Origin of the sequence: Cupriavidus pauculus (assembly GCF_008693385.1) — a bacterium.
GTDB lineage: Bacteria > Pseudomonadota > Gammaproteobacteria > Burkholderiales > Burkholderiaceae > Cupriavidus > Cupriavidus pauculus_D.
In genome coordinates, this window is record NZ_CP044065.1 from 3,305,382 (window position 1) to 3,419,273 (window position 113,892).

Here is a 113,892-nt window from a genome sequence, read left to right on the forward strand (position 1 = left end):
CATCGTGATCGACAACGCGAGCGGCGACGTGCTCGCGTACGTCGGCTCGTCGGGCGTGCTGTCCGCGGCCGCGCAGGTCGATCACGCGGCCGCGCTGCGGCAGGCCGGCTCGACGCTCAAGCCGTTTCTCTACGCGCAGGCGCTAGAGGAGCGGCGCGTGACGGCGGCGTCGCTGCTCGACGATCGTCCCGTCAATCTGCCGACGGGCGGCGGGCTCTATATCCCGCAGAACTACGATCACCAATACGCGGGCTGGGTCAGCCTGCGCGCGGCGCTGGGCGCATCGCTGAATGTGCCCGCCGTGCGCACGCTGGTCATGGTCACGCCGCATCGCTTTCATCGCCGGCTCGTGGCGCTGGGCCTGCCGCTCACGCAGTCGGGCGACTATTACGGTTACAGCCTCGCGCTCGGCAGCGCCGACGTTTCGCTGCTGTCGCTGACGAATGCCTATCGCGCGTTCGCCAATGGCGGTGCCTATAGCGCGCCAAGGCTCCGCGCGGGCGACCCTCGCTCCACGCCGCGCGCGGTGATGCAGCCGGCCGCGGCCTATGTGATCGGCGACGTGCTCTCGGACCGCCATGCGCGCGCGCGTACGTTCGGGCTCGACAGCCCGCTCACCACGCGTTTCTGGACCGCCGTGAAGACGGGCACCAGCAAGGACATGCGCGACAACTGGTGCATCGGCTGGTCGCAGCGCTACACGGTTGGCGTCTGGGTCGGCAACGCGAGCGGCGCGAGCATGCACGATGTCTCGGGCGTGACCGGCGCCGCGCCGGTCTGGCACGACGTGATGGAGGCGCTGCACGGTGCCACGCCGAGCCGTGCGCCGGCCATGCCGGGCGGTGTGCGGCGCATCGGCCTGACGTTCGACCAGAACCTCGAGCCCGCGCGCGAGGAGGTGTTTCTCGACGGCACCGAGATGTCGCGCGTGAGCGTCGCCGCGGCGGCGCCCCGCGATGCCGGCGCCCGCCCGGCCATCGCCAGTCCCGCCAACGGCACGGTGTTCGCGCTCGATCCCGATATCCCGCCACGCGCGCAACGCGTGTGGTTTCACGCGTCGGCCTCCACCGGCGAGGTGGCCACCGGCGTCAGCTGGCGGCTGGACGGCAAGCCGCTCGGACGCGGTGGCGAAGTGGCCTGGCTGCCCTGGCCGGGCCGGCATCAGGTGGAACTCGTCGATGGGACCGGCCGCGTCGTGGACCGCGTCGCCATCGAGGTCCGTGGCGCAAGCGTGCGCGACGCGGCACCGGCGGCCCGGCCGCGCCGGCCCTGACATGGCTTTTGCTCCGCACGTGACCGGCATTTCGTTTCAAATGTGCGTATGCAGCAAACCCCCTCACCCGAAGGGGTCTTTGCGTTTCCGACAAAAACCGTTGCGCGCACGCAGCGGATATTTAAGAAAGACCCGGTAATTTCCGATGTTTTATTGGGTTAACCCGGGCTTTAGGGCGTTCCTTCTACGCATCGTTTTCATGTTTGAAACAGTCGGCGCTTCCGTCACGGGATAATGCGTGCCTTGGAGTAGGTCACATCAAGAGGAGTAAAGAGGAGCTATGAAGAACATCTATAAAAAGATGCTGGTGGCGGCCGCGGCCATGACGCTCGGCGGCTTTGCCCAGGCACAATCCGCGGGCAGCACGGTCGTGAGCATGGGCTGGTTCCGCGTCATGCCCACCGGGTCCAGCGAGAACCTGACCATCGACAGCCTCGCGGGCCGTCCGGTCGGCCAGCAGCGTCCGAACACGGGCGCGAAGATCGATTCGGCCGATACGCTGGGTCTCGCGCTCGATCACTTCTTCACGGACAACATCTCGGCCGAGTTCGTGCTGGGCGTGCCGCCGAAGCATGACGTGAGCGGCGATCGCGGATACGAGAAGTACGGCAAGCTCGGCGAAGTCCGCCAGTGGAGCCCGGCCGTCGTGTTCAAGTGGCACTTTTTCGACGCCAAGACCAAGTTCCGTCCGTACGTGGGCGTCGGCGTGAACTACACGTGGTTCACGGGCGAAACGGTCACGAACCAGAATTTCGTGAACAACGAGTTCGGACCGGGCTCGCGCATGACCGCGAGCGCCACGCCGTCGTGGAACCCCGTATTCAACGTCGGCGCCAACTACAACATCACCGACCGCTGGTCGGTGGGGGTGTCGGTCTCGTACGTGCCGATCTCGACGCGCGGCAACTTCGAAACCACGCTGGCCAACGGCGCGGTCGTGAAGTCGCATACCAAGATCAGCATCGATCCGGTCGTGACGTACCTGAGCGTCGGCTACCGCTTCTGACGCGACCCGCGGGGCATCGGCAAGGAAGAAGGGGCACCGTTCGGTGCCCCTTTCCTGTTATCTGGCCGCCTTCACGGGGTAGCCGGCTTCCTCGATGGCCTTGCGCAGCGCGGCCTGGTCGGCCTGGCTATCGACCTTCACGGCCTGCGTGGGCACATCGGCGGACACGCTGGCGGCCGGATCGACTGCCTGGACCGCGCGGGTGATCGCACCGACACAGTGGTTGCAGGACATGCCTTCGACTTCGAACTGGATCATCTTGAGCTCCGGATTGAGATGGAGGGATTGCACGGAATGGAGTGTGAACCTTCCCACCGTGGGAAGCGCAAGCGGAAAATTGTGGGGGGCCGACCTTGACCTTCCAATGATGGTAAGGTCCACGATGCAGTCGTCGCCACTGCCAATTGCCCGTCCATCATGTCGATTTCCGCCGAACCTTCTGTCGCTTTTGACGCCGCCACCGGCGCGGAGTGGAGTTTTCCCGTCGATGGCATGACGTGCGCGTCCTGCGTGCGCCGCGTCGAGAACGCGCTGGCCAAAGTGCCCGGCGTCAGCGATGCCTCCGTCAACCTTGCCACCGAGCATGTCACGCTGCGCGCCGCGCCCGGTGCCGATGCGGGCGCCGCGCTGTCGGCGGCCGCGCAGGCCGTCACCGACGCCGGCTACGAGGTGCCGCGAGAAACCGTCGAACTGTCCGTGTCCGACATGACGTGCGCGTCGTGCGTGGGCCGCGTGGAGCGCGCGCTGCGCGCGGTGCCCGGCGTCGTCGGGGCCGAGGTCAATCTCGCCACCGAGCGCGCGGCCGTGACCGTGCTGCGCGATGCGGTCTCCACCGACGCGCTCACCCAGGCGGTGACGCGGGCCGGGTACGGCGCCGCGGCCGTCACCGCGCCGGTCGGCACCGAGGCGCCGGCGCGGCACGATTTCTGGTCGAGTCCCTATGCGGTCGCGATTCCCGCGCTGCTGTCGCTGCCGCTCGTCGCGCCGATGGCGCTCGAGTGGTTCGGCGTGCACTGGATGCTGCCGGCATGGGTGCAGTGGTTGCTGGCCACGCCGGTGCAGTTCGTGTTCGGCTGGCGCTTCTACAAGGCCGGGTGGAAGGCCGTGCGCGCGGGCGCCGGCAATATGGACCTGCTCGTCGCGCTCGGCACGTCCGCGGCCTACGGCCTGTCGCTGTGGATGATGGCGACCGCGGGCGAACACCACGCGGGGCATCTCTATTTCGAGAGCGCGGCCGTGGTGATCACGCTCGTGCGGCTCGGCAAGTGGCTCGAGACGCGCGCCAAGCGCCAGACCGCCGACGCGATCCGCGCGCTGGCGGCGCTGCGGCCCGATACCGCGCAGGTGCGCCGTGCCGGGCAGGTCGTCACCGTGCCGCTCGCGGAGGTCCGCGTGGGCGACGAGATCGTGGTGCGCCCCGGCGAACGCGTGCCGGTGGATGCGCGGATCATCGAAGGCAGCAGCCACGTCGATGAATCGATGCTCACGGGCGAGTCCGTACCCGTTGCGCGCGGCGTGGGCGATGCGCTCACCGGTGGCGCCATCAATGCCGAGGGGCTGCTCGTCGCGCGCACGACGGCCGTGGGCGCGGAAACCGTGCTCGCGCGCATCATTCGCATGGTCGAGCATGCGCAGGCCGCCAAGGCGCCGATCCAGCGCCTCGTCGATCGGGTCAGCGCGGTGTTCGTCCCCGTCGTCCTGGTGCTGGCGCTGGCCACGTTGCTCGGCTGGGGATTCGTGGGCGGCGACTGGTCCGCGGCGCTGCTCAATGCCGTAGCCGTGCTCGTGATCGCGTGCCCGTGCGCGCTGGGGCTCGCCACGCCCACCGCGATCATGGCGGGTACCGGTGCCGGCGCGCGCGCGGGCATTCTGATCAAGGACGCCGAGGCGCTTGAAGTGGCGCACCGCGTCTCGGTGGTCGCCTTCGACAAGACGGGCACGCTGACGATCGGCAAGCCCGAGGTTGTCGCGCTGGAAGCCGCGGACGGCGACGAGGCGGGCCTGCTGGCCCAGCTTGCCGCGCTGCAGGCCGGCAGCGAACATCCGCTCGCGCGGGCGGTGCTCGCGGCCGCGCAGGCGCGGGGCATCGCCGCGCCGGCCGCCACCGATGTGCGTGCGCTGCCCGGTCGCGGGATCGAAGGGCAGGTCGGTGGCGTCGCGCTGCAGCTGGGCAGCGAGGGGCTCCGCGCATCGCTCGGCGCCGAACCGGGCGATGCGCTCCAGGCGTCGGCCACCCGGCTGCGTAGCGAAGGGCGGACCGTATCGTGGCTGCTCGATGCGCGCGCGCGGCGCGTGCTCGGCCTGGTCGCCTTTGGCGACGCGCTCAAGCCCACGGCCGCCGCCGCCGTGGCGCGCCTGCGCGCCGCGGGCATCCGCACCGTGATGCTGACCGGCGACAACGCGGGCGCGGCGCGCCATATCGGCGATGCGCTCGGTCTCGACGAGGTACAGGCCGAAGTGCTGCCCGAACACAAGGCCGCGCGCGTGCAGGCGTTGCAGCAGGGCGGAGCGGTCGTGGCGATGGTTGGCGACGGCATCAACGATGCGCCCGCCCTCGCCGCCGCTGACGTGGGTATCGCGATGTCCACCGGTACCGACGTGGCGATGCACGCCGCCGGCATCACGCTGATGCGTGGCGATCCGCTGCTCGTCCCCGATGCCCTCGCCGTGTCCGATCGCACGGTCCGCAAGATCCGCCAGAACCTGTTCTGGGCCTTTATCTATAACGTGATCGGCATCCCGCTCGCGGCGGCCGGTCTGCTCAATCCCGTGGTGGCCGGCGCGGCGATGGCGTTCTCGAGCGTCAGCGTCGTCAGCAATGCGCTGCTGCTGCGCCGCTGGCGCGCGGCGGCCGCGTCCCCCAATGCTTCGTCCCCCGTACAGGAGGCCACATCATGAATATCGGAGAAGCCGCCGACGCCTCGGGCGTCACCGCCAAGATGATCCGGCACTACGAATCGATCGGGCTGCTGGAAACCCCGCCGCGCACGGAGGGCGGCTACCGCCGTTACGATGCGCGCGCGGTCCATACCTTGCGCTTCGTGCGGCGGGCCCGTAATCTCGGATTCTCGCTCGACGAGATTCGCGGGCTGCTGTCGCTGTGGCACGATCGTGCCCGCGCGAGCGCGGATGTGAAAGCGCTCGCATTGCGTCATCTCGACGAACTGGAGACGCGCATCGCGGAGCTGACGGCCATGCGCGATACGCTGCGCGGGCTCGCCGAGTCGTGCAGCGGCGACGATCGGCCCGATTGCCCGATCCTCACCGATTTCGCACGGGAGGACGGCGCGCCGGCGTCGTGTTGTCACACGCAGCCGTAACACGTATCGGTCATAACCCAAAGCAGGCACACCCGGCGAGGAGACAATGGGATGGATGAACCTGTGACGATTACCGAGCGCGACATTCATTCGGCGAATGAAGATGGCGTGGCCGCAAATGCTGCCGCGAGCGCTGCCACGGCGGGCGCGATCCTCCCGATCGAAAGCCGCCAGCGCATGCGCGACGGCACCGAGCTGTCGCTGCGCACGTGGACGCCCGATCCCCGCCGGCACCCCGAACCATTGGGTACGCTGCTGCTGGTACACGGCCTTGGCGAGCACTGCGGCCGCTACCAGCACGTGGCCGAGGTGCTTTGCGGACTGGGTCTGCGCGTGCGCGCCTACGATCACCGGGGCCATGGCCACAGCGGCGGCCCGCGCATGGTGGTCCCCCATGCGGATGCCTATGTCGACGATCTGGCCGAGATCCATGACGGCGCCGTGCGCCAGTGGAACGAACTTCCCATCGTGCTCGGACACAGCATGGGCGGGCTCGTCGCCGCGCGTTTCGCGACGGCACGGGTGCGGCCGATCCGCGCACTGGTCCTGTCTTCGCCGGCGCTTGCGCTGTTCCTTTCGCCGCGCATGCTTACGTTCCAGCGCGTGCTGATGGCGCTGGCCCCACGTCTGCGCGTGCCCACGCAACTCGATGCTAGCGGCCTGTCGCACGACCCCGAGGTCGTGCGCGCATATCGGACCGATCCGCTCGTGCAGTCCACCATCAGCGCGGGCGTGCTCGAAACGTTCGTGCGCGGCATGGCGCAGGCGCAGGCCGATGCGGCGCGGCTCGAAGTGCCGACGCTGATGCTCGTCGCGGGCGCCGATCGCATCGTCGATCCCGCCGGCAGCCGCACCTTCCACGACCACGCGCCCGACGATCTGTGCCGCATGGAATGGTTCGCGGACGGCTACCACGAGCTGTTCAACGAAACGGAGCCACGCCGCGGAGAGGCCTTCGCGGCGCTGACGGACTGGCTGGGGCAGCACCTCGTGCCCCTCCGTTAAGACCCTGACGGCCGCCCCGGTCCAGTCGTGCGATGATCTCCGCATTCCGAAAACAAACCGATGCTGGACCAAAGGGACATGGAGACATACGACTACATCATCGTGGGTGCCGGCTCCGCCGGCTGCGTGCTGGCGAATCGCCTCACGCAGGACACCGACGTCAACGTGCTGCTGCTCGAGGCGGGTGGCAAGGACGACTATCACTGGATCCATATCCCCGTCGGCTATCTGTATTGCATCGGCAATCCGCGCACGGACTGGCTGTACCGCACCGTGGCGGAAGCGGGCCTGAACGGCCGCTCGCTCGGCTATCCGCGCGGCCGCGTGCTCGGCGGTTCGTCGTCGATCAACGGGATGATCTACATGCGCGGCCAGCGCGAGGACTACGACGACTGGGCACGGATCACGGGCGACGACGGCTGGCGCTGGGACAACGTGCTGCCGCTGTTCCGGCGCAGCGAGGACCATTACCGCGGCAATAGCGAGTTCCACGGCGCGGGCGGCGAGTGGCGCGTGGAAGCGCAGCGGCTGCGCTGGGACATTCTCGAACGCTTTATCGATGCCGCCGAGCAGGCCGGCATTCCGCGCACCGACGACTTCAATCGCGGCGACAACTTCGGCGTCGGCTACTTCGAGGTGAATCAGCGGCGCGGCATTCGCTGGAATACGTCGAAAGCGTTCCTGCGCCGCGCGGCCGACCGGCCGAACCTCACCATCGTCACGGGCGCGCAGGTCAGCGCGCTGACATTCGACGACGATGCGGGCGGCCGCCGCTGCACGGGCGTGCGCTATGTGGGCGGCGGCGTCGAGCGCGAAGCGCGCGCGACCGAAGAAGTCATCCTGGCTTCCGGCGCCATCAATTCTCCGCAGCTGCTCGAACTATCCGGCATCGGACAGCCGGAGCGGCTGCAGGCACTCGGCATTCGCGTGCGACACGCACTGGCCGGCGTGGGAGAGAACCTGCAGGACCATCTGCAACTGCGTACGGTGATGAAGGTCGAGGGCGTGCGCACGCTGAACACGCGCGTCGCCAACTGGTGGGGCAAGCTCGGCATCGGGCTGCAGTACGCGTTCAACCAGAGCGGGCCGATGAGCATGGCACCCTCGCAGCTCGGCGCGTTCGCGCGCAGCGATGCGAGCCAGGCACGGCCCAATCTCGAGTACCACGTGCAGCCGCTCTCGCTCGACAAGTTCGGCGATCCGCTGCATGCGTTCAACGCATTCACGGCCAGCGTCTGCAATCTGCGCCCCACGTCGCGCGGCAGCGTGCATATCGAGGACGCGGACTTTCGCCGCGCGCCGCTCATCGCGCCGAACTACCTGTCGACGGAAGCGGATCGCAAGGTCGCGGCCGACTCCATCCGGCTCACGCGGCGCATCGTCGCATCGCCGGCGCTCGCGCCATATCGCCCGCAGGAATGGCTGCCCGGTGCCGCGTTCGAGACGGACGAGCAACTGGCCGAAGCCGCGGGCGCGATCGGCACGACGATCTTCCATCCGGTCGGCACCTGCCGCATGGGCCGCGCCGACGATCGCGATGCCGTGGTCGATGAGCGCCTGCGCGTGATCGGGATCGTCGGCCTGCGCGTCGTCGATGCATCGGTCATGCCGCTGATCACATCGGGCAATACCAACTCGCCCACGATCATGATCGCGGAGCGTGCGAGCGACATGATTCGCGCCGACCGCCAGGCGCGCTCGCGCGGCGCTGCGTCGCATCCCACAGGCGTGTCTTACGCCTAGTGCAAACCCCGATGTTTTGCGACGCAGCAGGCGCACACAATAGTCGCCGGTATACGGTGCCCAAGCCTGCACATACGTGGTGCGGCGCGTTGGATGCCACCGTATGCGGGCGGTAGCCGCACCGCACAAAAAAACAATCCGAAAGGACTAGAAGCGGCAGTATGGCGACAAGCATGGCGACAGCGTGACGACAGCGCGCCGCGGATCCAACCATTGTCAGTGCCGGGCACAACCCGGTAACGCAGCAAGAGGGCGGGCAGGAGACTTATGAGGCCGGACAATACCGAGGACAACATCCTGGAGACCAGGAACCTCACCAAGGAATTCAAGGGGTTCACCGCGGTCAGCGACGTGAACCTGCGCGTGAAGCGTGGATCGATCCATGCACTGATTGGCCCCAACGGCGCCGGCAAGACCACGTGCTTCAACCTGCTGACGAAGTTCCTCGAACCGACGACGGGCACGATCCTGTTCAACGGTATCGACATCACGCGTGAAAAGCCCGCGCAGATCGCGCGCCGCGGCGTCATCCGTTCATTCCAGATCTCCGCCGTGTTTCCGCACCTGACCGTGCGCGAGAACGTGCGCATCGGTCTGCAACGCCAGCTCGGCACCGCGTTCCAGTTCTGGCGCAGCGAGCGTTCGCTCGACGTGCTGAACGATCGCGCGATGGAGCTGCTGGAGCAGGTCGGCCTGACCGAGTTCGCGGAGACCGTCACGGTGAACCTGCCGTACGGCCGCAAGCGCGCGCTCGAGATCGCCACCACGCTCGCGATGGAACCGGAAATGATGCTGCTGGACGAGCCCACGCAGGGCATGGGCCACGAGGACGTGGACCGCGTGACGCAGCTGATCAAGAAGGTCTCCGCGGGCCGCACGATCCTGATGGTCGAGCACAACATGAACGTGGTCTCGTCGATCGCCGACAAGATCACCGTCCTGCAGCGTGGCGCGATTCTCGCCGAAGGCCCGTACGCGGAGGTGTCGAAGGACCCGCGCGTGATGGAAGCGTACATGGGCACGGCGGACGCCGAGCTCCAGGGCGCGCACTGATCAACGGGACCCGACATGGCGAACGACACGACCAACAAGACCGCCGCGCTCGAGATCCGCGATCTGCACGCGTGGTACGGCGAATCGCACATCCTGCACGGCGTGAACCTCACCGTGAACCACGGTGAAGTGGTCACGCTGCTGGGCCGCAACGGCGCGGGCCGCACCACGACGCTGCGCGCGATCATGGGCCTCACGGGCACGCGCAAGGGCTCGATCCAGGTGAACGGGCACGAGACCATCGGCCTGCCCACGCACAAGATCGCGCACTACGGCATCGGCTACTGCCCGGAAGAGCGGGCCATCTTCTCGAGCCTCTCGTGCGAAGAGAACCTGCTGCTGCCGCCGCAGCTGAAGGTGCAGGGTGCCGAGGCCCGGCAGCCGATGAGCGAAGCCGAGATCTACGAGATGTTCCCGAACCTCGCCGAACGCCGGCAGAGTCAGGGCACACGCCTCTCGGGCGGCGAGCAGCAGATGCTGGCCGTCGGCCGCATCCTGCGCACGGGCGCGAACCTGCTGCTGCTCGACGAGATCTCGGAAGGGCTGGCGCCCGTCATCGTGCAGGCGCTCGCGCGCATGATCCTCACGCTCAAGAAGAAGGGCTACACGGTGGTGATGGTGGAGCAGAACTTCCGCTTCGCCGCGCCGCTCGCGGACCGCTTCTACGTGATGGAACACGGCACCATCGTCGAGCGCTTCGCGGCCGACGAGCTGCAGGCCAAGATGCCGGTGCTCAACGAACTGCTTGGGGTCTGATCGCGCGCGGCATGCATGCCGGCGGATCGAACGATTGCTGTAGGCAGGAACGGGTGGCTTCTCGCCGCCGAAACTCAGGAGACAAAACATGAAGATGACTCGGCTGGCGGTCGCGGTTGCGGCGACTGTATTGGGTGCCGTCTCGACGGCTGCTACGGCGCAGGTGTCGAACGACACCGTGAAGATCGGCTTCATCACCGATCTGTCGGGCCTGTACGCCGACATCGACGGACAGGGCGGTCTCGAGGCCATCAAGATGGCCATCGAGGACCATGGCGGCAAGGTGCTGGGCAAGCCGATCGAGCTGCTCTCCGCCGACCACCAGAACAAGGCCGACATCGCCGCCTCCAAGGCGCGCGAATGGATGGACCAGCAGGGCCTCGACCTGCTGGTGGGCGGCACGAACTCCGGTACCGCGCTCGCGATGAACAAGGTCGCTTCCGAGAAGAAGCGCGTGTACATCAACATCGGCGCCGGCACCGCGCGCCTGACCAACGAGGAGTGCTCGCCGTACACGGTGCACTACGCGTATGACACGGTGGCGCTCGCCAAGGGCACCGGCAGCGCGGTGGTCAAGCAGGGCGGCAAGTCGTGGTTCTTCCTGACCGCCGACTACGCGTTCGGCCACTCGCTCGAATCGGACACGGCGGCGGTCGTGAAGGCGAACGGCGGTACCGTGGCCGGCTCCGTGCGCCACCCGCTGTCGGCGTCGGACTTCTCGTCGTTCCTGCTGCAGGCGCAGGCGTCGAAGGCGCAGATCCTGGGTCTTGCGAACGCCGGCGGCGACACGATCAACTCGATCAAGGCGGCGAAGGAATTCGGCATCACCAAGACGATGAAGATCGCGGGCCTGCTGATGTTCATCAACGACGTGCACAGCCTGGGCCTCAAGAACACCGAAGGCCTGCTGATGACGGACAGCTGGTACTGGGACACCAACGACGAGACGCGCAAGTTCGCCAACCGCTATTTCGGCAAGATGAAGAAGATGCCGAGCTCGCTGCAGGCCGCGGACTACTCGTCGGTGTCGAATTACCTGAAGGCCGTCGAGGCCGCCAAGACGGACGATCCGGACAAGGTGATGGCCGAGCTGAAGAAGATGAAGCTCGACGACTTCTACGGCAAGGGCCAGATTCGCCAGGACGGCCGCTACGTCCACGATATGTACCTGATGCAGGTGAAGGCACCGGCCGACTCGAAGAAGCCGTGGGATTACCTGAAGGTCGTGGCGACGATCCCGGGCGACCAGGCCTTCACGACGGTGGCCGACTCGAAGTGCGCGGCGCTGAAGAAGTAATCACGCGTAGCTGATGTTGCTGGGGGAGGGGAGACCCTCCCCCGTCCCGATTCCACTTAGCGTTGCCATGGATATTTTCGGTATTCCTCTTCCCGCCATGTTGTCCCAGCTTCTGCTGGGCCTCGTCAATGGCGCGTTCTACGCGATGCTGAGTCTGGGGCTGGCCGTGATCTTCGGCCTGCTCAACGTGATCAATTTCGCGCACGGTGCGCTGTTCATGCTCGGCGCCGTGCTCGCGTGGGCCGGCATGGAGTATGCGGGCCTCAACTACTGGGTGATGCTCGCACTCTCGCCCCTCGTTGTCGGCGCGCTCGGCGTGATCATCGAGAAGACCATGCTGCGGTGGATCTACAAGCTTGATCACATCTACGGCCTGCTGCTGACGCTCGGCATCACGCTCGTGATCGAGGGCGTGCTCCGCTCCATCTACGGCGTGTCGGGCCTGCCGTATTCGCCGCCAGAAGCGCTGCAGGGCGCGACCGACCTCGGCTTCATGATCCTGCCGAACTATCGCGGCTGGGTCGTGGTGGCCTCGCTCATCGTCTGTATCGCCACGTGGTACGTGATCGAGAAGACCAAGCTCGGCGCCTATCTGCGTGCCGGCACCGAAAACCCGAAGATGGTCGAGGCGTTCGGCATCAACGTGCCGCTCATGGTCACGCTGACGTATGGCTTCGGCGTGGCGCTTGCCGCGTTCGCGGGCGTGCTCGCGGCGCCCGTCATCCAGATCTCGCCGCTCATGGGCCAGAACCTGATCATCGTCGTGTTCGCGGTGGTCGTGATCGGCGGCATGGGTTCGATCATGGGTTCGATTCTCACGGGCCTGGGCCTCGGCGTCATCGAGGGCCTGACCAAGGTGTTCTATCCTGAAGCATCGTCCACGGTGGTGTTCTTCATCATGGTGATCGTGCTGCTGCTGCGCCCGGCCGGTCTGTTCGGGAGGGAGAAATAATGAGCGGAGTTACCGGACAGGCGGGTCAGCCCGCCGTTGCGAAGAGCGCCAACGGCATCAAGGAAGGAAGCGGCGTGCAGAAGAAAGTCTTGTATGGCCTGCTGCTCGCGGGCCTGATCGCGGCGCCGCTCGTCGGCGCGTATCCCGTGTTCGTGCTGAAGGTGCTGTGCTTCGCGCTGTTTGCCTGCGCGTTCAACCTGCTGATCGGCTTTACGGGCCTGCTCTCGTTCGGCCATGCCGCGTTCTTCGGCGGCGCGGGCTATGTGGCGGGGCAGGCGATGAAGGTGTGGGGCGTGACGCCCGAGATCGGGCTGCTGCTCGGCACCGCGGCGGGCGCGGCCATCGGCTACGTGGTCGGCTCGCTCGCGATTCGCCGCCAGGGCATCTACTTTTCGATGATCACGCTCGCACTCGCGCAGATGCTGTTCTTCATCTGCCTGCAGGCGCCGTTCACGGGCGGTGAAGATGGCCTGCAGGGGATTCCGCGCGGCAAGCTGTTTGGCGTGCTGTCGCTCTCCGACGACCTCACGCTGTACTACGTGGCGCTCGTGATCATCGTGGCCGCGTTCGCATTGATCGTGCGCACCGTGCATTCTCCGTTCGGGCAGATCCTGAAGGCGATCAAGGAGAACGAACCGCGCACGACCTCGCTTGGCTACGACACCGACAAGTTCAAGCTGATGGCCTTCGTGCTGTCGGCCGCGCTGTCGGGGCTCGCTGGTTCGATCAAGGCGCTCGTGCTTGGCTTCGAGACGCTGACCGACGTGCACTGGTCGATGTCGGGCTCGGTGATCCTGATGACGCTGGTGGGCGGCCTGGGCACGCTGTCCGGCCCCGTGGTCGGCGCGTTCGTCATCGTCGCGCTCGAGAACAAGCTCGGCGATATCGGTGCGTTCCTCGCCTCGGCGACCGGTATCGGCTGGTTCAGCGTGCTGGGCGAGTCCGTGACGATGGTCACCGGCATCATCTTCGTGATCTGCGTGCTCACGTTCCGCCGCGGGATCATGGGCGAGCTGATCGCGCTCACGAGCCGCAAGAAGCACTGAAGGCACTCATGCGGCGCGTGAGTGCCCGCTTTTGGGGCTAGGGTTTCTGCTAGCTTGTCTCGGACGCACCGCTTAGTTACATTGCATATACGGTTTTCGCAGGTTACTTGGAGGCGGAAGCGAGGAGACGACAAGGCGCGCACCCGGTGTCGGGTAGCATGTGCCAAATAGATAAAAGGCGTTGCCGATAATATTCGGCAACGCCTTTTTTATTTCCCGGTACCGAAGGGACGATGCGGGCGCCAGCCCGTTCACGTCCGTATCGCGTCTCATTGTCGTCCATTCCCATGCCTTCTCCGACGTCTTCCGCTACCTCTTCCGATCGCGCTGCCCCCGCGCCGCTTCTCCGTGTCGCCGAATCGGCCGATGCCGATCGCCTCGACGCATGGCTCGCCGTGTGGCGTCCACTGCCCGTACCGGAGGCTCGGGCGCGCCGTCTGGCGCTCGAGGCGCTGCTCGCGCAGAGCGGACAGGGCGTCTGTGTGATGCGCGAGGCCGCCGATGGCACCAATCCGGTGCGCGCGCTCATGGCCGCCACGTTGATCCACCACCTCGCCCTTGCCGGCCGAGTGGCCATGGTGGCCGACTGGTGGTGCGATATGCCGGGCAGCGAAGCCGCCCGCGAAAGCTTCGATGCCTGCATCGGGCTCCTCGCCGACTGGTGCCGCGCGCACGGCATCCGTCATCTCCTGGCAGCGCCCACGCTGCTGCCCGGGGCCGAGGCACCCCGGGGGTTCGTGCGCGACGCCAGCGGGCTTTGGCGGCGCGACTGCATGCCGGCAGCGAAGTTGCTGGGATAGCGCCACCGTTTCAATCGGCCCACACTCGGGTTAATCCGCCTTCCCGCGCCAAATCGCTCTGTTAGACTGAATTCGCATTCCCGACCGTGCGGTCGGCGAATGCAGCTGCGCACTCCGGGGTAAGAGCCGCGCAGGACGGGAAAAACGGGACGTACTTCATCGCTCTGCGCATGCGTCGTTCCGGGACAAGTCGGCGAGGGCGCCAGCGATGCGCCCGGCGACCGCCACACAGAGTCCGCCAGATCATGACAAGCGGGCCCATATCAGGACTGGAGGCATCCGCCGGCCGGAAGGCGGCGGATGCCTTTTTTCATTTCTGCCACGGAAGGAGAGGACATGAGATTGAAGCGTGCCAGCTTGCTGGCGCTTGCCGCTGCCTGCCTGTTCGCTGGGGTCACTGGCGGCGCGGCCGCCCAGATCAAGATCGGGGTCACGGTCTCCGCGACGGGTCCCGCCGCCTCGCTGGGCATTCCCGAGAAGAACACGTTCACGCTCATGCCGAAGCAGATCGGCGGCAAGACCGTCGAGTACATCGTGCTCGACGACGCCTCGGATACCACCACCGCGGTCAAGAACACGCGCAAGCTCGTCAGCGAGGACAAGGTCGACGTGCTCGTCGGTTCCACCGTGACGCCCAACTCGCTCGCGATGATCGACATCGCCGCCGAAACCGGTACGCCGATGATCGCGATGGCCGCGTCGGCGCGGCTGATCGAACCGATGGACACCAAGCGCGCGTGGGTCTTCAAGACGCCGCAGAACGACTCGCACATGGCCACGGCGATCGCCGAGCACATGACCAACAACAACGTGAAGACGGTGGCGTTCATCGGCTTCGCGGACGCGTACGGCGACGGGTGGGCCACGGAGTTCGCGAAGGTCGCGGACCTGCGCAAGATCCGCGTGGTGGCCAATGAACGCTTTGCGCGCACCGACACGTCGGTGACGGGCCAGGTGCTCAAGCTGATGAGCGCCAATGCGGACGCGGTGCTGATCGCAGGATCGGGTACGCCCGCGGCGCTGCCCGCCAAGACGCTCAAGGAGCGCGGCTACAAGGGCAAGATCTATCAGACGCACGGCGTGGCCAATGCCGACTTCCTGCGCGTCTGCGGCAGGGATTGCGAGGGTACGTTCCTGCCGGCGGGCCCGCTGCTCGTGGCGGAGCAGTTGCCCGACAGCAATCCCGTGAAGAAGCCCGCGATGGCCTACAAGACGGCCTACGAGAAAGCGTTCGGCGGACAGGTATCGGGCTTCGGCGGCCATGCTTGGGATGCGGGCCTGCTGCTGCAACACGCGATTCCGGAAGCGCTCAGGAAGGGGGAGCCGGGCAGCAGGGAGTTCCGCAAGGCCCTGCGCGACGCGCTCGAACAGACGAAGGACCTCGCGGTCTCGCACGGCATCATGAACATGAGCGCGACCGATCATCTGGGGATGGACCAGCGCTCGCGCGTGATGGTGCAGATCGTCGACGGCAAGTGGAAGCTGCAGTCGCGATGAGCACATGGACCTCTCTATCGCGGCCATTCTCGCGCAGGACGGCATCACGACCGGCGCCATTTACGCATTGCTGGCGCTGGCGCTCGTGCTCGTGTTCTCGGTCACGCGCGTCATCTTCATTCCGCAAGGCGAGTTCGTTGCCTATGGCGCGCTGACGCTGGCGGCCATGCAGGCCGGCCACGCGCCGCGCACGACGTGGCTGCTGGTGGCCATGGGTGCGCTGACGTTCGTGCGCGAGGTCATCCTGCTGGTGCGAAGGCATCGGTTCGGCTGGCGCGCGCTGCTTGTGCTGGCGGGCAAATACCTGTTCTTTCCGCTCGCGGTGCACGGGATCGTGCAGGCCGTTGGCACGCAGCCGTTGCCGATGCCCGTGCAGATCGCGCTCACGCTGCTCGTGGTCGTACCGCTCGGCCCCATGCTCTACCGGCTCGCCTACGAGCCGCTCGCGGAAGCGAGCACGCTCGTGCTGCTCATCGTCTCAGTGGCCGTGCACTTCGCGCTGGTGGGACTTGGCCTCGCGATGTTCGGCGCGGAGGGCTCGCGTACCGACGCGTTCTCCGATGCGCGCTTCGAGGTCGGCACGCTCAGCGTGTCGGGCCAGAGCCTGTGGGTCGTCGGCGTGTCCGCGCTGCTTATCGGCGCGCTCTACGGCTACTTCGAACATACGATTCACGGCAAGGCGCTGCGCGCGACCGCGGTGAACCGGCTCGGCGCGCGCCTCGTGGGTATCGGCACCGCGCAGGCGGGCAGGCTGTCGTTCACGCTGGCCGCTGCAATGGGTGCGCTCTGCGGCGTGCTGATCGCGCCGCTGACGACGATCTACTACGAGTCCGGCTTCCTGGTCGGGCTCAAGGGATTCGTGGGCGCGATCGTCGGCGGCCTCGCGAGCTATCCCGTGGCGGCGGCGGGCGCGTTGCTCGTGGGCCTGCTGGAGTCGTACTCGTCGTTCTGGGCGAGCGCGTTCAAGGAGGTGATCGTGTTCACGCTGATCATCCCGGTACTGTTGTGGCGCTCGCTCACGGGCAAGCGCGTCGAAGACGAGGAGTAGGCGGTGACGATGCTGACCGAGGAGCCCGTCGCCGGACCGGCGGCGAACGCGCGTCGCGCGCGTGCGCGCCTGCCATGGCACCGCGTGCTCGCCACGCTCTTCGTGGCGGCGCTTGCGGCCATGCCCGTGCTGCCCACGCCGGAGTTCTGGATCACGCTCGGCAACTATATCGGGCTCTACAGCCTCGTTGCCATCGGCCTCGTGCTGCTGACGGGCGTCGGTGGCATGACATCGTTCGGACAGGCCGCGTTCGTGGGGCTCGGCGCCTACAGTACCGCGTACCTGACCACGCAGTTCGGTCTGTCGCCGTGGTTCGGGTTGCTGGCGGGGCTCGCGGTGACGTTTTGCTGCGCGAGCCTGATCGGCGCCATCACGATGCGCATGTCGGGGCATTACCTGCCGCTCGCGACGATCGCCTGGGGCCTGTCGCTGTTCTATCTGTTCGGCAATCTCGAGTTCCTCGGCAAGTACGATGGCCTGACCGGCATACCGGTGCTGTCCGTCTTCGGCGTCCCGCTGCAGTCGGGCCGCGCGATGTTCTACGCGATCTGGTGCGTCGTCCTGCTGGCCATGCTGCTGTCCGCCAATCTGCTGAACTCCCGGCCCGGCCGCGCGATCCGTGCGCTGAAGGGGGGTGTCACGATGGCCGAGGCCATGGGCGTATCCACGGGATGGATGAAGGTGGTCGTATTTATCATCGCGGCAATACTGGCGTGCATATCTGGCTTTCTCTATGCGCATCTGCAGCGCGCGGTGAATCCCACGCCGTTCGGGCTCAATCACGGCATCGAATACCTGTTCATGGCCGTGGTCGGTGGTGTGGGGCATGTGTGGGGCGCCATCGTCGGCGCCGGCGTGCTCACGATTCTCAAGGACGCGCTGCAGGGGTTGCTACCCCGGCTGCTCGGGTCGACCGGGAATTTCGAGATTATCGTGTTCGGTGTGCTGATGGTGCTGTTGCTCCAGTACGCACCGGACGGCATCTGGAATTACCTGTCGCGATGGTTTCCCGCGGGGCCGCGTGTCCACGCCCCCGATGAGGCACCGGCCCTGCCGAAGCGCCAGAAACCCGAGCCCGGCGAGTTGCTGCTCGACGTGCGCGAGGCGCGCAAGCAGTTCGGGGGGCTGGTCGCGGTCAACGACATCAGCTTCCAGGTCCGCGCGGGGGAGATCGTCGGCCTGATCGGCCCGAACGGCGCGGGCAAGTCCACCACGTTCAACCTGATTACGGGCGTGGCGTCGCTGACGGGAGGCGAGGTGCGCTACCGCGGCGACCTCATCTCCAACCGTCCTTCACGTGAAATCGTCGCGCGCGGCATCGGCCGTACCTTCCAGCACGTGCATCTGCTGCCGTCGATGTCCGTGCTGGAAAACGTCGCGCTGGGCGCGCACCTGCGCGGCGACTTCGCTCCGCAGGGTGGGGTGGTGGCGGCAATGCTGCGCGTCAACCGCGAGGAGGAACGCAAGCTGCTGTTCGAGGCCCGTACCCAGCTCGAGCGCGTCGGACTCGGCGATCGTCTCCATGACGAAGCGGGCAGCCTCGCGCTCGGCCAGCAACGCGTGCTCGAAATCGCGCGTGCGCTGTGTACGGATCCGGCAATGCTGCTCCTCGACGAGCCGGCCGCGGGACTTCGCCACCTGGAGAAGCAGGCGCTGGCCGCGCTGCTGCGCAAGCTCAGGGGCGAGGGGATGAGCGTGCTGCTGGTCGAGCACGACATGGATTTCGTGATGAACCTGACCGATCGCCTCGTCGTGATGGAGTTCGGTACGCGCATCGCGGAAGGAACGCCGGCGCAGGTGCAACGCGATCCTGCGGTGCTCGAAGCCTATCTGGGTACGGGAGACATCGACGGTGCTTGAGATCGACGACCTCCATGTGCGCTACCGCAAGGTCGAGGCCGTGCACGGTGCCAGCCTGCGCCTCGCCGCCGGCAGCATCGTCACGGTGATTGGCCCGAACGGGGCGGGCAAGTCCACGCTGCTCAATGCCGTGATGGGCGCGCTGCCCCCGTACGGGGTGGCGGCCGGCGGTATCCGGCTGTTCGGCGACGACGTTACGGCCTTGCCGATCGAGGATCGCGTGGCGCTTGGCATGTGCCTCGTGCCCGAACGCCGCGAGCTGTTCGGCGCCATGACGGTCGAGGACAACCTGGTACTGGGCGCGTTCCGGCGGAAGCGGGCAGGGGAGCGCGCGTACCTCGACCAGATGGATGTGGTCTACGGCCTGTTCCCGCGTCTGCGCGAGCGGGCCCGGCAGGAGGCCGGCACGCTATCGGGCGGCGAGCGCCAGATGCTTGCCATCGGCCGCGCGCTGATGGCCAGGCCGCGTGTGCTGATGCTCGACGAGCCCAGTCTCGGGCTGGCGCCACTGATCGTCCGCGAGATCTTCCAGATCATCGATCGCCTGCGGCAGACCGGCGTGGCGACCTTGTTGATCGAGCAGAACGCCCGCGCCGCGCTGCGGGTGGCGGACTATGGCTATGTGCTCGAGACCGGCGAGATCGTGATGGAAGGGGAGGCCACCAACCTGGCCAGCGACCCGCGCGTGGTCGATGCCTATCTTGGGCTCGGGCGGCACACGGTCGCCTAGGCCCCGACGAGGCGCCCTTTCCTGAGAAGCCTTCCGCCGCAGTGTTTCACGTGAAACACTGCCGGCGATTCCGATGTGCGTTCCACACGATGTTCCACGTGAAACATTGAAGGGGCCCAAAGTCCGGCCCCCGATTGCCGCTATAATTCGACATCCCAAATTTTCCGCTCATAACCTCCCGGAGGAGGTGTCCCATGCTTTACCCGAAAGAATTCGATGTCATCGTCGTTGGTGGCGGCCATGCCGGCACCGAAGCCGCCCTCGCAGCCGCCCGCATGGGCTGCCAGACGCTGCTGCTGACCCATAACATCGAGACGCTGGGACAGATGAGCTGCAATCCGTCGATCGGCGGCATCGGCAAGGGGCATCTGGTCAAGGAAGTCGATGCCATGGGCGGCGCCATGGCTGCTGCCACCGACGAGGCCGGTATCCAGTTCCGCATTCTGAACTCGAGCAAGGGCCCGGCCGTCCGCGCCACGCGTGCCCAGGCGGACCGTGTGCTGTACCGCAAGGCCATCCGGACCCGCCTCGAAAACCAGCCGAACCTGATGCTGTTCCAGCAGGCCGTCGATGATCTGATGGTGGAAGGCGACCGCGTGGTCGGTGCCATGACGCAGGTGGGCATCGCCTTCCGTGCACGCGCGGTGGTGCTGACGGCGGGGACATTCCTCGACGGCAAGATCCACGTCGGCCTCGACAACTACACCGGCGGCCGTGCGGGCGACCCGGCCGCGGTCTCGCTGTCGGCCCGGCTGAAAGAACTGAAGCTGCCGCAGGGCCGCCTCAAGACCGGTACGCCCCCGCGCATCGACGGGCGCACGATCGACTTTTCGGTCATGGAAGAGCAGCCGGGCGACCTCGATCCGGTGCCCGTGTTCTCGTTCCTGGGCCATCCGAGCCAGCATCCGCAACAACTGCCGTGCTGGATCACCCATACGAACGCGCGTACCCACGAGGTTATCCGCGGCGGTCTCGACCGCTCGCCGATGTACACGGGCGTGATCGAAGGGGTAGGGCCGCGCTACTGCCCGAGCATCGAGGACAAGATCCACCGGTTTGCGAGCAAGGAAAGCCACCAGATCTTCCTGGAGCCGGAAGGCCTGACGACCAACGAGTTCTACCCGAACGGCATCTCCACGAGCCTCCCGTTCGACGTGCAGCTGGACCTCGTGCACTCGATTCGCGGGCTCGAGAATGCCCATATCCTGCGCCCCGGCTACGCCATCGAGTACGACTACTTCGACCCGCGCGCCCTCAAGTCATCGCTCGAGAGCAAGGCCATTTCGGGCCTGTTCTTCGCAGGCCAGATCAACGGCACGACGGGGTATGAAGAGGCAGCGGCGCAGGGCCTGCTGGCCGGCATCAACGCGGGCTGCTTCGCGCGCGAGCGTGACGCCTGGGCGCCGCGCCGCGATCAGGCGTACCTCGGCGTGCTCGTCGATGACCTGATCACGCGCGGCGTGACCGAACCGTACCGTATGTTCACGAGCCGCGCGGAGTTCCGTCTGAGCCTGCGCGAAGACAACGCCGATATGCGCCTGACCGAGATCGGCCGCGAGCTCGGCGTCGTGGACGACGTGCGCTGGGACGCGTTCAACCGCAAGCGCGACGCTGTTTCACGTGAAACAGAGCGCCTCAAGAGCACGTGGGTGAACCCGTCGATCCTGCCCGAGGCGGACGCGGTACCGTTGCTGGGCAAGGCCATCGAGCGCGAGTATTCGCTCGCGGATCTGCTGCGCCGTCCGGCCGTCACGTATGAGGCCCTGATGGCGATGCAGGCAGGGCGCTACGCGCCCGAGCAGGCCCTCGATGCCGACCCGCTGCTGGTCGGCCAGATCCGCGAGCAGATCGAGATCGGCATCAAGTACCACGGCTATATTGCGCGTCAGGCCTCGGAGGTGGAGAAGCTCGAGGCCAACGAATCGACGCGGCTGCCCGCCGGTTTCGACTACACCGAAGTCCGCGGGCTTGGCTTCGAGGTCAGCCAGAAGCTCAATCAGCATCGGCCGGAAACGCTGGGCCAGGCCTCGCGGATCTCGGGCGTTACCCCGGCGGCCATCTCGCTGCTGCTGGTGCATCTGAAAAAGAAGGGCATGGGTCGCGCTGCCGCGGCCGGTGGCCAGGAGGCAGCCTGAGTGGGGGGCTCCCGTTATTCGGCAGGCCGTGCGGTCGTGGATGCGACCGCACAGCGTGCGCGGCTGGAAGCCGCGCTCGACAGCATCGGTCTTCCGCTTGCTGCCGCGCAGGTCGATACGCTGCTTGCGTACCTGACGCTGCTGGGCAAGTGGAACGGGGTCTATAACCTCACGGCCATTCGTCATCCCGACGAAATGCTCACGCATCATCTGTTCGATTCGCTCGCGGCCGTGCCCGCGCTCGCGGAGGCCGCACGTGCCCATTCCGTCCGTGACGATAGCGTGCGTGACGATCGCGTGCGTGCCGCCGCGCGGGGCAGGGTGCTCGACGTCGGATCGGGCGGCGGCATGCCCGGCCTGCCGCTCGCGATTGCCTGTCCGGACGTGACGGTCCGTATGGTCGATATCGTCCAGAAGAAGACCGCGTTCCTGACGCAGTGCCGCGCGCAGCTCGGACTGGGCAATGCCTCGGCGCACTGGGGACCCGTGGAAAAGCTCGAGGATGCGGACGGCTATGCCGTCATCACCTCGCGCGCGTTCGCGGAACTCACGGACTTCGTCACGCTGTCGGGGCACCTGCTCGCGCCGGGTGGACGGCTGATGGCGATGAAGGGCGTGTACCCCCAGGCCGAACTGGATCGCATGGAAGCCGCGGGGCTGATGGCCGCGTGGCAGGTAGACGCGGTACCGCGCCTGACGGTACCGGAACTGGACGCGGAGCGGCATCTCGTGGTGCTGTCGCGTCGAGTGGATAATCAAGCACATGTCTGATGCGAACCTCGCATCGGTACACACACAGGAGCTTCGGGAGCCTATGGCCAAGGTATTCGTGATCGCAAACCAGAAGGGCGGCGTTGGCAAGACCACCACGACGGTCAATCTTGCCGCGGGCCTCGCCGCGCAGGAACAGCGCGTGCTGCTGGTGGACCTCGATCCGCAGGGCAATGCCTCGATGGGTTCCGGCATCGACAAGCAGTCGCTCGAACACAGCGTGTACCAGGTGCTCGTGGGGCTGTCGACGGTCTCGCAGGCGCGCCAGCGCTCGGAGGCGGGCAAGTACGACGTGCTGCCGGCCAACCGCGAGCTCGCCGGCGCCGAAGTGGAACTGGTCGAGCTCGATCAGCGCGAACGCCGGCTCAAGCAGGCGCTCGCCGAGGTCGATGACGAATACGACTTCGTGCTGATCGACTGCCCGCCGTCGCTGTCGCTGCTGACGCTGAACGGCCTCTGCGCCGCGCATGGCGTGATCGTGCCGATGCAGTGCGAGTACTTCGCGCTGGAAGGGCTCTCCGATCTCGTCAACACGATCAAGCAGGTCCATGCGAACCTCAATCGCGACCTCAAGGTCATCGGCCTGCTGCGCGTGATGTTCGACCCGCGCGTCACGCTGCAGCAGCAGGTGTCGGCCCAGCTCGAGGCCCACTTCGCCGACAAGGTGTTCAAGACCGTGATCCCCCGCAACGTGCGGCTGGCGGAAGCACCGTCCTACGGCATGCCGGGCGTTGCCTTCGACGTGTCTTCCAAGGGGGCCAAGGCCTATCTCGATTTCGGCGCGGAGATGATCGCCCGCGTCAGGCAGCTCGGCTGAGCGCCATCATCCGAAGGACTGGGACATGAGTACCGCAAAGAAGAAGGGCCTCGGCCGCGGGCTGGAAGCGTTGCTGGGCGGCCCCGCCGAAATCGTCGAGACGTCGAAGCAGGAGGGCGCGCCCTCGGTGTTGCGGCTCGAGCAGCTGCAGCCCGGCAAGTACCAGCCGCGCACGCGCATGGACGAGGGCGCGCTGCAGGAGCTTGCGGCGAGCATTCGCGCGCAGGGCCTCATGCAGCCGATTCTCGTGCGCCGCGTGGCGGAGCCCGATCGCTACGAGATCATTGCGGGCGAGCGCCGCTTCCGCGCGTCGAAGCTCGCGGGCCTCGATCGTGTGCCGGTGCTCGTGAAGGAAGTCGCGGATGAAGCCGCGGCGGCGATGGCGCTGATCGAGAACATCCAGCGCGAGGACCTCAATCCGCTGGAAGAAGCGCAGGGCATCATGCGTCTGATCCGCGAGTTCCGGTTTACGCACGAGCAGGCCGCCGAGTCCGTGGGCCGTTCGCGCAGCGCGGTCTCCAACCTGCTGCGCCTGCTCAACCTGGCGTCGCCGGTACAGACGATGCTGATGGCCGGCGATCTCGACATGGGCCATGCGCGTGCGCTGCTCGCCGTCGATGGCGCGAACCAGATCACGCTCGCGAACCAGATCGTCAACAAGCGCCTGTCGGTGCGCGAGACCGAAAAGCTCGTCGCGTCGACGCTCAAGCCGTTCGATCTCAAGTCCCTCAAGCAGAAGAGCGGGACGGGCATGCGCGACGTGGCGCGTCTCGAGGAAGAACTCTCGGACGCGCTCGGCCTCGCGGTGCAGATCAAGCTCGGCGCGCGCGGCAAGGGCCAGCTCACCATTCACTTCACGAGCAACGACGCGCTCGACGGTGTGCTCACGCGATTGCGCGAGCCCGGCGGCAGCCAGCCGGCAGCGGTATAAAAATCGTGGGCGATAGCCGGCCATCGAGGTAACCGGTGGCCGCGATTGTCGGTCTCGAGCGGGCGGCCGGCACGTCCCGCACGAAGCAATTCGATGACGTCGTGCGTCAACGTCGCGCAATTTCAGCACTGCCATCATCGGTGCGTGATAGCAACCGTTGTGCGAAATTCACTGCAAGCTAACTGAAAGCAGATTGACTCGCATTGCCTATTGCTCGTAGAATCGTGCGGTTTGAATTCTGGCCGGAAACGAATCGTTACGGCCTGGAACGAGGGCCTGAAACAAGGGCTCGCAACGAGGTTACGCAGGTGGTGGTTCGAGACCGTCAGCAGGGCAATGTCAATGCCGCCGATCCCGCGGACAAGTTCAGGGATCCGTGGGACGACGATGCCGAGAGGGAAGAACAGGTCGATCCGCTGTCGCATGCCGAAGCGGTGAAGCTGCTTGGCGAACGCGCGATGCGTCCGTCGCGGATGACGCCGGGCAAGGTCGTGCTGGCGCAGGCGGTGGTCACGCTGTTGTCGGCGATTGCCTGGGCGATATTCGCTCGCGAGCAGGGGCCGTCGGGCTGGTCGGCTTTCTTCGGCGGCGCCGTATGCGTGATTCCGAGCGGCTTCTTCGCATTTCGCCTGTGGATGGCGCGTGCGCGGCCAACGGTCGGCGGCCTGGTGGCCGGCGAGGCGATCAAGATCTTCGCGACCATCGCGCTATTCGTAGTGGTGGTCGTGCTGTATCGCGATCTGCGCTGGGTACCGATGCTCGTCACGTTCCTGTTGGCGCTCAAGACATACTGGGTGGTGGCGCTTGCGGTTCGTTGACGGGTTCGTTTACGGGTTCGTTGAAGCGCAGGCATCTCAAGGGCTTCCGTCTCAGGTGGGGTCCTCATACGCATAATCAAGTGTTTTCCGTGCGGCGTGTCACGACGGTGAAGCGCCACGCGGCCAAGGTGACGCCCGGACGAATCGGGTACGAAGAACAAACAGGCAGTCCTGCCTCGCGGTAACCGGCCATGTGGCCGAAGGCGAAGCAAGACCCATACCGGCAACCGTGCACAGCGCGGGTGCGGTCCAAAAATTTCGCAATATATCGTTCGCATCGACATGTCAGAAGCTAACCAAGCCGCCGAGCATGCGCTCACACCCTCAGGCTATATCGCCGAACACTTGAAGAACTTGAATTCGGTGGGCGGCAAGCAGCATTCCGTCGTCGATTTCAGCATCCTCAACTACGACACGATCTTCTGGTCGGTACTGTGCGGCGCCATCGTGCTGATCGTGCTGTACGTCGCGGCACGCCGCGTGACCCCGGGCGTGCCGGGCCGCTTCCAGGCCTTCGTGGAAATGGTCGTCGAGATGGTGGACGATCAGGCCAAGGGCATCATCCATGGTGACCGCTCGTTCATCGCGCCGCTGGCGCTGATGGTGTTCTGCTGGATCACCATGATGAACGCGATCGACCTGATCCCCGTGGACTGGGTCACGGGTCTGAACCACTTCCTGGGCCTGTTCCATCTGCACCTGCCCCACCACCGCGCCGTGGCCACCGCCGATCTGAACGGCACGCTGGGCATGTCCGCATCGGTGCTCGTGCTGATGATCTACTACAGCTTCAAGATCAAGGGCGTGGGCGGCTTCGCGCACGAACTGTTCTCGGCCCCGTTCGGCGCCAAGTGGTACCTGGCACCGTTCAACCTGATCCTGAACATCATCGAATTCCTGGCAAAGGCCGTTTCGCTCGGCATGCGGTTGTTCGGCAACATGTACGCCGGCGAACTCGTGTTCCTGCTGATCGCGCTGCTGGGCTCCATGTGGACGTTCGGTGCGGACCTTTCCGCGCTGGGCTTCGTCGGCCATGTGATCGCAGGCGCGGTCTGGGCGATCTTCCACATCCTGATCGTGCTGCTGCAGGCGTTCATCTTCATGATGCTGACGCTGGTGTACATCGGCCAGGCTCACGATCACCACTGATTTTTCCGGTTTTCAGTTTTAGTTTTTTGGTTTTTTGGTTCTAAGTCTCTCTAAATTTAAGGAGTCATCATGCAAGCATATCTCGCCAACATCCAGGGTCTGACCGCAATCGGCATCGGCATCATCATCGGCCTCGGCGCCATCGGCGCGTGCCTCGGTATCGCTCTGATGGGTGGCAAGTACATCGAAGCGTGCGCACGTCAGCCCGAACTGATGAACCCGCTGCAAACCAAGATGTTCCTGCTGGCCGGCCTGATCGACGCTGCATTCCTGATCGGCGTGGGTGTTGCCATGCTGTTCGCGTTCGCCAACCCGCTGCTGTCGGTCATTCAGTAAGTCTTTTCGGTCTGCATGATGCTGACGGGCGGATCTGGCCTACGTCTGATGGCCCGGCCGCCCTTGTGCATTTATCTGTAGTTTGATTACCGAAAGGAACACACCATGAATCTGAACGCAACGTTTTTTGCGCAGATGGTCGTGTTCTTCATCCTGTGGTGGGTTGTTGCCAAATTCATTTGGCCGCCGCTGGTGAAGGCGCTCGACGAACGCGCAAAGAAGATCGCCGATGGCCTCGCCGCTGCCGAAAAGGGCAAGGCCGAGCTCGAACTGGCTAACAAGCGTGTGGACCAGGCTATGGCCGAAGCCCGCACCGAGGGTGCCCAACGTGTCGCTGACGCCGAAAAGCGTGCCCAGCTGACGGCCGACGAGATCAAGCAGAACGCCCAGGCGGAAGCCGCACGCATCATCGCCCAGGCCAAGGCCGAGGCGGAGCAGCAAGTGACCCGCGCACGCGAAGAGCTGCGCGACCAGGTTGCCGTGCTGGCCGTGAAGGGCGCCGAGCAGATCCTCAAGCGCGAAGTGAACGCGCAGGTGCACGCAGACCTGCTCAATCAACTGAAGGCTGAGCTCTAATCATGGCTGAATCCGCAACCATTGCCCGTCCCTACGCAGAGGCGCTGTTTCGCGTCGCAAGCCAGGCGGATGCAGGCAACGTGGGTGCATGGTCCGAGCTGGTGTCGGAGATGGGGCAGGTTGCCGCCAACCCCGACATGAAGGCGCTTGCCGACGATCCGAACGTCCCCGGCCAGAAGCTGGCCGAGGTGTTTCTGTCGGTGCTGAAGTCTCCGGTCAACGACGAAGCCAAGCGCTTCGTGAACCTGCTGGTGGAGAACAACCGCCTGACGGTCATGCCGGAGATCGCCGAACAGTTCCATGCGCTCAAGAACGCCCGCGAGGGTTCGTCCGATGTCGAGATCACCAGCGCGTTTCCGCTGGACGACTCGCAACTGAAGGACCTGGTCGCCGCACTCGAACGCAAGTTCGGCCGCAAGCTGTATCCGACCGTGAACGTGGACTCGTCCCTGATCGGCGGCGTAAGCGTCAAGGTCGGCGACGAAGTGCTCGACACCTCCGTGCGCGCGCGCCTGGCTGCCATGCAGACCACGCTGACCGCCTGATCGCTACGGCCGACGGATTGAAGAATTAGGAGCATTGTGATGCAACTGAACCCCTCAGAAATCAGCGAGCTGATCAAGTCCCGCATCTCGGGTCTTGGCGCCGACGCTGAAGTGCGCAACACCGGCACGGTGATCTCCGTGACCGATGGTATCTGCCGCGTGCACGGCCTGTCCGGCGTGATGCAGGGCGAGATGCTGGAATTCCCGGGCAACACGTTCGGCCTCGCGCTGAACCTCGAGCGCGACTCGGTCGGCGCCGTGGTGCTGGGCGAGTACGAACACATTTCGGAAGGCGATACGGTCAAGTGCACCGGCCGCATTCTGGAAGTGCCCGTTGGCAAGGAACTGCTGGGCCGCGTGGTGAACACGCTGGGTCAGCCGATCGATGGCAAGGGCCCGATCAACGCGAAGGAAACCGACGTGATCGAAAAGGTCGCGCCGGGCGTGATCGCGCGTCAGTCGGTGAGCCAGCCGGTGCAGACCGGCCTGAAGTCGATCGACGCGATGGTGCCGATCGGCCGTGGCCAGCGCGAGCTGATCATCGGCGACCGTCAGACCGGCAAGACCGCCGTGGCTGTCGACGCGATCATCAACCAGAAGGGCAAGGGCGTCTTCTGCGTGTACGTGGCAATCGGCCAGAAGGCTTCGACGATCGCCAACGTGGTGCGCAAGCTCGAAGAGCATGGCGCCATGGAATACACGATCGTCGTGGCCGCTTCGGCTTCGGACTCGGCCGCCATGCAGTACCTGGCCGCCTACGCCGGCTGCACGATGGGCGAATACTTCCGCGACCGCGGCGAAGACGCGCTGATCGTTTATGACGATCTGACCAAGCAGGCCTGGGCCTACCGTCAGGTGTCGCTGCTGCTGCGCCGCCCGCCGGGCCGCGAAGCCTACCCTGGCGACGTGTTCTACCTGCACTCGCGTCTGCTCGAGCGTGCCGCTCGCGTGAACGAAGACTACGTGGCCAAGTTCACGAACGGCGCAGTGACCGGCAAGACCGGCTCGCTGACCGCGCTGCCCGTGATCGAAACGCAGGCCGGCGACGTGTCCGCGTTCGTGCCGACCAACGTGATCTCGATTACCGACGGTCAGATCTTCCTGGAAACCGACCTGTTCAACGCCGGTATCCGCCCCGCAATCAACGCCGGTATCTCGGTGTCGCGCGTGGGTGGTGCCGCTCAGACCAAGGTCGTCAAGAAGCTGTCGGGCGGTATCCGTACCGATCTGGCGCAGTACCGTGAGCTGGCCGCGTTCGCGCAGTTTGCTTCCGACCTCGACGATGCGACCCGCAAGCAGCTCGAGCGTGGCCGCCGCGTGACGGAACTGCTGAAGCAGCCGCAGTACCAGCCGCTGCAGGTGTGGCAGCTGGCCGCGTCGCTGTACGCCGCGAACAACGGCTTCCTGGACAACGTGGACGTGAAGGACATCCTGCCTTTCGAGAAGGGCCTGCACGACCATCTGAAGACCAAGTTCGCCGATCTCGTTGGCCGCATCGAGGATACGAAGGATCTCTCGAAGGACGACGAGGCCGCTCTGCGCGCCGCGATCGAGGATTTCAGGAAGTCCGCCGCGTTCTAACCGCGTGATTCCACGGATCGTGCCGCGCGGCCGGTAACGGCGCGCGGCACGGCACGAATGGAGAGGAAGATATGGCCGGAACGAAAGAAATTCGAACCAAGATCAAGAGCGTGCAAAACACGCGCAAGATCACCAAGGCGATGGAAATGGTCGCCGCGTCCAAGATGCGCAAGGCGCAGGAGCGGATGCGTAACGCCCGTCCCTACGCTGAAAAAGTGCGGAACATCGCGGCGCACCTGGCCTCGGCCAACCCCGAGTTCAAGCATCCGTTCCTGCAGGCACGCGACATCAAGCGTGCCGGCCTGATCGTGGTGACGACCGACAAGGGTCTGTGCGGCGGCATGAATACGAACGTGCTGCGTACGGTGACCAACGAGCTGAAGACCCTGCAGGGCCGTGGCGTGGACGTCCAGTCCACCGCGATCGGTACCAAGGGCATGCAGTTCCTGGGCCGTATCGGCGCAAAGGTGATTTCGCACGTCGTGCATCTTGGCGACACCCCGCATCTGGAAAAGCTGATCGGCGCGATCAAGGTTCAGCTCGACGCCTTCACCAATGGTGAAGTCGACGCCGTGTACCTGGCGTACACGCGCTTCATCAACACGATGAAGCAGGAACCGGTGTTCGAGCAACTGCTGCCGCTGTCGGCAGACAAGCTGACCCAGACCGAAGACGAAAAGCGTGCCTACTCGTGGGATTACATCTACGAGCCGGACGCCCAGACCGTGATCGAGGAACTGCTCGTTCGCTACGTCGAGGCGCTCGTGTACCAGGCCGTGGCCGAGAACATGGCGTCCGAACAATCGGCGCGCATGGTGGCCATGAAGGCTGCATCCGACAACGCGAAGAACGTGATTGGCGAACTGCAACTGGTCTACAACAAGACCCGTCAGGCAGCGATCACGAAGGAGCTGTCGGAAATCGTCAGCGGTGCCGCGGCGGTTTAAGGCGTCAAGTATTCAAGCTATCGGAGATACGAAATGAGTATCGGAAATATTGTGCAGTGTATTGGCGCCGTGGTGGACATCGAGTTCCCGCGCGATGCCATGCCGAAGGTGTACGACGCCCTCACGCTGGAAGAGTCCGGCGATGCGTCGTTCGCTGAAAAGGGTCTGACGTTCGAAGTGCAGCAGCAGCTCGGCGACGGCGTGGTGCGTACCATCGCACTGGGTTCGTCCGACGGCCTGCGCCGCGGCATGGCCGTGAAGGGCACGGGCGCTCCCATCTCCGTGCCGGTTGGCCACGGTACGCTGGGCCGCATCATGGACGTGCTGGGTCGCCCGATCGACGAGGCAGGCCCGATCGCCGCCGACGAGAAGCGCGCGATTCACCAGAAGGCACCGAAGTTCGACGAACTGTCGCCGTCGGTTGACCTGCTGGAAACCGGCATCAAGGTGATCGACCTGGTCTGCCCGTTCGCAAAGGGCGGCAAGGTGGGTCTGTTCGGTGGTGCTGGCGTGGGCAAGACCGTCAACATGATGGAGCTCATCAACAACATCGCCAAGCAGCACAGCGGTCTGTCGGTGTTCGCCGGCGTGGGCGAGCGTACCCGTGAAGGGAACGACTTCTACCACGAAATGAAGGACTCGAACGTGCTCGACAAGGTGGCCATGGTGTTCGGCCAGATGAACGAGCCGCCGGGTAACCGTCTGCGCGTGGCGCTGACCGGCCTGACGATGGCCGAGCGCTTCCGCGACGAAGGCCGTGACATCCTGTTCTTCGTCGACAACATCTACCGCTACACGCTGGCCGGTACGGAAGTGTCGGCACTGCTGGGCCGTATGCCTTCGGCCGTGGGCTATCAGCCGACGCTGGCCGAAGAAATGGGCAAGCTGCAGGAACGCATCACGTCCACCAAGACTGGCTCGATCACGTCGATCCAGGCCGTGTACGTGCCGGCGGATGACTTGACCGACCCGTCGCCCGCAACGACCTTCCTCCACCTGGACTCGACCGTCGTGCTGTCGCGTGACATCGCCGCGCTGGGTATCTACCCCGCCGTCGATCCGCTCGACTCGACCTCGCGCCAGCTGGATCCGCAGATCGTCGGTACCGAGCACTACGAAGTGGCCCGCCGCGTTCAGCAGACGCTGCAGCGCTACAAGGAACTGCGCGACATCATCGCGATTCTGGGCATGGACGAACTGTCGCCGGAAGACAAGCTGTCGGTGTCCCGCGCGCGTAAGATCCAGCGTTTCCTGTCGCAGCCGTTCCACGTGGCCGAAGTGTTCACGGGTTCGCCGGGCAAGTACGTGCCGCTGAAGGAAACCATCCGCGGCTTCAAGATGCTGGTGGACGGCGAGTGCGATCACCTGCCCGAGCAGGCGTTCTACATGGTCGGCTCGATCGACGAAGCCTTCGAGAAGGCCAAGAAGCTCCAGTAAGCATTGCCACACGCCCCGCATCCTTCCGGGGCGGCAACGCGATTGGACATAGGAGTTCACATGGCAACCATTCTTGTAGACGTCGTCAGCGCGGAAGCGTCGATCTTCTCCGGTCAGGCGAAGTTCGTGGCGCTGCCCGGTGAAGCCGGCGAGCTGGGCATTCTGCCCGGCCACACGCCGCTGATCACGCGCATCGCGCCTGGTCCGGTGCGCATCGAGAAGGAAGACGGCAGCGAAGAATTCGTGTTCGTGGCCGGCGGCATTCTCGAGGTCCAGCCGAAGCACGTGACCGTGCTGGCCGACACCGCGATTCGCGGTGGCGACCTGGACGAAGCGAAGGCTCAGGAAGCCAAGCGCGCGGCGGAAGAGCTGATGCAGAACCAGAGCAGCGACCTCGACCTGGCGCGTGCACAAAGCGAGCTGGCCGTGGCAGCAGCCCAGCTGGCCGCCATCGCACGCCTGCGTCGGAAGAAGTAATCGGCCCGCGGATCGCACCTGTTGTTTTTTGGGTGCGGAACGCGGAGCGGAACAAAAAAGGCAGCCGCGTGGCTGCCTTTTTTGTCGAAGCGACGATATATTTCGTCTCCTGAACCGCAAAAAAAAGCGCGCGGGCCGGGGAGGCTCCGCGCGGACGGGAAAATCCCTTCGAGGGGTCAATTCGAAGGAACGGGTTCGGTTCAGGATAACTTACAAGGCGCAGATTCCAAGTTCCGTACTAGTTTCGGTACTAGTTTCGGTACTAGTCTTGGTCCTAGCGTCGTCGGTCTTCCTGGTGAGCCGGGCCAGCACGTCGCACGATGTTGTTTCGCATGCTGCTGGTCCGGTAAATCTGGGGTACGTCTTCAGGCTTTCTTCAAGCTGACTTCAAGCGCCAGTGCGTTTATCGATACATTCACATCGATACCTCACTGGATCGCCGTCTTCTCATTCCCCACCCTTGTTCGTCGTCTTTAGCTGGCGTCAACGCCGCCCAACGCTGGGTGTGTCAATGCATTGTGGGGGAAACTTTAGGGGAAGGCAGTAACAAAATGTATCGTTTTGCAAGTAGATGAAAGAGCGGCGGCGAAAAATACGGCGCTTCAAACACTTTTGAGCGTTTCCCGCTACCTCCACGCCACTTCCAGTTGCATTTTGTGCCACGGGCAATGAGCGATCACTTGCACGCTAATGGCCTGAATGGATTACGTTTTTTTGCCTGTAATAATGCCCGCCCCCTACTTTCCGGGGGTAAGCATTTTCGGCAAAACGGAATTGTGTTCGATACCGCATTCAACGTTACGATTGGAAACGTCGCACCGAACACATTTTTCACCGCCCGCAGTCCATTAAACTGCCGCGGTGATTTTACATTCACCGTAGATTTTCGTATTCCCATGGCGATCGATCCTCAGCTTCTCGCTTACTACCAGCGCACGGCGGCCCATTTTGCGGGCGCACCCGTACCCGTTACAGCGCCCGAACGGCGCGCGCGATTCGAAGAAGTGGCCGCGCTGTCGCAACTGCCGGACCCCGACGGCATGACGGTCGCCGATCTCGTCGTGCCGCTGCCGGGCCGCGACCTGCCGGCGCGGCTGTTCCGGCCGGCCGGCATCGATACCCCACGTCTGATCGTGTACTTCCATGGCGGCGGCTGGGTCGTCGGCTCGCCGCGCACGCACCATACGGTTGCGGCGCTGCTGGCGGCGGACACGGGCTACGCGGTGGCGAGCGTTGATTACCGGCTGGCGCCCGAGTGCGCGTTCCCCGCACCCTGCGAGGACGCCACGGGGGCCGTGGAATGGTTCGCGACGCAGCGCGAAGCGCTGGGCTTCGCGACCGGATTCCTCGCGGTGGCGGGCGATAGCGCGGGCGGCCATCTTGCCGCGCAGGCCGCCGCCACCGTCAACGCGGCGGCGCGCGCCGATGTGGTCAACGCGCAGCTGCTGATCTACCCCGTCGCATCTCCGGTGCTGACGACGGAAAGCTATCGCGCCTTCGGGGATGGCGTGGGGCTGACGCGCGACGAGATGCACTGGTTCTGGACCCAGTTCGCCGGCGATGCGGCCCTTGCGCGCGGCGCGGAGAACGACGATCCGCGTCTGTACCTGATGGCCTCGGCGCCGTCCCGCCAGCCGCCCGCGAGTGTCGTGCTGGTTGCCGCCAACGATGTGCTCCGCGACGACGGGCTTGCCTATGCGGATTTCCTCGTGCGGCATGACGCGCCGGTGGTGACGATCGAGGCCAGCGGCATGACCCACGGCTTCGCGCGCCTGCAGCCGGAAGCGCCCCGTGCGCGCGAATGGATGCGCCGCGCGGCCGAGGCTTTCCGTTCGATTGCCGACGACGTCTGAACAACAGCGGGGCCGGTTCGATGAAGGAAGGTGTCCGGGACCGACGTGTCCCGTAGAATGGCGGTCTCACGAGAGACCAACATGACCGTACTGCAGAACGACACCTTCCTGCGGGCGCTGCGCCGGCAACCGACCGAATACACGCCGCTCTGGCTGATGCGCCAGGCGGGCCGTTATCTGCCCGAGTACAACGCCACTCGCGCCCGCGCGGGCAGCTTTCTCGGCCTGGCGAAGAACCCCGCCTACGCGACCGAGGTCACGCTGCAACCGCTGGACCGGTATCCGCTCGATGCCGCGATCCTGTTCTCGGACATCCTGACCGTGCCCGACGCGATGGGCCTCGGGCTGTCGTTCGCGCAGGGCGAGGGGCCGCGCTTTGCCCATCCGGTACGCAATGAAGCCGACGTCGCGAAGCTGGCGGTGCCCGATATGGCATCGCTGCAATACGTGTTCGACGCGGTGTCGGAGATCCGCCGCGCGCTGGTACGCGACGGCCAGCAGCGCGTGCCGCTGATCGGCTTCTCGGGCAGCCCGTGGACACTGGCCTGCTATATGGTCGAAGGTGGCGGCTCGGACGACTTCCGTACGGTGAAGAGCATGATGTACGGCCGGCCCGACCTCATGCATCGCATTCTCGAGACCAATGCACAGGCCGTTTCGGCCTACCTGAACGCGCAGATCGAGGCGGGCGCGCAGGCCGTGATGATCTTCGATACCTGGGGCGGCGCGCTTGCCGACGGCATGTACCAGGCGTTTTCGCTCGCCTACATGCGCCGCGTGCTCGAAGGCCTGCGCCGCGAACACGACGGGCAGCAGGTGCCCGCCATCGTCTTCACGAAGGGCGGCGGACTGTGGCTGGAACAGATTGCCGCGATCGGTCCCGATGCGATCGGGCTCGACTGGACCGTGAACCTGGCCGAGGCACGCCGCCGCACGGCAGGGCGTGTGGCGCTGCAGGGCAATATCGATCCGACCGTGCTGTTTGCGCCGGAAGCGGCGATTCGGGCACAGGTGCGCAATGTGCTCGACAGCTACGCGGCCGGCGGCGGCAGCGACGGTCATGTGTTCAATCTTGGCCACGGCATCTCGCAGTTCACGCCGCCAGAGAACGTGGCGGTGCTCGCAGACGAAGTGCACGCTTACAGCCGGACGCTGCGCGGGCAAGGCTGACCCCGCCAGGATGGCGAAAGGCGGGGGGAAAGACGGCATGAGAATCGAACGGCTGTTTACCCCGCGCCGCAGCGATGCGTGCACATGGCTGCCGGTGGTAGCCTGAGAGGCGCTTCCGGCGCGGTGTCAAGTAAACTATTTCGCCAGCTTTCGCCAAAAAGGTGCCCCGCAGCGCGTGTCAAGGCTTGACTTATGCACACCGATAGGTTTGCGGCACTGCACGAGCGGGTTACCCCTTAGCCCTGTCGGGGGATATAGGCAACTCCTTGATTTTAAAGGCTTTGAATGTTCTTCAAACGGGCTTGCGAAGACGATGGAAGCCTTGTTTCGTGGGGGTTGCAGGGTAGATCGCCTGACTTTTCAACAAAGTTATCCACAGGGGCGCGGCGAGGCCTGGAAAACCATTCATCTATCATCGACTTAGGGTCACATTTGAAGTTTTACTTTAAGTTGATGTTGCGCCGCACACAGACTTCGCCTTGCCCGTTCCCGCAGACTCCCGTGCACAACCACCGCGCACCCCGCATGCACCGTCGCGGCCCATGCCATGGTGACTGAAGCGGCTCCGGACGCCGCCGGCGTCGCGTCGGGACCACAGACAATGGGCGCACATTTGCCCGCGGCCCGGATTGCCCGCGTGGCGATCGACACGCCCGCCGACGACTGCTTCGACTACCTGGCCGAAGGGCCCGATGGCGCTTTTGCCGCGCCGGGTGAGCTCGTCGTCGTGCCGTTCGGGCGCCGCAGCGCCGTCGGCGTGGTTGTCGCGGTAGCCGACCATTCGGACGTTCCCGAGGATCGCATTCGTCCCATTGCCGCGCGTGTCGATTGGCTGCCCCCGCTTGCGCCGGCATGGATCGCGCTCGCGCGCTTTGCCGCCGGCTACTATCAGCGCCGTCTTGGCGAGGTGATGCTGCCCTCGCTACCCCCCTCGCTGCGCGAGCCCGACACCTGGGCGCGTCTTGGCGACCGGGCACGGACGGTCCGCTACCGCCTGCTGCCGGGCGCCGCGGACGCGCTGCGCGCCGCCGTACCCGCGCGCGCGAAGACGGTGGTGGCACTGGCGGAGGCGCTGATCGCGAACGGTCCCGAGGCGGGCAGCGAGGGCGATGGAGGCGACTGGATGCCGTTACCGGTGGCGCGTACCCATTGCAGCGCCGCGCCCGCGCGTCTAGCCGAATGGGTGGCGGCCGGATGGGTCGAGGAATCGCGCGCGATCGGCCCGCTGCTCGAGGTCGCGCCCGGCCGGCCGCCGTCGCCGCGCCCCGCGCTGCACGCGGAGCAGGAGGCTGCTGTCGCCGCCATCGGCCACGCCACCGGGTACGCGCCGTTCCTGTTGCACGGCGTCACGGGCAGCGGGAAGACCGAGGTCTACCTGCACGCAATGGAGACGGTGCTCGCCGCCGACTCCACCGCGCAGGTACTGATGCTGGTCCCCGAAATCAACCTGACGCCGCAGTTGCAGGCGCGCGTCGCCGCGCGGTTCCCGGCCCTGCCGCTTGCCGTGCTCCACAGTGGCCTCGCGGATCAGGAGCGCAGCCTGCAATGGCTGGCCGCGCATACGGGCGAGGCCCGGATCGTGCTGGGCACGCGCATGGCCATCATGGCGTCGGCACCGAACCTGCGCCTGATCGTCGTGGACGAGGAGCACGACACGTCCTACAAACAGCAGGAGGGGCTCCGCTACTCCGCGCGCGATCTTGCCGTCTGGCGCGCGAAGCAATTGGGGATACCCGTGGTGCTCGGATCGGCCACGCCGTCGATGGAGACATGGTGGCGCGCGGAGCAGGGTGCCTATCGCAAGCTCGTGCTGCGCGAGCGCGCGCAGGCCGATGCCGCGCTGCCGACGGTTCGCCTGATCGACCTCAATATGGAGCGCCAGCGGCAGCGGCCGATGTACGAGGGCCTGTCGCAACCGCTGATCGAGGCGATCGAGGCCCGGCTCGCCCGCGGCGAGCAGAGCCTGCTGTTCCTCAATCGCCGCGGGTACGCCCCCGTGCTGGCCTGCGACAGCTGCGGCTGGCTGTCGGGCTGTCCGCGCTGTTCGGCGTACCTGGTGCTGCACCGTCCCGAGCGGCGGCTGCGCTGTCACCACTGCGGCCTGGAGTCGCCGGTGCCGCACCACTGCCCGGACTGCGGCAACGTCGATATCGCCCCGCTGGGCCGTGGCACGCAGCGCATCGAGGAGGCGCTCGCCGCACGGTTTCCGCAGGCCCGCGTGGCCCGCATCGACGCGGACTCGACGCGCCGCAAGGGCAGCGCGCAGGCGATGTTCGACGGTGTGCACGCCGGCGAGGTCGATATCCTGGTCGGCACGCAGATGGTTGCCAAGGGCCACGACTTCCAGCGCGTGACGCTGGTGGGCATCGTGCATCCGGACGCGGCGATGTTCAGCCATGACTTCCGCGCGGCCGAGCATCTGTTCGCATCGCTGATGCAGGTATCCGGCCGCGCGGGGCGGGCCGGACTTGCGGGCGAGGTGCTGATCCAGACCCGATACCCCGATGCGCCGGCCCTCCAGGCGCTGGCCCGCCACGACTACGACGGGTTCGCGGCGAGCCAGTTGCGCGAGCGCCGCCAGTCCTGCCTGCCGCCCTTCGCGTACCAGGTGCTGCTGACGGCCGAGCATCGCGAACTCGAACGGTCGCTCGCCTTCCTGCGCGCCGCGCGCGAGGCCGCCGAGGGTTGCGCCGGCGCCGAGGAGGTGCAACTCCACGATCCGGTGCCGATGTCGATGGTCCGCGTCTTCAACAAGGAACGCGCGCAGATGCTGATCGAGGCGGGCTCCCGCCCACTGCTGCAACGATTCGTGGCAGGCTGGTTGCCGTCGCTGGACACCCTTGGCGACGCGGGGCGCGGCGTCCGCTGGCAGCTGGAGATCGACCCGCTGCGCATCTGAAGGCCATCGCGCGTGTGGTGAAAGTGCAACCCGCATTCAGCGGTTGCAATTAAGTGGTTGCACTAGGTTGCACCTTAGGGCGGGCCGCGCGTAATATGCGCACAGTCCCGCAGGCTCGCGCCTGTTCCCGCTTTCCGGAGATCTCCTCGCATGGCCACCACTACGCTCGGCGTCAAGCTCGACGACGCATCGCGCGAACGCCTCAAGCGCGTCGCCCAATCCATCGACCGCACCCCGCACTGGCTGATCAAGCAGGCCATCTTCACGTACCTGGAGCAGGTGGAACGCGGACAGCTGCCCGCGGAAGCCGGTGCCGCCGCTGTGACTGATGCCGATGGCACCGACGCGGGCGAGGTCGCGGGCGACGCCATGCCGCAGCCGTTCCTCGAATTCGCGCAGAGCATCCAGCCGCAGTCCGTGCTGCGTGCCGCCATCACGTCGGCCTACCGCCGTCCGGAGACCGAGTGCGTACCCGTGCTGCTGGAGCAGGCCCGCCTGCCGCAGAAGCAGGGCGAGGCCGCCATCAAGATGGCCAAGACGCTGGCGAGCCGGCTGCGCGAGCAGAAGGTGGGCACTGGCCGCGAAGGGCTCGTGCAGGGCCTGATCCAGGAGTTCTCGCTGTCGTCGCAGGAGGGCGTGGCGCTGATGTGCCTGGCCGAAGCGCTGCTGCGCATTCCCGACAAGGCCACGCGCGACGCGCTGATCCGCGACAAGATCAGCGGCGCCAACTGGCAGTCGCACCTCGGGCAGAGCCCGTCGCTGTTCGTCAACGCGGCGACGTGGGGCCTGCTGCTGACCGGCAAGCTCGTGGCGACGCATACGGAAGCCGGCCTGTCGAAGGCGCTCACGCGCATCATCGGCAAGGGCGGCGAACCGCTGATCCGCAAGGGCGTGGACATGGCCATGCGCCTGATGGGCGAGCAGTTCGTGACCGGCGAAACGATCTCCGAAGCGCTGGCCAACGCGCGCAAGTACGAAGCCGAGGGCTTCCGCTATTCGTACGACATGCTCGGCGAGGCCGCGATGACCGAGGCCGATGCGCAGAAATACCTGGCCTCCTACGAGCAGGCGATCCACGCGATCGGCCAGGCATCGCGCGGCCGCGGCATCTACGAAGGCCCGGGCATCTCGATCAAGCTGTCGGCGCTGCACCCGCGCTATAGCCGTGCCCAGCACGAGCGCGTGATCGGCGAACTGTACGGCCGCCTGAAGTCGCTGACGATGCTGGCACGCCAGTACGATATCGGCATCAATATCGACGCGGAAGAGGCGGACCGCCTCGAGATCTCGCTCGATCTGCTCGAGCGCCTCTGCTTCGAGCCCGAGCTCGCGGGCTGGAACGGTATCGGCTTCGTGGTGCAGGGCTACCAGAAGCGTTGCCCGTTCGTGATCGATTACCTGATCGACCTCGCGCGCCGCAGCCGCCATCGCCTGATGATCCGCCTGGTCAAGGGCGCGTACTGGGACACCGAGATCAAGCGCGCGCAGGTGGACGGGCTCGAGGGCTATCCGGTCTACACGCGCAAGGTCTACACCGACGTGTCGTACATCGCGTGCGCGCGCAAGCTGCTGTCCGTGCCCGATGCGATCTATCCGCAGTTCGCCACGCACAACGCGCATACGCTGTCGGCGATCTACCAGATCGCGGGCCAGAACTATTACCCCGGCCAGTACGAGTTCCAGTGCCTGCACGGCATGGGCGAGCCGCTGTACGACCAGGTGGTGGGCGCCATCGCCGACGGCAAGTTCGGCCGGCCGTGCCGCATCTACGCACCGGTGGGCACGCACGAGACGCTGCTTGCGTACCTCGTGCGCCGTCTGCTCGAGAACGGCGCGAACACGTCGTTCGTGAACCGCATCGCCGACGAGACCGTCGCGCTCGACGAGCTCGTGGCCGATCCGGTCGCCGTGGTCGAGGACATGCACCGCGAAGAGGGCGTCCTGGGCCAGCCGCATCCGCGCATTCCGCAACCGCGCACGCTGTACGGCGATTCGCGCGCCAATTCGGCGGGCATCGACCTGTCCAACGAGCACCGTCTGGCGTCGCTCTCGTCCGCGCTGCTGGCCGGCACCAGCGAGCAGGTACGGGCGGAGCCGCTGCTGGGGGCCGAGGTGGATCGCGCCGACGCGGTACTTGTGCCGGTGCTGAACCCGGCCGACCATCGCGACGTCGTGGGCCATGTGAGCGAGGCCACGCCGGCCGAGGTGGAAGCCGCGCTGGCCGCCGCCGTGAATGCCGCGCCGATCTGGCAGGCCACGCCCCCCGAAGTGCGCGCCGCCGCGCTGGAGCGTGCCGCGGACCTGATGGAAGCCCAGATGCAGTCGCTGATGGGCGTGATCATGCGCGAGGCCGGCAAGACGTTCTCGAACGCGATCGCCGAAGTGCGCGAGGCCGTGGACTTCCTGCGCTATTACGCGGTGCAGGTGCGCGAAAGCTTCTCCAACGATACGCATCGCCCGCTCGGTCCCGTGGTCTGCATCAGCCCGTGGAACTTCCCGCTGGCGATCTTCACGGGCCAGGTCGCCGCGGCACTCGCGGCGGGCAATACCGTGCTGGCCAAGCCGGCCGAACAGACACCGCTGATCGCCGCGCAGGCCGTGCGCCTGCTGCGCGAAGCGGGCGTGCCGGCCGGTGCCGTGCAACTGCTGCCGGGCCGCGGTGAAACCGTGGGCGCCGCGCTCGTGGGCGACGCGCGCGTGAAGGGCGTGATGTTCACGGGCTCGACCGAAGTCGCGCGCCTGCTTCAGCGCAACGTGGCGGGCCGCCTCGACGCGGCGGGCCGCCCGGTGCCGCTGATCGCCGAGACCGGCGGCCAGAACGCGATGATCGTGGACTCGTCGGCGCTGGCGGAACAGGTCGTCGGCGACGTGGTCACGTCGGCGTTCGACTCCGCGGGCCAGCGGTGCTCGGCGCTGCGCGTGCTGTGCCTCCAGGAAGATGTGGCGGACCGCGTCGTGGAGATGCTCAAGGGCGCGATGCGCGAACTCGCGCTCGGCAATCCGGACCGGCTGTCGGTCGATGTCGGCCCCGTGATCGACGAGGAAGCGCGCGGCAATATCGTGCGCCATATCGAGGCGATGCGCGCCAAGGGCCGCCGCGTGCACCAGGCCGATGCCGCCGCCGCCGAATCCGCTGCCTGCCGCCACGGCACGTTCGTGCCGCCGACGCTGATCGAGCTCGACAGCATCGAGGAGCTGCAGCGCGAAGTGTTCGGCCCCGTGCTGCACGTGGTGCGTTTCCCGCGCGCGTCGCTGGACACGCTGATCGGCCAGATCAACGGCACCGGCTACGGCCTGACGCTCGGCATCCATACGCGGATCGACGAAACGATCGCGCATATCGTGGGCCGCGCGCATGTCGGCAACCTGTATGTGAATCGCAACATCGTGGGCGCGGTCGTGGGCGTGCAGCCGTTCGGCGGCGAAGGCCTGTCGGGCACGGGTCCCAAGGCCGGCGGTCCGCTGTATCTGCATCGCCTGCTGTCGGTGTGCCCGCAGGACGCGGTGGTCCGCACCGTGCGCGCCTCGGACGTGACCGGCGCGCCCGAAGCACTGCGGCCGGGCGCGAACGCGCTGGAAGCGCTGAAGACGTGGGCGCAGGGCGAGGGCGATTCGGCACTGGCCGCCGCCTGCGAGCAGTTTGCTGCCGCCTCGCCGTCCGGCCTGTCGGCCACGCTGCCGGGCCCGACCGGCGAACGCAACACGTACTCGCTGCTGCCGCGCGAGCGCGTGCTGTGCCTCGCGCAGCAGGAGTCCGACCTGGCGCTGCAACTGGCCGCGGTACTGGCCGTTGGCGCGGAGGCAACATGGGCCGATATCCCGCTCTCGAAGGGTCTGTTGGCACGCCTGCCCAAGGCAGTACAATCGCGCGTCCGCCTCGTTGCCGATCGTGGCGACTGGTCGTCCGCCGATGCCGCATTCGATGCTGTGCTGCATCACGGCGATTCGGACCAGCTGCGCACGGTTTGCGAACAGGTGGCCGCGCGTCCGGGCCCGATCGTCGGTGTGCAGGGGTTGGCGCACGGTGAACCGAATATCGCGCTCGAGCGTTTGCTGATCGAGCGCTCGCTGTCGGTCAACACGGCCGCGGCGGGGGGCAATGCAAGCTTGATGACGATCGGCTGAGCGCCTCGGCCGTCGGCATATCTTAGGGGGTGACGGCGCGGCGATCCCGCGGCCGTCGCACAACCAGTGATGGGTCCGGTACTGCCACGCCGGACCGCAATAAACGCCGACTACATCGGCATAGATGGGACCAAGGAGAACTGATGAGCACGACCTTCCACAAGACGGCCATGACGATCGCGATGACCGTTGCCGGGCTGACCATGGCCTCGGCCGCGTTTGCGCAGGCGCAGGAAATCAAGCTGGGTTTCGCCGCACCGATGACCGGTGGCCAGGCGCAATACGGCAAGGACATGCAGAACGGCGTGGTCCTCGCGATCGAGGACATGAACGCCACCAAGCCGAAGATCGGCGGCAAGGAAGTGAAGTTCGTGCTGGTCTCCGAAGACGATCAGGCCGATCCGAAGACCGGTTCCGTCGTCGCGCAGAAGCTCGTGGATGCGGGCATCCAGGGCATGCTGGGCCATTTCAACTCGGGTACCAGCATCCCGGCGTCGATGGTTTACAACCGCGCGGGCATTCCGCAGATTGCGATGGCGACCGCGCCCGAGTACACGAAGCAGGGTTTCAAGACCACGTTCCGCATGATGACGTCCGACACCCAGCAGGGTTCGGTGATCGGCGCGTACGTGGTGAAGAAGCTCGGCGCGAAGAACATCGCGATCGTCGATGACCGCACCGCCTACGGCCAGGGTCTGGCCGACGAGTTCGAGAAGGCCGCCAAGGCCGCCGGCGGCAAGATCGTGCGCCGCGAGTTCACCAACGACAAGGCCGTGGACTTCAAGGCCGTGCTGACCAACATCAAGCGCAGCAACCCGGACGTGATCTTCTACGGCGGCGCGGAAACGCAATCGGCGCCGATGGCCAAGCAGATCAAGGAACTGGGTCTGAAGGCACCGCTGGTGTCGGGCGAAATGTCCAAGACCGACAACTTCCTGAAGCTCGCGGGTTCGTCGTCGGATGGCACCGTGGTGTCGCTGGCCGGCCTGCCGCTGGAACAGATGCCCGGCGGCGCTGCGTACGAGAAGAAGTACGAGAAGCGCTTCGGCAGCAAGGTGCAGACGTATTCGCCGTACGCCTATGACGGCGCCACCGCGATGATGACGGCGATGATCAAGGCGGGTTCGGCCGATCCGGCGCGCTACCTGCCGGTGCTGGCCGCGACCAGCATGCCGGGCGTGACCACGAAGACGCTGGCCTATGACGCGCGTGGCGACCTGAAGGACGGCGGTATCACCGTCTACAAGGTGGCTGACGGCAAGTGGACCGTGCTGGAGACGGTCGGCGGCAAGTAAGCCACCCTGGCTTTGTTTCGCCAGCTTTTGTTTCGCTAGTTTGTCCCGCCGGGCCGATTCGATATCGGCCCGGCGTCGTTGGTGTCTTGTCGTTGGTGTCTTGTCGTTGGTGTCTTGTCGTTGGTGTCTTGTCGTTGGTGTCCTGTCGTCGGTGTCCCTCCCTCCGCGCCGCGCACTCAATCGACGTTGGTGGTCGTCTCCAGATCGTCCGCCGCGATCATCAGCGCCAGCCGTGCCTGCTCCACGGTATCGAGCGTCCCTTCGTCGCCGGCCGCGCCATGTTCCAGCGCGTGCAGCCGCGCCTCCACCGCGGCGCGTTGTCCGCGCGCGATCAGTACCTCCGCCACCTCCACCGCATCGGGCAGCGTCGCGAGCGTCGCTATCGCGCGCGTGTCCAGCGTCGCATCGCGGCTGGATTGCTGGAGGTAGTCGGCGAGCACCTCGATCATCGCGCCATTGCGCAAATGGGCATCCACATCGGCGCGCGCGGTCAGCCAGTTGCCATAGCGCTCGGCGTCGAACACGGCGACGTGGTGGCGCGGTCCATCGAAGACGGGCGGATTCCGCGTCAGGTACTGGCGGACCGCGCGCAGGCGGATCGGATCGAGCCGGGCGAGCAGGGCGCCGCGTTCGGCCGGGTGAGTGGCCGTCATGAGCGCGTGTCCGACGGCCTGCAGATCCGCGAGGCCGCCGGCGTCGCTTCCCGGGTTGCCATCCGGGTTGCCACCCGCGTCACCACCCGCGTCACCACCCGAGTCGCCACGCCGGTTGCCCACAGCCGCGCCCGCGACGGCTCCTGGCGCGGCGGGGGCCTGAATCGGCGGCAGGCCTGACGCGTCCGCCGGTGCGGGCGCAGCGTCGGGTACGGTCCCGGCATCGCCGGCGGACCGGTGCACCCGTACGACCACGGCGACCGTCGTGCCGCCTAATATCAGGAGCAGCAATCCCTTGGCAACCCATCGAAGCATGACTGTCTCCATTGAAATGGAGCGTCCTTTATATCCCGGCACCGGCGGGTGCCGAAATCGCCATCTGTCCAAATGCGGCGCGGCAGGGCGGGAAACCGTTCGGCAGGCAAGCCGAAACAGGCGCCTTTTCCCTCTTGTTCTCTCACTAGGACATGGCGCGGCTGGCGCATAATTCCGCACTTGCTGAATTTTCTCCGAAGGAGCCGTCGGTGCAGGATGTGAGCTACGAGCGCGCGGTCGCGCTGGCCGGGGCGGGACGCCAGGACGAGGCGCTCCGCATCGCCGAGCAGCTCTGGCTGAACGAGCCGGATGTGGTCGACCACGCCACGCTGCGCGCGCAATTGCTGGCCGACGCCGGCGATCTGCCGGCCGCGCTCGCCGCGCTGGACGAGGCCATGGCACGGCTGGCGGCCCCCGCCGATGCGGACGCCGCGCTGGCCCCCATGCATCGCCTGGCCTCGCAGGGATTGCTGGCGCACCAGTACGGCACGCTGCTGCTGCGCGCGGGCCGGCAGCGCGAGGCGCTGAACTGGCTGCACGAAGCCGCGCAGCGCAACGGCCTGGCCACGGGCGAGTGGGCCGCGCACTTCTACGCGGGCCTGGCCGCCTACGAACTCGAGGACTTCGCGCGCGCCGGGCGCTACTGGCACGATCTGCTGTACCGCGCGCCGGATCTCGGCGCGGCGGACATCCTGCCGCTGGTGAAGGCCCACATCGACGCCGCGGAAGCTGCCGATGCCGCAGGTGGCCCGGCCGCCGAGCCGCTGATCCGGGCCTGCCTCGGCCGCATCGCGCTCGACTCGCCCGACCTGCTGGACCTCGAGCCCGAAGCCGGCGACGCGCTGGCCGCCGAACAGGCCGCGCGCATTCTCGCGGACGCGCCCGACCACCCCGAGGCGCGCCGGCTGCGCGCCCCGCTGCGGCTGGGCGACGATCGCGCCGGCGCGCTCGACGACCTGGCCGTGTATCTGCGCCAGCAACCCGATCCGCAGGCACAGGTACGCGAACTGGCATGGCGCCATGCGGCGACCGAGCCGGGCGCGCCGCCCGCGTGGCAGGGCTTTGCGCTGACGACCGCGAGCGACGATGGCGCGGGCTATTACCGGGCGGCCGCCGCGTTGCAGGACTTCATCGACGACGTGCCGGCCGCGCGTGCCGCGCTGCAGCCCGTGGTGGTCCAGGCCTGCCGCACGGGGCTGGAGCGGTTCGAGCAGTACTTCGCGTCGGGTGACGGCGACGAGAGAGGCCACGGCGGCAACGCCGACCCCCATATCTATTCCCAGCTGTGCGGTCTGCTGGCCCGCAGCCTGCCGGCCGATGCCGCGCATCTGGAGGAACGGCTCGCGCTGCATCGCAAGGGCATGGCCGCCAGCGATTTCATCGAGCACTGGATCGACATGCTCGACGCGTACGCGGGCGCGGGCCAGTGGCAGCAGGTGCTCGACCTGGCCGCCGAAGTGCTCGAACGCCATCCGGTCGAGCGCGATCCGTCGCGCGTCGGCTGGGCGTTCAGCCGCATGATGGGCGCCTGGGCGCGCATCGGCGGCAGCGAAGCGCTGGCCACCGCCACCGAAGCGCTCGCGCGCATGGACGCGCGGCTCGACGCGCTGCCCGTGGAGGCCCGCAGCGAGGCCGGCCATGCGATGGCGCATACGCGCGCGCATTATGCGGCGCTGCTGGGCGCGGGCGTACCCGCGATGGATGCGCATGACCGTGCCCACGCGCTCGACGAGATCGAGGCGCTCCAGCGCCGCGCGCTCGTGGTGGAGGATCCGTGGCTGCACAACCGCTTCGGCGGCGTCTGGCGCGACCTCGGCGATATCGGCCGCGCGCTGCCGTTGTTCGAAGCCGCCGTCGCGCTGACCGAGGGCGATCCGTACGATCAGGCGCCCCCACGCGTCCAGCGCGCGCGGATCCTCGTCGGCGAAGGGCGCCACGAGGAGGCGCTGGCCGATTTCACGGCCGCGATTGCCGTGCGGGACGACTGGGATGCCGAGACGTGCCTGCTTGCCACGCAGGCCGCACTCGGACTCGCGCAGCGGGAGGTCGCGCTGGGCTGGTTCGAGCGCGCCCGCGCGCAGGGGGCCGAGAAGGGCCGCACGCGCGGGCTGTACGCCAAGGTGGAAGCGGCGCTCAAAGAGACGCGCCCCGCATGGAAGATCTGGGGCGTCTAGCCTGACCTGAAAAAACTACAAAAAGCACCATCGGCGACGATGGTGCTTTTTACTTGCTGTTCACGCGATATGCGTGCGGAATGCAAACACTGTCGGACAAACCCCGACAAGCAATTTGAAGTGCTTCCGTTACCATGTCGCCCATGAATGGACTGAGTCAACTTTTTCCCACGCTGCCCCTGGCCCCGAGCGGCCTGTTCTGGGTCGGGCTCGCGCTGATCGGCGCGGGACTCGCCGGCGAACTCGGGCGGCGCTGGCTGGGCTTTCCGCGCATCGTCGGGTACGCGGTGGTGGGGCTGTTCGCGGGTACGCTGGGACGCAGCATCGTCGACGACAACATGATCGCGCAGACGCGCGTGCTCATCGACATGGCGCTCGCGCTTGCGCTGTTCGAGCTCGGGCACCGGCTCTCGCTGTCGTGGCTGCGCGCCAACCGGTGGCTGTTGTTTACGAGCGCGGCCGAAAGCCTGCTGACCTGGGGCCTCGTGGCGTTCGTGCTGCAATGGCTGGGCGCGTCGCCCGGCGTCGCGATCCTCGCCGGCGGTATCGCCGTGAGCACATCGCCGACCATCGTGCTCCAGCTCAAGAACGAGTTGCGCGCCGAGGGGCAGGTGACCGAGCGGCTGATGGCGATGGCGGCGCTCAACAGTATCTATGCCGCCGCGATCGTCCAGGTCGCCACGGGCTGGCTCCACTCCGAATACGGCAATATCGGCGCCGCGCTGCTCCATCCGCTCTATCTGCTCGTGGGCTCGTGCCTGCTCGCATGGGTCGTGGGGAAGGTGGGCCACGCGATCTATACCCGCATGTCCGCGGACGATCACTACAGTTTTCTCGTGCTTGTGGGGCTCGTGCTGTTCACGCTGGCGCTGACGCGCGTGCTCAAGCTGTCGATGCCGCTCACGCTGCTGCTCGCGGGCATCGTGTTCAAGCATCAGGACCGCCAGCCGCATGTCTGGCCGACGCACTTCGGCAGCGCGGGCAGCCTGCTGATCATCGTCATGGTCGTCTCGCTGGGCCTGCCGCTCACCGCCCATGACTGGGTCGTCGGCGGTATGCTGGCGCTGGTGCTCGTGGTAATGCGGCATGTGGCCAAGCTGATCGGCGTGGTGTCGCTCGGATCGTTCTCGGGGCTGAGCCTGCGCCAGTGCATGGCGCTCGGCCTCGCGCTCACGCCGATGTCCGGCCTCGCGTACCTGTTGATGAGCGATATCGCGCGGCTCTACCCGAGCACGGGTGGCCCGCTGGCGTCGATCATCCTCTGCGCGCTCGCGATCGAACAACTGGTGAGCCCGCTCATCACGGCCTGGGCCCTGCGCTATGCGGGCGAGGTCCGCAGCAATGGAGGAGGGCGCTGATGTCGCTCGAACCGTTCAAGCATTCCGAGGCGCTGACCTTCGGCGTCGAGCTCGAGCTGCAGCTCGTCAATCGTCACGACTATGACCTCGCGCCCTTCGCGCCCGATCTGCTGCGCGCGCTCAAGGGCGCCCAGCATGCCGGCGATATCAAGCCCGAGATCAGTCCGTCGATGATCGAGATCAGCACGGGCATCTGCCGCGACTACGCGCAGGCGCTCGACGAACTGACCACGATGCGCGACCTCATGAGCACCGCGTCGAAGTCGCTGAATCTCGGCATCTGCGGCGGCGGCACCCATCCGTTCCAGCAATGGTCGGACCGCACGATCTCCGACTCGCCGCGCTACCAGTACATCTCCGAACTCTATGGCTATCTGGCCAAGCAGTTCACGGTATTCGGCCAGCACGTGCATATCGGTTGTCCCAGTGCGGACGAGTCGCTGTTCCTGCTGCATGCAATCGGCCGCTACGTGCCGCACTTCATCGCGCTGGCCGCGTCGTCGCCGTACGTGCAGGGTGTGGATACCGGCTTCGCGTCGGCGCGCCTGAATTCGGTGGCCGCGTTCCCGATGAGCGGTCGCGCGCCGCACGTGCTCACGTGGGATGGTTTTGCCGCGTACTTCGAGAAGATGCGCAAGACCGGCGTGATCGAGAGCATGAAGGACTTCTACTGGGATATCCGTCCCAAGCCCGAATTCGGCACCATCGAAGTCCGCGTCATGGACACGCCGCTGACGGTGACGCGCGCGTGCGATATCGCGGCCTATATTCAGGCGCTGTCGCGCTATCTGCTGCTGTCGCGCCCGTTCATGCCGCAGGAAGACGACTACCTCGTCTACACGTTCAACCGCTTCCAGGCGTGCCGGTTCGGTCTCGATGGCGAATACGTCCATCCGAACGAACTCACGCGCATGCCGATCGCGGACCACATCATTTCCATCTGCGATGCACTGGTGCCGCACGCGGAGGCATTGGGGTCGCTCGACGCACTCGCCAATATCCGCGCGCTCGCCGAACGGCGCGATGGGGATGCGAGCTGGGTACGCGCGGCCGATGCGGAGGCGCACAGCCTGCGCGACACGGTACGGCTGACATGCGAACGCTGGGAAGCGTAAGGCTTCCGCGCGGATATCGCGGTACGGCGCTCCCTTACTGCAAGGTGTAGCCCTTGCCGCTCATGCACGCGCGCCAGGCCTGCCAGTAGGCGCTGATCGCCTGCTGGTTGCCGGCCGATACCTGCGCGTTCTGTGCCTCGGTTTCGCGGCGCTGCTGCCGATGCTGCATGCCGCCGGCCATCGTGCCGACCGCCGCGCCCGCCGCGGCGCCCTTGCCGGCGTCGCCACCGATCGCGCCCGCCACCGCACCCATGGCCGCGCCTCCGGCCGCGCCGCGCACACGTTGCCCCGAGGGCGCCTGCGCGGGGGGCGGCGCGGCGGCAAGCTGCGCCGGATCGACACCCGTCTGCCGTTTCGCCCAGCCGATGCAGGCGTCGTCGTCGCTGGCCTGCTGTTCGGCCGACTGCCCCTTGGCCGGATACGCAACGGGCTTGCCCTGCGCGTGCGCCATGCCGGCGAGGCCGAGCGCGAGCGCGGCCGCGCCGGCGACGCCTGTGGATAAGATGCTGATGGATGTCATGGCCACTCCCCGGCGCGATCCACATCGCGCGCTTGCCGCCAGTATTTGCAGCGGCCCGGGGGCACGTCAATTGAATAAAATCGCGCGCGCCGAGCGCGATATAAGCGCGGTTTTCTGCGATGGCAGTCGTGCGCGTTCAGGCTTCAGTAGACAGGCTCGCAGCGCACTTCCGACTTCACCGAGTTCGCGATATAGCACGCGTCGTGTGCCGCGTGATGGAGCCGGTCGAGGTCTTCGCGCGTGGGAACGCGTTCGCCCGAGAACGCCACGTCGGGGCGCAGCGTGATCACCGTCATCGCGATGCGGCCTTCGGGATTCTTTTCCATCACGCCGACGGCCTTGTCCACATAGCGATCGACGCGGAATCCCGCCTTCGCCGCGAGCCCCAGAAACCAGAGCATATGGCAGGTCGATAGCGACGCCACGAACGCCTCTTCGGGATCCACGGCCGATGCATCGGACAGCGGCACGGGCACCACGCGCGGCGAAGAGGAGCCGGGGATCTCGAGGCCGCCGTCGAAGCGGATCAGATGGCGGCGGCTATAGCGCTTGTCGAGGAAATCCTGCTCGCCCCGCTCCCACAGCACCTCGGTCGTGTATTCGGACATGTCGTTCCCCCTTGCAGTTGAAATCAGGCGCCGTGCGGCACGCGTTCGCCGTCGCGCTCGCGGCCATGCAGGCCCAGCTGCTGGTTGGCCGGGACGGCGATATCGATCAGTTTGGGACGCGGCAGGTCGAGCGTGCGCATCATCGCGATGAACTCGTCGCGCGAGCGTCCCGCCACGCGGCTGTTATGCGCGCGTTCCTGCGCGATCGACGACGACGTGCGGCCCTTGTAGTCGTGCGCGGGATAGACCTGCGTGTCGTCGGGCAGGCGGAACAGCTTCTGCGTCAGGCTGTCGTAGAGCGTGCCCGCATCGCCGGACTGGAAGTCGGTGCGGCCGCACCCGTCGATCAGCAGCGCATCGCCGGTGAACACGCGGCGCACCGTGCCTTCCGGCACCGGTTCGTCCCACAGGTAGCTCATGCTGCCGGCCGTGTGCCCGGGAGTGTGCATGGCGCGCAGGACCTGGTTGCCGAAAGTCAGCGTATCGCCATCGATCAGCTGTTTCTGCGCCGGCTTGATATCGCAGCCCGACGGCGCGGCGGTGTGCGCGCCGGTCTGCTGCGCGACGTGGCCGGCCGATGTGATGTGGTCCGCGTGCGCGTGCGTTTCCACGACCCATGCGAGCCGCGCGCCCTCGGCGGCGAGCAGGGCCATGTCGCGGTCGAGCTGCCGGTCGACGGGGTCGATCAGCAGTGCCTCGCGCGTATCGCGGTCGATGAGCAGGTAGGTGAAGGTCGACGAGACGTCGTCGAACAACTGGTGGAAGGTCTGCATGGCCGTGGCATTCTTGTTAGAGGGGCGCAACAGGATCATACGCGCGCGCCCGCCGGCCGCAAGCCCGCGCCGTGCCGATCAGCACTCCACGATATTCACGGCGAGTCCGCCGCGCGCGGTTTCCTTGTACTTCGTCTTCATGTCCGCGCCCGTCTCGCGCATGGTCTTGATGACCGAGTCGAGCGATACGTAGTGCGTGCCATCGCCGCGCAGCGCCATGCGCGCGGCATTGACAGCCTTGACCGAGGCCATCGCATTGCGCTCGATGCACGGAATCTGCACGAGGCCGCCGACGGGATCGCAGGTCAGGCCGAGGTTGTGCTCCATGCCGATCTCCGCGGCATTCTCCACGTGCTCGGGCGTGCCGCCGAGCACGGCCGCCAGCGCGCCCGCGGCCATCGAGCACGCCACGCCGACCTCGCCCTGGCAGCCGACCTCGGCCCCCGAGATCGAGGCGTTGAGCTTGTAGAGCAGGCCGATCGCACCCGCCGTCAGCAGAAAGTCGACCACGCCCGCGCGGTTGGCGCCAGGTACGAAGCGATCGTAGTAATGCAGCACGGCCGGAATGATGCCCGCCGCGCCGTTGGTCGGCGCCGTCACGACGCGACCGCCCGCCGCATTCTCTTCGTTGACGGCCATCGCATACAGGTTGACCCAGTCCATCACCGAGAGCGGATCGGACAGCGTGCGCTCCGCGCGCTCCGTCAGGTTGCGATACAGCTCGGGCGCGCGCCGGCGGACCTTGAACGGGCCGGGCAGCTCGCCCTCGGTGCGGCAGCCGCGCGCGACGCATCGCTGCATCACGTCCCAGATATGGAGCAGGCCGTCCGTGACCTCCGCCTCCGTCCGCCACGTGAGTTCGTTCTCGAGCATCAGCCGCGCGATGGACTTGCCGCTCTCGCGGGCCATGTCGAGCATCGCGCGCCCGGTCGTGAACGGGTGCGGCAATTGCCGCGCCGCGGCCAGGACCTGCGTGTTCGGCGCGCCCGCGGTCACGACGAAGCCGCCGCCCACCGACAGGTAGCGCGCCTCGCGCAGCGAGGCGCCGGTGGCATCGAACGCGTGGAACTTCATGCCGTTGGGGTGCTCGGCCATTGCTTCGCGCCGGTAGAACGCAATGTGCTCGCGTTCGACGAAGGGCACCGCATGCTTGCCCAGCAGCGTCATCGTGCGCGACTGGCGCACCACGCCGAGCTTCGCGTCGATGGTATCGGGGTCGATGGTATCGGGCGCCTCACCCATGAGGCCGAGCATCACGCCCTTGTCGGTGCCGTGGCCCTTGCCGGTGGCGCCGAGCGAGCCGTAGAGTTCCACGCGCACGGCGGCCACCTGGGGCAGCAGGCCATCGCGCTCCAGCCCCTGCGCGAACATCAGCGCGGCGCGCATCGGGCCCACGGTATGCGAGCTCGACGGGCCGATGCCCACCTTGAACAGATCGAAAACGCTGACAGCCACGGTATGTCTCCATTACTGCGATGTGCCGGGATCGCGCCACAGGGCGTCCAGCTTTCGCTCGTTCGAGGGCGATTCCTCGTGCCGCATCACGCTGACGGTGCCGTCGGTCTCGAGAATCGCGAAGCGCACCTGCTCGAGGCGTTCGCAGCCCGCGCGGCGCAGGATCTTCTGCAACTCGTGCGAGCTGATGCGCTCGCGCCGCATCACGGCGTCGCTGATCTTGCCGTCATGAATCAGGATCTGCGGCTTGCCATCCACGAGCGATTCGATTCGCCGGTTGCGCCAGGTGAAGTAGCCCAGCGCCGCATCGGCGCCGAACAGTGTCAGGGCCAGGATCAGCCCCGCGGCCACCGAATTGTCGCCGGCGTTCATCGCGTTCTGCACGGCGTTGGAGATGATCAGCAGCAGGACCAGATCGAATGGCGTGAGCTGGCCGGTCTGCCGCTTGCCGCACAGCCGCATGAGGATAAGCAGCGCGCCGTAGACGATCAGGCCGCGCAGTACGAATTCCCACCAGGGCGCTTCGAGATGCCACATGAAAGAGGTCTCCGCTCAGAACGCGCCGCGATCGTGGGCGCGCTCCGAGCATAGCGCGTTGGCAGCACCGGTGGGTGTCCGGCGCCGCCTGACAACGCCCCCTCAGTCCTGCGCGTACTCGCTCATCGGCACGCACGAGCAGAACAGGTTGCGGTCGCCGTACACATTGTCGGCACGGCCGACCGGCGGCCAGTACTTCTGCGTGCGCAGCGACGCCACCGGGTAGGCGGCTTCCTCGCGCGTGTACGCGTGCGTCCATTCGTTCGCGGTAATCACGGCCGCGGTGTGCGGTGCGTGGCGGAGCGGGTTGTCCTCGCGGTCGAACGAGCCGTCGGCCACGCGCGCGATCTCGGCGCGAATGGCGATCATCGCGTCGACGAAGCGGTCGAGCTCGTGCAGCGCTTCGCTCTCGGTCGGCTCGATCATCAGCGTGCCCGGCACCGGGAAGCTCATCGTCGGCGCGTGGAAACCGTAGTCCATCAGGCGCTTGGCCACATCCTCGTTGGTGATGCCCGTTTCCTTCTGCAGCGGACGCAGGTCGAGAATGCACTCGTGCGCGACCAGGCCGTGCTGGCCCGTGTACAGCACCGGGAAGTGCGGCGCCAGGCGGCGGGCGACATAGTTGGCCGTGAGAATCGCGTTCTCGGTGGCGGCCGTCAGGCCGGCCGAGCCCATCATCGCGATATACATCCACGAAATGGGCAGGATGCTCGCGGAGCCGAACGGCGCGGCGGAGACACCGCCGATGCCGTTCTCGTCGCGGCGGTAGCCGACGCTGTCCTGATTCGGCAGGAAGTCCGCGAGGTGCGCGCCCACGGCAACCGGACCCACGCCCGGGCCGCCGCCGCCGTGCGGAATGCAGAACGTCTTGTGCAGGTTCAGGTGCGAGACGTCGCCGCCGAAGTGGCCCGGCGCGGCCGTGCCCACCATGGCGTTCATGTTGGCGCCGTCCACGTAGACCTGGCCGCCGTGGCGATGCACGATTTCGCAGATTTCCTGAACGCCCGCTTCGAACACGCCGTGCGTCGACGGGTACGTGATCATGATCGCGGCCAAGTTGGCGCTGTGCTGCTCCGCCTTCTTCGCGAGGTCCGCGAGGTCGACGTTGCCGTTGTCGTCGCAGGCCACGACCACCACCTGCATGCCGGCCATCTGCGCGGAAGCGGGGTTGGTGCCGTGCGCGGACGACGGAATCAGGCAGATGTTGCGATGGCCTTCGCCGCGGCTTGCATGGTACTTCTGGATGATCAGCAGGCCCGCGTACTCGCCCTGCGAGCCTGCGTTCGGCTGCAGGCTCACGGCCGCGTAGCCGGTGGCCGCGCACAGCATGGCTTCCAGCTGGTCGATCATCTCGCGGTAACCCACGGTCTGGTCGAGCGGCGCGAACGGATGGATGCGGCTGAACTCGGGCCACGTCACCGGGATCATCTCGCTGGTGGCATTCAGCTTCATCGTGCACGAACCGAGCGGGATCATCGTGCGGTCCAGCGCGAGGTCCTTGTCCGCCAGCATGCGCAGGTAGCGCAGCATCTCGTGCTCGGCATGGTGCGTGTTGAACACGGGGTGCGTCAGGTACGCGCTCTGGCGCGCCAGCGCGGTCGGGAAACCGTCGCCGACCGTGGCTTCGATGGCGTCGAAGTCGGGCAGCGGCTTGCCGTGCGCGAAGATTTCCCAGAGCGTGACCACGTCCGCGCGCGTGGCGGTCTCGTCGAGCGAGACGCCGATGCGCGTGCCGCCCGCGTGGCGCAGGTTGATGCCGTGCGAGGTGGCGGCCGCGTGGATCGCTTCGGTGTTGAAGCCGGTCTCGAACGTCAGCGTGTCGAAGAAGGTCGCGTTCAGCGGCGTGTGGCCCAGCGCCTGCAGGCCGGCGGCCAGCGTGGCCGTCAGGCGGTGCACGCGCTGCGCGATGCGCTGCAGGCCCTGCGGACCGTGGTAGACCGCGTACATCGAGGCCATCACGGCCAGCAGCACCTGCGCGGTACAGATGTTCGAGGTCGCCTTCTCGCGGCGGATATGCTGTTCGCGCGTCTGCAGCGCGAGGCGGTAGGCCTTGTTGCCCTGCGCGTCGACGGTCACGCCGACGAGGCGGCCCGGCATCGAGCGCTTGAACGCATCCTTGACGGCCATGTAGCCCGCGTGGGGACCGCCGAAGCCGAGCGGCACACCGAAGCGCTGCGAGTTGCCCACCGCGACGTCCGCGCCCCATTCGCCGGGTGCCACGATCAGCGTCAGCGCGAGCAGGTCGGCGGCGGCCACCACGAGACCGCCGGCCGCGTGCACCGCGTCCGCGATCGCGCGGTAGTCGGCCACGTCGCCGTTCACGCCCGGGTACTGCAGCAGCACGCCGAAGGCATCGGCGCCGGCCGCGTCGGCCGCGGGGCCGACCTTGATCTCGATACCGAGCGGCAGTGCGCGCGTGCGTACCACTTCCAGCGTTTGCGGGAGCACGTCGTCGGCTACGTAGAACGTGTTCGATGCATGCTTGTTCACGCGCTGGAGCAGCGTCATGGCTTCCGCGGCGGCGGTGCCTTCATCGAGCATCGACGCGTTCGCGATGTCCAGGCCGGTCAGGTCCGTGATCATCTGCTGGAAGTTCAGCATCGCCTCGAGGCGGCCCTGCGAGATCTCGGGCTGGTACGGCGTGTACGCGGTGTACCAGGCGGGGTTCTCGAAGATATTGCGCAGCACCACGCCCGGCGTGAGCGTGTTGTAGTAACCCTGGCCGATGAAGCTCTTGAACACCTTGTTCTTCGACGCCAGCCCGCGCAGCTTTGCCAGCGCGGCTTCCTCGGTCAGCGGTGCGGTGAATTCACCGAGCGGCATGCCGTCGCGGCGGCGGATGGCGGCCGGGATCACGGCATCGATCAGCGCGGCGCGGCTCTCGTAACCGAGCACCTTCAGCATATGGCGCTGTTCGGCGGAGTCGGGGCCGATATGACGGGCGGCGAAGGCGTCGCGCGCCTCCAGTTCGGCCAGCTTGGGCCGGGATTGCGCGGCAGCGTTCGTGGGCAGCGGGGCGTTCATGGCAAGGATCTCGTTGTGGCGGCACCGGTGGTCGGCCGGTGCGCCGGGTACATCGGGGGGCAGCTTCCCGCCGGCTCAGCGGGAAGCGATGTCGGCTCAGGCGCCGACGCTGGCCTTGTAGGCGTCCACGTTCATCAGGCCGTTCACGTCGTCGCCGTTGGCCGGCTTCAGCTTGAACAGCCACGCGTCGAACGCGTTGGCGTTGACGCTTTCCGGAGCGGCCGTTGCGGCCTCGTTCACGGCGATGACTTCACCGGCCACCGGCGCGTAGATGTCGGAAGCGGCCTTCACCGATTCCACGACGGCCAGCGCGTCGCCGGCACCGACCGTGCGGCCGACCTCGGGCAGTTCCAGGAAGACGATGTCGCCCAGCGCGTCCTGCGCGTGGTCGGTAATGCCGATGGTCAGGGTGCCGTCGGCTTCGACGCGTACCCACTCGTGCGACTCGGTGTACTTGAGGTCGGCGGGGAAGTTCATGAGGGTTCTCCGGATGCAGATATCGGGGTTGGGGTGCCGGCGGGCGGCCATGCCTGCCGGCGGTCCATCGTGTTGTTGGGCGACCGTGGTTGCGAGCGTCAGCTCACGAGTGCCTTGCCATTGCGCACAAACGGCAGTTTAACCACAGTTGCAGTCAGTTTGCGGTCGCGAATCTCCACCTGCACCTCGGCGCCGGGTGCAATGTCCTTCGGCAACCGTGCGAATGCGACAGACAGCGACAGCGAGGGGCTGAACGTCCCGCTCGTGATCTCGCCGTCGCCGGAGGCGGTGACGACCTTCTGGTGCGCGCGGAGCACGCCCTTGTCGCGCAGGATCAGGCCGAGGAAGTTACGCTGCTGGCCGTTGGCGACGAGCGCCGCCTTGCCCGTGAAATCGCGTTCGCTCTGCAGATCGACGGTCCAGGCGAGGCCGGCGTCCAGCGGCGAGGTCTCGATGTCCATGTCCTGGCCGTACAGGTTCATGCCGGCCTCGAGGCGCAGCGTGTCGCGCGCGCCCAGCCCGGCCGGGCGGACGCCCGCGGCGTGCAGCTTCTCCCAGATGCCGGCCACGTTCTCGGCGGGCACCACCAGTTCGAAACCGTCTTCGCCGGTGTAACCGGTGCGGGCGACCATCAGTTCGCCGACGGCGGGATCCTGCACGACGACGGCGTTGAACGGCTTGAGCGCGTCGGCCGGCTGGGTCGACGGGAAGGCCGCGTAGACGCGGGCGCGTGCGTTCGGGCCCTGTACGGCGACGATCGCAAGCGCGTCCGTGCCGGCGGGCGCCACATCGCCGCGGCGGGGCGTGATGGTGACACCGCTGCCGGTGGCGGCGTTGCGCGCGCGGATCCATTCGATGTCGCCGAGGGCCGTGCTCGCGTTGACCACGAGGCGGAAGTGATCTTCGGCAAAGAAATAGACGATCAGGTCGTCGATGACGCCGCCCTTGTCGTCGAGCATGCAGGAGTAGAGCGCCTTGCCCGGCGTCTGGAGCTTGTCGACGTTGTTGGCCAGCAGGCCGCGCAGGAACGCGCGCGTGTTGGCGCCGGCCAGGTCGACCACGCACATATGGGAAACGTCGAACATGCCGGCGTCGGTGCGCACGGCATTGTGCTCCTCGATCTGGGAGCCGTAGCTGACCGGCATGTCCCAGCCGCCGAAGTCGACCATGCGGGCGCCGAGGGCGCGGTGGATGGCGTTGAGGGGCGTGGCCTGGAGCGTCATGGAGGGCTTTCCTTCGGTCGCGAAAACAAAAAAGGGGCCATCCGTCGCGAGGCGCCGTGGTATTGACCACGATGCCCGTCGCGACGGATGACCCCTCTGTCCTCGATACCTGAGAGATTACGAAACGCTGCGCGTCGTTCACGCTCCGCTTCGTGCGCCCCTTCGGTGGACACGCTCATCATGCATGAAAGCAATGACGGGTGTCGCTCTCCAGAGTTCGGTAGCAACGCTGTGCATAGTTGTACCGATCCGCCCGGTCCTTGGTGCCTGAGAGTTTTCGGGTGATACCCCTTCGGCGGCGCAGATCTGCGCGCTCTCCCGGACGGATGCGCGTGAATGTACGGGAGGGCCGGAGCGGTGTCAACGGCCCGCGCCCCGATTCCCTCCCGCGTATGCCGCGTGTAATTACTTCCGGTCGTTGGTAATCACATTACCCACGACGCCGCCCACCGCCGCGCCGCCGAGCGTACCCAGCGCGCTGCCGTTGGTCAGCACGGCACCGCCGGCCGCGCCCACGCCCGCGCCGATCGCGGTATTCCGCTGCTTCGGCGACCAGTCCGCGCAGCCCGCGAACAGGCTGACGGTCAAGCCGATCAACGCGACGCGCGAGAGTTTGTTCAAGGTAGTCATGATGGCCCTCCATGTGGTGTTGAGTTATGGGTGGCACGGCGTTCCGAATCGGCTGACCTCGCGTGCCATGACACTAAGAGGCAACATTCGTGCCGCGAGTTGCGGGGGCTTACGGACCCTTACCAAGTGTTACCCCGGTGAAACACCTCGACCGGCGCTCGCGCGGGGTGACGGACCCGCCGGGATCTGCGTGCTACCATCGACCGCTTTCGCACGGTGGACCGTGCGTGCCTTTCGGGCCACGCCGCTGCCGGCTGAACCCCGCCCAGAATCTCTCCCGATCTCCACCCCCATGACCCACGGACTCAACGCCGCGCAATCCGAAGCCGTCCGCTACCTGGACGGGCCATGCCTCGTGCTGGCGGGGGCGGGCTCCGGCAAGACGCGCGTGATCACGCAGAAGATCGCCCACCTGATCGAGGACAAGGGCTTCGAGCCGCGCCATATCGCCGCCGTGACGTTCACGAACAAGGCGGCGAAGGAAATGCAGGAGCGCATTGCCAAGCTGATGGAGGGCAAGACCACGCGCGAGGGCAAGCGCATTCCGCTCAAGCAGCTCACGGTGTGTACGTTCCACTCGCTTGGCGTGCAGATCCTCCGCATGGAGGCCGAGCATCTGGGCCTGAAGCCGCAGTTCTCGATCATGGATTCGGACGACTGCTTCGGCCTCGTGCAGGAGCAGCTGGCCACCACGGACAAGAAGCTCATCCGTAGCGTGCAGGGCACGATCTCGCTGTGGAAGAACGGCATGGTCGATCCCGAGACCGCGATCGCGCAGGCCGCCAACGGCGACGAACATCAGGCCGCGCTCGTCTATCGCAATTACGTGGCCACGCTGCATGCCTATCAGGCGGTCGACTTCGACGACCTGATCCGGTTACCGGCCGAACTGTTCGCGCGCGACGAGGCGGTACGCCTCAAGTGGCAGAACCGGCTGCGCTATTTTCTCGTCGACGAGTACCAGGACACCAACGCCTGCCAGTACCAGCTGCTCAAGCAGCTGGCCGGCGGCTCGCACCTGCGCGCGCCGGCGTTCACCGCCGTGGGCGACGACGATCAGGCCATCTATGGCTGGCGCGGCGCCACGCTCGACAACCTGCGCCTGCTGCAGACCGACTATCCGGACCTGAAGGTCGTCAAGCTCGAGCAGAACTACCGGTCGACCGTGCGCATTCTCGAGGCCGCCAACGCGGTCATCGCGAACAATCCCAAGCTGTTCGACAAGAAGCTCTGGAGCGAGCACGGCATGGGCGATCCCATCGCCGTGCATGGGATGAACGACGAGGAGCACGAGGCCGAGTCCGTCGTGTTCCGGCTTTCCGCGCACAAGTTCGAGCGGCGCGCGCAGTTCCGCGATTACGCGATCCTCTACCGCGGCAACCATCAGGCGCGGCTGTTCGAGCAGATCCTGCGTCGCGAACGCATTCCGTACGTGCTGTCCGGCGGCCAGAGCTTCTTCGACAAGGCCGAGATCAAGGACATCTGCGCGTACCTGCGGCTGATTGCCAACCCCGACGACGATCCCGCGTTCATCCGCGCGATCACCACGCCGCGCCGCGGCATCGGCACGACCACGCTCGAGGTGCTGGGCACATTCGCGGGACAGGCCAAGGTCTCGCTGTTCGAGGCCGCGATGATGGGCGGTATCGAGGGCAAGCTGCAGCCGCGCCAGCTGGAACCGCTGCGCGTGTTCTGCGAATCGATGGTCCGGCTGGCGGACCGCGCCGGCAAGGATCCCGCGACCGTCGTGCTCGACGACCTCATGGAGGGCATCCACTACGAGGCGTACCTGTACGACACGTTCGACGAGCGGCAGGCGCAGTCGCGGTGGACCAATACGCTCGAATTCCTCGACTGGCTCAAGCGCAAGGGCACGCGGCCCGAGCCGGCCGACGGCGCGGAAGCGACGGGCTTCGACAATGCCGACGGCTTTGGCGACGAGGGCAAGAACCTGCTCGAGCTCACGCAGACCGTGGCGCTGATGACTATGCTCGAGGGCCGCGAGGAAGATCCCGATGCGGTGCGGCTTTCCACGCTGCATGCGTCCAAGGGCCTCGAGTATCCGCACGTGTTCCTGGTCGGCGTGGAAGAGGGCATCCTCCCCCATGCGCGCGAGGACGAGGACATGAGCGACGAGAAGATCGAGGAAGAGCGCCGCCTCATGTATGTGGGCATCACGCGCGCGCAGCGCAGCCTGCAGATCAGCTGGTGCAAGAAGCGCAAGCGCGCGCGGGAAACCTACTCGTGCGAACCGTCGCGCTTTATCGCCGAGATGAAGCTCGAAGACGCCCCCGCGCCGAAGGACGAGACGCCGGCGATGAGCCCCAAGGACCGCCTCGCCGGCCTGAAGGCGCTGCTCGGCAATGCCGGCAAGCCGGCCGCGGGCTGATGTCGGCGGGGCTGCAATACAACTGATACAAGCCGGACAAGACCGCCCGCGCGGGCGCCCCTAGCATGGCGGAACGCGAGACGTCTCGGCGTCATGCGTCACACCGCGCTCGCCCTTCGGTTGCGGTGTGGCCAGGCATGCGAGCCTGGCTTCTTCCCTGTTGGACGCTCCCGGCGCGGCAGCACCGGGAGCGTTTTTTTCCGGGTCGCCGTCTGCCTTGCGCCGGGCATGGCGCATACATCACGTACCAATACCGATACAAATCGGCCTCGGCAGGCCACGGGCAAGCTGGTACAGTGATTTGCGCTTCGGCGCCGCGCCGCGGTGCGCCCGCAGCTGCCCTGCCTTATCGAGTTGCCATGGATCTTTCGCCCTCGCTTCCCATCCGCTTGCTGATCGTCGATGACGATCCCCAGATTCGCTCCATGCTTGCCGAATATCTAGCGACCTTCGGCATGGAGGCGGACGGCGCCGAAGGGGGCGCGGCGATGCGGTCGGCGATGAGCCAGAACAGCTACGACCTCGTCATCCTCGACCTCTCGCTGCACGGCGAGAATGGCCTGACGCTGTGCCGCGAGCTGCGCGACCAGGGCGACACGCCCGTGATCATGCTGACGGCGCGCGCGGAACTTGCCGACCGCGTCGTGGGCCTCGAAGTCGGTGCCGACGACTATGTGACCAAGCCGTTCGAGATGCGCGAGCTCGTCGCGCGCATCCACACGGTGCTGCGCCGCAGCCGCGCGGACAACAAGCGCGCCGCCGTGGCCGCGGGGCACGAACTGCGCTTTGCCAACTGGCGGCTCAACACGACGCTGCGCCAGCTCGTCGACGAGGAAGACACGATCGTGCCGCTCTCGAACGCCGAGTTTCGCCTGCTGCTGACCTTTATCGAACATCCGAACCGTGTGCTGGACCGCGAGGTGCTGATCAACCAGGCCCGCGGGCGCGACCTCGACGTGTTCGATCGCAGCATCGATCTGCTCGTCTCGCGCCTGCGCCAGAAGCTGCGCGACGATCCGCGCGACTCCGCGCTGATCCGCACCGTGCGTGGCGAGGGGTACGTGTTCACCGGCAGCGTGGAACATTGACGCGTATGGCCGAGTCGATGCCGCCGTCGACCGACGTGCCGCCCGCGGGCATGGCAGTCGCGCGCGCGGAATCGCGCAGCGAATCGAGCACCGAAAGCGTCTGGCACGACCGGCGCCACGACTCGATGTTCGTGCGGCTGTTCTTCGTCATGGCCGCGATCATGCTGGCCGTGCATGTGCTTGGCGTCACCGTCATCGAAGGATTGTTTCCGCGCCCGGGTTCCGACCGGCATGCGCAACAGATGCGCCGCGCGGCGTCGGACGCGATGGCGGGCATGGGCGGCATGGGCACCGCGCCGCAAGGGTTGCTGCAACGCGCCGATACCGACGGTGACGGCGATATCGACGACGACGATTACTACGGGCCGCCGCTGCGCAGCCTGCACGACAATCGCTTCGGTCCGGGGTTCAAGCCGGAACAGGGCGGCATGCGTGGCGGTCCGCCGCCGGGCGGTCCGTTGCACGGCCTGTGGCCGCCGCATCTCGGCATGGTGTTCCAGCTCGCCGCGATCCTCATCGCCTCGTGGGTCGGCGCGCGGCTGCTCGCGCGTCCGGTCCAGCAGCTCGCGCGCGGGGCCGGGCGTCTTGCGCAGGACGTCCACGCGCCGCCGCTGGACGAGCATACGGGCCCGGCCGAAGCGCGTGCCGCCACGCATGCACTGAACCTGATGCAGCAGCGCATCCGCACGCAGCTCGCGCAGCAGTCGCGGTTTCTTGCAGCGGTGTCGCACGACCTGCGGACGCCGCTCACGCGCATGAGCCTCCGCATCGAACGCATCGAAAGCAATGACGTGCGCTACCGGCTGCGACAGGACCTCGCCGAGATGAACGGGCTGATCGACGCCACGCTGTATTACCTGCGCGAGCGCGACGATGCCACGGGCCCGCGCCAGCGTGTCGATGTGCAGGCGCTGCTGCAGGCCATCGTCGACGATGCGCAGGAGATCGGGCAGGACGTGGCGCTGATCGGCAGCGCGCAGCCGATGCATGCGTACCCCGCGGAATTGCGGCGCGCGGTCGTGAACCTCGTCGAGAACGCGCATCGTTATGGCGGTGCCGCGCAGATCGTGCTGTCGGACAGTGCCGAGCGCGTCGTGATCGATGTATGCGACAGCGGGCCGGGTATTCCGCCCGCCGAACTGCAACGCGTGCTCGAGCCGTTCTACCGCGTGGAGTCGTCGCGCAGCCGCGCGACGGGCGGCGTGGGCATGGGCCTCGCGATCGCGGCCGATATCGTGGCGCGCCATGGCGGCGAGCTCGAGTTGTCGAACCGTCTGGAAGGCGGCCTGCGCGTGCGCATCGTGCTGCCGAGAGACTGAGCCCGAGGAGGGATGGCTAGGCCCGCTGCGGGGCGCCGTCCTTGCCGATGACCGCCAGCTGCACGTACTGCGACCCGCGCGCGCCGCGCGTGAAATCGAGCAGAAAATCCCCGACGTCGATCCGTGACTGCATCGCGCGCCGCAACTCCGGCGCCCCCGGTGCGCGCGTACCCGCCGCTGCGCGCGCGAGCCATGCCGCGCCGATGTATCCGGCCAGCGTCGCGGGCGAAGGCGGTTCGTCGAGGTACTGCTTCATCCGTGCCACGTGTTCCTTCACCACGCGCAGCGTCGACGCCTGCGGGCCCGGCGCCACCTGCGTGAGCACGATGCCGCCCGCATAGCGCGCGCCAAGAATCTCGCGCGCCGATGCCGGACTGACCGATGACAATCCCACCAGAAAGCCGAACCAGCCCTGCGCGGCCAGCGCGCGGCCGAGGTTGCCGTACGCGAGCGTATCGCCGGCAATCAGCACGGCACCGGGCTTGCGCGCCGCGATCTGCCGCGCGCTTTCCGTGACGTCGCCCGTCAGTTCGAACGCGCGCGTCGACATGTCCTGCTCCATCCGCGCGAGCCACGGCGTCCCCTTGCGCAGCGTGCCGGCCGCGAAGTCCGGCGCGACGGCGAGCGCGATACCCGACAGGCCGTAGCTGCGCAGCTGCTTCACCGCGACATCGAGTTCGGACTCGTAGTCGGACCGCGTGTACCAGACGTTGTCCGCGGGCAGGGCCAGGCCGGACAGCGGCGCAACGATCTGCACGCCGCGGCGCGTGAGGTCCGTCGACTGCACGAGCGCCGGCAGCAGGCCGTCGCCGGGGCCGAACAGCACGTCGGCGCGCTCGTTATCGACGAGCGCCACGGCCTGCCGCAGCGCATTGCGGGGATCGGGATCGGCGTCGCGCACGATATGGGCGATATGGATGCCGCCGTTCACGGCACCGTTTGCCGCATTCGACGCATCGAACAGCACCTTGGCGCCCGCGAGGTAATCGCGGGCAAGATCGGCCTGCGTCCCCGCGCGGTCGACCAGATGCACGACCACGAGTTGTCGTCGCCCGATGGTCGCGGGACTGGCGGTCTGCGCATACGACGGCCATACCCAGCCCGCGCCGAGCGCGGCCAGTGCCGATAGCGTTCGCCGGCGGGCAACGGACACGGGGAGCGCATGCTGCGCGGACGGTGCGGGCGATGGACGCATGGCGGGCTCAGGTAGCACGGGTGGCTCACGAAGGGCGGAGCGTAGCCAGCGTTCGTGTCTGCGTTGTGACGCCCGGCCTGTGGATAACTTCGTTGCCGTCGACTTGATACCGATCAACGCGTGCGGAAATTCGTGGGAATACGATCTCGAACATCGCCCCATCTCTGTATGCGCCATGTCAGGCCCCGACTTTCCGTTTCTCTTTCCCTTTTCCTACGCCTCCCAATCGCCGCCTGCGGCCGTCACGCGCTTCGATCGCGATGCGCTCGCCGACTTCCGCGCGCTGGCCGGACGCATCGATGGCAACGGGCCGCGCTATACGTCGTATCCGACGGCCGATCGTTTCCATGCGGGATTTCCGGAGGCCGGCTATCTCGACGCGCTCGACGATTGCGCGCGGGACGCTTCGGCGCCGCTGTCGCTCTACCTCCATGTCCCGTTCTGCGACAACGTTTGCTACTACTGCGGCTGCAACAAGATCGTCACGCGCGATCATGGCCGCAGCAGCCGGTACGTCGACTATCTCGTGCGCGAGATGGTGCTCGTCGCGCAGCGGCTCGGCACGCGGCGCCCCGTCATGCAGTCGCACTGGGGCGGCGGCACGCCGACCTTTCTCGATCCCGGCGAGATGGAACGCGTGATGGCGGCTCTCGATGCGCATTTCGATCTGCTGCCCGAGGGCGAACATGCGATCGAGATCGACCCGCGCACCGTCGATGACGCGCGCATGTCGCGGCTGCGCGATCTCGGCTTCAATCGCATCAGCCTCGGCGTGCAGGACTTCCATCCCGAGGTCCAGCAGGCCATTCACCGCGTGCAGCCGTTCGCGCAGACGCGCGACGCGGTGTTCGCGGCGCGCCGGCTCGGTTTCCGCTCGGTCAGCATGGACCTGATCTACGGGCTGCCGCACCAGACGACGGCGCGGTTCCAGGAAACGCTCGATCGCGTACTGGTACTGCTGCCGAACCGCATCTCGGTCTACAGCTACGCGCATCTGCCGCACGTGTTCAAACCGCAACGCCGGATCGACACAGCCGCGCTGCCGGCGCCGGCCGAAAAGCTCGACATCCTCGTCTCGACGATCGAACGGCTGACGGCGGAGGGGTACGTCTATATCGGCATGGACCATTTCGCGCTGCCCGACGACGACCTCGCGCGTGCCCAGCGCGACGGCCGGCTGCAACGGAATTTTCAGGGCTATGCGACGCATGCGGGCTACGACCAGCTCGGCTTCGGCGTGTCCGCGATCGGGTCGGTGGCGGGACGCTATGTCCAGAACTACCGGACGCTCGACGACTACTACACGGCGCTCGACGCGGACCGCCTGCCCGTGTCGCGTGGCTTCGAGATGTCCGCGGACGACCATCTGCGCAAGACGGTCATCGGCGAGCTGATGTGCAACGGCAGGCTCGATATCGCGCAGATCGAGGCACGCTTCGCTATCGATTTCGCACAGTCTTTCGCCCCCGAACTCCGTGACCTGGACGAACTGGCCACGCAGGGCCTGGTACGCCGCGACCCGACCCGCATCGACGTCACAGAACTCGGCCGACTGCTGGTTCGCCGCATCGCGATGGTGTTCGACCGTTATCTGAGGGAGGCGGAACCGGTGCCGCTGCGGTATTCGCGGGTGGTGTGAGGAGGGCGATGAGTAGAGAATTCAGAGAACGACGAGTTTGCAAACCGATCTCCGCTCGCTTATCATCAAGCCGTTGGGTCCGCTGGGGCGTCGGATAGTTGTTCGTTACCCGAGCGAGCGTACCCTTCAGATTCCAGGCCGCTTTCGAGCGGCCTTTCCTTTTTCTGGCATGCGGGAGGGGCTTCGGCTTGCCTTGCCGGACTGACATCGCCTTTCGGAATGACCGAGTACAACTCGGCTCTCGGCTTCCGTGCCGTCAACTCCAGGATTGCCATGTCCCGCACTGCGCTTCCGTAGCGATCCACGCGTACAACGATACTCCGAACGGTAGTCATCTTGCTCGATGCATGGACGACGGCGGACTCGGCCAGCGCGCTTGTCATTTGAGCTATCACATCGTCGATGGTGTAGCCATCTCTCACGATCCGGCTCTGATGCAAATGCCGCCCAAGAAAGACGATCTCGGGTAGTTCGAGGCCAGGGAGTCCGTGCGCGGTCCTGGCGACATTGATGGCGTCATGTTGTGCGGCTGTCAGTTGGCCGATGAGCATCGGCCTGAGGCGGACGCCTTCTGCGATGTGCTTGAGATGAGCACGAATCTCACCCTCGATACCCTCGAATAGCGGCATGTGCCTCTTCACCTCGTCCAAAGAAAAAGGCCCGCAGTTGCGGGCCTTTTTGAGAATCAGTGCTCGACTCGATACGAGCGTCACTGTCTTCCTTGGCGAGGGAACCAACAATGGCAACAATCCGAATTCAGATCACTGTTTGATCCCAAACAACTCTGTCACTTCGCGGCGTTGACCATGTAGTTCGAGGCTGCGATCACGTCGGCGTCCGGGCCGCCGTAGCCACCCTTCGGCGGCATCACGCCTTTGCCCTTCAGCGCGTAGTTGTGGATGGCGTCCATCCCTTCCGCGATACGCGGGGCCCAGGCCGCCTTGTCGCCGAACTTCGGCGCGCCGGCGACACCGGCGGCGTGGCAGGCGGCGCAAACCTGGTCGTAGACCTTCTTGCCGACCTCGGCCGACGCTGCGGCCGGAGCGGCGGCAGCTGGGGCAGGGGCGGCAGCTGCGGGTGCGGCAGGTGCAGGGGCCGCAGCGGCAGCGGGTGCGGCCGGCGCCGAGGCCTCGGCCTGCGCGGGCGCGGCGGCGGCCGGTGCCGGCGCGGGCGGCTCGGGGAACTTGGCACCGCCGGCGTCGGCCATGTAGACCACGGCGCGGCCGAGTTCGTAGTCGGTGTAGTCGTCAGGCGTGGTGCCGGCGCGCGCGGGCATGGCGCCCTTGCCGTGCAGCACCGAGTTCAGCAGGCCATTGAAGCCCTGTCCGATCCGCGCGGTCCAGTCCCCGGCGGTACCGTACTTGGGCGCGCCGGCCGCACCGGTCGCGTGGCACGCGGCGCAGACTTCCTTGTAGACCTGCTCGCCCGTCTTGAAGACGCGCGGCGCGTTCGGATCCTTGATTTCGAGAGAGGCGATCGGCTTGATCCGGTCGTTGACCGCTTCCGCCGTCTGCGTCGATCCGGCCCCTTCGAGGGAACCGTGGCCTACGAAGTTGACCAGCAGGATGATGACAATGATCGGGATCAGGAAGGCAGCAATCACCACAGCGATCAACTGCTTGGGCGTCTTGATGGGAGACTCGTGATGGTCGTTATGGACGTCGTCACTCATACAGAACTCTCGATTTTGCAGGAAACCTGGTGCAGCTCGCGTTTAACGGCTTGCTTTATATGGCCCTTTGTCGGGGGTGGATTCTGTCGCCATCTGCGCCATCGGACTGTCCCGGGTCACGCTCGGGGCAAGCACCGCCTGAAAAGGCAACGCAAGAGCCACGAATCGACGCAAATAGCCAAGGATTATAAGCCCAACCCCGGTGCGTGGGGGCCAAAAGCGGCGGCTGCGAGACCTCCGGACTTCCCTCTCCGGCGTCCCCCGCATGGACGCGGGATCGCAAACGCTGTATCCTATGCGACTTTCCGGCGGCGGCATTCGCCCGCAGCCAAAGTCGTCACCCCAACGCGCCCGTAGCTCAATGGATAGAGTACTGCCCTCCGAAGGCAGGGGTTGCTGGTTCGATCCCAGCCGGGCGCGCCAATCCCCCATAAGGGTTTCCCCCATTTGCCCGCTACCGCCGCGAAGGGCGACTGCACCTAGAGTGCACTTACCTTCGATGCTGGCATCTCCGTCGGTGGCATCACCCACTGCGTCAGGTGATCCGCCGACAGGTGCGCATACCGCTGCACCATTTCCATCGTTCTCCAGCCGCCGGCTCGATTAAAGCGCACACGCGGCATCGAAACTATGAGCGCCACGCCGTCGCGTGGGCATATTTGCCGGGAGACGAAAGGTCTGGGCGAAGAGCCCCAGAAGCGTGGGGGACCGCACTGCCACCTTCGTCGCCGAGGCCCTCCTAGATGCCCTTACGGCGCCAGCCAGATATGTGCGCGACTGCGCAGAGTCTGTGGAAAGCGGCGCCCCGACGCCCTGCAAGGTTCTGTGCCAGAATACGCACCCAATTGCGATGTCTCGGCTGTCGGGCCCCCCGGAGGGCGTCACTTGCGGGAGATAGGGCGCGAATTCAGGTAAAGTTGGTTGGAAATGTGCCGTAAGAGCTTCTTGTGTGGCACATATAAGACGACAGGACCCAATGCAAGCGTGCTAGACTGCGAAGCCCTGCGGGAAGCCCTCCTAAAGGTGTTGACAAACGAAATCTATTGGACATCGTTTGAACCGTATCGTAGGCTTGACCCGTAGCCTGTCGGATGAGTTGGAACTCTGGCAGGCAAGCAGGATCAGATTTCAGGAGTGCGCGTCTCTGAGTGGAGCGTGTACAGCAAAGGTTTGAATTTTCGTCCCAACCAGGAGAGACCGCTATGACACAATACTTTGAACGTCTGCCGAAGGCGGAGCGCCTGCCTAAGGCCTAAGCGCGCCCCTTCGTGAAAAAAGCCCACCATCAGGTGGGCTTTTTTTATTCCAGCATTGCTAGGTAGCTGTGATTCTTGGTGTCCCTGAACCACGCCAAATCTGCATCGATTCTCGCTTCATTCTTGCTTTCTTCGCTCATTTTTATTGCAAAGCGTAGATTATCCAGCGACTTCAAAATAAATTTGTCAGCCTGCACCGAATTGCCAGCATCCGCGAATTTTTTGGCAACCAAGCAAGAATAACAGGCGATATTATAAACCGCCACTTCGTCAACAATATCGTACTTTTGCTGCAATTCTTCGAGCAACCTGATGGCAACCTCCAGTTGACCCATGCGTCGATAAATATTGCCCTTGGTTATAATCGCACGTTTCAAAACCATATCATCCACTGCTTCCCGGCTATCCACAGCGTTTAGATAATAGATTGCTTTATCTAGACATTCGAGAAAGACCTTATCCTCTTCGAATTTGTGACCTGGCTTGCATTGATCAAGAATGGCCTTGTAAGCATCAGCAATGTGCCGCATAACCATGCCGGTAACTACGTTAAGCTCCGCCCGATTGTCGGCCGGATATCGACGCTTGATGAAGTCCTGAACCTCTGACAGGGATTGCTCGGCCTTTCGTTGAGCTTCCTCCGCTCTGGCGACGGTGTCGTCAGCCTTCTGCTTGGCCGCGAAAAACGAATCCACACCTTTGAAGCCCAAGAAGGCGATTAAGGCGGCCATAGCCGCTATGACGGAAAAAAGCTTGTCGTACATATCCTTGATCGAATCGTACTTATCCTTCGATCCATCAAGCGCGAGCTTCGCGACATCTACGATTGTTCTGTTTTCGGAAGGATCCGCCGGGCTCTTAATGCCATTCTCGGCGGTGGCCACTTTCCCACTTGAAGGGATATTGTCTAGCTTTTCCGATTTGGCAACGTCGGCAACGGGGATACCGGTAAGAGCGGAAATCAGCGAATTGGAAACCGCTTTCGGCATTGCAATGAAGAGCAAAGTAATGACGATCAGATACAGTGGGATATGGTAGGCGAAGGCACGAGCAATCTTCATGACCGCGCTTTTCTTCCATGTGAGGACCTCACCGTCCTTCGTTGCCGGGGCCGCTGCCGGGACTGCGTGCCCCGCTTTGTCGTCGTTAGCCATCGATGTTTTTCTCTCAAGGAGCTCAAAAGAAGAAGCTGGCAAGACGACAAAACAACGTCCTGCAGCAAGGTGCCGCAAATGTACTTTGTTGTACCTCTGCAAGCAATTGGCGCGCTGGCGAAAGTGCCACAAGGATCGCGCGTCGGCGGCCACGGGCGGTGATCATTGTGATCGGAGCGCTATGCCGCGAATTGATGAGGGAGGCGCGCCTGGAGGAGAGCGCCCGCGGCAGGCGGAAATAGAGTGATCGATCGCGGGCTAGCGGGGCGGGCTCAAGGGCGCCCAAGCGGAGGGATGCCGGCGGCGTAACGGATAGGGTAGGTGAGGCTGGGATTTGCCCGCAGACGTGCGGAAGGGGCTAGGTCCGAACGGACTGTAGCTAAATCGCACCTAGGAAAGCCTTGGGTAGCCTTGATGAACCTTGATTAGACTTGGTTCCGCAAGTTGCACAAGGCGTTGATTTATAGAGCGTTTCAGTGCATCACCGGAACTCCGAAGGCAGGGGTTGCTGGTTCGATCCCATCCGGGCACGCCAAGAATTCTCCCGCATTGTCGTAAGCCCCTCCCTGCGTTTTCCGCAAGCAAACGGGCACAAATTCAAAGATTCGTTGATTGCGACCGTGCTTCCTGCGTCGCATAGTCGAGTCATCCAGCCCATGCCAGTACGCCGTTGCACGTCATCCAGCAACGGCCGAGCCCATGGGCTTCTTTTCGTCCACGACTGGCCTCGCAGACCTTCCCTGACATCCAGGCGCTGATCCGAGCGGCGATGGGCGCAACCAATTTCTGTGTTGGCAAAAAACGCTTGCCGCCTTTGCCATCCGCGGCCAGGCGCTTCGGGCCATCAGCATGCGGAAGGCGAACCAGCGAGAGGTACGACGATATGAACAAGCGTAAGACACCGAAACCCGTGACCGATGCGGAGGACGCAGCCATTCGTCGGGCGGCGGCGTCGGACCCCGACGCGCGCGAGTCGACCGATGAGGAACTGGCGCGCTTGAGGCCGGCCAGTGAAGTGCTTCCGCAACTGGTGGGCAAGGCGAACGCAGCGGCGCTGATGAAGCGCCGTGGGCGTCCGGCGCTGACGGCCGACGAACGCAAGGTCACGCTCAATATGCGTGCCGACCGCGACGTGGTGGACGCGTTTAAGGCTACCGGCGATGGCTGGCAAACGCGGATCAACGAGATCCTTCGCGCCTATGCCAAGTCTCACAAGATGTTGCCGCAAACGTAGCCATCACGATGCCAAGCTCATACATCGAGCGTCTTCATCCGTTCCACGACCCAATCCACGAACACCCGCAGCTTCGCGCTCACATGCCGGTTCGGGCGATAGGCCACGTACATCGGCATCGTCGGCATCTGCCAGTCCTCGAACAACGGCACGAGCGTCTTGCGTGCGACCGGGTCGGTGGCCATGTAGCGCGGTAGCCGGAGCGCGCCCATGCCGGCGATGCCCGCGGCCACGAAGGCGTTGCCGTCGTCGACCGTGAGGGTGTAGCGGCCCTGCACGGTCACCGTTTCGTTCCCCCGTTGCATCGAGATCGGGAACGGTTTGCCCGACCGGGCCCAGCGGTAGCCGATCAGGTGGTGCGCGGGCTTGCCCAGATCGGACGGATGTCTGGGCACACCCGCATGCTTCAGGTACGCCGGCGCCGCGTACACGCCTAGCCGAAGCTCGCCGATGGGCCGGGCCACCAGCGACTGGTCGCGCAGCTCGCCGCCGCGCACGACGCAGTCCACGTTTTCGTCGATCAGGTCGACCATGCGGTCGCTCACGCCGAGGTCGAGGTGGATGTCGGGATAGCGCGCATAGAAATCCGGCAGCGCCGGCACGAGGATCCCGCTTGCGAACGGCGACGGCACGTCCACACGCAGCCGCCCCCGCGGCGCGGTCGACGCCTGCGACAGGCTCGTCTCCGCATCGTCCATCTCCGCCAGCAGCCGGACCACGCGTTCGTAGTACGCCGCCCCATCCTCGGTCACGTTCACCTTGCGCGTGGTCCGGTTCAGCAGCTTCACGCGAAGCCGCGCCTCGAGTTGCTGCACGAGCTGCGTCACCGTCGTCTTGCTCATATGCAGGGTGTCCGCCGCCCGGGTAAAGCTTCCCGTTTCCACGACACGCGCAAACGCCTGCATGGCGTCGAATCGATCCATTCCGGCTCCCGGTCGGTCCGTTGATTGTTTGGATTCTACAAACAGTGCGGAACAAAGGTACGCGTTTATCGCCGCGACGCCGCCGCGTAAAGTGGTTGCCATCGTGATCCCTTGATGGAGTCAGCCATGACCACCCGCGACGTCGTCTTCCCGCCCAAACGCCACGCCCTCTACGCAAAGAACCGCTATTCGCCTGCCGTCCGCTCCAACGGCTTCCTGTTCGTCTCGGGCCAGGTCGGCAGCCGCGACGACGGCAGCCCCGAACCCGACCTCAAGGCGCAGGTTCGCCTCGCCTTCGAGAACCTCAACGCGATCCTCGCGGCCGCCGGCGGCTCGTTCGAGGACGTGGTCGACGTCACGGTCTTTATGGTCGATCCGCAAACGACCTTCGAAACCATCTGGGAAGTCGTGCCCGACTACTGGGGCGACGCGCCATATCCCACGATCACCGCGGTCGGTGTCACGTGGCTGTACGGCTTCCAGTTCGAGATCAAGGTGATTGCCAAGGACCGGTCGTGATCAGCCCTCGCTGATCAGCCGGCCCGCGAGCAACCGCACCGTTCGCGTGAGTCCAATCGCATCGAGAAACGCCTCGTCGTGGCTCACCACCACCAGCGCGCCTTCGTATGCGCGCAGCGCAGCCTCCAGTTGCGCAATCGCTTCGAGGTCGAGATTGTTCGTGGGCTCGTCGAGCAGCAGCAGCGTCGGTGCCGGCTCCGCGTGCAGGATGCAGGCCAGCACCGCGCGCAGGCGCTCGCCGCCGGACAGGGCTTCGACCGGAAGTGCCATGCGCGCGCCGCGGAACAGATAGCGGGCGAGGAGGTTGGCGCGGTCGGCGGCGGCCATGCCCGGTGTGAACGTCGCGAAGTTGTCGGCGACGGTAGCAGCGGGGTCGAGCAGGTCCAGCCGCTGGGACAGGTACGCCATCCGTCCCGGTCCCCGATAGACCGAGCCCGCGCCGACAGACAGGTCCCCGGCGATCAGGCGCAGCAGCGTCGTCTTGCCCGCGCCATTGGCACCCGTCACCGCGATGCGCTCCGGACCCCGGATATCGAGGTCGACGCCGTCGGCCGCAAAGACGGGCCGGCCATCGCGGAAGACCTGCATGCCTTCACCGAGAAACACCTGCCGTCCCGCGGGCACGCGCGTGGCCGGCAGCGAGAGGTCGAAGCTCACGGTGTCGCGCACGGCATCGACCGCGGCGCCCAAGCGGGTCCGGGCATCGTCGATGCGCGCGGCATGCGTGTCGTGCGATTTGCCCGCGGACACCTGCGCCGCGCGCTGGCGCCCGCCGGCGACGATCTTCGGCAGGCCCGCGTCGGGCGCCCGGCGCGCGGCCTGTCCCGCGCGGCGCTCGCCGCGTTCGTGGGCCAGCTGCATGTCGCGCCGTTCGCGGCGAACCGCCTGACGCAGGCCGCGCACCGCTTGCTCGGCCGCGCGCTGCTCGACCTCGACCGTTTCGCGATACAGGCCGTAGCCACCCCCGTACAGCCGCAGCGTGTGTCGATCGAGCTCGGCGATCCGATCCATGCGATCGAGCAGCGAACGATCGTGGCTCGCGACGATCAGGCATCCGGTCCAGTCGTCGAGCAGACGGTACAGCCGCTCGCGCGCATCGCGGTCGAGGTTGTTCGTGGGTTCATCGAGCAGCAGCACATCGGGCTGGTCCAGCAGCCGCGACGCGAGACCGAGCGCCATGATCTCGCCACCGCTCAAGGTATGCAGCGCACGCGCGAAATCGATCTCGCCGAGCCCCACACGCGCGAGCGCGATGCGCGTGCGGTCCTCGATGTCCCAGGCATCGCCGACCATATCGAACAACGCCGCGTCGGCGCGACCGGATGCAATGGCCGCCATCGCATCGAGCTGCGGGGCGATGCCGAGTGCCTGCGCCACGCGCAGGTCGCCGCCGAGCGGCAGATGCTGCGGCAGCCATGCCACGCGTCCGATGACCTCGATATGGCCGGCCAGCGGCGCGAGTTCGCCCGCGATAAGCCGCAGGAGCGTGCTCTTGCCGGCGCCATTGGGGGCAATCAGGCCTGTGCGGCCGGTGCCGAACGTTGCCGACAGATTGTCGAAGACGGGGGTGCCATCAGGCCAGGCATGGGAGAGATGAGCAATGCGAACGAGCGCGTCGGGCATGGAGGAGATCGCCAGATATGGCGGCGCCCGGCGTGCGCGACGTCAATCCGTGCGCGCGAGCGGAACACCAGCCGTGTGAACGTGAAACGCGACGGCAACACGGCGCGCATGCACAGCGCGATGACGGTTGCGGTCGCGGGACGGGAGGGCAGGGCCTCGGTTCACATGGCGGTGAGCGATCTCCGAAGGGGATACGCGCATTCTACGCGCAACGGTCAGCCGCGCGCGTTCCAGCGATTGGCGATATAGCGCCCGGCACGGCCGCGTTCGAGGTCGTCCGCGAGCACGCGGGCCGGGTTGCCCGCCACCGTGACGTTGGCAGGCACGTCGCGCGTCACGACGCTGCCCGCGCCCACGGTCACGTTATCGCCGATGGTCACGTCCTCGACGATGCAGACATTGGGGCCGATATAGACGTTGTCCCCGATGGTCGCCGCCTGGCCATGGTTCGCGCCGATCGTCACGCATTGCGAGATATTGCAGTTGGCGCCGATGACCACCGACTCGTTGAGCACGATGCCGCCGAAATGGCCGATATAGAAACCGGGGCCGATGCGCGTGCCGCGCGGAATCACGATGCCGAGCTGACGCTGCTTGCGGCGAAGCATCAGCTTGAGGAACGCGCCGCGCACGCCCGTCGTGCAGGCCGAGGCCAGCCGGAACCATACGAGGTAGTGAAAGCCTTCGGTGGCGACGTAATGCTTAAGGAAAGCTTTGACCGAGGTTTCGCCCGCGACGCGATACAGGTCGCTGCGGATCAGTGTCGTCGCGGAATCGTGGATCGCCTCGCGGCCAGCATGATGCGAGGGGTGCGGAGGGTGCGAGGGGGGCGACGACGATCGACGCGTCGGCGACGCGGGCAGCATCATGATGCGGCGCCCGGTCAGGGGCGAAGCAGGTCGAATCCGCCGAACGCGACCACGCCGCTCAGCACGACAAAGGCAGGCGAGTCGCCTCCCAGCAGAAGGATGGCGGCGGCGAGCCAGGTCGTCAGCGTAAAGGCGATCGTGCGTTTCATGATGCGGCGGCAGAGGCGTCCGGCGCATACAGGAAAGGGGGAGCCGGGCGGAAGTTGGCTAAGTATAAACCCGCATCGCGATGTTTTGCTGCGGTGCATCAAACGTCGCTTCCGGCCAACACGAAACGGGCCTTATTCGGCGCCTCATCGGTGTAACCGATTGGGCCGATTCTGACCCCGGCACCGGGCCACGCGCGCCCCGACGCCAACGCCGCCGCCCCCCTGCGGCCGATGGCGCGCGGCTTGCATCGCATCGGGATCGGCTCAATCCGAAGGGGAGGTGTGCCATGGCAACGATAGCTTCGGGTCACTTGGAGGCGCTGCGACAGGCCGTGCACGGCCGTGTGCTGCTGCCCGGCGACGACGGGTACGACGTGGCCCGTACGGTATGGAACGCGACCGTCGATCGGCGGCCGGCCATCATCGTGCAGTGCTCGGGCACGACCGATGTCGTGCACGCGGTCAACTTCGCGCGGGACCGCGGCCTCGTGCTCGCCGTCCGCGGCGGCGGCCACAATATCGCCGGCAGCGCCATCTGCAATGATGGGCTCGTGATCGACATGTCGATGCTGCGCGTGGTGAGCATCGAGCAGCCCGACCGCGTCGCATGGGTGTGCCCCGGCGCCACGCTTGCGGACTTCGATCACGAAGCGCAGGGCTGCGGCATGGCCACGCCGCTCGGCATCAACTCGACGACGGGCGTCGCGGGCCTGACGCTCGGCGGCGGCTTCGGCTGGCTCACGCGCAAGTACGGCATGTCTGTGGATAACCTGCTCGGCGCGATGGTCGTGACGGCCGACGGGCAGCGACGCTGGGCCAGCGCCACCGACGATGCGGACCTGTTCTGGGCGATACGCGGCGGTGGCGGCAACTTCGGCGTCGTCACGCTGTTCCAGTTCCGGCTGCACGATGTGGGGCCGCAGGTCCATGCGGGACTCATCGTGTTTCCGGCCGCGCAGGCGCGCGACGTCCTGCGGCAATACCGCGTGTTCACCGAAACCATGCCCGAAGACCTCAACGTCTGGGCGGTCCTGCGCAAGGCGCCGCCGCTGCCGTTCCTGCCGGCCTCCGCGCATGGCACCGACGTGGTGGTACTCGCCGCGTTCCACCTCGGCACGCCCGAGCAGGTGCAGACGGACATCGCGCCGATGCGCGCGTTCGGGCAGGCCATCGGCGAGCATATCGGGCCGGTGCCCTACACCGCGTGGCAACAGGCCTTCGACCCGCTGCTCGGTCCGGGCGCGCGCAACTACTGGAAGTCGCACAACTTTTCGCGCCTGGACGATGCGGCGATCGACGCGATGATCGACTACGCGGCGCGGCTGCCGTCGCCGCTGGCCGATATCTTTCTCGGCCATGTCGGCGGCGTGGCCAACCGCGTGCCGCCCGACGCCACGGCCTATCACCACCGCGACGCGCGCTTCGTGATGAACGTGCATTCGCGCTGGGAGCGCCCGGACGAGGACGCCAACTGCATCGCCTGGGCGCGCGACTTCTTTCGCGCGACGCAGCCGTATGCGAGCGGCGGCGTCTACGTGAATTTCCTGACCGAGGATGAAGCGGGGCGCACGAGTGACGCGTATGGGTCCAACTATGCGCGGCTCGCCGCGCTGAAGAAGCGCTACGATCCGCACAACCTGTTCTGTACCAACCAGAACATCGCGCCAGCGTCCTGACCGCAATTCCCACCGCCGGCCCGCGCGTTGCTATCATCACGCGCATGGCCGGCGAATTCCACATCCCTCACCACGAATACGAGATCACCGCGATCCGCGCGCAGGGCGCGGGTGGGCAGAACATCAACAAGGTGTCCAACGCGGTGCATCTGCGCTACGACGTGCGCGCGTCGTCGCTGGCGGCCGACCACAAGGAGCGGCTGCTCGCGCTCAGCGATCACCGCATCACGCGCGATGGCGTGGTCGTGATCAAGGCCCAGCAGCATCGCAGCCTCGAGCTCAATCGCGAGGACGCGATCCGCCGGCTCCACGAGCTCGTGCTGAGCGTGGCCGAGGCCCCGCGCACACGGCGCGCGACGCGCCCCACGTTTGCTTCGCGCGTGCGGCGGCTCGAAGGCAAGACGCAGCGCAGCCAGGTCAAGGCGCTGCGCGGCAAAGTGACCGATCACTGAATCAGGGATTACCGAATCCGCGCGGGAGCACGCCGCGCACGAACTGCGCGGCCTCGTCGAGCGCGCGCCGCGCCTCCGGCAGAAACGGATGGTAGATCTGCCACACATGCGGTACACGCTTCCAGATGCGCAACTCGGCCTTGCCGCCGGCCGCGCGCACGCGATCGACAAGCCGGCGCGAGTCGTCGAGCAACACCTCGCGATCGCTCGCCTGCACGAACAGCGGCGGCAGCGCCGACATCTCTTCCTTGCTTGCATAGAGCGGCGATACGAGGGGATCGGTGGCGGGAATATCGCCCAGATAGAAGCGCGCCGCGCGCCCGACCGATTCGCCATGGAACATCACGTCGCTGCGATCGTTCGTGCGTAACGTTTCGCCCGTGGCCGCCAGGTCGGTCCACGGCGAGAACAGCAGCGCGCCCGCGGGCATCGGCAATCCCTCGCGTTGCAGGGCGATCAGCGTCGCCAGCGCCAGTCCGCCGCCGGCCGAGTCCCCCGCCAGGACGAGATGCCGTGCCGACAAGCCGCGTGCGAGCAGTGCGCGATAGGCCGTCAGCGCATCGTCGAGCGCGGCCGGATGCGGATGTTCGGGCGCGAGCCGGTAGTCGAGCGAGAACAACTGCACGCCCGACTTCTCGGCCAGCGCGAGCGTCAGCGGGCGATGCGTCTGCGGCGAGCAGAAGTAATAGCCGCCGCCGTGCAGATAGAAGATCGTCGGCGTATCGACCTGGGTCGCCACGTCGTCATTGTCGGCGCCGTTCGCATGTACCGTGAGCAACGGCCGCGTCCATTCGCCGGGCAGGTCGGGCGCCGTGGAGGCCCCGATGCGCCAGCCTTCCGGAATGCGCGCCTGATGACCGAACTGGCTCATCGCGCGCCGCGTGCCGGGAATGTCGATATGCTCGGGCGGCGGCCCGCGCCTGAGCTTCTTCCGCAATCCGTACGACAGCAGCAGGTTCTGCAGACTCATCGGCGATCTCTCCGGAATGACGATTCAAACGCGCCTACGACAGCTTGGCGGCCGCCTTCGCGGTACGCGGGAGCGCCGCGGTCGATGTGGCCAGTGCGCCGAGGTTCGGCGCGCCGGCACTGGCACCCAGCAGCAGCCAGCGAATCAGCTGCGTGGCCTGCAGCGCCAGCCGCTTGCGTTCGGCGGCACCGGCCTCGAGGTAGTCGGCCGAGGCATGGAACAGATGCGAGACCACGTAGCGGCTGAAATCGTCGAGCGCCGCGCGCGGCAGGGCCGGGCATAGTTCGAGCCGCTCGATATCCTCGGCCATCTCCGCGGCGATGGCCGCAAGCAATGCGCGAATGGCTTCGCGCAACGCGGGCTGCGGCCCGGTGATTCCGCACAGGCCGACGACGAAGGCATCGGCATGCGCGCGCGCGTACGCAAAGAATGCCTCGCACGCACGCGTCGCCACCTCCTGCGGATTGTCGCGGGCGGCGGCCCAGCGTACCGCGCGCAGCATCGGCCGCAGCTCGTCGCTGACTTCGGCGAGCGCGGTCACCGCGAGATCTTCCATATCGCGGAAATGGCGATAGAACGTATTGGGATTGAGTCCCGCCTCGCGCGCGAGTTCCCGCAGGCCGAGCGCGGCGAAGCTGCGGCGCGCGGCGGCGAGGCGCAGCGCGGCATCGATAAGCCGGCGCTTGCCGTCGGCAATGTCTTCCATGTTCTCTCGCGTTATCGAAGAATCGAACGATCACTCGGTTCGCACGCATTGACTTTGCCTGCAAAGTAGACGATTGTCTACGGAAGATTTTCTCGGACAATCCCCCGCCATGGCCTCCCAGACGTCCGGCTCCGCCGCTCCACCGTTCGCATCGGCATCGCTGGAACCCATTCCGCGCGATCCGGGACTGCCGATCCTCGGCAATCTGCTGCAGATCACGCCCGGCGCCGTCGGGCAGCATCTGCTGGCGCGCAGCCGGCATTTCGACGGCATCTTCGAGCTCAATTTCGCGGGGCGGCGCGTCCCGTTCATCAGCTCGGTCGAACTGGCCACGGAGGTGTGCGACGTATCGCGCTTTCGCAAGGTCATCGGGCCGCCGCTGTCCTACCTGCGCGACGTGGCCGGCGATGGCCTGTTCACCGCGCACAGCGACGAGGCCAACTGGGGTTGCGCGCATCGCATCCTGATGCCCGCGTTCAGCCAGCGCGCGATGAAGGGCTACTTCGACGTGATGCTGCGCGTCGCCAATCGTCTTGTGGACAAGTGGGACAGGGAAGGCGCCGACTCCGATATCGCCGTCGCCGACGACATGACGCGCCTGACGCTCGATACCATCGCGCTATCGGGCTTCGGCTACGACTTCGATTCGTTCTCGCGCGCGCAGCTCGACCCCTTTATCGTCGCGATGGCCGGCGCGCTCGGCGAAGCGATGGACAAGCTCACGCGCATGCGCGTGCAGGACCGCTGGTTCAAGGGCGCCGAGCACCGCCAGTTCGCGGCAGACATCGCCTATATGCGCGACGTCGTCGACGACGTGATCCGCCAGCGCCGCGCGGCGCCGGCCGCATCCGCGAAGGGCGCCGACCTGCTGAACCTGATGCTCGAAGCGCGCGATCCGGAAACGGACGTGCAACTCGACGACGCGAATATCCGCAATCAGGTCATCACGTTCCTGATTGCGGGGCACGAGACCACGAGCGGACTGCTGACTTTTGCGCTGTATGAACTGCTGCGCAATCCGGGCGTGCTCGCGCAGGCGTATGCGGAAGTGGACGCGGTGTTGCCGGGCAACGCACCGCCGGTCTACGCCGACCTCGCACGCCTGCAGGTGCTGGAACGCGTGCTCAAGGAAACGCTGCGGCTGTGGCCCACGGCGCCCGCGTTCGCCGTGGCGCCGTTCGAGGACACCGTGATCGGCGGGCGCTATGCGATTCCGAAAGACCGGCGCGTATCGGTCGTGCTGACCGCGCTGCATCGGGACCCCAGGGTGTGGGCCGATCCCGAGCGCTTCGATATCGACCGGTTCCTGCCGGAGAACGAGGCCGCATTGCCGCCGCATGCGTATATGCCGTTCGGCTCGGGCGAGCGCGCGTGCATCGGCCGGCAGTTCGCGCTGACCGAGGCCAAGCTCGCGCTCGCGCTGATGCTGCGCAACTTCGCGCTCAGCGACCCGCACGACTATCAGTTCCGGCTCAAGGAAACGCTGACGATCAAGCCCGACAACTTCGTGCTGCGCGCGCGCAGGCGCCGGGCGCACGAGCGGCTTGTCGCGTCGGGGACGACGCGGGCCGAGTCGACCGCGGCCGCGCCCGCGCAGGTGCGAGGCAACGGACAGTCGCTCACGGTGCTCTGCGCGTCGAGCCTCGGCACCGCACGCGAACTGGCCGAGCAGATTCACGCGGGCGCGGTCGCGTCGGGCTTCGATGCCACGTTGCGCGACCTCGACGACGCCGTGGGCGATCTGCCGGGCGCGGGCATCGGCGTGGTCGTCGCCGCCACCTACAACGGCCGCGCGCCGGACTCCGGCCGGCGCTTCGAAGCGATGCTCGATGCGGACGAGGCCGCCGGCTATCTTGCGGAGGCCGGAGCGAAGGGACTGCGGCTCGCCTTGCTCGGCTGCGGCAACTCGCAATGGGCCACATACCAGGCGTTTCCGCGGCGCGTGTTCGATTTCTTCGTCGCCGCCGGCGCCACGCCGCTGCTGCCGCGTGGCGAGGCCGACGGCAATGGCGACTTCGACGGTGCCGCCGACCAGTGGCTCGCCCAACTCTGGCAGGCGCTGGAAGCGGATAGCGCGGCGATGAGCGGCGGCCTGGGCGTCCATGCCGATCTGCGCAGCATGGCCGCGATTCGCGCCGATACGCTGCCCGCCGGGACGCAGGCCTTCACGGTGCTGTCCAACACCGAACTCGTGCAGGATCCGTCTGGCCTGTGGGACTTCGCGCGCGAGGCGCCGCGCACTTCCACGCGCGATATTCGCCTGCAGCTGCCACCGGGTACCGCCTACCGCGCGGGCGATCATGTTGCGGTGTGGCCGCAGAACGCGCCCGAGCTCGTGACGGCGCTGTGCGAACGGCTCGACCTCGATCCGCAGGCGATGGTGACGCTGTCGGCCACGCATGGCACCGCGCGCGGGCTGCCGATCGGCGAGGCATTGCCCGTCGCGCAGTTGCTCACGCATTTCGTCGAGCTGCAGGACGTGGTGTCGCGGCAGACGTTGCGCGCGCTGGCGCAGGGCACGCGCTGTCCGTTCACGCGCGAGCAACTGGAAACGCTCGCCTCCGACGACGAGGCGCAGGGTTACGCCGCGCGTGTGGCGGCACCACGGCTTGGCTTGCTCGACGTGCTGATCGCGCATCCGGCCATCTCGCTATCGCTGGCACAGCTGCTCGACTGCACGGTGCCGATGCGGCCGCGCTTCTATTCGATCGCCTCGTCGCCGCTGGTGTCGCCCGATGTCGCCACGCTATTGGTGGGCACGGTATGGGCACCCGCGCTGTCGGGCCGCGGGCAATTCCGGGGGGTGGCGTCGACATGGCTGCAGGGACTCGCACCCGGCGCGCAGGTCTCGACGTCGATACGCACACCGAACCCGCCGTTCGCGCCCGAGGACGATGTTTCGGTGCCGATGATCCTGATCGGTCCGGGTACGGGGCTCGCACCGTTCCGCGGCTTCCTCGAGGAACGCGCGGCGCAGCGGGCTGCGGGAATCCCCGTGGCCGCGGCGCAGCTGTACTACGGATGCCGCCATCCGGCGCACGACTGGCTCTATCGGGACGATATCGAGCGCTGGGCCAGCGATGGCGTGGCCGACGTGCATGTCGCGTACTCGGTGATGGACGGGGCGCCGCGCTATGTGCAGGACCTGCTGTGGACGAATCGCGCCGATGTATGGGCGCGGCTCGAAGCGGGGGCGACGGTATATGTCTGCGGCGATGGCCGGCGGATGGCACCGGCCGTGCGGCAGACCCTGATCGACATCGCGGTAGCGGCGGGCGGCATGGACACCGCCCGCGCGTCGGACTGGCTGGCGACGATGGTGGCGCGGGGACGCTACCGGCAGGACGTGTTCAACTAGGCGACCTCCCGCGCACTCAGGCTCAGCGCTGTGCGCTCTGCAGCGCCGCAATCCGCGATTCGATCGGCGGGTGGCTCGAGAACAGGCCCATCCACGACTTGCCGCCCGCGATGCCCATTGCCTGCATGTTCTGCGGCAGGCCATCGGCGTCGAGACCGCCGAGGCGGCGCAGTGCCGAGACCATCGGCGAAGGTGTGCCCATCAGCCCGGCCGCGCCCGCGTCGGCGCGGTATTCGCGATGGCGCGAGAACGCCGCCACGATGATGCTGGCCAGAATGCCGAACACGATCTCGCAGATCACCACCGTGATCATGTAGCCGATGCCGGGGCCGCTCGACTCTTCGTCATTGCGGCGCAGCCACGAGTCGACGAAGTAGCCAACCACGCGCGCCATGAAGATCACGAAGGTGTTCACCACGCCCTGGATCAGCGTAAGCGTGACCATATCGCCGTTGGCGATGTGCGCGACCTCGTGCGCGAGCACGGCCTCGACTTCTTCCTGCGACATCGAGTTGAGCAGGCCCGTGGACACCGCCACGAGCGAGTTCTTCCTGGAGGCGCCGGTCGCGAATGCATTCGGCTCGCCATCGTAGATGGCCACTTCAGGCATCGGCAGGCCCGCGCGCGTGGCGAGCTTCTCGACCGTCTGCACGAGCCAGAACTCGGTGGTGGTGCTCGGGTGCGTAATGACCTGCGCGCCCGTCGACCACTTGGCAATGGTCTTGGACATCAGCAGCGAGATGAACGAGCCACCGAAGCCCATCAGCGCGGCGAACACGAGCAGCATGCCAAGGTTGAGGCCATTGGCGGTGAGGAAACGGTTCACGCCCAGCAGGCTGGCCGTGAGGCTGAGGACGAGCACGACGGCGAGGTTGGTCGCCAGTAACAGGAAAATGCGTTTCATGGTTTGTGGGTGGAGCCAGAAAGTCGCGGCGGATGCCGCGGAAGCATGACGTACCGATGTTGGGAACAACGGCACGCCGCGCGGAAAAACAAGGCGAATACGGTGGGCGCGCGACGGCGGCATGCCGCGCGCGGGCAAATCAGCCGCGCGGCGGGCGCGGCAGGCGGGGAAGGTCGGGATCCGGCAAGGTGATGCCGGCATAGCGGGGCAGCGCGCCCTGCACGTCATGCACCGCCACGCGCAGCGGGGGCGGCGGCAGCAGTTGTTCCGCGAAGTCGGCGCCCGGCGGCGACGGCTCGGTGGTGTCCGCGGGATAGGGCGATTCGGCAGGCCCGCCGCTGTCGGCGAGATCGCCGAAGCCCGTCTGGCTCGCGATGGCAATGTCCCCGAGCGTCGGGGCGGACGCGATATGCGCACTCGCCTCGCACACCGCGGGGGTTCCGGGCATGGACGCACCGGTGCCTGCCCAGGCCTGCAGCGGCAGGAAGGCAAGCAGCACGATCGTCAGCATGAGCCGGAAAAATTGCACGAATGTAATGCACATCTGGGCATCGCCCGATGCAGGGAATTCTACAGGATGGCGAGCCGCTTATCCGACGACCCGCAATGCGGCACGCGTACCCCACCATGCGGCCTCCTCGAACACCGACAGCCCCGACAGGTCCGCATGGGCGAACAGCACCCGGCCGTCGGCCTCCCGCAATGCCGCGATCCCGGCGTTGGACAGGAATCCCGGCGTCGGCGTGGCCATGGCGTGGCCGCGCGCGGTAATCTCCACGGCGTCCGCATGGCGCCAGAAGTCGCGGCCGTAGACCGCGCGCAGGTCGGTGGTGGCCAGCGCCATGAGTTCGGCGGGCGTGGCCGTGGCCAGCCAGCGGCGGATATCTCCGGGGCGCTCCGCCGCGGCGCCACCGCGGTACGCGGTATCGTCGAGCGGGCAATAGGCTGTAAACACAGTCTCGGCGGGGCGGGCCTGCCGGATCCACTGATGCGTGGCCACCACATAACCGAGCCCGCGGCCGCCGTGCACGACGTTGTCCCATGCGAGCGGCACGCCAGCGGCTTCATCCGGAAAGCCCCGCAGATGAAAGCTCGAGACGAGCCACGGCGCATGCGGCGTCAGATGCCGGGCGGGGTCGAAACCATACCGGCGCAGATCCATGATGCGCGCGGCCACGTGCAGCGGCATCGCGCAGATGACACGGCGCGCGCGGACGCGCCATGCGCGTGGCGCGGCGCCGGAGGCCACCCCGCCAGGCCAGTCTACGCCCTCGACGACCACGCCATGGGAGTGTTCCCCGACGCGGATGGCCATGCCCGGGCGACGCCACGGCTGGCGGCGCGTACCCATCTGCGCACCCTGGCGCGCATCGATTCGCTGTACCAGCCGCGACACCAGTCCGTGCAGGCCGTCGGACCACGTCAGCACGGCGCCATCGGCCGCGTTGCGCGCGTGCCCGCCGCGACTGGCAAAGTAATGGAGGCCGGCCCACGCCGAAACGGTGTCATGACCGGCCCCGTAGTCGTCGCGGCAGCAGTAGTCGGCGTACCAGTGCAGCGTCGGCGCGGTAAAGCCCTCGGCCAGCATCCACTGCCGGAACGTCTGGCGATCGAGCGCGCGCCAGGCCGGATCGCGCGACGCCAGCGCGAGCGGGATGGTGAACACCTTGCGCCCGTCGCTACCCACCGCATGGCGCAGCGTATCGAGCCGCGCGAAAAACGCCGCGTGCTGACGGGCATCGTCGCCGGGCAGCGCGTTGTCCGGTACCAGCCCATCGTGCCATGCGCCATCGAGGAACAACCGCTCCTCCGGGCCGTGCACGAGCACGCGTTCGTCGTAATGCGGCCGTGCGTCGAATGCATCGCGCTCGATCACGCCGATGTCGGCGAGCATCTCGCGCACGTGCGTCGACTCTTCCGACGGCAGCGGCAGGTAATGCGCGCCGCGTGGAAAGCTGACGTCGCCGAGCCGCCCGCCTGCCGCGTTACCACCGAACTCGGGACCGTCGATCATGACAAAGTCGTGACATCCGGCGCGCGAGAGCTGCCACGCCGCGGCGATGCCCGCGGCGCCGCTGCCAAGGATCGCGACCTCGGTCGTCAGGTCGTCGCCCGCGTCCCGGCCACCGGCGATCCCGGACCCGCCATCGCGCAGCGCGTGGCCTTCGGCCATGCCCGGCCGCAGCACGATGGGATCGGGCTCGCGCAGCCCGAGTCCCGCAAGAAAGCGCGCCGCATCGCCGTCGAGGCGATCGCATCCCGCCAGCGCGGTAGCGCCCGCGGCGAGCAGAAAGCGGCGGCGGTCCCAATGCATGCCCACTCTCAGCGGATCACGTTACGCCAGTCCCGCTCGAAATCGTGCACGAGCGTCTGCTCATTGAGCCGGTTGGCCGTGCCCTCGCGCGGCGCCATGTCCGCCGGAAAGCGGAACATCAGCGCGGTGCTGTCCGCATCGAGGAATTTCATCGGCACGTCGTAGTGCGTCGGCGGCGTGTAGTCGCCGCGCTTGCCGGCGAGGATAAAGCCCCATTCGCCGAACGACGGCACGTAGGTGTGATACGGCCACGTGTGCAAGCCCGCCTCGCGCAGCGTGGCATCGATATCCCAGAACGAGCGCGGCGCGTAGTACGGCGATGTCGATTGGACGACCGCATACCCCTTCTCCGCAAGATGGCGCGAGAGGAGCCGGTACATCGGTACCGAGTAGAGCTTGCCGAGGCCGAAGTTGGACGGATCGGGCAGGTCGACGATGATCGCGTCGAAGCTCTCGCTGTTCTGCTCGAGCCATTGCGCGGCATCGGCATTGACCACGGTCACGCGCGCATCGGTCAGTGAGCCCTGGTTCAGCGCGCGCAGCGGCTCGCTGCGCGAGAACAGCGTGGTCATGGCCGGGTCGAGGTCGACGAGCGTCACGTGCTCGATGCCGCGGTACTTGAGCACTTCGCGAAGCGCCAGACCGTCGCCGCCGCCGATGACGAGCACGCGGCGCGCCCACGGCAGCGCCTGCAGCACGGGGTGCACGAGCGCCTCGTGGTACCGGTGTTCGTCGCGCGACGAGAACTGGAGGTTGCCGTTGATATAGAGCCGCAGGTCGTCCTTCCAGCGTGTGATCACCAGCCGCTGGTATGGCGTGGTCTGGCTGTGGATGATCTCGTCGCCGAACAGCCCGCGCTCGGCCCAGTGCGTGAGGTGCGACGATCCCGCGAAGCCGGCCGTCAGCACGGCCAGCACCATGCCCGCGCGCAGCATGCGGGCGGGCACCTGCGTGAGTTCGGCGCGGAAGATGCGCAGCGTGAACAGCGCCACCGCCACGTTGAGCATGCCGAACAGGAAGCCCGTGCGCGACAGCCCGAGCCGTGGCGCCAGCACGAGCGGAAACACGAGCGAGACGGCCAGCGCGCCGAGATAGTCGAACGTCAGCACGCGGCTCACGAGCTCGCTGAACGCGGCGCGGCGCGCGTTGAGGATGCGCATGACGAGCGGAATCTCCATGCCCACGAGCACGCCGATCACGAATACCAGCGCATAGAGGGCCGTGCGAAACGGCGCGGACAGCCAGGCGAACACCACGAACAGCAGCGCGGCCGAGATACCGCCGAGCAGCCCGACGAGGATCTCGATATCGATGAAGCGCGCGAGCACGTCTTCGTCCTTCACGTACCGCGACAGCCACGAGCCCACGCCCATCGCGAACAGATAGCAGCCGATGATCGACGAGAACTGGAGGATCGAGTCGCCGAGCAGGTAGCTGGACAGCGCGCCGGCGATGAGCTCGTAGCCGAGTCCGCACGAGGCGACGATCAGGACGGAAAGAACGAGGGTACGGTCGCGCATGAAGGGGCGGCAGGACGGCGGATAAAAGCCGGTGAGGGCGGATGAGGGCGGGTGAGGGCGGGTGAGCGCGGCGCGAAGGAGGGGTTCTGAAGCGACCGCTTCTGAGTTTATACTTGGCCGCAAATCGTGTCGATGCGTGGCCACGCCACGCCTGGCCATAACAACGAGGGCACCGGCAAGACCATGCAACCGATCATCGCCTCGACGATCATTGATTCATCGATCATGAATTCGATCTACGCCTATGCGACGCACCTGCTGGCCAGTCTCGTGCTGCTCGCCGTGTTCGTCGGAGTCTACACCAGGATCACGCCATTCCATGAGTTCGCGCTCATCCGCAAAGGCAATATGGCGGCCGCGCTATCGCTGGGCGGCAGTACGCTCGGCTTCTGCTTCACGCTGTCCTCGAGCATCCAGCACAACGACGACTTCATGATGTTCCTGCTGTGGGCGCTGGGCGCGATGGTTGTGCAGGCCGCCGCCTACGCGGCGCTCACGCGCGCGCTGCCGGACATGAACGCCGCGATCGAATCGAACAATATCGCCATGGGCGGCCTGATGGGCACGCTCTCGGTAACGGTGGGCGTGCTCAATGCCGCCTGCCTGTCGTGACAGGGAAAAAGGGAGCGATCATGAGCATCGGGTCATTCATCAAGAAGCAGTTCATCGACATCATCCAGTGGACCGAGGACACGGATGGCGTGCTGGCATGGCGCCACCCGATGGAGGACATGGAGATCCAGTACGGCGGCAGCCTGACGGTGCGCGAGTCGCAGATGGCGGTGTTCGTGAACGAAGGCAAGATCGCCGACGTCTTCGGTCCCGGCATGTACAAGCTGACGACCCAGACGCTGCCCGTCCTCACTTATCTGAAGAACTGGGACAAGCTGTTCGAGTCGCCCTTCAAGTCGGACGTCTACTTCTTCAGCACGCGCCTGCAGATCGGCCGCAAATGGGGCACGCCGCAGGCCATTACCATTCGCGACGCGGACTTCGGCATGGTGCGGCTGCGCGCGTTCGGCCTGTACTCGTACAAGATTGCCGATCCGGCAAAGTTCTATGGCGAGATCAGCGGCACGCGCGCGTCGTACTCGCGCGACGAAGTGGAAGAGCAGCTGCGCAACCTGCTGATCGCGACGATGACGAGCACGCTCGGCGCATCGTCGGTGCCGTTCCTCGACATGGCAGCGAACCAGGGGCTGATGTCGCAGACCATTCGCGAGAAGCTCGCGCCCGAGTTCGAACGCTACGGCGTGGCGCTCGACAACTTCGCGGTGACCAACGTGTCGCTGCCCGAGGAACTGCAGAAGGCCATCGACACGCGGATCTCGATGGGCATGATGGGCGATATGTCGCGCTACACGCAGTACCAGGTCGCCAGTTCGATCCCGCTCGCGGCACAGAACGAGGGCGGCGTGGCCGGCCTCGGTGCCAGTCTTGCCGCCGGCGCGGTGATGGGGCAGGCGATGGCCGGGGGGCTCGGTGTTGCGCCGGCGGCCGGCGCGCCCGCGCCCGCGGTGCCCGCGGCGGCAGCACCGGCTGCCGACGATCCCGCCGCCCGCCTGGGCAAGCTCAAGGAACTGCTCGACAAGGGACTCGTCACGCAGGCGGAATTCGACGCCGCCAAGGCCGAGATCCTCAGGAAGCTCGTCGGCTGATCGGACTGCATGCAAACGGTCAACTGTCCGGGCTGCGGCGCGGAGGTCAGCTTTCGTTCGTCCGCCGCGGTCATGGCGGTCTGCGAGTATTGCCAGAGCACGCTGCTCAGGGACGCCGATTCCGTCCGCGACATCGGCAAGATGTCGGCCGTGCTCGAGGACTACACGCCGCTGCAGATCCATACGAGCGGCCGGTGGGAGGGGCAGGGCTTCACGCTCGTCGGCCGCATCCAGCTGCGCTATGACGCGGGCCTCTGGAACGAGTGGTACGTGCTGTTCGACGACGGCTCCGACGGATGGCTCGCCGATGCGTCGGGCCAGTACATGCTGTCGCGCCGCGTGCGGCCGGAGGCCGTGGCCAGTGCCACATCGGACCCGCTGCCGCCGTTCGCGCGCCTGCGCCCGGGCACGCCGCTGCGTTACGAGGGCCTGCCGTTCGTGGCCGGCGACGTCCGCGCGGCGCGCTGCACGGGCGGACAGGGCGAACTGCCGTTCTCGGTCGGCGCGGGATGGACCACGCAGGTCGCGGACTTCCGTTACGAAGGCCGCTTCCTGACGCTCGACTACGCCGACGGCGAACCGCCCGCCGTCTATGCGGGGCAACTGGTCACGCTGGACCGTCTGCAATGCCAGCTGTTGCGCGCGGCGGACGAGATCGGCCGGACCGCCGACCGCTATCGCGGCAAGGCGGTGCCGCTCGCCTGCCCGCATTGCGGCAGCTCGATCGCCTATCGCGCGGGCACGGCGAACTTCGTGATTTGCTCCAGTTGCCATAGCGAAGTCGATTGCACCACGTCGACGGCGCTCGTGCTCGCCAAGCATGAAGAAGTCGAAGCACTGCGCACGAGCCTCGCGCCGGGCGACGTCGGCACCATCGACGGCAAGCCGTACACGGTGCTCGGCCTGCTGCAGTGCACGGACAACGACGACGAGGAAACCTCGACCTGGGTCGAATACCTGCTGTTCAACGAGGACGCGGGACTGCTGTGGCTCGTCGAGCAGGACAGCGGCTGGGATCGCGTGCGCGTGCTCGACGTCTGGCCGAAGCAGAGCGGCGCGAACGAGGTCACGTTCGAAGCCAAGCCATATCGCAAGGGTTTCACGTACGAGAGCGAGGTGCTGTACGCCGCGGGCACGTTCAACTGGCGCGTGCAGGCCGGCGACAAGACGCAGCTGACCGAGTACGGCTCGCCGGCGCGGCGGCTCACGCAGGAGACCAGCGAAACGGAGATCGTCTGGACGCTGTCGACGACGGTGTCGCGAACGCAGGTCTCGCTCTGGTTCCAGGACAACAAGGCGCTCGCCGAGGCCGCGAAGCTGCCCGAACAAAAGCGATCGGCGGGAGCCGTCGATGACCTCGGCTATTGCACGCGCGCGGCGTGGGGCTTCGTGTTCCTGCTGTGGCTGCTGAACCTGCCGATGGTGCTGATCGGCCGCGAAGACTGGGACGGGCTGATTTACGGAACGTTGGCGCTGTGGGCGCCGATCTGGATCGCGCGGCATTACGGCGGATCCGGCAGCGGGGATGAGGACTGAGGGATGCGGATACTGTTTCTCGTGTACGGCATGATCGTGCTGTTCGGCGCGACGATGTACACCTACAAGTCGGTGGGCGGCAGCGGCGGTGGCAGTGGCGGTGGCACGTCGTCCCGCGGCTGGAGCGGTTCGAGCGGCGGCGGCTGGTCGTCCGGGGGCGGCCACAAGTGAACGCGCCCGTGCTGCCATGCCCGCCGGTCTTGGGCCGCCACCTGCTGCTGGACATGCAGGGGGTGCCGGCGGCGGTGCTGACCGATGCCACGCGCATCGAGCAGATCCTGCACGACGCCGCCCGCGCGGCCGGCGCGACGCCCATCGCCTCCCGCTTCCAGCATTTCGGGCCGGGCCTCGGCGTGACGGGCGTGCTGCTGCTGCGCGAGTCCCATATCAGCATCCATACATGGCCCGAGTACGGGTTCGCGGCTGTGGATATCTTCATGTGCGGCCAGGCGGCGCCCGAGCGCGGCGTCGAGGTCATCGTCGGGGCGCTGGCCCCGGCGTCACACCACGTCCGCGATGAAGCGCGTGGCCCGGCGTCGGGGCCGGGCCGCCAAAACCCCTGACGCCGACAGGGCTTCCCGCATTGCCCTACACTGGCAAAACCCTGTAACGACTACAGGGATGTTGGCAAGGAGCCTGTCATGCGCATCGGCGAACTGTCGCGCCACAGCGGCTGCGATATCGAGACCATCCGGTATTACGAGCGGGAAGGGCTGCTGGACGCACCGCAGCGCGAGGACAACGGCTACCGCCGGTATGGCGACGGCCATCTGGTGCAACTCAACTTCGTGCGGCACTGCCGTTCGCTCGGCATGAGCCTCTCCGACGTGCGCCGCCTGCGCGATTTCCAGCGCAATCCGTCGCTGGCGTGCGACGACATCAATCATCTGCTGGACCGCCAGATCGACCAGATCCACACGCAGCGCGTGGCATTGGAAGCGCTCGAGGGCCAGCTGCGCGCACTGCGCGAGACGTGTGCGACGCCCCATCCGGCGAGCGAGTGCGGCATCCTCCAGAACCTCCAGCAGGCCGCCGAGGGCGCTCCCTGCGAGTGCCACGCGCACACGCACTGATATTCCGCGCACCCGTTCGTCCGCACTCCGGGCGTTTCACGGCGTGCAACGCACCATTCGTCGCAGCGGTATTTTTCCTTGCGGACGAACCTTCTACTCTTCAGCCTGTGCCCGCGCTGCCACCAAGATGGCCGATTAGCAAGCGGGCCGCATACAGTTGAAGGAGTCCCAGATGATCGCCAAACGCATGCTTGGCGGCGCCCTTGTCCTGGCGGCATTCGTCGCCTCGGCCACCGCGTTCGCCGCACCCGCCGCCAAGAAGGTCGGCAAGATGGATGTCTACGCCGACGCGTCCCGCGCGGCCAAGGCCGACGTATATACCGATGGTTCCAAGCGCGACAAGTTCGACCCGTTCACCGACGGCCTGCGCCAGGGCAAGTTCGATACGTTCAGCGACGGCACGCACACGTTCAGCGGCGAGATCTCGGCTTCCGCGCTCGAGAATTCGCGCAACGGCGACCTGTACGGCTATCGCGTCTGATTACCCGTCCTCACGGCAATCGTGAGGGCCAGCAGTTTTCTCTCCCACCTGCCCGGCCGACCTCCTCCTTCTCTCTCCGCCGGGCAGGTGATTTTTCCCCTACGCTTTTCCAATTCGCACTGCGGCTTGCAGGGTTTTCGCTGCTTATAACTGCCGCGCGGCAAACGTGTCGCATTTGCGGATGTCGCCCGTCGTCAGACCCTGGCGCAGCCATCGCACGCGTTGCTCGCTCGTGCCGTGCGTGAACGCTTCCGGCACCACATATCCCTGCGCCTGACGCTGCAGCCGGTCGTCGCCGATCGCGGCCGCGGTTTTGAGGCCTTCTTCCACGTCGCCCGGCTCCAGCAGTTGCTGGTTGGCCTTTTGCGCGGTGGCCGCCCATACGCCGGCGAGGCAATCGGCCTGGAGTTCGAGCCGCACGGACAGCTGGTTCGCCTGCGCCTCGCTCATGCGACGGCGCGCGGCGTCGACCTTGGCGGACACGCCGAGCAGGTTCTGCACATGGTGGCCGATCTCGTGCGCGATCACATACGCCTGCGCAAAGTCGCCACCGGCACCGAACCGCTGGCGCAGTTCGTCATAGAACGCGAGGTCGATATAGACCTTCTGATCGCCGGGGCAATAGAACGGACCCATCGCGGACTGTCCGGTACCGCACGCGGTCGGCGTCGCGCCGCTGAACAGCACCAGCGTCGGCGGCGCATACCGGCGATTCAGGTCCGTCTCGAAGATGTGCTCCCATGTGCGCTCGGTATTGCCGAGCACCTTGCGCGTGAACACGGTCAGCTGGTCGGTGGCGGGCGGGCGATGCTGCTGCGGCGCGTGCTGCGGTTGCTGCTGCTGGCCCTGGATCACCGACGCGCCCTGGAAGATCACCGAGGGGTCGATACCAAAGAAGTATGACGCGGCCAGCGCGACGATGACCGTGCCGATGCCGATGGTGCGGCCGCCGACCGGAAGTCCGAATCCACCGCCGCCTCCATAACCGCCGCCGCGGCGGTCTTCTACGTTCTGGCTTTCGGCTTCGTCATCGAGACGCATGGATACTCCGTGAGATCGGGAACGCCGGCAGCCGCATGCGTGACATCGCGCCGCTGCCGTTATGCCGTGGAGTATAGCAACGGCGCCATGCCTTCCGGAGTCCTCCGCCGTCTCACACGCCGGCCGTCACACGCCGGCCGTCTCCTTCGGCGACTGGGTGAGGGCGGCGCCGCTCAGCGTAAGGTCGGGCGATGCGCCGCCGACTTCCGCCACGCGCAGCAGGTTGGTCGTCCCGCCTTGCCCGAACGGTATCCCCGCCGCGATCGTGATCTGGTCGCCGGGCTCGGCATAGCCCTCGACGAGCGCGGCGCGCGTGGCCGCCTGGACCATCTCGTCCACGCTCTGCACATCGGGGCTGACGGTCGAGTGCACGCCCCACGTGATTGCGAGGCGGCGCGCGATATCGAGATTGGGCGTGATGCTCACGATCGGCGCGCATGGACGCTCGCGCGCCGCGCGCAGCGCCGTGGCGCCGGACGAGGTGTACGTCACGGTCGCGCGCGCGCCGATGATATGCGTGACTTCGCGCAGCGCCGCGCAGATCGCATCCTGCCGCGTGGAAAGCGGCGCCTCGTGCTGGGCATCGAGCATGTTGCGGTAGAGCGGATCGCGCTCGACCTCGATCGAGATGCGGTCCATCATCGCGATCGCCTGCACGGGGTAGCGCCCGTTGGCTGACTCGGCCGACAGCATCACGGCGTCCGCGCCGTCGTAGATCGCGCTCGCCACGTCGGATGCCTCCGCGCGCGTCGGCACCGGCGAATCGATCATCGACTCCAGCATCTGCGTGGCGATCACGACTGGCTTGCCGAGCTGGCGGCACACGCGCAGGATGCGCTTCTGCACGCCCGGGACGCGCTCGGGCGGCAACTCCACGCCAAGATCGCCACGTGCGACCATCACCGCATCCGACACGCGCACGATTTCGTCGAGCTGCTGCAGCGCGGCAGGCTTTTCGATCTTCGACAGCACGCCCGCGCGCGTGCCGATGATCTCGCGCGCCTCGACGATATCGGACGGGCGCTGCACGAACGACAGCGCGATCCAGTCCGCGCCGAGCGACAGCGCGAAGTCCAGGTCCTTTCGATCCTTGTCGGTCAGCGCGGGAATGGGAATCACCGCGTCAGGCACGTTCACGCCCTTGCGATCGGACAGCGTGCCGTTGTTGACCACGCGCGTCACGATGCTCCCGCTCGAGACCGACTCGATGGCCAGGCGCACCTTGCCGTCGTCGATCAGCAGCGACTGGCCCGCGCTCGCCGCGCGAAACAGTTCGGGGTGTGGCAGATGCACGCGCGTGCCATCGCCGGGCGTGGGATCGCTGTCGAGCACGAAGCGGTCGCCCGCGCGCACCGCGACCTTGCCCACCGCGAACGTGCCGATGCGCAGCTTGGGACCCTGCAGGTCCGCAAGAATCGCGATGGGGCGGCCCGTCTCGGCCTCCACGCGCCGCACCGCGTCGTATCGCTGGCGATGATCGTCGTGCGTGCCATGGCTGAAGTTCAGCCGGAACACGTCGGCACCGGCCTCGAACAGTTCGCGGATCACCGCGATATCGCTGCTGGCCGGACCGAGCGTGGCGACGATCTTCGCTTTGCGCTGGCGTCTCATGTTGTCTCCTGGTTCTTGTGGGCGCGCGTCAGATCACGAGGATCGCGCGAAAGTCGTTGACGTTGGTGCGGGTGGGGCCGGTGACGATGAGGTCGTCGAGGCCCGCAAAGAAGCCGTAGCCGTCGTTGTTGGCCAGATGCGCGCGCGCGGAGAGGCCGCGCGCGGCGGCCCGCACGAGCGTGTCGGGCGACAGCACGGCCCCGGCGTTGTCCTCCGAGCCATCGATACCATCGGTATCGCCGGCAATCGCGTGCACGCCGGGCAGCCCGTCGAGCGCGACGGCCAGCGCGAGCAGGAACTCGGCATTGCGGCCGCCGCGGCCATTGCCGCGCACGGTCACCGTGGTCTCGCCGCCGGAGAGCAGCACGCAGGGTTTGGCGAACGGCTGTCCGCGCGCGGCCACCTGACGCGCGATGGCCGCATGCACCTGCGCCACGTCGCGTGCCTCGCCCTCGATGCAGTCGGAAAGAATATGGGTCTCGAGGCCGAGCTCGCGCGCCCGCGCCGCCGCCGCTTCGAGCGATTGTTGCGCGGTGGCGAGCGTCACGCTGCGATGGCCGGCAAAGCGCGCGTCGCCGGGCTTCGGCGTTTCGCCGGCGCCGCTCTCGAGGTGCGCGCGCACGTGCGCGGGGATATCGATGCCGTACTTGGCGATGACCGCGAGCGCGTCGGCGCACGTGGTGGCGTCGGGCAGCGTCGGGCCGCTGGCGATCAGCGTCGGATCGTCGCCGGGAATGTCGGAGATAAGCAGTGTCTCCACGCGCGCCGGCGCACAGGCGAGCGCGAGCCGTCCGCCCTTGAGCGCGGACAGGTGCTTCCGCACGCAGTTCATCTCGCCGATGTTCGCGCCGCTGCGCAGCAGCGCCTTGTTGATGGCCTGCTTGTCCGCGAGCGTCAGGCCCGGTGCCGGCGCGGCGAGCAGCGCGGAGCCGCCGCCCGAGATCAGGCACAGCACGAGGTCGTCGGCGGTCAGGCCCTGCACGAGCCCGACCATGCGTTCGGCGGCGCGCTGTCCCGCTGCATCGGGTACGGGGTGGGCGGCCTCGACCACCTCGATGCGATGGCAGTCGGCGCCGTGATCGTAGCGCGTGACCACGAGGCCCGACAGCGGTCCCTGCCAGTGCGCATCGACGGCCTGCGCCATCGCGGCGGCCGCCTTGCCGGCGCCGATGACGACGGTACGGCCTTTCGGCGGTGAGGGCAGGTGAGGGGGAAGGCAGTGGCTGGCGCTGACCGCGGCCACGGCGGTATCGAACAGGTCGCGCAGCAGCGTGCGGGCCTGGTGGGGGTCGCGATAATCGGCGAAGGACCGGCGGGCAGGCGTCAGTCGCGCGGCATTGGCGGCATTGGCGTCCGAGGCGTACATGGGGAATCCTGGTGCGGCGGGCGGGATGCGTGAGGCATCGCGCGCGAGGCGCGACGCCGTGCTTCGAAGCGTGTGGTGTTACTTGTCGCTCTTCGCGATCTCGTGGTTCGACATGATCTCGATCGCGCGGCACAGCGCCGAGTGATCGAGCTTGCCGAAGCCATGCGCCGCGCACGCGTTGAACAGTTCCTGCGCGGCCGACGTGTTCGGCAGCGACACGCCGAGCGCCTTGGCGCCCTGCAGCGCGAGGTTCAGGTCCTTCTGGTGCAGTTCGATGCGGAAACCGGGATCGAACGTGCGCTTGACCATGCGTTCGCCATGCACTTCGAGGATGCGCGACGAGGCGAAGCCGCCCATCAGCGCCTGGCGCACGCGCGCCGGATCGGCACCCGCCTTCGAGGCGAACAGCAGCGCTTCGGACACGGCCTGGATATTGAGGGCCACGATGATCTGATTCGCGACCTTCGTGGTCTGGCCATCGCCATTGCCGCCGACGAGCGTGATGTTCTTGCCCATCAGCTCGAACAGCGGCTTCACCTGCTCGAACGCTTCGCCGGGGCCGCCGACCATGATCGTCAGCGAAGCGGCCTTCGCGCCCACTTCGCCGCCGGACACCGGCGCATCGAGGTACGACGCGCCCAGCTTGTTGATGCGCGCGGCAAAGTCCTTCGTGGCGATCGGCGAGATCGAGCTCATGTCCACGACGATCTTGCCGTACGTGGCCTCCTTGCCCGCGGCCTTGTATGCGGCCGCGATGCCGCGCTCGCCGAACAGCACGGCTTCCACGTGCGGCGTGTCCGGGACCATCACGATCACGATCTCGGCGCGCTTGGCCACTTCTTCCGCGCTCGTGCAGACCGTGACGCCGGCATCGACGAGCGCCTGCGGGGCCGGGTTCACGTCATGCACGAACAACGTGTGACCCGCCGCGCGCAGATGACCCGCCATGGGTGCGCCCATGATGCCGAGGCCGATAAAGCCGATAGTGCGTTGGTTTGCCATGTGTGTCTCCTCCAGTCCAGATTCGGAAATAGGTTTTGCTGATGTCTGTCAGCCGATGCCGTGCGCGGCGCGCCAGCCGAGACCGGCCTCGGTCGAGGCGCGCGGCTTGTACTCGCAGCCGATCCAGCCCTGGTAGCCGATCTCGTCGAGATAGCCGAACAGGAAGCGGTAATTGATCTCGCCGGTGCCGGGCTCGTTGCGGCCGGGGTTGTCGGCCAGCTGCACGTGACGGATCTTCGGCAGGTTGGCCTTGATCGTCGCGGCGATCTCGCCCTCCATGCGCTGCATGTGATAGATGTCGTACTGCACGTAGAGGTTGGGCGCGTTGACCTGCTCGATCAGATCGACGGCCTGCTGCGTGCGCGACAGCGCGAAGCCGGGAATGTCGAACGTGTTGATCGGCTCGATCAGCAGGTCGATACGCTCGGCCGCGAGCGCATTGGCCGCGAAGCGCAGGTTCTCGACGAGCGTCTCGTTGGCGGCCTCGCGCCGCACGCCCTGCGGCAGGATGCCCGCCAGGCAGTTCAGCTGCCGCACGCCGAGCACCTTCGCGTACTTGATGGCCTCGCCCACGCCGTCACGGAACTCGCTGACGCGATCGGGATGGCAGGCGATGCCGCGTTCGCCCGCTTCCCACTTGCCCGCGGGCAGGTTGTGCAGCACGAGGTCGAGCTGGAAGCGGTTGAGGCGGTCGGCGATCTGGTCCGCATGGAACGCATACGGGAACAGAAACTCCACGCCGCGGAATCCCGCGCGCGCGGCGGCTTCGAAGCGGTCGAGAAACGCCACTTCGTTGAACAGCATGGTGAGGTTGGCGGCTAGCTTTGGCATCGTTGGCTCTTTGATGGATGACGCGGTCAGGCGGTTTCGGTCTCTTCCGAGAGGATGGCCTCGCCGGCAGCTTCGCTATCCGCGCGATCCTCGATCGGCTCGAACTCGTTGATGTTGTCGATCTCGGTTCCCATCGCGATATTGGTCACGCGCTCCAGAATCACCTCGACGACCACGGGCACGGAGAACTCGGCCATCAGGTCGCGCGCTTCCGCGAACGCGGGGGCGATGTCCTCGGGCTTGAACACGCGCAGCGCCTTGCAGCCGAGGCCTTCCACGACCTTCACGTGATCCACGCCGTAGCCTTCGAGCTCGGGCGCATTCACGTTGTCGAACGCGAGCTGCACGCAGTAGTCCATCTCGAAGTTGCGCTGTGCCTGGCGGATCAGCCCGAGGTACGAGTTGTTCACGACCAGATGGATATAGGGCACCTTGAATTGCGCGGCCACGGCCAGTTCTTCGATCATGAACTGGAAGTCGTAGTCGCCCGAGATCGCCACGACATCCGAATCGGGCGACGCGGTCTTGACGCCGATCGCCGCGGGAATCGTCCAGCCCAGCGGGCCGGCCTGGCCGCAGTTGATCCAGTGGCGCGGCTGGTTCACCGACAGGAACTGCGCGGCCGCGATCTGCGACAGGCCGATCGTGGTCACGTAGCGCACGTCGCGCGGGAAATACTGGTTCATCTCGCGATACACGCGCTGCGGCTTGACGGGCACGTTGTCGAAGTCGCTCTTGCGATGCATGGTGCGGCGGCGCTTCTGCACGTCGGCGACCCATGCCTTGCGGTCGGGCAGGCGGCCGGCCATCTTCATCTCGCGCGCCACCTCGACGAACAGCTCGAGCGCGGCCTTTGCATCGGAGACGATGCCGAGATCGGGACCGAACACGCGGCCGATCTGCGTGGGTTCGATATCCACGTGCACGAACTTGCGGCCCTTCGTGTAGACGTCGATGCTGCCCGTGTGGCGGTTCGCCCAGCGATTGCCGATGCCCATCACGAAGTCCGAAGCCAGCAGCGTCGCATTGCCATAACGATGCGACGTCTGCAGGCCGACCATGCCCGCCTGCAGCGGGTGATCGTCGGCCAGCACGCCCCAGCCCATCAGCGTCGGCACGACGGGCACGTTGACGAGCTCGGCGAACTCGACGAGCAGTTCGGAGGCGTTCGCGTTGATGACACCGCCGCCGCAGACGATCAGCGGGCGCTCGGCCGCGTTGAGCATGGCGATGGCCTTCTCGATCTGGGCGCGCGAGGCGGCCGGCTTGTACGGTTGCAGCGGCTGGTACGTTTCCGGATCGAATTCGATCTCGGCCACCTGCACGTCGAAGGGCAGGTCGATCAGCACCGGGCCCGGACGGCCCGAGCGCATCAGATGGAACGCCTGCTGGAACACCTGCGGCACCAGCGCGGGTTCGCGCACGGTGACGGCCCACTTGGTCACGGGCTTGGCGATCGACTCGATATCGACGGCCTGGAAGTCTTCCTTGTACAGCCGCGCGCGGGGCGCCTGGCCCGTGACGCAGAGAATGGGGATCGAATCGGCCCAGGCCGAGTACAGGCCCGTGATCATGTCGGTGCCGGCGGGGCCGGACGTGCCGACGCACAGGCCGATATTGCCGGGCTCGGCGCGCGTATAACCCTCGGCCATGTGCGAAGCGCCCTCGACGTGCCGGGCCAGCAGATGCTTGATCGATCCGGCCTTGCGCATCGCCGAATAGAACGGGTTGATGGCGGCGCCGGGGACGCCGAACGCGGTGGTGATGCCTTCCTTCTCCAGCACCGCGATCGCGGCGTCGACGGCTCTCATCTTCGGCATGTTTTGTCTCCAATAACGGGTGGGCCTGTGATTGGATTCGATGCTATGCCCGCACCGGGCTCGGGATAAACGGAACGACGATCAATTGATTCGATACTTCAGGTTTCGAATGGCTGGCAGCAACCCTCGAAATGTGATCGATGCGGTATGCAATCGCCATGCGTCCTGAACCCCCAATGAGTGGGGAATCCGTGCGAACTCGCACATTGGTGCTGTTCGGCGCGCGTCATGATCGCCACAATGTCGGGTTGCCAGATGTTCGATGTTTCCGCTCACATTCGACCCATGTACGCCCGGTTGCCGCCTACCTACGAACTGATCGAAGCGCTTCGCGCGACCGACGTCGCGACGCCGGCGGCGACCGGCAGTCCGGCGGTGTCGGTGGCACGCGTGCTCTGGGCCGCATTCATTGCCGCCGTCGTGCCGACCGTCATCACCGGCAGCGCGCTGGCGTACTGGCACCTGCTGCTGCGCCAGACGCCGCCGGTCTGGCTGCCGGAGGCCTTCCACGCGGCGCTGGCGGCCAGCGCGGCCTGCTATCTCGGTGCCTGGCTCGCGCGCATCGCCCAGCGGCGCGAGGCGCTCTGGCATCCGCTGCGCTGGATGACGCGGCGCCTGGATTCGCAAAGCACGGCCGAGAACGCGCTGCTGCTCCAGCTCGGCCGCATTCCACCGCTGCAACTGCGCGCGCGCCAGCGCCGCGTGGTGCTGCAGGTCCGGATGTGGGAAGGGTCGGCGCGTACCGTGGCCGTGCTGCTCGCGCTCGGTCCGGCCGCGTTCGTGCTGTTCGACGGCACCGCCGGCGCGCCCACCGCGGCCAGCATCCAGCAGGTGGTGGCCGTCTACGGCGCGGTGCTCGTGGCCGGCGCGGCCTTCGCGCTGTTCGCCCAGCTGCAATGTTCGGGGCCGCTGCGCCGGCTGGCCCATGTGCTCGGCGAAGCGGCCGAGATCAACGAAGCGCTGGGCCGCTCGCGCTGAGGCGACGCATAGCGGGTATCGCAGTCGGGGGATGCGCAAGCCGCCGCGCATGCTTCACAATGGCCGGCAGGAGACAACCTGCAATCTGGCCGACATGGATAAATTCAAGCAGATCGAGGCATTCATCGCCGTGGTGGAGCAGGGCAGCATGGCTTCGGCCGCGCTGACGCAGAACGTGACACCGGTCATGATCGGCCGCCGCATCAACGCGCTGGAGGCGCGTATCGGCGTCAAGCTGCTGCACCGGTCCACGCGGCGCATCGTGGTGACGGAGCAGGGCGCGGCGTTCATGGAGCAGTGCAAGAAGGCACTGTCCGATCTCGATCGCGCGGAGATGCTGATTGCGGAAGGGCGGCACAAGGCGACGGGCCACCTGATCGTCTCCGCGCCCGCCGCCTTCGGGCGCAAGCACGTGGCGCCCCATGCGCCGGCGTTCCTGGCCGCGAACCCGGACGTGCAGATCTCCTTCAACCTGACCGATCGCGTCGTCGATCTCGTGCGCGAGGGGTATGACGTCGGCATCCGCATCGGCGGTGCGATCGATCCCAATTTCGTGGCCATCAAGCTGTCGTCGAACAAGCGCGTGGTGTGCGGCACCCCGGCCTACTTCGCGAAGCATGGCGTACCGCGCACGCTCGAGGATCTCGAACACCACAACTGCCTCGCGTTCAACCTGCAGGGCGGCCAGCAGCGCGGATGGTATTTCAACGACAACGGGAAGACGGTGACCGTGCGCGTGAACGGCAACCTCGACTGCAACGACGGCGAACTGCTGCATCGCTGGGCGGGCGAAAGCCTCGGGCTGGGCTGGCGCTCGACATGGGAAATCCTGCCGCAGCTGGAAAGCGGGGAATTGATTACGGTACTCGATGAATTCGCGTTGCCGGACTACGACATCCTGGCGGTGTACCCGCAGCAGCGCCCCGTGCCCGCGAAGATCCGGTTCTTTATCGAGCATCTGAAGGCGCAGTACGCGAAGCCCGGGTACTGGAGCGGCCGGGTATAGGGCAGAAAAGGGCAGAAAAGAAAAAGCCCGCAGAGCCGTTGCGGTCTGCGGGCAGCCCTTCTTTCGAAGGACGGGGAGAGCCGATGAAGTGCGCCCCCGCAACTTCATGGCCAGACCGATGATGCGCGTACTACCGGTCCCCCGCCTTGATCGATATCAAATGTGACGGCATTGCGCGGATTACGCGAGCAGCGCCGCCACGAGGTCCTTGCCGCGCGCGGCGTCCGGCACCTCGTCGAAATGCAGCGCGGCTTCGACGTGCGCGAGGTGTTCCACCATCAGCGCCACCGCGCGCTCGGCATCGCCGGCGCGTGCCGCCTCGATGAACTCGCGGTGCTCGTCCGACGAGCACGTGGCATCGCGCCGAGACTGGTACAGCATGGTGATCACCGCGCTGCGCATCGACAGCTCGCGCATGATTTCGGTGAGCACGCTGTTGCCCACCACTTCGGCCATGACGATATGGAAATCCCCGAGCAGGCGCGTGCGCGTCTGGGCATCGTTGCCGTTCAGCGACTTGCGCTCGGCGGCCAGATGCTTGTCGATGCGCTTGTAGTCGGCGGCCGTGGCCCTGGCGACGAACTCGCGCGCGAGCGCCGCCTCGAGGATGCGGCGCACCGCGAAGACCTCCCGCGCCTCCTCGGCGCTGGGCTTGGCGACGAACGCACCCTTGTCGGGCACGATCTGGATCACCTTGTCCTTGGACAGCATCAGCAGGGCCGCGCGGACCTTGGTGCGGCTCACGCGGTAGACGCTCGCGAGCGCCTCCTCCCGCAGCTTGGTGCCGGGCGGGAGGCGGTGCGAGACGATGGCGGCGACGATATCGTCGGCAATCGCCTCGGCGGTCATGTCTGGATCGATATGCTCGGGCATGATGGCGCGCGTCGGGCGTGGCTCCGCGCTGAGACGAGAATCCCGAGATTCTAGCGCCCCACGGCGCTGCCGGGCAGCGGCGCGCTGGCGGGCACCTCGATTCCGCCCGCCACGGGAGGCGGCATGCCCTCGTCGAGCTCGCCAGCGGAGATCGCTCCATCGAGCACCGCATGGGCGCGTTCGCGGTCGATATCCTTCTCCCACGCCGCCACCACCACCGTCGCCACGCAGTTGCCGATGAGGTTGCCGAGCGCGCGCGCGATACCGATGAACCAGTCCACCGACAGCACGAGCACGAGGCCGATTGCCGGAATGGCGGGATGGGCCGACAGCGTGGCCGCGAGAATCACGATGGCGGAGCCCGGAATGCCATGCGCGCCTTTCGACGTCACGAGCGCCACCGCGAGAATGCCAAGGAGGTCGCCCAGCGCGAGCGGCGTGTTGGTGGCCTGCGCGATGAACACCGCGGCAAGCGTCAGATAGATCGAGAACGCATCGAGATTGAACGAATACCCGGTGGGAATGACGAGGCCCACCACCGACTTGCGGATGCCCATGAACTCGAGCTTGCGCATGACCTGCGGCAGCACGCTGTCCGACGACGCGGTGCCCAGCACCACGAGGAGTTCGGCGCGCAGATAACGAATCAGCTTGAAGACCGAAAAGCCGCAGGCGCGCAGGATGCCGCCGAGCACCGCGAGCACGAACACGACGACCGCGCCGTAGAACAGCACGACGAGGAAGCCGAGCTGCTTGAGCGAGCCGATGCCGTACTTGCCCACCGTGAACGCCACCGCGCCCAGCACGCCGATGGGCGCGAGCTTGATGATGAAGCCCATCATGCGGAACAGCGTCTGCGAGAACGTGTCGATCAGGCTCACGAGCGGCTTGCCCGGCTCGCCGACCAGCGACAGCGCGCAGCCGAACAGCACCGAGATCAGCAGCACCTGCAGCACGTCGCCGCTGGCGAAGGCACCCATCACGGTGTTCGGAATCAGCTTGAGCAGGAATTCGACGGTCCCCGCGCTCTTCACCTTCTCCGCGCCCTCGACATAGGCGGCCATGGCCGACGCATCGAGCGATTGCGGATTCACGTTCATGCCCGCGCCGGGCTGGAACACGTAGGCGAGCACGACGCCCAGCGCCAGCGCGATCGTCGTCACGATCTCGAAGTAGATCACCGCCTTCATCCCGACGCGGCCCACCTTCTTGAGTTCGCCGGCACCGCAGATGCCGGCCACGACCACGCAGAACACGATGGGGCCGATCAGCATCTTGATGAGCTTGATAAAGGCGTCGCCGAGCGGCTTGAGCTTGGCCGCGAACTCGGGCGCAAGGAGCCCGAGTACCGTACCGATCACGAGCGCGATCAGCACCTGGCCGAAGAGGGAACGGGTAAAGCGGGTGTGCAGGCGTGCGGGCGCACGCTGCGAGGGTACGGCAGGCTGCATGGCTGTCTCCGTGCGGACCGGTCCGCGCGTGCCGCGCCTATGCCGGTCCTGTCTGGTTCAAGGTCGCCCGTCATCGTTGTCGAACCCGATTGTTCGCGGCCGATTGTCCGTGCGTGCAGGCCAATATAGTGCATATAATTTTTGTATGCAATTTTTGAATCCACTGTGCTAACATGAATCGCAGAGAATAAGACTCTGGCGCGTTTCTTGTTAGGCAACAGATGCAATTTCGCGCAGAGTCACTGGCTTGAGCAGGAGACACGCATGGCAGCAAATCCAACGCCGGCCGCCGCATCCGTGAACACCACGGGCGCGCGCATCATGGAGTGGGCCGACGCCCTCGCCGTTCATACCGAGCAGCCCGGCATGCTCACCCGTACCTATCTGACCGACGCCCACCACGGCGCGGCCGCGCAGCTCGCCGCCTGGATGGAAGCCGCGGGCATGACCGTGCGCCGCGACGCGGCGGGCAATGTCATCGGCCGCTACGAAGGCACCACGCCCGACGCGCCCGCACTGCTGACGGGCTCGCACTTCGACACGGTGCGCGACGCCGGACGCTATGACGGCAACCTCGGCGTCATCCTGCCAATTGCCTGCATCGACGCCTGGCACCGCGCGGGCCGCCGCTTTCCGTTCGCGATCGAGGTGGTCGGCTTTGCCGAGGAGGAGGGCGTGCGCTTCAAGGCGACGCTGCTCGGCAGCCGCGCGATCGCGGGCACGTTCGACACACGCGTCCTCGACAACCTCGACGACAGCGGCACCGCCATGCGCGACGTGATGCGCGGCGCGGGGTTCGAACCCGACCAGTTGCCCGCCGCCGCGCACGATCGCCGCAAGGTGCTCGGCTTTGTCGAGGTGCATATCGAGCAGGGTCCCGTGCTGCTGAACGAAGGGTTGCCGGTCGGCGTGGTGACGGCGATCTCGGGCGCCTCGCGCTTTCTCGTGGAACTCGAAGGGCTGGCCGGCCATGCCGGCACCGTGCCGATGGATATGCGCCGCGACGCCGCGATGGCGGCCGCCGAGATCGGGCTGTATATCGAGCGCCGCTGTGGCGGCAAGCCGGGCCTCGTCGGCACTGTCGGCCAGTTCAACGTGCCCAACGGCGCCACCAACGTGGTGCCGGGCAAGGCCGTGTTCTCCATCGATATCCGCGCCGGCGACGACGCCGAGCGCGAAGCCGCCGTCAACGACGTGCTGGCCGAGATCGAGCGCATCTGCGCGCGCCGCAACGTGCGCGCCGCGCAGGTACGCAAGACCCACGAGGCGGCCAGCGTGCCGTGCGCGCCGTGGCTGCAGGACCAGTGGGCCGCCGCGATCGCGCGCACGGGCGCGCCGGTCCGGCACCTGCCTTCCGGCGCGGGCCACGACGCCATGGCCATCGCCGCGCTGACGGACGTGGCGATGCTGTTCGTGCGTTGCGGCAACGGCGGCATCAGCCATCACCCCACCGAAATCATGACCGCCGGCGACGCCGAGGTGGCCGCGAACGTGTTCAGCACGTTCGTCGAGCACTTCCAGCCCCGGCAATAAGCGATTGCTACCTACATAGAGACACAGGGCCAAGACATGACCGCACGCGACAACATGAATCCCACCGACACCACGCTCGTCCAGTTCATCGACACGCAGCGCCCGGCGCAGGAAGCCTTCCTCGCCGAGCTCGTGAAGGTGCCGTCGGACAACCCGTCCGGCGACTGCGCGGCGCATGGCCAGCGCGCCCGCGCGCTGCTCGAGCAGCTCGGCTTTACGGTCGAGGCGCACAAGGTGCCCGAGGACAAGGTGCGCGCGGCCGGCATGATCAGCGCCACCAACCTGATCGTGCGCAAGCAGTTCGGCACGGGCGGCCCGACCATCGCCATGAACGCGCATGGCGACGTGGTGCCGCCGGGACTGGGCTGGACGCGCGATCCGTACGGCGCGGAGATCGGCGACAGCGAGCATGGTCCGGTCATGTACGGACGCGGTGTTGCGGTCTCGAAGTCGGATTTCGCGACGTACACGTACGCCACGCTCGCGCTGATGGAAGCGGAAAAGCAGGGCGCGCGCCTCAACGGCACGGTCGAGCTCCAGTTCACGTACGACGAGGAGACCGGTGGCGATATCGGCCCCAGGCTGCTGCTCGACGAAAATCTGACCAGGCCCGACTACGCGATTTCGGCGGGCTTCTCGTACGGCATCACCTCGGCGCATAACGGCTGCCTGCACGTGGAAGTCACGGTCAAGGGCAAGCAGGGCCACGCGGCCATGCCCCATACGGGGGTGGACGCGATCGAAGCCGCCACGCATATCCTGCAGGCGATCTACGGCCTGCGCGCGCAACTGGCCATGCGCAAGTCGAAGGTGCCGGGCATCGACCACGCGACGCTCAATGTCGGCCTGATCAAGGGCGGCATCAACACGAACGTGGTGCCGGACCTCGTGACGTTCCGCGTCGACCGCCGCATGATCCCCGAGGAGATCGGGTTCGATGCCGAGGGCGAACTGCGCGCGGTGGTGGAGAAGGCCGCGGCGGAGCGCCCGGGCATCGAGGTGAAGGTCGAACGCATCATCCTCGCCGAACCGCTGTCCGAGCTGCCGGGTGTGGAAAAGCTGATCGGCGCGCTGAAGTCGCGCGCGGAGGCGGTGTTCGGCGTGGAGATTCCCGTCCACGGCGTGCCGCTGTACACGGACGCCCGCCACTACACGAGCCGTGGCATCCCGACGGTGCTGTACGGCGCCGGCCCCCGCACGCTGATGGAGGCGCGCGGCCACAACTCGGACGAGAACCTGCGCCTGAACGACCTGAACCGCGCAACGAAGGTGGTGGCACTGGCGCTGGCGGACCTGATGGCCTGATCACCCACCTGGCGGGCGGGAGCGGGGGCTGCGCCCCAGGCGCTATAGTCGCGGTTATTCCCAATCGCAGAGGCCCGCCATGATCACGATCTACCACAACCCCCGCTGCTCGAAATCGCGCGAAACGCTCGCCCTGGTCGAAGCCGCCGGCGAGCGGCTGGGCGAGCCCGTGGAGATCGTGGAATACCTGAAGCAGCCGCCCACCGTGTCCACGCTGCGCCAGCTGCACGCCATGCTCGGCGTCCCGGTGCGCGACATGCTGCGCGACGGCGAGGCCGTCTACAAGGAGCTCGACCTCGCCGACGAAGGTCTGACCGACGCCGAGCTGCTCGAAGCCGTGGCCGACCACCCGATCCTGCTGCAGCGGCCCGTCGTGGTGCGCAACCGCCGCGCCATCATCGGCCGCCCGCCCGAGAACGTGAACCCGCTGTTCGACTGACGCCGAAAACAAACCGGCCCCCGACGCAATGTCGGGGGCCGGCCGGTCAGGCTAGGGGGATCGCTTCAGGCGGGGTTGTCGTTATTGAACACCCAACCAGTGCATGGCCTCCTGACCGAAAGCGATCCCTGCCATCACAACCAGCAGTACGACCAGCGTGACGGTGCTTACGTAAAGCGTCGCCTTGGCGATCTCCGCATCTTCCTCGGCCCAGTGAGACCGGGAGAAGGAGCTGTGGGCGTTGTGCGTCGAAGATCGATCGTGGTTCCAGTGCGGCCAGTGAATCCGGGCCGTCCAATCCTTGAAGTGGGTTTCGGGATGGAATCGCATGATCAACACCTCCTTGGGCATCGTGGCCCAGGTCGCCATCGGCACACTTCTACTATAGGCCGGCGCGCGTGAAATGTGGCCTCGGCCCACCGTGAGAAGCGTGGGGCAGCTAACCCCGAGGCGATGGAGGTGACTGCTCGCTTTCGGCAGAATCGGTGTCTGGCAATGGTTCGGCGATAGCAGCGCGCTGCGCTTCACGCTCGCGTAGCACGGCCAGCATGTTGCAGAAAAGCGCACCCTGCTCGAGCGCGTCGTCGATTGCAACGTGCGTATGAGGCAACGGATCCTTCCAGTGGTCCGGCAGCGCGGGTTTGACGGTCTTGCGGTAGGGCAATCCCGTCAGCGCGAACCCCAGCGTCTTGATGTCCAGCGCGGCCCAGCCGAACGGCGAGCGGCCCGCAAAGCGCATCATGTACCAGAACATCCACGTGAAATCGAATCCGGCCGGAAACGCGACGAAGACGGGCTTGCCGGGCAGCGCCTCGACCCATTCGACATAGCGCACGATCGCCTCTTCGGGCCGCTGGAGGTCGCGCCGGCAGGCGGCCCAGGCCTCGGGCTGGGTTTCCCACCACTTCATCTGCACGGGATGGCCGCTCGCGCCCTGCAGCGTCTCGAGGTTGGCCGAGAACGTGCCGACCACGGTCTTGTCGGCCAGCATCGCGGCCGAAGCGAACGACAGCATCGAATGCGGGCCGGGAATCGGTCCGTCGGCCTCGATATCGGTGCTGACGTAGATTTCCGGACGGGTATCGGGTGCCTGTCGTTTCGCCATGGGTCAGTCTACCCCCACCACGTGGTCGGCGACAAAAGGATTGCTCCGGCGCTCCTCGCCGAACGTGGAGACCGGCCCGTGGCCGGGCACGAACGTCACGTCCTCGCCCAGCGGCCACAGGCGCGTGCGGATCGAGCGAATCAGGTCCGCATGGTTGCCGCGCGGAAAATCCGTGCGGCCGATCGACCCGGCGAACAGCACGTCGCCGACGATCGCGAGCCGGTTCCCGCGCGAAAAGAACACCACGTGGCCAGGCGTATGGCCGGGCGTGTGATAAACCTCGAGGGTTTCGCCGCCGAACGTCACGGTATCGCCATCCTCGAGCCAGCGGTCGGGCTCGAACGCCTCGGCCTGCCCGAACCCGAATCGGCGGGTCTGGTCGGGCAACTGGTCGATCCAGAAGCGTTCCGCCTGCTGCGGCCCCTCGATCGGAATGCCGAGCTCGCGCGCCAGCGCCGCGGCGCCCGCACAATGGTCCACATGCCCGTGTGTCAGAAAGATCTTCTCGAGCGTCACGCCATGTTCGGCCACGGCCGCATGAATGCGGTCGAGGTCACCGCCGGGATCGCAGACGGCGGCACGGCCGGTCGCTTCGTCGATCAGCAGCGAGCAGTTTTGCTGGAAGGGCGTGACGGGAATCAGGAGGACTTTCATGGCGTCTGGCAGGCATCGGCGCGGTGGCCCGGAGGTGGGCCATTGTAGCCCGCGACGCGCATTCGGACCGACGCGTGGCCCACTATAAGTGCGCCTTACGACACGCGGCTTCGGGGGAATGTAAATTTCCGCAATCCCTTGTCAGGCCAAGGATTGCGGCGATTTGTGACGCCGATTCAGACGGCTGTCTTAAATTTCGTAACAAAATCAAGGCTTAAGCCTCGGGGACCCAGTGTTAGACTTCGGGCCATGACCAGTCTAGCCACCATGCGCCCCGGTATTACCGAGGGGGGCCACCGTTTGCTTCACCGTTGCGCCGTCATCGCGTGCGCGCTGGTGATGGCCGCCTGCGCGACGCCTCCGGGCGGCAGCGACGGCGCGGATGTGGCGGGCTCGCCGGGCACCATCGCCACACCGGGTACCGCGACGCGCGGTGCCACGAAGGGCGGTATCAAGTCCGCCCAGCAGGGCAAGTCCGACAAGTCTGCAAAGTCCGAAGGCGCCAAGCCCGACGACCGCGGCAACTGGGACCTGTTCGGGTGGGGCAAGCAGGATCGCGATACGCCCGACAGCGCATCGTCGCTCGAAGGCCTCCGCGCCGACATGGGCACGTTCGAACAGCGCGGCATGGCGTCCTGGTACGGCAAGGGCTTCCATGGCCGCAAGACCGCCAATGGCGAGCGCTTCGACATGCGTGCGATGACCGCCGCCCACCCGTCGCTGCCGCTCGATAGCTGGGTGCTCGTGCGCAACCTGCGCAACGACAAGGTGGCCGTGGTCCGGATCAACGACCGGGGTCCCTATCACGGCAACCGCGTGCTCGACCTCTCGTACGCGGCCGCCAAGCGCCTGAACTTCGTCGATCACGGCGCCACGCAGGTGGAAATCCGCCGGCTGTCGCGCACCGAGGTGGCGGCGCTGGGTCCGCAGATCGACGCTGGCAACAACGAGGCCGGCGACGGTACCGGTGCCGACGATCTGAGCCCGCCCGATACCGCGAATACGCTGGTCCCGGCTGGCAAGAAGAAAGCGGCCGCCAGGGCCAGGACCGTCAAGCGCAAGCATTGATGTAGTCTTCCAGCCCCGGTGACGGACCGCAAAGATCCTCCTACCGCGCCCCGCCCCTCGATGGCTCCTCCCGGAGCCATCCCGCAGTCTCCCGCGTCCGCGGATTCAATCCTCCCCGTCCTCTTCCCCTTGCGACTTGCGCGACAGCGCGAGCCGGTACAGCGCATCGGTCTTGGCCCCGGTAATCGACGCAGCCAGCTTGGCCGCGCGCTTGGCGGGCAGTTCTGGCAACAGCAGATCCAGCACGCGTACGGCCTGCGGATCCAGCGCGGCATCGGCGTCCTCCGCCTGACCGCGCCGCGCGCCTTCCACCACGATCACGAACTCGCCCTTGCCACGCGTGGCTTCGGCGGCGAGCCATGCCGGCGCGTCCGCTGCCAACAGGACCGGCGTTTCCTCGAACAGCTTCGTCAGTTCGCGGCCGATCATCAGGCGCCGCGCGGGCAGCGCGGCCGCCAGCGCGGCCAGCGTCTCGCCGATGCGGTGCGGGGCCTCGTAGATGACCCATGGGTGGGCCAGTCCGGCCAGTCCCGCAACCGCCTCGTCGCGGGCCTTAGGCTTGCCCGGCAGGAAGCCGACAAACGTGAAACGCCCTTCGCCGTGCTCGAGCATGTCCCCGGCCACCGACAGCGCCGCAACGGCCGCGCTGGGGCCGGGCAGCGGCACCACGCCATGGCCGGCCGCACGCACGGCCTCCACGAGCCGCGCGCCGGGGTCGGAAATGCCGGGCGTGCCCGCATCGGAAACATAGGCGATGCGCTCGCCGGCCGCCAGGCGCGCGACAATGCGGTCGGCCGCCTCGCGCTCGTTGTGCTCGTGCACGGCCAGCAGCGGGCGATGCAGGCCCACGCGGGTCAGCAACTGGCCGGTATTGCGCGTGTCCTCGCAGGCGATGGCATCGACCAGCCCCAGCACATGGAGCGCGCGCAGGGACAGGTCCGCGACATTGCCGATCGGGGTGGCCACCACGTACAGGGTGCCGGGTGGATAGGTCTGGCCTGCGGCCAGCGAGTTCCAGTCAGCCATGCTTGAGAACTTCCCTTGAATCGTCCATTCAAAACCACCACGACGCAGACGGGCGCACGGGCGGAAGACCGCGCGCTGGCCTGGCTCGAGGCACGCGCCATGACGCTGGTCGTCCGGAATTATCGCTGCAAAGGCGGCGAGATCGACCTGATCATGCGCGCAGCCGACCAGACGCTGGTGTTTGTCGAGGTGCGCGCGCGGCGCGGCCGCGCGTTCGGCGGGGCGGCGGCCAGCGTCACGACGGCCAAGCAGCGGCGCCTGCTGATCGCTGCGGCGCAGTACCTGCTGACGCTCGATTGCACGCCGCCATGCCGCTTCGACGTGGTCGCGATGGAAGGCGGGCGCCTCGAATGGCTGCAGAACGCGTTCGATCTCGACGCGGCTGCGTCATAATGCGGCGGCAACCGTGACACCCGCAGCAAGCAAGAAGGAAGAAGGAAGGCCCACAGAGCCATGAGCATCGACAGTATCCAGCAGTATTTCCTGGACAGCGCCGACGTCGTGCGGCAGGCCGCGGCGACGATGGCGCCCCAGATCGACGCGGCGGTAGAGCGCGCCGTGGCCGCGCTGACGAGCGGCAACAAGATTCTCGCGTGCGGTAACGGCGGTTCGGCCGCCGACGCGCAGCATTTCGCGGCGGAGCTGATTGGCCGTTTCGAGCGCGAGCGTCCCGGCCTCGCGGCCATCGCGCTGACGACGGACAGTTCCATCCTGACCGCCATCGGCAACGATTACGATTTTTCGGTCGTGTTCTCGAAGCAGGTGGAAGCGCTCGGCCAGCCCGGCGACGTGCTGCTCGCGCTTTCCACCTCGGGAAATTCGGCCAACGTCGTCGCCGCGATCGAGGCGGCGCGCCATCGCGAAATGACCGTGATCGCGCTCACGGGCCGCGGCGGTGGGCAGATCGGTACCATGCTGGAGGAGTTCGATATCCACCTCTGCGTGCCCAGCGACCGGACCGCGCGCGTGCAGGAGGTGCACCGGCTGACGTTGCACTGCCTGTGCGACGGTATCGACGACGCGCTGCTGGGCGAGGCCTGAGGCCGCGAAAAAGTCTTCGCGCCGGCATGGACCGGCAAAGTTATCCCGGGTTGTGCACAGCGATATCCACAGCCCGACGCTCTTTTCAGCTGGTTGTTCACCCCTTATCCACCGGATATCGACCGGTTATTCACCCGGTTATCGACTGGAAAAGGAGCGGTTATCCACCGGATACCCACAATGCAGCATCAACTTCACCGTTATTGCCCCGAGCCAAGGACCGCATGAAGAACGTGCTTCTCCCGAACCCCCCCATTCCCGCTTCGTCCACGCGCCGCGCGCGCACCGCCCGTGCCGCGCGCACTGCCGTCACCGTGGCCGCACTGCTGGTTTCCGCGACGCAACTGGCCGGCTGCTTCCCGGTGCTCGCCGGCGCGATGGCGGGCGGCGTGCTGCTGGCCGCCGACCGCCGCCCCACGGGCACGCAGGCGATCGACCGCGGCCTGCAACTCGAGATCGAGAACACGCTGAGCTCCCGCTACAGCGGCGGCCAGGCCAGCGTGAGCGTCACGGTCTTCAACCGCAAGGTCCTGCTGACCGGCGAAGCCAGCAACGAACAGGTCAAGCAGCAGATCGAGCAGTACGTGCGCAGCCTGCCGAACGCGCGCGAGGTCATCAACGAACTGCAGATCACGTCGTCGCCGGGCTTTATGACCACGAGCAACGACGCGTACCTGACCAGCAAGGTCAAGACGCTGCTGGCGACGGCCGACGGCGTGCCCGCGAACTCGATCAAGGTCACCACCGACAAGGGCGTCGTGTACCTGATGGGCGTGGTCACCACGGCCGAAGGCGACAAGGCGACCGATATCGCGCGCAATGCGAGCGGCGTGGTCAAGGTGGTGAAGGCCTTCGACTACGTGAGCGACGCCGAGCGCGCGCGACTCGACCAGGCGGCGGCGGGCGGCAACGGCAATACCGGCGACACGCCGGTCGGCACGCCGGCCCCGGTGCAGTCCGTGCCGGGCACCGCGCCGAACGCGCCGGTCACGTCGGGCGCGCCCGCCAATACGCCCGTGCCGACCGCGGGCGATGGCACCGTCAGCACGCCGGTGGGTTCGCCCGTCACGGTGCCGGCGGGCCGCAACCTGCCCTGACCGATGCGCGCGCCGGGGAACAGCCTGATGGCCGCACGGGTGGACGCACGGGTGGACGCGCAGGTGGACGCACGAGCCGCCGCACAGCCCGGCGCGCGATCCGATGCGCGATCCGGCGCCGGCCGCCGCGCCCGGGTCGCCCTCCGGCTGGCCGGCGCGCTCGGCGCGTTGGCCTGCGCCGCGCTCGGCGTCCTGCCGGGCTCGGCACAGGCCCAGCCCGCCGTCCCCGATAGCCGCACGACCGTCGGCGTGCAGGCCGAGCGCGCCTTGCAGGCACGCCAGCAGGCCGCCAGCTGCGCGGCATGCCATGGCCCCGACGGCCACGCACCGGCGGGCAGTCCCATCCCGGGGCTGGCCGGCAAGCCGCAGGCGCAGATGATCGAACAGATGCTCGCGTTCAAGAACGGGCAGCGCGCGGGCACGGTCATGCCGCAGCTCGCGCGGGGCTACAGCGATGCCGAGATCGTCGCGATCGCGGCCTGGTTCAGCGATCCGGCGCAGACGCGGAGATAACGCCATGCAACGACGTTCGTTCCTCGGCGCGCTCTCCGGCGCCGCTGTCATGAGTACGGGTCTCGGCATGCTGACCCCGCGCCAGGCCCGCGCGGCCGCCCCCGCGAAGGTGGTGGTGGTCGGCGGCGGCTATGGCGGCGCCACGGCCGCGCGCTATCTGCGCGCCTGGAGCGGCAACGCGATCGAGGTCACGCTCGTGGAGCCGGACGCGGCGTTCGTATCGTGCCCGCTGTCCAATCTGGTCGTGACCGGCCAGCGCACCATGGCCGACATCACGCGCTCGTACGACACGCTCGCGAGCCGCTTCGGCGTGCGCATCGTGCGCGACACCGTCACCGCCATCGA

Annotated in this window: 101 protein-coding genes, 1 tRNA gene, 1 pseudogene and 2 riboswitches (2 of these 105 running past the window's edge); of the genes and pseudogenes, 65 read left to right on the plus strand and 38 right to left on the minus strand. The window is 66.7% G+C overall.

Going from position 1 to position 113,892, the window contains the following annotated elements; all coding sequences use genetic code 11:
• Positions 1-1,273, plus strand: the 3' portion of a protein-coding gene (gene pbpC, locus FOB72_RS15125; RefSeq protein ID WP_411859837.1) for a penicillin-binding protein 1C. The gene continues 974 nt to the left of window position 1, outside the view; only the last 1,273 of its 2,247 coding nucleotides appear in the window; its start codon lies beyond the left edge, outside the window; it ends in the stop codon at positions 1,271-1,273.
• A gap of 280 nt (positions 1,274-1,553) precedes the next feature.
• The gene (locus tag FOB72_RS15130; RefSeq protein WP_150373365.1) at positions 1,554-2,279 is read left to right on the plus strand and encodes an OmpW/AlkL family protein; all 726 of its coding nucleotides are present in this window, start codon (positions 1,554-1,556) and stop codon (positions 2,277-2,279) included.
• A gap of 57 nt (positions 2,280-2,336) precedes the next feature.
• On the opposite strand, the gene FOB72_RS15135 is transcribed toward FOB72_RS15130, so the two are convergent.
• A complete protein-coding gene (locus FOB72_RS15135; protein WP_150373366.1) occupies positions 2,337-2,537 on the minus strand; it encodes a heavy-metal-associated domain-containing protein in 201 nt (66 codons plus the stop codon).
• A gap of 159 nt (positions 2,538-2,696) precedes the next feature.
• Between FOB72_RS15135 and FOB72_RS15140 the strand changes: the two genes are divergently transcribed.
• From FOB72_RS15140 to FOB72_RS15295, 32 genes are all read left to right on the plus strand, one after another.
• Positions 2,697-5,177 carry a heavy metal translocating P-type ATPase gene (locus FOB72_RS15140; protein WP_150373367.1) on the plus strand — a complete coding sequence of 827 codons (2,481 nt, stop codon included), beginning with the start codon at positions 2,697-2,699 and terminating at the stop codon, positions 5,175-5,177.
• Positions 5,174-5,599: a Cu(I)-responsive transcriptional regulator gene (gene cueR, locus FOB72_RS15145; RefSeq protein ID WP_150373368.1), complete on the plus strand. Its 426-nt coding sequence runs from the start codon at positions 5,174-5,176 to the stop codon at positions 5,597-5,599. Before FOB72_RS15140 ends, cueR begins: the two co-directional genes overlap by 4 nt.
• 51 nt (positions 5,600-5,650) lie before the next feature.
• On the plus strand, positions 5,651-6,604 hold the full coding sequence (locus tag FOB72_RS15150; RefSeq protein ID WP_150373369.1) for an alpha/beta hydrolase: 954 nt from the start codon (positions 5,651-5,653) through the stop codon (positions 6,602-6,604).
• Positions 6,605-6,682: 78 nt separating this feature from the next.
• Complete coding sequence (locus FOB72_RS15155) at positions 6,683-8,347, plus strand: GMC family oxidoreductase (protein ID WP_150373370.1); 1,665 nt, start codon at positions 6,683-6,685, stop codon at positions 8,345-8,347.
• Positions 8,348-8,614: 267 nt separating this feature from the next.
• Positions 8,615-9,400, plus strand: coding sequence for an ABC transporter ATP-binding protein (locus tag FOB72_RS15160; RefSeq protein WP_150373371.1), 786 nt, complete (start codon positions 8,615-8,617; stop codon positions 9,398-9,400).
• A gap of 15 nt (positions 9,401-9,415) precedes the next feature.
• The gene (locus FOB72_RS15165) at positions 9,416-10,156 is read left to right on the plus strand and encodes an ABC transporter ATP-binding protein (protein WP_150373372.1); all 741 of its coding nucleotides are present in this window, start codon (positions 9,416-9,418) and stop codon (positions 10,154-10,156) included.
• 88 nt (positions 10,157-10,244) lie between these two features.
• The gene (locus FOB72_RS15170) at positions 10,245-11,453 is read left to right on the plus strand and encodes an ABC transporter substrate-binding protein (protein WP_150373373.1); all 1,209 of its coding nucleotides are present in this window, start codon (positions 10,245-10,247) and stop codon (positions 11,451-11,453) included.
• A 67-nt stretch (positions 11,454-11,520) separates the two neighbouring features.
• Positions 11,521-12,405, plus strand: a complete 885-nt coding sequence (locus FOB72_RS15175; protein ID WP_150373374.1) for a branched-chain amino acid ABC transporter permease — start codon at positions 11,521-11,523, stop codon at positions 12,403-12,405.
• Positions 12,405-13,451 carry a branched-chain amino acid ABC transporter permease gene (locus FOB72_RS15180; protein ID WP_150373375.1) on the plus strand — a complete coding sequence of 349 codons (1,047 nt, stop codon included), beginning with the start codon at positions 12,405-12,407 and terminating at the stop codon, positions 13,449-13,451. Before FOB72_RS15175 ends, FOB72_RS15180 begins: the two co-directional genes overlap by 1 nt.
• A gap of 287 nt (positions 13,452-13,738) precedes the next feature.
• A complete protein-coding gene (locus tag FOB72_RS15185; RefSeq protein ID WP_223851355.1) occupies positions 13,739-14,251 on the plus strand; it encodes a hypothetical protein in 513 nt (170 codons plus the stop codon).
• 336 nt (positions 14,252-14,587) lie between these two features.
• Positions 14,588-15,748 carry an ABC transporter substrate-binding protein gene (locus FOB72_RS15190; RefSeq protein ID WP_150373376.1) on the plus strand — a complete coding sequence of 387 codons (1,161 nt, stop codon included), beginning with the start codon at positions 14,588-14,590 and terminating at the stop codon, positions 15,746-15,748.
• A gap of 4 nt (positions 15,749-15,752) precedes the next feature.
• A complete protein-coding gene (locus FOB72_RS15195; protein ID WP_150373377.1) occupies positions 15,753-16,796 on the plus strand; it encodes a branched-chain amino acid ABC transporter permease in 1,044 nt (347 codons plus the stop codon).
• Positions 16,797-16,805: 9 nt separating this feature from the next.
• A complete protein-coding gene (locus FOB72_RS15200) occupies positions 16,806-18,656 on the plus strand; it encodes an ABC transporter permease subunit (protein ID WP_150373936.1) in 1,851 nt (616 codons plus the stop codon).
• Entirely contained in the window at positions 18,649-19,386 is a 738-nt protein-coding gene (locus tag FOB72_RS15205; protein ID WP_223851356.1) for an ABC transporter ATP-binding protein, read from the plus strand. The genes FOB72_RS15200 and FOB72_RS15205 overlap by 8 nt, the downstream gene beginning before the upstream one ends.
• A gap of 194 nt (positions 19,387-19,580) precedes the next feature.
• Positions 19,581-21,521 (plus strand): tRNA uridine-5-carboxymethylaminomethyl(34) synthesis enzyme MnmG, encoded by a 1,941-nt coding sequence (gene mnmG, locus FOB72_RS15210; protein ID WP_150373379.1) that lies wholly within the window; start codon positions 19,581-19,583, stop codon positions 21,519-21,521.
• Positions 21,522-22,292 carry a 16S rRNA (guanine(527)-N(7))-methyltransferase RsmG gene (gene rsmG, locus FOB72_RS15215; protein WP_150373380.1) on the plus strand — a complete coding sequence of 257 codons (771 nt, stop codon included), beginning with the start codon at positions 21,522-21,524 and terminating at the stop codon, positions 22,290-22,292.
• A 43-nt stretch (positions 22,293-22,335) separates the two neighbouring features.
• Positions 22,336-23,109, plus strand: a complete 774-nt coding sequence (locus tag FOB72_RS15220; protein WP_150373381.1) for a ParA family protein — start codon at positions 22,336-22,338, stop codon at positions 23,107-23,109.
• A gap of 25 nt (positions 23,110-23,134) precedes the next feature.
• Positions 23,135-24,040: a ParB/RepB/Spo0J family partition protein gene (locus FOB72_RS15225; protein ID WP_150373382.1), complete on the plus strand. Its 906-nt coding sequence runs from the start codon at positions 23,135-23,137 to the stop codon at positions 24,038-24,040.
• A 308-nt stretch (positions 24,041-24,348) separates the two neighbouring features.
• On the plus strand, positions 24,349-24,858 hold the full coding sequence (locus FOB72_RS15230) for an ATP synthase subunit I (RefSeq protein ID WP_411859801.1): 510 nt from the start codon (positions 24,349-24,351) through the stop codon (positions 24,856-24,858).
• A 282-nt stretch (positions 24,859-25,140) separates the two neighbouring features.
• A complete protein-coding gene (gene atpB / locus FOB72_RS15235; protein WP_150373384.1) occupies positions 25,141-26,007 on the plus strand; it encodes a F0F1 ATP synthase subunit A in 867 nt (288 codons plus the stop codon).
• 69 nt (positions 26,008-26,076) lie between these two features.
• Complete coding sequence (atpE, locus tag FOB72_RS15240) at positions 26,077-26,343, plus strand: F0F1 ATP synthase subunit C (RefSeq protein WP_008650162.1); 267 nt, start codon at positions 26,077-26,079, stop codon at positions 26,341-26,343.
• Positions 26,344-26,448: 105 nt separating this feature from the next.
• Complete coding sequence (locus FOB72_RS15245) at positions 26,449-26,919, plus strand: F0F1 ATP synthase subunit B (RefSeq protein WP_150373385.1); 471 nt, start codon at positions 26,449-26,451, stop codon at positions 26,917-26,919.
• Between the two features lie 2 nt (positions 26,920-26,921).
• Complete coding sequence (locus FOB72_RS15250; protein ID WP_150373386.1) at positions 26,922-27,464, plus strand: F0F1 ATP synthase subunit delta; 543 nt, start codon at positions 26,922-26,924, stop codon at positions 27,462-27,464.
• Positions 27,465-27,503: 39 nt separating this feature from the next.
• A complete protein-coding gene (atpA, locus tag FOB72_RS15255; protein ID WP_150373387.1) occupies positions 27,504-29,045 on the plus strand; it encodes a F0F1 ATP synthase subunit alpha in 1,542 nt (513 codons plus the stop codon).
• Between the two features lie 71 nt (positions 29,046-29,116).
• A complete protein-coding gene (atpG, locus tag FOB72_RS15260; protein WP_150373388.1) occupies positions 29,117-29,992 on the plus strand; it encodes a F0F1 ATP synthase subunit gamma in 876 nt (291 codons plus the stop codon).
• A gap of 33 nt (positions 29,993-30,025) precedes the next feature.
• Positions 30,026-31,429: a F0F1 ATP synthase subunit beta gene (atpD, locus tag FOB72_RS15265; protein WP_150373389.1), complete on the plus strand. Its 1,404-nt coding sequence runs from the start codon at positions 30,026-30,028 to the stop codon at positions 31,427-31,429.
• Between the two features lie 60 nt (positions 31,430-31,489).
• Positions 31,490-31,906, plus strand: coding sequence for a F0F1 ATP synthase subunit epsilon (locus FOB72_RS15270; RefSeq protein WP_109585342.1), 417 nt, complete (start codon positions 31,490-31,492; stop codon positions 31,904-31,906).
• A gap of 896 nt (positions 31,907-32,802) precedes the next feature.
• Positions 32,803-33,759 (plus strand): alpha/beta hydrolase, encoded by a 957-nt coding sequence (locus tag FOB72_RS15275; protein ID WP_150373390.1) that lies wholly within the window; start codon positions 32,803-32,805, stop codon positions 33,757-33,759.
• A gap of 81 nt (positions 33,760-33,840) precedes the next feature.
• Positions 33,841-34,929, plus strand: a complete 1,089-nt coding sequence (gene hemE, locus FOB72_RS15280) for a uroporphyrinogen decarboxylase (protein ID WP_150373391.1) — start codon at positions 33,841-33,843, stop codon at positions 34,927-34,929.
• A gap of 547 nt (positions 34,930-35,476) precedes the next feature.
• Entirely contained in the window at positions 35,477-37,828 is a 2,352-nt protein-coding gene (locus tag FOB72_RS15285; protein WP_411859802.1) for a primosomal protein N', read from the plus strand.
• A gap of 150 nt (positions 37,829-37,978) precedes the next feature.
• The gene (putA, locus tag FOB72_RS15290) at positions 37,979-41,953 is read left to right on the plus strand and encodes a trifunctional transcriptional regulator/proline dehydrogenase/L-glutamate gamma-semialdehyde dehydrogenase (RefSeq protein WP_150373393.1); all 3,975 of its coding nucleotides are present in this window, start codon (positions 37,979-37,981) and stop codon (positions 41,951-41,953) included.
• Between the two features lie 143 nt (positions 41,954-42,096).
• Positions 42,097-43,248, plus strand: coding sequence for a branched-chain amino acid ABC transporter substrate-binding protein (locus FOB72_RS15295; protein ID WP_150373394.1), 1,152 nt, complete (start codon positions 42,097-42,099; stop codon positions 43,246-43,248).
• 176 nt (positions 43,249-43,424) lie between these two features.
• Here the strand turns inward: FOB72_RS15295 and FOB72_RS15300 are convergent, their stop codons facing one another.
• The gene (locus FOB72_RS15300) at positions 43,425-44,216 is read right to left on the minus strand and encodes a hypothetical protein (protein ID WP_150373395.1); all 792 of its coding nucleotides are present in this window, start codon (positions 44,214-44,216) and stop codon (positions 43,425-43,427) included.
• A gap of 152 nt (positions 44,217-44,368) precedes the next feature.
• Here FOB72_RS15300 and FOB72_RS15305 point away from each other — a divergent pair, with 152 nt between their 5' ends.
• From FOB72_RS15305 to FOB72_RS15315, 3 genes are all read left to right on the plus strand, one after another.
• Positions 44,369-46,390: a hypothetical protein gene (locus tag FOB72_RS15305; RefSeq protein WP_191002158.1), complete on the plus strand. Its 2,022-nt coding sequence runs from the start codon at positions 44,369-44,371 to the stop codon at positions 46,388-46,390.
• Positions 46,391-46,524: 134 nt separating this feature from the next.
• Positions 46,525-47,748, plus strand: a complete 1,224-nt coding sequence (locus FOB72_RS15310) for a cation:proton antiporter (RefSeq protein ID WP_191002159.1) — start codon at positions 46,525-46,527, stop codon at positions 47,746-47,748.
• Positions 47,748-48,863 carry a YbdK family carboxylate-amine ligase gene (locus FOB72_RS15315; protein WP_150373398.1) on the plus strand — a complete coding sequence of 372 codons (1,116 nt, stop codon included), beginning with the start codon at positions 47,748-47,750 and terminating at the stop codon, positions 48,861-48,863. The genes FOB72_RS15310 and FOB72_RS15315 overlap by 1 nt, the downstream gene beginning before the upstream one ends.
• Before the next feature lie 34 nt (positions 48,864-48,897).
• On the opposite strand, the gene FOB72_RS15320 is transcribed toward FOB72_RS15315, so the two are convergent.
• The 9 genes from FOB72_RS15320 to FOB72_RS15360 form a co-directional block, all read right to left on the minus strand.
• A complete protein-coding gene (locus FOB72_RS15320) occupies positions 48,898-49,383 on the minus strand; it encodes a YMGG-like glycine zipper-containing protein (RefSeq protein WP_150373399.1) in 486 nt (161 codons plus the stop codon).
• A 143-nt stretch (positions 49,384-49,526) separates the two neighbouring features.
• Positions 49,527-49,991 (minus strand): OsmC family protein, encoded by a 465-nt coding sequence (locus FOB72_RS15325; protein WP_150373400.1) that lies wholly within the window; start codon positions 49,989-49,991, stop codon positions 49,527-49,529.
• 23 nt (positions 49,992-50,014) lie between these two features.
• Positions 50,015-50,764, minus strand: a complete 750-nt coding sequence (locus FOB72_RS15330; protein WP_150373401.1) for an MBL fold metallo-hydrolase — start codon at positions 50,762-50,764, stop codon at positions 50,015-50,017.
• A 78-nt stretch (positions 50,765-50,842) separates the two neighbouring features.
• Positions 50,843-52,219, minus strand: a complete 1,377-nt coding sequence (locus FOB72_RS15335) for an L-serine ammonia-lyase (RefSeq protein WP_150373402.1) — start codon at positions 52,217-52,219, stop codon at positions 50,843-50,845.
• A gap of 12 nt (positions 52,220-52,231) precedes the next feature.
• Positions 52,232-52,756, minus strand: a complete 525-nt coding sequence (locus FOB72_RS15340; RefSeq protein WP_150373403.1) for a DUF421 domain-containing protein — start codon at positions 52,754-52,756, stop codon at positions 52,232-52,234.
• Positions 52,757-52,858: 102 nt separating this feature from the next.
• A complete protein-coding gene (gene gcvP / locus FOB72_RS15345; RefSeq protein WP_150373404.1) occupies positions 52,859-55,780 on the minus strand; it encodes an aminomethyl-transferring glycine dehydrogenase in 2,922 nt (973 codons plus the stop codon).
• Between the two features lie 96 nt (positions 55,781-55,876).
• On the minus strand, positions 55,877-56,257 hold the full coding sequence (gcvH, locus tag FOB72_RS15350; RefSeq protein ID WP_150373405.1) for a glycine cleavage system protein GcvH: 381 nt from the start codon (positions 56,255-56,257) through the stop codon (positions 55,877-55,879).
• Positions 56,258-56,355: 98 nt separating this feature from the next.
• A complete protein-coding gene (gcvT, locus tag FOB72_RS15355; RefSeq protein ID WP_150373406.1) occupies positions 56,356-57,480 on the minus strand; it encodes a glycine cleavage system aminomethyltransferase GcvT in 1,125 nt (374 codons plus the stop codon).
• An 86-nt stretch (positions 57,481-57,566) separates the two neighbouring features.
• A riboswitch (glycine riboswitch) is annotated at positions 57,567-57,704 on the minus strand.
• 20 nt (positions 57,705-57,724) lie between these two features.
• Positions 57,725-57,811, minus strand: a riboswitch (glycine riboswitch).
• 74 nt (positions 57,812-57,885) lie between these two features.
• The gene (locus FOB72_RS15360; protein ID WP_109585325.1) at positions 57,886-58,110 is read right to left on the minus strand and encodes a glycine zipper 2TM domain-containing protein; all 225 of its coding nucleotides are present in this window, start codon (positions 58,108-58,110) and stop codon (positions 57,886-57,888) included.
• Between the two features lie 292 nt (positions 58,111-58,402).
• On the opposite strand from FOB72_RS15360, the gene FOB72_RS15365 reads away from it, so the two are divergent.
• The 3 genes from FOB72_RS15365 to FOB72_RS15375 all read left to right on the plus strand — a co-directional run bounded on the left by FOB72_RS15365 (position 58,403) and on the right by FOB72_RS15375 (position 62,906).
• Complete coding sequence (locus tag FOB72_RS15365; RefSeq protein WP_150373407.1) at positions 58,403-60,499, plus strand: UvrD-helicase domain-containing protein; 2,097 nt, start codon at positions 58,403-58,405, stop codon at positions 60,497-60,499.
• 359 nt (positions 60,500-60,858) lie between these two features.
• Entirely contained in the window at positions 60,859-61,587 is a 729-nt protein-coding gene (locus FOB72_RS15370) for a response regulator (RefSeq protein ID WP_150373408.1), read from the plus strand.
• Positions 61,588-61,592: 5 nt separating this feature from the next.
• Complete coding sequence (locus tag FOB72_RS15375; protein WP_150373409.1) at positions 61,593-62,906, plus strand: ATP-binding protein; 1,314 nt, start codon at positions 61,593-61,595, stop codon at positions 62,904-62,906.
• A gap of 16 nt (positions 62,907-62,922) precedes the next feature.
• On the opposite strand, the gene FOB72_RS15380 is transcribed toward FOB72_RS15375, so the two are convergent.
• Complete coding sequence (locus tag FOB72_RS15380; protein ID WP_150373410.1) at positions 62,923-64,101, minus strand: ABC transporter substrate-binding protein; 1,179 nt, start codon at positions 64,099-64,101, stop codon at positions 62,923-62,925.
• A gap of 175 nt (positions 64,102-64,276) precedes the next feature.
• Between FOB72_RS15380 and hemN the strand changes: the two genes are divergently transcribed.
• On the plus strand, positions 64,277-65,740 hold the full coding sequence (hemN, locus tag FOB72_RS15385) for an oxygen-independent coproporphyrinogen III oxidase (protein WP_150373411.1): 1,464 nt from the start codon (positions 64,277-64,279) through the stop codon (positions 65,738-65,740).
• A 65-nt stretch (positions 65,741-65,805) separates the two neighbouring features.
• Here hemN and FOB72_RS15390 read toward each other — a convergent pair whose 3' ends face one another.
• Together FOB72_RS15390 and FOB72_RS15395 are read right to left on the minus strand one after the other, a co-directional pair.
• On the minus strand, positions 65,806-66,369 hold the full coding sequence (locus FOB72_RS15390) for a hypothetical protein (RefSeq protein WP_223851357.1): 564 nt from the start codon (positions 66,367-66,369) through the stop codon (positions 65,806-65,808).
• Positions 66,370-66,527: 158 nt separating this feature from the next.
• Positions 66,528-67,412: a c-type cytochrome gene (locus FOB72_RS15395; RefSeq protein ID WP_150373412.1), complete on the minus strand. Its 885-nt coding sequence runs from the start codon at positions 67,410-67,412 to the stop codon at positions 66,528-66,530.
• 347 nt (positions 67,413-67,759) lie between these two features.
• On the opposite strand from FOB72_RS15395, the gene FOB72_RS15400 reads away from it, so the two are divergent.
• A tRNA-Arg gene (locus FOB72_RS15400) sits at positions 67,760-67,835 on the plus strand.
• 56 nt (positions 67,836-67,891) lie between these two features.
• Here FOB72_RS15400 and FOB72_RS32565 read toward each other — a convergent pair.
• Both FOB72_RS32565 and FOB72_RS15410 read right to left on the minus strand, forming a co-directional pair.
• Positions 67,892-68,008 (minus strand): annotated as a pseudogene (locus FOB72_RS32565) (site-specific integrase); the annotation flags it as partial.
• 704 nt (positions 68,009-68,712) lie between these two features.
• Positions 68,713-69,822 carry a hypothetical protein gene (locus FOB72_RS15410; protein ID WP_150373413.1) on the minus strand — a complete coding sequence of 370 codons (1,110 nt, stop codon included), beginning with the start codon at positions 69,820-69,822 and terminating at the stop codon, positions 68,713-68,715.
• A gap of 883 nt (positions 69,823-70,705) precedes the next feature.
• Between FOB72_RS15410 and FOB72_RS15420 the strand changes: the two genes are divergently transcribed.
• On the plus strand, positions 70,706-71,056 hold the full coding sequence (locus FOB72_RS15420) for a BrnA antitoxin family protein (protein WP_150373414.1): 351 nt from the start codon (positions 70,706-70,708) through the stop codon (positions 71,054-71,056).
• A 17-nt stretch (positions 71,057-71,073) separates the two neighbouring features.
• Here FOB72_RS15420 and FOB72_RS15425 read toward each other — a convergent pair whose 3' ends face one another.
• Entirely contained in the window at positions 71,074-71,979 is a 906-nt protein-coding gene (locus FOB72_RS15425) for a LysR family transcriptional regulator (RefSeq protein WP_150373415.1), read from the minus strand.
• Between the two features lie 126 nt (positions 71,980-72,105).
• Between FOB72_RS15425 and FOB72_RS15430 the strand changes: the two genes are divergently transcribed.
• On the plus strand, positions 72,106-72,498 hold the full coding sequence (locus FOB72_RS15430) for a RidA family protein (RefSeq protein WP_150373416.1): 393 nt from the start codon (positions 72,106-72,108) through the stop codon (positions 72,496-72,498).
• Here FOB72_RS15430 and FOB72_RS15435 read toward each other — a convergent pair whose 3' ends face one another.
• The 3 genes from FOB72_RS15435 to FOB72_RS32805 all read right to left on the minus strand — a co-directional run bounded on the left by FOB72_RS15435 (position 72,499) and on the right by FOB72_RS32805 (position 75,139).
• Complete coding sequence (locus tag FOB72_RS15435) at positions 72,499-74,121, minus strand: ABC-F family ATP-binding cassette domain-containing protein (RefSeq protein WP_150373417.1); 1,623 nt, start codon at positions 74,119-74,121, stop codon at positions 72,499-72,501.
• Positions 74,122-74,336: 215 nt separating this feature from the next.
• Positions 74,337-74,990 carry a serine O-acetyltransferase gene (locus tag FOB72_RS15440; protein WP_223851358.1) on the minus strand — a complete coding sequence of 218 codons (654 nt, stop codon included), beginning with the start codon at positions 74,988-74,990 and terminating at the stop codon, positions 74,337-74,339.
• 14 nt (positions 74,991-75,004) lie between these two features.
• Positions 75,005-75,139 carry a hypothetical protein gene (locus FOB72_RS32805; RefSeq protein WP_263364731.1) on the minus strand — a complete coding sequence of 45 codons (135 nt, stop codon included), beginning with the start codon at positions 75,137-75,139 and terminating at the stop codon, positions 75,005-75,007.
• A gap of 287 nt (positions 75,140-75,426) precedes the next feature.
• Between FOB72_RS32805 and FOB72_RS15445 the strand changes: the two genes are divergently transcribed.
• Both FOB72_RS15445 and arfB read left to right on the plus strand, forming a co-directional pair.
• Positions 75,427-76,815, plus strand: coding sequence for an FAD-binding oxidoreductase (locus FOB72_RS15445; protein ID WP_150373418.1), 1,389 nt, complete (start codon positions 75,427-75,429; stop codon positions 76,813-76,815).
• Positions 76,816-76,859: 44 nt separating this feature from the next.
• On the plus strand, positions 76,860-77,267 hold the full coding sequence (arfB, locus tag FOB72_RS15450) for an alternative ribosome rescue aminoacyl-tRNA hydrolase ArfB (RefSeq protein WP_150373419.1): 408 nt from the start codon (positions 76,860-76,862) through the stop codon (positions 77,265-77,267).
• Between the two features lies 1 nt (position 77,268).
• On the opposite strand, the gene FOB72_RS15455 is transcribed toward arfB, so the two are convergent.
• A complete protein-coding gene (locus FOB72_RS15455; protein WP_150373420.1) occupies positions 77,269-78,237 on the minus strand; it encodes an alpha/beta hydrolase in 969 nt (322 codons plus the stop codon).
• 34 nt (positions 78,238-78,271) lie between these two features.
• Complete coding sequence (locus FOB72_RS15460) at positions 78,272-78,943, minus strand: TetR family transcriptional regulator (RefSeq protein WP_150373421.1); 672 nt, start codon at positions 78,941-78,943, stop codon at positions 78,272-78,274.
• A 109-nt stretch (positions 78,944-79,052) separates the two neighbouring features.
• Between FOB72_RS15460 and FOB72_RS15465 the strand changes: the two genes are divergently transcribed.
• A complete protein-coding gene (locus FOB72_RS15465) occupies positions 79,053-82,301 on the plus strand; it encodes a bifunctional cytochrome P450/NADPH--P450 reductase (protein WP_150373422.1) in 3,249 nt (1,082 codons plus the stop codon).
• Positions 82,302-82,323: 22 nt separating this feature from the next.
• Here FOB72_RS15465 and htpX read toward each other — a convergent pair whose 3' ends face one another.
• The 4 genes from htpX to FOB72_RS15485 all read right to left on the minus strand — a co-directional run bounded on the left by htpX (position 82,324) and on the right by FOB72_RS15485 (position 87,039).
• Positions 82,324-83,205 (minus strand): protease HtpX, encoded by an 882-nt coding sequence (gene htpX, locus FOB72_RS15470; protein ID WP_150373423.1) that lies wholly within the window; start codon positions 83,203-83,205, stop codon positions 82,324-82,326.
• Between the two features lie 139 nt (positions 83,206-83,344).
• Entirely contained in the window at positions 83,345-83,734 is a 390-nt protein-coding gene (locus tag FOB72_RS15475) for a hypothetical protein (RefSeq protein WP_223851359.1), read from the minus strand.
• Positions 83,735-83,794: 60 nt separating this feature from the next.
• Entirely contained in the window at positions 83,795-85,519 is a 1,725-nt protein-coding gene (locus tag FOB72_RS15480; RefSeq protein ID WP_150373425.1) for an NAD(P)-binding protein, read from the minus strand.
• Positions 85,520-85,527: 8 nt separating this feature from the next.
• Positions 85,528-87,039: a polyamine aminopropyltransferase gene (locus tag FOB72_RS15485; protein WP_150373426.1), complete on the minus strand. Its 1,512-nt coding sequence runs from the start codon at positions 87,037-87,039 to the stop codon at positions 85,528-85,530.
• A 225-nt stretch (positions 87,040-87,264) separates the two neighbouring features.
• Between FOB72_RS15485 and FOB72_RS15490 the strand changes: the two genes are divergently transcribed.
• From FOB72_RS15490 to FOB72_RS15515, 7 genes are all read left to right on the plus strand, one after another.
• On the plus strand, positions 87,265-87,651 hold the full coding sequence (locus FOB72_RS15490) for a DUF350 domain-containing protein (protein WP_150373938.1): 387 nt from the start codon (positions 87,265-87,267) through the stop codon (positions 87,649-87,651).
• Positions 87,652-87,671: 20 nt separating this feature from the next.
• Entirely contained in the window at positions 87,672-88,697 is a 1,026-nt protein-coding gene (locus FOB72_RS15495) for an SPFH domain-containing protein (RefSeq protein WP_150373427.1), read from the plus strand.
• A gap of 9 nt (positions 88,698-88,706) precedes the next feature.
• Positions 88,707-90,233: a DUF4178 domain-containing protein gene (locus tag FOB72_RS15500; RefSeq protein WP_150373428.1), complete on the plus strand. Its 1,527-nt coding sequence runs from the start codon at positions 88,707-88,709 to the stop codon at positions 90,231-90,233.
• Between the two features lie 3 nt (positions 90,234-90,236).
• Positions 90,237-90,404 (plus strand): hypothetical protein, encoded by a 168-nt coding sequence (locus tag FOB72_RS32210; protein WP_191002160.1) that lies wholly within the window; start codon positions 90,237-90,239, stop codon positions 90,402-90,404.
• The gene (gene speD / locus FOB72_RS15505) at positions 90,401-90,796 is read left to right on the plus strand and encodes an adenosylmethionine decarboxylase (protein WP_150373429.1); all 396 of its coding nucleotides are present in this window, start codon (positions 90,401-90,403) and stop codon (positions 90,794-90,796) included. The genes FOB72_RS32210 and speD overlap by 4 nt, the downstream gene beginning before the upstream one ends.
• A 78-nt stretch (positions 90,797-90,874) precedes the next feature.
• The gene (locus tag FOB72_RS15510; protein ID WP_150373430.1) at positions 90,875-91,306 is read left to right on the plus strand and encodes a Cd(II)/Pb(II)-responsive transcriptional regulator; all 432 of its coding nucleotides are present in this window, start codon (positions 90,875-90,877) and stop codon (positions 91,304-91,306) included.
• Between the two features lie 172 nt (positions 91,307-91,478).
• Positions 91,479-91,787 carry a hypothetical protein gene (locus tag FOB72_RS15515; protein WP_150373431.1) on the plus strand — a complete coding sequence of 103 codons (309 nt, stop codon included), beginning with the start codon at positions 91,479-91,481 and terminating at the stop codon, positions 91,785-91,787.
• Positions 91,788-91,931: 144 nt separating this feature from the next.
• Here FOB72_RS15515 and FOB72_RS15520 read toward each other — a convergent pair whose 3' ends face one another.
• From FOB72_RS15520 to gcl, 6 genes are all read right to left on the minus strand, one after another.
• Positions 91,932-92,828: a neutral zinc metallopeptidase gene (locus FOB72_RS15520; protein WP_150373432.1), complete on the minus strand. Its 897-nt coding sequence runs from the start codon at positions 92,826-92,828 to the stop codon at positions 91,932-91,934.
• 126 nt (positions 92,829-92,954) lie between these two features.
• Positions 92,955-94,439: a pyruvate kinase gene (gene pyk, locus FOB72_RS15525; protein ID WP_150373433.1), complete on the minus strand. Its 1,485-nt coding sequence runs from the start codon at positions 94,437-94,439 to the stop codon at positions 92,955-92,957.
• A gap of 28 nt (positions 94,440-94,467) precedes the next feature.
• Positions 94,468-95,805, minus strand: a complete 1,338-nt coding sequence (locus FOB72_RS15530; RefSeq protein ID WP_150373434.1) for a glycerate kinase — start codon at positions 95,803-95,805, stop codon at positions 94,468-94,470.
• A 78-nt stretch (positions 95,806-95,883) separates the two neighbouring features.
• A complete protein-coding gene (gene glxR, locus FOB72_RS15535) occupies positions 95,884-96,807 on the minus strand; it encodes a 2-hydroxy-3-oxopropionate reductase (protein ID WP_150373435.1) in 924 nt (307 codons plus the stop codon).
• 48 nt (positions 96,808-96,855) lie between these two features.
• Entirely contained in the window at positions 96,856-97,638 is a 783-nt protein-coding gene (gene hyi / locus FOB72_RS15540; protein ID WP_150373436.1) for a hydroxypyruvate isomerase, read from the minus strand.
• Positions 97,639-97,664: 26 nt separating this feature from the next.
• On the minus strand, positions 97,665-99,458 hold the full coding sequence (gcl, locus tag FOB72_RS15545; RefSeq protein ID WP_150373437.1) for a glyoxylate carboligase: 1,794 nt from the start codon (positions 99,456-99,458) through the stop codon (positions 97,665-97,667).
• A 228-nt stretch (positions 99,459-99,686) separates the two neighbouring features.
• Here gcl and FOB72_RS15550 point away from each other — a divergent pair, with 228 nt between their 5' ends.
• Both FOB72_RS15550 and FOB72_RS15555 read left to right on the plus strand, forming a co-directional pair.
• Positions 99,687-100,436 (plus strand): hypothetical protein, encoded by a 750-nt coding sequence (locus tag FOB72_RS15550; protein WP_317889534.1) that lies wholly within the window; start codon positions 99,687-99,689, stop codon positions 100,434-100,436.
• 94 nt (positions 100,437-100,530) lie between these two features.
• Positions 100,531-101,442: a LysR family transcriptional regulator gene (locus tag FOB72_RS15555; RefSeq protein ID WP_150373438.1), complete on the plus strand. Its 912-nt coding sequence runs from the start codon at positions 100,531-100,533 to the stop codon at positions 101,440-101,442.
• Between the two features lie 180 nt (positions 101,443-101,622).
• On the opposite strand, the gene FOB72_RS15560 is transcribed toward FOB72_RS15555, so the two are convergent.
• On the minus strand, positions 101,623-102,315 hold the full coding sequence (locus FOB72_RS15560) for a GntR family transcriptional regulator (protein WP_150373439.1): 693 nt from the start codon (positions 102,313-102,315) through the stop codon (positions 101,623-101,625).
• Positions 102,316-102,365: 50 nt separating this feature from the next.
• Positions 102,366-103,766, minus strand: a complete 1,401-nt coding sequence (locus tag FOB72_RS15565; RefSeq protein WP_150373440.1) for a C4-dicarboxylate transporter DctA — start codon at positions 103,764-103,766, stop codon at positions 102,366-102,368.
• A 264-nt stretch (positions 103,767-104,030) separates the two neighbouring features.
• Here FOB72_RS15565 and FOB72_RS15570 point away from each other — a divergent pair, with 264 nt between their 5' ends.
• The 3 genes from FOB72_RS15570 (at position 104,031) to arsC (ending at position 107,043) form a co-directional block, all read left to right on the plus strand.
• On the plus strand, positions 104,031-105,299 hold the full coding sequence (locus FOB72_RS15570) for an allantoate amidohydrolase (protein WP_150373441.1): 1,269 nt from the start codon (positions 104,031-104,033) through the stop codon (positions 105,297-105,299).
• Positions 105,300-105,353: 54 nt separating this feature from the next.
• Positions 105,354-106,604 carry a M20/M25/M40 family metallo-hydrolase gene (locus FOB72_RS15575; protein WP_411859838.1) on the plus strand — a complete coding sequence of 417 codons (1,251 nt, stop codon included), beginning with the start codon at positions 105,354-105,356 and terminating at the stop codon, positions 106,602-106,604.
• A gap of 79 nt (positions 106,605-106,683) precedes the next feature.
• Positions 106,684-107,043 (plus strand): arsenate reductase (glutaredoxin), encoded by a 360-nt coding sequence (gene arsC / locus FOB72_RS15580; RefSeq protein ID WP_150373443.1) that lies wholly within the window; start codon positions 106,684-106,686, stop codon positions 107,041-107,043.
• Between the two features lie 81 nt (positions 107,044-107,124).
• On the opposite strand, the gene FOB72_RS15585 is transcribed toward arsC, so the two are convergent.
• The 3 genes from FOB72_RS15585 to FOB72_RS15595 all read right to left on the minus strand — a co-directional run bounded on the left by FOB72_RS15585 (position 107,125) and on the right by FOB72_RS15595 (position 108,802).
• The gene (locus tag FOB72_RS15585) at positions 107,125-107,373 is read right to left on the minus strand and encodes a hypothetical protein (RefSeq protein WP_150373940.1); all 249 of its coding nucleotides are present in this window, start codon (positions 107,371-107,373) and stop codon (positions 107,125-107,127) included.
• Between the two features lie 109 nt (positions 107,374-107,482).
• Entirely contained in the window at positions 107,483-108,148 is a 666-nt protein-coding gene (locus FOB72_RS15590; protein ID WP_150373444.1) for an exonuclease, read from the minus strand.
• Between the two features lie 3 nt (positions 108,149-108,151).
• Positions 108,152-108,802: an MBL fold metallo-hydrolase gene (locus tag FOB72_RS15595; protein WP_150373445.1), complete on the minus strand. Its 651-nt coding sequence runs from the start codon at positions 108,800-108,802 to the stop codon at positions 108,152-108,154.
• 249 nt (positions 108,803-109,051) lie between these two features.
• On the opposite strand from FOB72_RS15595, the gene FOB72_RS15600 reads away from it, so the two are divergent.
• A complete protein-coding gene (locus FOB72_RS15600; protein ID WP_411859803.1) occupies positions 109,052-109,870 on the plus strand; it encodes a septal ring lytic transglycosylase RlpA family protein in 819 nt (272 codons plus the stop codon).
• 105 nt (positions 109,871-109,975) lie between these two features.
• On the opposite strand, the gene rsmI is transcribed toward FOB72_RS15600, so the two are convergent.
• Positions 109,976-110,896, minus strand: a complete 921-nt coding sequence (rsmI, locus tag FOB72_RS15605) for a 16S rRNA (cytidine(1402)-2'-O)-methyltransferase (RefSeq protein ID WP_150373446.1) — start codon at positions 110,894-110,896, stop codon at positions 109,976-109,978.
• A gap of 15 nt (positions 110,897-110,911) precedes the next feature.
• Here rsmI and FOB72_RS15610 point away from each other — a divergent pair, with 15 nt between their 5' ends.
• From FOB72_RS15610 to FOB72_RS15630, 5 genes are all read left to right on the plus strand, one after another.
• Entirely contained in the window at positions 110,912-111,289 is a 378-nt protein-coding gene (locus tag FOB72_RS15610; RefSeq protein ID WP_150373447.1) for a YraN family protein, read from the plus strand.
• A 60-nt stretch (positions 111,290-111,349) separates the two neighbouring features.
• Complete coding sequence (locus tag FOB72_RS15615) at positions 111,350-111,937, plus strand: phosphoheptose isomerase (RefSeq protein ID WP_150373448.1); 588 nt, start codon at positions 111,350-111,352, stop codon at positions 111,935-111,937.
• Between the two features lie 224 nt (positions 111,938-112,161).
• Complete coding sequence (locus tag FOB72_RS15620; protein ID WP_150373449.1) at positions 112,162-113,034, plus strand: BON domain-containing protein; 873 nt, start codon at positions 112,162-112,164, stop codon at positions 113,032-113,034.
• Positions 113,035-113,061: 27 nt separating this feature from the next.
• Positions 113,062-113,547: a c-type cytochrome gene (locus FOB72_RS15625; RefSeq protein ID WP_150373450.1), complete on the plus strand. Its 486-nt coding sequence runs from the start codon at positions 113,062-113,064 to the stop codon at positions 113,545-113,547.
• 4 nt (positions 113,548-113,551) lie between these two features.
• Positions 113,552-113,892 carry the 5' end (the start) of an NAD(P)/FAD-dependent oxidoreductase gene (locus tag FOB72_RS15630; RefSeq protein ID WP_150373451.1) on the plus strand. Its footprint extends 940 nt past the window's final position, so only the first 341 of its 1,281 coding nucleotides appear in the window; its start codon is at positions 113,552-113,554; the stop codon falls past the right edge of the window.

What these genes read in the sequence shown, in the direction of transcription:
- FOB72_RS15440 (WP_223851358.1), bottom strand. Translation starts at nt 74,990, where the DNA reads ATGATGCTGCCCGCGTCGCCGACGCGTCGATCGTCGTCGCCCCCCTCG.
- FOB72_RS15480 (WP_150373425.1), bottom strand. Translation starts at nt 85,519, where the DNA reads ATGCATTGGGACCGCCGCCGCTTTCTGCTCGCCGCGGGCGCTACCGCG.
- putA (WP_150373393.1), top strand. Translation starts at nt 37,979, where the DNA reads ATGGCCACCACTACGCTCGGCGTCAAGCTCGACGACGCATCGCGCGAA.
- FOB72_RS15380 (WP_150373410.1), bottom strand. Translation starts at nt 64,101, where the DNA reads ATGCGTCCATCGCCCGCACCGTCCGCGCAGCATGCGCTCCCCGTGTCC.
- FOB72_RS32805 (WP_263364731.1), bottom strand. Translation starts at nt 75,139, where the DNA reads ATGAAACGCACGATCGCCTTTACGCTGACGACCTGGCTCGCCGCCGCC.
- FOB72_RS15245 (WP_150373385.1), top strand. Translation starts at nt 26,449, where the DNA reads ATGAATCTGAACGCAACGTTTTTTGCGCAGATGGTCGTGTTCTTCATC.
- FOB72_RS15465 (WP_150373422.1), top strand. Translation starts at nt 79,053, where the DNA reads ATGGCCTCCCAGACGTCCGGCTCCGCCGCTCCACCGTTCGCATCGGCA.
- FOB72_RS15575 (WP_411859838.1), top strand. Translation starts at nt 105,354, where the DNA reads ATGAATCCCACCGACACCACGCTCGTCCAGTTCATCGACACGCAGCGC.
- FOB72_RS15170 (WP_150373373.1), top strand. Translation starts at nt 10,245, where the DNA reads ATGAAGATGACTCGGCTGGCGGTCGCGGTTGCGGCGACTGTATTGGGT.
- FOB72_RS15365 (WP_150373407.1), top strand. Translation starts at nt 58,403, where the DNA reads ATGACCCACGGACTCAACGCCGCGCAATCCGAAGCCGTCCGCTACCTG.
- FOB72_RS15305 (WP_191002158.1), top strand. Translation starts at nt 44,369, where the DNA reads ATGGCGCGGCTGGCGCATAATTCCGCACTTGCTGAATTTTCTCCGAAG.
- FOB72_RS15500 (WP_150373428.1), top strand. Translation starts at nt 88,707, where the DNA reads ATGCAAACGGTCAACTGTCCGGGCTGCGGCGCGGAGGTCAGCTTTCGT.
- FOB72_RS15160 (WP_150373371.1), top strand. Translation starts at nt 8,615, where the DNA reads ATGAGGCCGGACAATACCGAGGACAACATCCTGGAGACCAGGAACCTC.
- FOB72_RS15515 (WP_150373431.1), top strand. Translation starts at nt 91,479, where the DNA reads ATGATCGCCAAACGCATGCTTGGCGGCGCCCTTGTCCTGGCGGCATTC.
- FOB72_RS15495 (WP_150373427.1), top strand. Translation starts at nt 87,672, where the DNA reads ATGAGCATCGGGTCATTCATCAAGAAGCAGTTCATCGACATCATCCAG.
- FOB72_RS15295 (WP_150373394.1), top strand. Translation starts at nt 42,097, where the DNA reads ATGAGCACGACCTTCCACAAGACGGCCATGACGATCGCGATGACCGTT.
- FOB72_RS15150 (WP_150373369.1), top strand. Translation starts at nt 5,651, where the DNA reads ATGGATGAACCTGTGACGATTACCGAGCGCGACATTCATTCGGCGAAT.
- FOB72_RS15270 (WP_109585342.1), top strand. Translation starts at nt 31,490, where the DNA reads ATGGCAACCATTCTTGTAGACGTCGTCAGCGCGGAAGCGTCGATCTTC.
- FOB72_RS15225 (WP_150373382.1), top strand. Translation starts at nt 23,135, where the DNA reads ATGAGTACCGCAAAGAAGAAGGGCCTCGGCCGCGGGCTGGAAGCGTTG.
- FOB72_RS15300 (WP_150373395.1), bottom strand. Translation starts at nt 44,216, where the DNA reads ATGCTTCGATGGGTTGCCAAGGGATTGCTGCTCCTGATATTAGGCGGC.
- FOB72_RS15185 (WP_223851355.1), top strand. Translation starts at nt 13,739, where the DNA reads ATGCCTTCTCCGACGTCTTCCGCTACCTCTTCCGATCGCGCTGCCCCC.
- FOB72_RS15220 (WP_150373381.1), top strand. Translation starts at nt 22,336, where the DNA reads ATGGCCAAGGTATTCGTGATCGCAAACCAGAAGGGCGGCGTTGGCAAG.
- FOB72_RS15490 (WP_150373938.1), top strand. Translation starts at nt 87,265, where the DNA reads ATGAATTCGATCTACGCCTATGCGACGCACCTGCTGGCCAGTCTCGTG.
- gcvT (WP_150373406.1), bottom strand. Translation starts at nt 57,480, where the DNA reads ATGACGCTCCAGGCCACGCCCCTCAACGCCATCCACCGCGCCCTCGGC.
- FOB72_RS15550 (WP_317889534.1), top strand. Translation starts at nt 99,687, where the DNA reads ATGATCGCCACAATGTCGGGTTGCCAGATGTTCGATGTTTCCGCTCAC.
- FOB72_RS15555 (WP_150373438.1), top strand. Translation starts at nt 100,531, where the DNA reads ATGGATAAATTCAAGCAGATCGAGGCATTCATCGCCGTGGTGGAGCAG.
- arsC (WP_150373443.1), top strand. Translation starts at nt 106,684, where the DNA reads ATGATCACGATCTACCACAACCCCCGCTGCTCGAAATCGCGCGAAACG.
- FOB72_RS15565 (WP_150373440.1), bottom strand. Translation starts at nt 103,766, where the DNA reads ATGCAGCCTGCCGTACCCTCGCAGCGTGCGCCCGCACGCCTGCACACC.
- pyk (WP_150373433.1), bottom strand. Translation starts at nt 94,439, where the DNA reads ATGAGACGCCAGCGCAAAGCGAAGATCGTCGCCACGCTCGGTCCGGCC.
- mnmG (WP_150373379.1), top strand. Translation starts at nt 19,581, where the DNA reads ATGCTTTACCCGAAAGAATTCGATGTCATCGTCGTTGGTGGCGGCCAT.
- FOB72_RS15455 (WP_150373420.1), bottom strand. Translation starts at nt 78,237, where the DNA reads ATGAGTCTGCAGAACCTGCTGCTGTCGTACGGATTGCGGAAGAAGCTC.
- FOB72_RS15330 (WP_150373401.1), bottom strand. Translation starts at nt 50,764, where the DNA reads ATGCAGACCTTCCACCAGTTGTTCGACGACGTCTCGTCGACCTTCACC.
- FOB72_RS15530 (WP_150373434.1), bottom strand. Translation starts at nt 95,805, where the DNA reads ATGTACGCCTCGGACGCCAATGCCGCCAATGCCGCGCGACTGACGCCT.
- FOB72_RS15190 (WP_150373376.1), top strand. Translation starts at nt 14,588, where the DNA reads ATGAGATTGAAGCGTGCCAGCTTGCTGGCGCTTGCCGCTGCCTGCCTG.
- FOB72_RS15140 (WP_150373367.1), top strand. Translation starts at nt 2,697, where the DNA reads ATGTCGATTTCCGCCGAACCTTCTGTCGCTTTTGACGCCGCCACCGGC.
- FOB72_RS15625 (WP_150373450.1), top strand. Translation starts at nt 113,062, where the DNA reads ATGGCCGCACGGGTGGACGCACGGGTGGACGCGCAGGTGGACGCACGA.
- FOB72_RS15485 (WP_150373426.1), bottom strand. Translation starts at nt 87,039, where the DNA reads ATGCGCGACCGTACCCTCGTTCTTTCCGTCCTGATCGTCGCCTCGTGC.
- FOB72_RS15360 (WP_109585325.1), bottom strand. Translation starts at nt 58,110, where the DNA reads ATGACTACCTTGAACAAACTCTCGCGCGTCGCGTTGATCGGCTTGACC.
- atpG (WP_150373388.1), top strand. Translation starts at nt 29,117, where the DNA reads ATGGCCGGAACGAAAGAAATTCGAACCAAGATCAAGAGCGTGCAAAAC.
- FOB72_RS15195 (WP_150373377.1), top strand. Translation starts at nt 15,753, where the DNA reads ATGGACCTCTCTATCGCGGCCATTCTCGCGCAGGACGGCATCACGACC.
- FOB72_RS15590 (WP_150373444.1), bottom strand. Translation starts at nt 108,148, where the DNA reads ATGGCGAAACGACAGGCACCCGATACCCGTCCGGAAATCTACGTCAGC.
- FOB72_RS15600 (WP_411859803.1), top strand. Translation starts at nt 109,052, where the DNA reads ATGACCAGTCTAGCCACCATGCGCCCCGGTATTACCGAGGGGGGCCAC.
- FOB72_RS15435 (WP_150373417.1), bottom strand. Translation starts at nt 74,121, where the DNA reads ATGCCCGACGCGCTCGTTCGCATTGCTCATCTCTCCCATGCCTGGCCT.
- FOB72_RS15275 (WP_150373390.1), top strand. Translation starts at nt 32,803, where the DNA reads ATGGCGATCGATCCTCAGCTTCTCGCTTACTACCAGCGCACGGCGGCC.
- FOB72_RS15375 (WP_150373409.1), top strand. Translation starts at nt 61,593, where the DNA reads ATGGCCGAGTCGATGCCGCCGTCGACCGACGTGCCGCCCGCGGGCATG.
- FOB72_RS15620 (WP_150373449.1), top strand. Translation starts at nt 112,162, where the DNA reads ATGAAGAACGTGCTTCTCCCGAACCCCCCCATTCCCGCTTCGTCCACG.
- FOB72_RS15285 (WP_411859802.1), top strand. Translation starts at nt 35,477, where the DNA reads ATGGTGACTGAAGCGGCTCCGGACGCCGCCGGCGTCGCGTCGGGACCA.
- FOB72_RS15370 (WP_150373408.1), top strand. Translation starts at nt 60,859, where the DNA reads ATGGATCTTTCGCCCTCGCTTCCCATCCGCTTGCTGATCGTCGATGAC.
- FOB72_RS15560 (WP_150373439.1), bottom strand. Translation starts at nt 102,315, where the DNA reads ATGCCCGAGCATATCGATCCAGACATGACCGCCGAGGCGATTGCCGAC.
- FOB72_RS15175 (WP_150373374.1), top strand. Translation starts at nt 11,521, where the DNA reads ATGGATATTTTCGGTATTCCTCTTCCCGCCATGTTGTCCCAGCTTCTG.
- atpA (WP_150373387.1), top strand. Translation starts at nt 27,504, where the DNA reads ATGCAACTGAACCCCTCAGAAATCAGCGAGCTGATCAAGTCCCGCATC.
- FOB72_RS15165 (WP_150373372.1), top strand. Translation starts at nt 9,416, where the DNA reads ATGGCGAACGACACGACCAACAAGACCGCCGCGCTCGAGATCCGCGAT.
- htpX (WP_150373423.1), bottom strand. Translation starts at nt 83,205, where the DNA reads ATGAAACGCATTTTCCTGTTACTGGCGACCAACCTCGCCGTCGTGCTC.
- FOB72_RS15390 (WP_223851357.1), bottom strand. Translation starts at nt 66,369, where the DNA reads ATGCCGCTATTCGAGGGTATCGAGGGTGAGATTCGTGCTCATCTCAAG.
- glxR (WP_150373435.1), bottom strand. Translation starts at nt 96,807, where the DNA reads ATGGCAAACCAACGCACTATCGGCTTTATCGGCCTCGGCATCATGGGC.
- arfB (WP_150373419.1), top strand. Translation starts at nt 76,860, where the DNA reads ATGGCCGGCGAATTCCACATCCCTCACCACGAATACGAGATCACCGCG.
- FOB72_RS15410 (WP_150373413.1), bottom strand. Translation starts at nt 69,822, where the DNA reads ATGGCTAACGACGACAAAGCGGGGCACGCAGTCCCGGCAGCGGCCCCG.
- FOB72_RS15520 (WP_150373432.1), bottom strand. Translation starts at nt 92,828, where the DNA reads ATGCGTCTCGATGACGAAGCCGAAAGCCAGAACGTAGAAGACCGCCGC.
- FOB72_RS15310 (WP_191002159.1), top strand. Translation starts at nt 46,525, where the DNA reads ATGTCGCCCATGAATGGACTGAGTCAACTTTTTCCCACGCTGCCCCTG.
- FOB72_RS15250 (WP_150373386.1), top strand. Translation starts at nt 26,922, where the DNA reads ATGGCTGAATCCGCAACCATTGCCCGTCCCTACGCAGAGGCGCTGTTT.
- hemN (WP_150373411.1), top strand. Translation starts at nt 64,277, where the DNA reads ATGTCAGGCCCCGACTTTCCGTTTCTCTTTCCCTTTTCCTACGCCTCC.
- FOB72_RS15420 (WP_150373414.1), top strand. Translation starts at nt 70,706, where the DNA reads ATGAACAAGCGTAAGACACCGAAACCCGTGACCGATGCGGAGGACGCA.
- FOB72_RS32210 (WP_191002160.1), top strand. Translation starts at nt 90,237, where the DNA reads ATGCGGATACTGTTTCTCGTGTACGGCATGATCGTGCTGTTCGGCGCG.
- gcvH (WP_150373405.1), bottom strand. Translation starts at nt 56,257, where the DNA reads ATGAACTTCCCCGCCGACCTCAAGTACACCGAGTCGCACGAGTGGGTA.
- FOB72_RS15315 (WP_150373398.1), top strand. Translation starts at nt 47,748, where the DNA reads ATGTCGCTCGAACCGTTCAAGCATTCCGAGGCGCTGACCTTCGGCGTC.
- FOB72_RS15135 (WP_150373366.1), bottom strand. Translation starts at nt 2,537, where the DNA reads ATGATCCAGTTCGAAGTCGAAGGCATGTCCTGCAACCACTGTGTCGGT.
- FOB72_RS15425 (WP_150373415.1), bottom strand. Translation starts at nt 71,979, where the DNA reads ATGGATCGATTCGACGCCATGCAGGCGTTTGCGCGTGTCGTGGAAACG.
- atpB (WP_150373384.1), top strand. Translation starts at nt 25,141, where the DNA reads ATGTCAGAAGCTAACCAAGCCGCCGAGCATGCGCTCACACCCTCAGGC.
- FOB72_RS15325 (WP_150373400.1), bottom strand. Translation starts at nt 49,991, where the DNA reads ATGTCCGAATACACGACCGAGGTGCTGTGGGAGCGGGGCGAGCAGGAT.
- FOB72_RS15460 (WP_150373421.1), bottom strand. Translation starts at nt 78,943, where the DNA reads ATGGAAGACATTGCCGACGGCAAGCGCCGGCTTATCGATGCCGCGCTG.
- FOB72_RS15585 (WP_150373940.1), bottom strand. Translation starts at nt 107,373, where the DNA reads ATGCGATTCCATCCCGAAACCCACTTCAAGGATTGGACGGCCCGGATT.
- FOB72_RS15340 (WP_150373403.1), bottom strand. Translation starts at nt 52,756, where the DNA reads ATGTGGCATCTCGAAGCGCCCTGGTGGGAATTCGTACTGCGCGGCCTG.
- atpD (WP_150373389.1), top strand. Translation starts at nt 30,026, where the DNA reads ATGAGTATCGGAAATATTGTGCAGTGTATTGGCGCCGTGGTGGACATC.
- FOB72_RS15510 (WP_150373430.1), top strand. Translation starts at nt 90,875, where the DNA reads ATGCGCATCGGCGAACTGTCGCGCCACAGCGGCTGCGATATCGAGACC.
- FOB72_RS15595 (WP_150373445.1), bottom strand. Translation starts at nt 108,802, where the DNA reads ATGAAAGTCCTCCTGATTCCCGTCACGCCCTTCCAGCAAAACTGCTCG.
- FOB72_RS15200 (WP_150373936.1), top strand. Translation starts at nt 16,806, where the DNA reads ATGCTGACCGAGGAGCCCGTCGCCGGACCGGCGGCGAACGCGCGTCGC.
- gcvP (WP_150373404.1), bottom strand. Translation starts at nt 55,780, where the DNA reads ATGAACGCCCCGCTGCCCACGAACGCTGCCGCGCAATCCCGGCCCAAG.
- FOB72_RS15445 (WP_150373418.1), top strand. Translation starts at nt 75,427, where the DNA reads ATGGCAACGATAGCTTCGGGTCACTTGGAGGCGCTGCGACAGGCCGTG.
- FOB72_RS15155 (WP_150373370.1), top strand. Translation starts at nt 6,683, where the DNA reads ATGGAGACATACGACTACATCATCGTGGGTGCCGGCTCCGCCGGCTGC.
- FOB72_RS15180 (WP_150373375.1), top strand. Translation starts at nt 12,405, where the DNA reads ATGAGCGGAGTTACCGGACAGGCGGGTCAGCCCGCCGTTGCGAAGAGC.
- hemE (WP_150373391.1), top strand. Translation starts at nt 33,841, where the DNA reads ATGACCGTACTGCAGAACGACACCTTCCTGCGGGCGCTGCGCCGGCAA.
- atpE (WP_008650162.1), top strand. Translation starts at nt 26,077, where the DNA reads ATGCAAGCATATCTCGCCAACATCCAGGGTCTGACCGCAATCGGCATC.
- FOB72_RS15615 (WP_150373448.1), top strand. Translation starts at nt 111,350, where the DNA reads ATGAGCATCGACAGTATCCAGCAGTATTTCCTGGACAGCGCCGACGTC.
- cueR (WP_150373368.1), top strand. Translation starts at nt 5,174, where the DNA reads ATGAATATCGGAGAAGCCGCCGACGCCTCGGGCGTCACCGCCAAGATG.
- FOB72_RS15320 (WP_150373399.1), bottom strand. Translation starts at nt 49,383, where the DNA reads ATGACATCCATCAGCATCTTATCCACAGGCGTCGCCGGCGCGGCCGCG.
- FOB72_RS15395 (WP_150373412.1), bottom strand. Translation starts at nt 67,412, where the DNA reads ATGAGTGACGACGTCCATAACGACCATCACGAGTCTCCCATCAAGACG.
- FOB72_RS15130 (WP_150373365.1), top strand. Translation starts at nt 1,554, where the DNA reads ATGAAGAACATCTATAAAAAGATGCTGGTGGCGGCCGCGGCCATGACG.
- FOB72_RS15570 (WP_150373441.1), top strand. Translation starts at nt 104,031, where the DNA reads ATGGCAGCAAATCCAACGCCGGCCGCCGCATCCGTGAACACCACGGGC.
- FOB72_RS15430 (WP_150373416.1), top strand. Translation starts at nt 72,106, where the DNA reads ATGACCACCCGCGACGTCGTCTTCCCGCCCAAACGCCACGCCCTCTAC.
- rsmI (WP_150373446.1), bottom strand. Translation starts at nt 110,896, where the DNA reads ATGGCTGACTGGAACTCGCTGGCCGCAGGCCAGACCTATCCACCCGGC.
- gcl (WP_150373437.1), bottom strand. Translation starts at nt 99,458, where the DNA reads ATGCCGAAGATGAGAGCCGTCGACGCCGCGATCGCGGTGCTGGAGAAG.
- hyi (WP_150373436.1), bottom strand. Translation starts at nt 97,638, where the DNA reads ATGCCAAAGCTAGCCGCCAACCTCACCATGCTGTTCAACGAAGTGGCG.